We start from the raw sequence: 112,691 nt of genomic DNA on the forward strand, positions 1-112,691 counted from the left end.
GGCGTCGACCTGCGGCTCGACTCGAGCGGCCTGAAGCTGAACACGCAGTCGCTCGCGACGGTCATCCTCGGCGGCATCGCGTTCCAGACGCCGCCGAACCAAGGCTCCGGCACGACCGCGCCGAACAACACGACGTTCCGCCTCGCGGCCGACGAGGGCGACGCGATGCGCGACCCGGACGGCCAGCCGCTGCAGGTCGTGATGAACTTCAACCAGTCGCTGCGCGGGCTCGCCGTCGGCGCGACGGTCGACTTCCGCGGCATCGTGCTCGGCGAAGTGACGAACATCGGCATCGACTTCGATCCGAAGACGAAGAACTTCCTGATGCCGGTGACGATGAACGTGTATCCGGAACGCCTCGGACGCCGCTTCCGCGAAACGATCGAGAGCAAGGGCGAACCGGCCCGCCGCGAGATCGTCGAGCGGCTCGTCCAGCACGGGCTGCGCGGCCAGCTGCGCACCGGCAACCTGCTGACGAGCCAGCTGTACGTCGCGCTCGACTTCTTCCCGAAGGCACCGGCCGTGAAGATCGACACGGCGCGCCAGCCGCTCGAGCTGCCGACCGTGCCGAACACGCTCGACGAGTTGCAGCTGCAGGTCGCCGACATCGCGAAGAAGCTCGACAAGGTGCCGTTCGACCAGATCGGCGCAAACCTGAACAGCGCGCTGTCGAACGCCGACAAGCTGTTCAAGCAGCTCGACACGCAAGTCGCGCCGGAAGCACGCGACACGCTGTCGGCCGCGAAGCAGACCTTCTCGACCGCCGAAGCGACGCTGCAGCAGGATTCGCCGCTGCAGTCCGACGTGCGCGGCGCGCTGAAGGAGCTCACGCGCACGCTGCAGTCGCTGAACGCGCTCGCCGACTACCTCGAGCGTCACCCCGAATCGCTGCTCAAGGGCAAGCCAGGAGATCAACCATGACCACACGCGTGAACGGTTTCGCGAGCGGCGCGGCGGCGGCTGTCGCCGCCCTCGCGCTCGCCGCGTGCAGCTCGCCGCCCGCGCGGTTCTACACGCTCAGCCCGGCCGATGCCGCAGCGCCGCTGCGCACCGCGCCGGCCAACCCGGCGTTCCTGATCGAGGTGCCGTCCGTCGGCGTGCCCGAGCAGGTGGCGAAGAGCCAGCTGGTCGTGCAGAAGAACGCCGCGCAGGTCGACGTGCTCGAGCAGGAACGCTGGGCGTCGCCGCCCGCCGACGAGATCCGCCGCGCGCTGTCGGACGATCTCGCCACGCAGCTCGGCACGATCGACGTCGCGAATTCCGCGTACCCGCCCGGCGTGCCCGTGTATCGCATCAGCGTGAACGTGCAGCGCTTCGAGTCGTGGCCCGGCAAGCGCGCGGCGGTCGACGCCGTGTGGAGCGTGCGCTCGCTCGCCACGCAGGCCGTCATGACGTGCCGCACGAGCGTCGCGGAACCGGTCGCCGATGGCTACGACGCGCTCGTCGCCGGCCACCGGCGCGCGCTCGACGTGATTGCCACGCAAGCCGCGGCCGGCGTGCGCGCGATGGCCGCGCACCGCGGCACACCGGCTGCCAAGGCGCCCGCCGCCGGCAGCAAGACGGCCGCCGCGCCGGTCGTGCCGTGCCCGGCCAACGCGATGCCGGGCGGCGACGCCGGCGCGACAGGCAAGTCCGGCGCATAAACGGGCGGCGGCCGGGCGAGCGCTCGACGGCGCGCTCGCCTGCGCGGCTTCGTCCGGCCCGGCGCGTCCGCGGGCGATCGCCGGCTGCCGTCGGCGTCGCCCTGCCGCAACCGGCCTCGCATCGAGATGCATCGGCCAGACGGCCATTTACATTGTTTGTCAAAGTCGGCCGGAACCGGCACCATGCAACGCGGTCGGCTTGCATTTTCGGGCCCGATTGACGATCCTACGCACTTTCAGGCTCGCGCCGCTCGTCGTGCGCGCCAGCCAGCGGCGCCGGGCTGGGACCGCCGTGCCTCCCGGCGCCCGCACGCAATCGGCGTGCACCGCAGCGGGGCAGCCGCATCGCGGGTCGCCGCGCATCGTCCGGCAACCGGCCCCGTCTCACCCGTTCTCCCCGGCGCCGCGCCGTTTCCCCGGCCGGCATCCCGAACCCGCCCGCCGAGGGCTTTCGCTATCCCGTTTATGTTTCGTTCCCTGACGACCCTGATCAAGAAGTGGCGCGCGTCGCGCAATGCCGGTCACCAGCTCGATGCGCTGCTCGCGCACGCCGACGCCGATGCGTCGTACGCCGAGCGCAGCGAATGGCTGATCGAGCTCGCGCACTGGCTGCGCCGCACCGGCACGATGCAGGCCGCGCAAGACGCGCCCGCCGATCGCGACGACGATGCGCGCGCGTATCCGGCCCATGCGCGGTTGCGCTACCTGTTCCACGTGCTCGATCGCAATCCCGCGTGGAAAACCCACGCCGCGCGCATCCTGCGCGGCATCCTGCGCGAGTGCGATGGCATCTCGCTCCTGTGCGACGCCGGCATGCCCGTGCACTCGGGCTTCTTCGGCGCGCTGTTCGAGCGGATCGACTCGTCGCTGATCCCGCCCGCGCCGAACCGCCGCGAGCTCTCGGCGCTGTTCACGCTGATGTTCCCGACGCCGGACGACGCGCAATGGATCGACGCGTTGCCCGACGATCTCCTCACGCGCCTCGCCGAGCTGCTCTCGTTCGACGTCACCGACGAGGAGCGCCACAAGCCCGGCTCGTTCTCGCGCGACCTGCTGGCCGCGCTGCACAACCTGACCTGCCAGATCAGCTCGACCGGCCTGTCGCAGACGGTGCGCAGCCGGCTCTCCGACGACGATGCGCGCAAGCCGCTCGAAACGCAGCCGTTCTACCGCCTCACGCGCGCGATGCTCGCGGTCGAAACCGCGCACGCGGCCGTCGAGGACGGCGGCGACCCGAGCAAGCTGCTGCACGAGGTGAACTACCTGCGCGTGCTGCTCGACGAATGCCGGATCGCCGTCGACGACGTGTTCTCGCACCTGTACCGCAACGGCGTGTCGGTCGACATCGTGTTCCAGGTCGAGCGGATGCGCATGCGCATCCTGCGCGCCGAGATGCTGCTGAACGCGTGGATGGCGCGCGACGACCTGCACGGAATGGCGCACCTGACGGCCGAGCTCATCGACGCGAACAACAACAGCCAGAGCGTGTCGCACCTCGTGCGCAGCAACTTCTCGCTGTTCGCGCGCAAGCTCGTCGAAACCAACGCGGACACCGGCGAACACTACATCTCGCGCGGCCGCGCCGAGTACCTGAAGATGCTGCGGATGGCCGCGGGCGGCGGCCTCGTCACGGTCGTGACCGTGTGCGTGAAGTTCGCGATCACGGGCGCGCACCTGCAGTCGATGCTCGAAGGGCTGCTCGCGGGCGTCAACTACGCGGCCAGCTTCATGCTGATGCACTTCCTGCACTTCACGCTCGCCACCAAGCAGCCCGCGATGACCGCGCCGACGCTCGCGCGCGAACTCGACGACACCGGCCACGACGAAGGCGTGAAGGCATTCGTGTCGTCGGTGATCGCGCTGATCCGCACGCAGGCGGCCGCGATTTCCGGCAACGTGCTCGTCGTGCTGCCCGTGTGCCTGCTCGTGCAACTGTTCGCGGGCAACGTGCTGCACGCGAACCTGATCTCGCCGGAGAAGGCGCACGCGACGCTGCACTCGTTCTCGCTGCTCGGCCCGACGCCGCTCTACGCGGCGCTGACGGGCGTGCTGCTGTGGGCGTCGAGCCTGCTCGCGGGCTGGGCCGACAACTGGTTCGTGCTGCACCGGGTCGGCGACGCGCTCACGTACAACCGCCGGCTGCGCCTGACGCTCGGCGCGGCCGGCGCGGCGAAGCTCGCGCACTTCTGCCGGTCGAACGTGGCCGGCGTGGTCGCGAACGTCGGCCTCGGCCTGATGCTCGGCCTCGTTCCGGCGATCGTCACCGTGTTCATGTTCCCGTTCGAGGTGCGGCACGTGACGCTGTCGGCCGGTTCGATCGGCGTCGCGCTCGGCGTGCTGGGCAAGGATGCGCTCGGCACGCCCGAGCTGTGGTGGGCCGGCGCCGGCGTACTCAGCATGGCGATTCTCAACGTGCTCGTGAGCTTCGCGCTCGCGTTCACGATGGCCGTGCGCTCGCGCAGCCTGCGCCCGACCAAGGTGCGCGCGCTCGTCGCCGCGATCGTCCGCACGGTGCTGTCGAATCCGCTCGCGCTGTTCTGGCCGGGCAGCGGCCAGGCCGCGCGCGCCGGCCAGCCGGGCTCGCACTGACTCCGCGGCGGCATGGCGGCGCCCGCCCGGGCGCCGCCGCGCGGCCTTCCGACACGCCTGCGCGGCACCCAGGCCCGCGCCGCGGCATCGAAACGCGACGCAACGCCGGCCCCGGCCGCCCGCGCCGCGTACAATAGTGGACTTTTGCACGTCCCCACCCGCCTTATGTCCTCGCCCACCCTGTACGAATTCTTCGCCCCCTGCCCGCGCGGCCTCGAAGCGGCGCTTGCCGCCGAGCTGGCCGAAATCGCCGGCCGCCACCTGAACGGCGCGCCGTTCACCGCGGGCGCGCAAGTGCCGGGCGGCGTCCACTTCAGCGGCGGCTGGGCAGCCGGCATGGCCGCGAACCTCCATTCGCGGATCGCGAGCCGGGTCCTGCTGAAGATCGCCCACCGTGCGTACCGCAACGAGCAGGACGTCTACGCGCTCGCGCTCGAGCAGCCGTGGGAGCGCTGGTTCGCGGCGACGCAGACGCTGCGCGTCGACATCACCGCGATCAAGTCGCCGCTGAAGAGCCTCGAATTCGCGACGTTGCGCGTGAAGGACGCGATCTGCGACCGGATGCGCGACAAGACCGGCGCGCGCCCGAGCATCGACACCGGTGCGCCGGACGTGCGCGTGTTCGCGTTCCTGACGGCGGGCGAATGCACGCTGTACCTCGACACGTCGGGCGAACCGCTGTTCAAGCGCGGCTGGCGTCTCGACAAGGGCGCGGCGCCGCTGCGCGAGAACCTCGCGGCCGGCATCCTGCGTCTGACGGGCTGGACGCCCGGCACGCCGCTGTACGACCCGATGTGCGGCAGCGGCACGTTCCTCGCGGAAGCCGCGCAGATCGCGCTCGGCGTGGCGCCCGGCGTCGAACGCCGGTTCGGCTTCGAGAAACTCAAGCAATACGACATCACCGCGTGGCAGGGGCTGAAGGTCCCGGCGCTGGACGCGAAGCGCGCGGCGCGCGGCAAGCGCGGCGAAACGCTCGGCGTGTACGGCAGCGACATTTCGGGCGACATGCTCGAGAAGGCGCGCGCGAACCTCGAGCGTGCAGGCGTGCCGTCGGTATGGCTCAAGCAGGTCGACGCACGCGGGATGACGCCGCCGTGCGACGGCCTGGGCATCCTCCTCGCGAACCCCCCGTACGGCGAGCGGATCGAAGTGCGCGGCCGCAGCGCGCGCGGCGAGGTGCGCGAGACGGGCCGCAACCGCGGCAACGACGACGCATTCCGCCGCACCCACACCGACGCACCGGACAGCGAGTTCTTCAACGCGCTCGGCGATGCGCTGAAGCAGCGCTTCACGGGCTGGCAGGCGTTCCTGCTGACGTCCGACCGTTCGCTGCCGGGCCAGTTGCGGTTGCGCGAATCGGCGAAGACGCCGCTGTTCAACGGCGCGCTCGAATGCCGGCTGTTCCGCTTCGACCTGATCGCCGGCAGCGTGAAGGCGCGCCCGGCCGCGCCGGAAGGCGACGCGTAGTCCGCCTCATGATCGCGACGGGGCCGCTTGCGCGGCCCCTCTGCGGCAACCGGAACGCCGCCGTTACCGCACCCGCGGCAACGGCGGCGTTTCGTTTCAGTGCTTCGAGCACTCCCAGCGCCCCATCGTGAACGGCAGCGCCTGCCCCGTCTCGAGCAGCGTCTTGAGACTCGACAACACGACCGGCCACCCGCCGCGAATCCCGCGATCCATCTCCGAGCCCGGCACCAGCCCGTCGTGCGTGACGGTCAGCTTCACGACGCCCTCGTGCGGCTCGACGACGTAGCTCACGCGCGATTCCCCGCTCTCCCCCGATGGCGTGCGCCACGTGACGACCAGCCGGTGCGGCGGATCGTTCTCGACCACTTCGCCGACGATGTCGACCCGCGACGGATCGTCGTAGTCCTGATGTTCCCAACGCGAGCCCGGCCGCCAGTCCGGCGACGCGTTGCGGTGCCGCACCCAGTAGTCCTTCGTCAGCTCGGCGTTGGTGAGCGCATCGAACACACGCTCGGGCGTCGATGCAATGAACGTCACGTACACAAAGGCGGGATTACTCATCGTTGTCTCCAGAATCGCCGGCCGCTTCGAGCCCGCGCTTGAGGTCCGCCAGCGCCTGCAGGCGCTGACGCTCGAACTTGCCGATCCAGCGTTCCGCGATGTCGTGGATCGGCACCGGATTCAGGTAATGCAGCTTCTCCCTGCCGCGCCACGTCGTCGCGACGAGATTCGCGGCCTCGAGCAGCGCGAGATGCTTGCTCACGGCCTGCCGGCTCATCGCGAGCCCGTCGCACAACTCGGACAGGGTCTGTCCGCTCTTCGCGTACAGCAAATCAAGCAACTGGCGGCGCGTGGCATCGGCCAGCGCCCTGAAAACGAGATCCATGCCGCTCCCGGGTCAATGAACTTATTATGCAACCAAATGGTTGCATGTCAAGGGTGACAACTCTCCTGACAATACGGTGTCAGCAGGCCGCGATCACACTGCAATCCCGGCGCAATGCAACGCCGGTTTCCGCACCGAATCCGAATAACAACGCAACAAGGAGCTCGTCATGACGTCCGCAACTGCCACCGCAACGCTGGAACGCGCAATCGCATGGTTCGACATTCCGTCCCTCGATTTCGACCGCGCGATCCGCTTTTACGAAACCGTGCTGCAAACCACGCTGCAGCGCGAAGTCATCGGCGGCGTGCCAATGGCCGTGTTCGATCACGAGGCGTCCAGCACGGGCGGCAGCATCGTGTTCGATCCGCAGCAGATGAAGCCGAGCGCAAACGGCGTGCTCGTCTACCTGAACGCCGGCGAATCGGTCGTCGCCGCGCTCGAACGCGCGAAGCGCGCGGGCGGCGTCGTGCAGGGCTCGGTCGTCGAGCTGCCGAACAACTACGGCTACGTCGGCTACCTGATCGACACCGAAGGCAACCGCGTCGGCCTGCACGCGCCGAAATGCCACTGAGCACGACGGCCGTCGCGCCCGCGCGGCGCTATCATCGCGAAGTCCCCACTGCCGTTGGAAGCGAGGTGCCGTCATGACGCGCCGTGCCGACCGCCTGTTCCAGATCGCCGAGCTGTTGCGCGGGCGTCGTCTCACGACCGCGCAGCAGCTGGCCGACTGGTTGTCGGTGTCGCCGCGCACGGTCTATCGCGACGTGCGCGACCTGCAACTGTCAGGGGTCCCGATCGAAGGCGAAGCCGGCATCGGCTACCGGCTGAACCGCAACGCGAGCCTGCCGCCGCTCACGTTCACGGCCGAGGAACTCGCCGCGCTCGCCACCGGCGCACGCATGCTCGAAACCTGGGGCGGTGCGCGCTTCGCGAGCGGCGCACGTTCGGCGCTCGCGAAGATCGCGTCGGCGATGCCGGCCGACAAGCGCACGGCGCTCGACCGCCTGCCGGTGTTCGCGCCGTCGTTCCACATCGACGAGACGTTTTGCGCGAAGGTCGACGCGATCCACCAGGCCATCGACACGCGCCACATCGTCAGCTTCGACTACCGCGACCGGCTCGGCGCGCATTCGCAGCGCCGCGTGTGGCCGCTCGGGCTCGTCTACTGGGGCGGGCGCTGGACGATCGGCGCGTGGTGCGAGTTGCGCGGCGATTTCCGCACCTTCGACATCGCACGGATGGGCGACGTCGTCGTGCACGAGCAGTTTCCGGACATGGAAGGGCGGCGGATCGCCGACTACATGCGGATCGCGGAAGCGCCGATGCGCTGACGCGGTACGACGGCGTGCGTGACGCGCGCCGCCGCCGTTCATGTTGCGGGCCGCCGTGCGGCGCCCCGGCCCACCCCGACCTACCCGCCGAACACCACGGTCCGCTTTGCCCGCTCGTCGACGTGCAGCGTGAACACGTCGGGGCGCGCGTAATGCCCGACCACGTCGAAGTCGTAGCGCGCCCGCACGAGTTCATCGGTATCGATGCGTGCGGCCACGAGCCCGGCTTCGCCGATCAGCGGCTGCGTCAGCAGGTCGCCGAGCGGCCCGACGATCACGCTGCCGCCCCGGATCAGCGGCCGCTCCGGATCCCAGCCCGGCACATCGATGCCGAGCGCGCGCGGCGACGGCTGCACCTGGCACGCGCTGACGACGAAGCAGCGCCCTTCGTGCGCGATATGCCGCATCGAGCTCTGCCAGACGTCGCGCTCGTCGACGGTCAGCGCGCACCAGATCTGCACGCCCTTCGCGTACATCGCGCAGCGCAGCAACGGCATGTGGTTCTCCCAGCAGATCGCGGCGCCTGCACGGCCCGCAGCCGTGTCGACGACGGGTAGCGTCGAGCCGTCGCCCTGCCCCCAGATCAAGCGCTCGGTGCCGGTCGGCATCAGCTTGCGGTGCTTCGCGACGAGCCCGTCGCGCGGATCGAAGAACAGCGCCGTGCAGTACAGCGTGCTGCCGCCGCGCTCGATCACGCCGACCACGAGGCTCGCCCCCGTGCGCTGCGACAGCGCGGCCAGCTCGTCGGTTTCCGGCCCTGGCACGTCGATCGCCTGCGCGACGTAGCGCGCATACGCGTCGCGGCCTTCGGGCAGCCGGTAGCCGAGCCGCGTGCCGAAGATCTCGCCTTTCGGATAGCCGCCGAGCACGGCCTCGGGCAGCACGACGAGCGACGCGCCGCTGTCGCGGATCGCGGTTTCGTAGCCGAGAATCGTGTCGAGCGTGGCGCGCGTGCCGGCGGGCGATGCGCCGATCTGCAGCGCGGCGATAACTGACGTGGCCATGGGGGCGTCTCCGGTGAATGGGGTAACGCCATCTTTATCGATATGATGTCATCGATCAAATCGATAGAACGATAAGTGTCATGAATGCGGATGATATCGCCAGCCTCGACCTGAACCTGCTGAAAGTGTTCGAGGCGCTGTACGAGGAAGGCGGCGCGAGCCGCGCGGCGCTGCGGCTCGGCCTCACGCAGTCGGCGGTGAGCGCGGCGCTGGCGCGGCTGCGCGTGATCTATGCCGATCCGCTGTTCGTGCGCACCGGCCGCGGGCTCGCGCCGACGCCACGCGCGGACGAACTCAAGCCGATCCTGTCCGACGCCCTCGACCGTTGCCGCGAAAGTCTCGCGATCGCGGCCGACGGCGGCGACCGCATCGGCCGCACGATCTCGATCGGGCTGTCGGACGACTTCGAGATCGCGCTCGGCCGCGCGCTGATCGACGCCGTCGCGCGGGAAGCCGCCGGCATCCGGCTGATCTTCCGGCAGACGCACAGCGGCATCGCCGGCGACGCGCTGCTGCGTCACGGTGTGGACCTCGCGATCGCGTCGGGCGGCTTCTCGGCGAACGGGCTCAGCCGGCGCGCGGTCGCGACGGGCGGCTACGCGTGCCTGATCGATCCGGCCGCCCGCGAGCGGGCGCCGCGCGCGCTGACGCTCGCCGAATTCCTGCGGCGCGACCACCTGCTCGTGTCGTCGGGCGGCGTGATCGGGATCGTCGACGAGGCGCTGGCCACGCTCGGCCACAAGCGGCGCGTCGCGGCATCGACCACGCATTTCGCCGCGCTGCCGTACCTGCTCGCCGGCTCCGATGCGGTGGCGACGATTCCCGCGCACGCGGCGCGCGCGATCGCGCAATCCACGCCGCTGCGCGCGCTCGCATGCCCGGTCGACTTGCCGCACTACCCGGTCGAAATCGGCTGGCGCACGAGCACGCAGCGCGATCCCGCGATCGTGCGCGTACGCGACACGATCGCCGCGTGCGTGGCACATCTCGTCGCGCCATGAAAGGCGCCCGGTCACGCCGACCACGAATCGAAGCCGGCAGCCGCATGGCCGGCGCATGCGTCACTCGACCGACTTCACCATGTCCTCGATGACCTTCTTCGCATCGCCGAACACCATCATCGTCTTGTCCATGTAGAAGAGATCGTTGTCGAGCCCCGCGTAGCCGGCCGCCATCGAGCGCTTGTTGACGATCACCGTGCGCGCCTTGTACGCGTCGATGATCGGCATCCCCGCGATCGGCGACGCCGGATCGTTCTTCGCGACCGGATTCACGACATCGTTCGCGCCGAGCACGAGCACGACGTCGACCTGGCCGAATTCGCCGTTGATGTCCTCCATCTCGTGCACGATCTCGTACGGCACTTCCGCTTCCGCGAGCAGCACGTTCATGTGCCCCGGCATCCGCCCCGCGCCCCGCCATTGTCGGTATTTCGCTTCTGACGACGTCTGCTGCACAACCGGCCGGGCAGGCTCACTACCGGCTCACGAGCAACGGAACTCACTCTCACTTTAGGCGAAAGCGAGGGCCGTACCGGCAGGCGCCGCACGGTCGTGCAAGATAGTGATGCCGGCCCGTCCTGTGCCGCCGCGTATCGGCAAGACGAACGAATTGAAAGGGTCTGATTCGTTTAGCGTAGCGACCGGCACCGTTCGGGCGCAACCGGTAAAATGCCAAACCATGAAACCCGAAATCTGGACCCCGCATGTGACGGTCGCCGCGCTCGTCGAGCACGCCGGCCGCTTTCTCATGATCGAGGAAGAAACCTCGTCGGGCCTGCGCATCAACCAGCCGGCAGGCCATCTCGAAGCCGGCGAAACGCTGGCCGACGCCGTGATCCGAGAAACGCTCGAGGAAACCGCGCACCCGTTCATGCCCGACGCGCTCGTCGGCGTCTATCTCGCGCACTACGACCGCCCCGGCACCGCCGGCGCGACCTACCTGCGCTTCACGTTCTGCGGCTCGGCCGGCGAGCCGATCGCGGGCCATGCGCTCGACGACGGCATCGTCCGCACGCTGTGGATGACCGCCGACGAACTGCGCGCGTGCGGCGAGCGCCATCGCTCGCCCGCGGTGATGCGCTGCGTCGACGATTACCTCGCCGGGCGGCGCATTCCGCTCGATTTCGTGCACACGCATTCGGTCGCGCCGCGCCCCGAATCATTCGAACGTCAGGCGGTCAACAAATGAGCAAGCGCCGTGTAGTGGTGGGCATGTCGGGCGGCGTCGATTCGTCGGTGACCGCGTGGCTGCTGAAGGAACAGGGTTACGACGTGGTCGGCCTGTTCATGAAGAACTGGGAAGACGACGACGACGGCGAATACTGCTCGACGCGCCAGGACTGGATCGACGTCGTGTCGGTGGCCGACCTGATCGGCATCGACGTGGAAGCGGTCAACTTCGCCGCCGAATACAAGGACCGCGTGTTCGCCGAATTCCTGCGCGAATACTCGGCCGGCCGCACGCCGAACCCCGACGTGCTGTGCAACGCCGAAATCAAGTTCAAGGCATTCCTCGATCACGCGATGTCGCTCGACGCGGAAATGATCGCGACCGGCCACTACGCGCGCGTGCGCGAGCGCGACGGGCGTTTCGAACTGCTGAAGGCCTTCGATCATACGAAAGACCAGTCGTACTTCCTGCACCGGCTGAACCAGGCGCAACTGTCGAAGTCGATGTTCCCGCTCGGCGAGATCCCGAAGACGAAGGTGCGCGAGATCGCCGCGCAAATCGGACTGCCGAACGCGAAGAAGAAGGATTCGACCGGCATCTGCTTCATCGGCGAACGGCCGTTCCGCGATTTCCTGAACCGCTATCTGCCGACGAAACCCGGCCCGATGAAGACGCCGGACGGCAAGGTCGTCGGCGAGCACATCGGTCTCGCGTTCTACACGTTCGGCCAGCGCAAGGGCATCGGCCTCGGCGGCAGCAAGAGCGGCAACGGCGATCCATGGTTCGTCGCCGCGAAGGACATCGCGTCGAACACGCTGTACGTCGTGCAGGGGCACGATCACCCGTGGCTGCTGGCGCGCGAGCTGGTGGCCGGCAACGTGAGCTGGGTCGCCGGGGAACCGCCGGCCGAAGGCTTCACGTGCGGCGCGAAGACCCGCTACCGGCAGGCCGACGCGGCGTGCGCATTCGGCGCCGCCACGCCCGGCCCGGCAGGCGAAGCGCGCTTCTCGCTCGCGTTCGACGACGCGCAGTGGGCCGTCACGCCCGGCCAGTCCGCCGTGCTGTACGACGGCGAGATCTGCCTCGGCGGCGGGATCATCGAATCCGCGGCCGCCAGCCCGCCCGCCCCGGCGGACGGCCCCGCGCGGGCGCTCGCCGAAGCACGCTGACACCTATTCGGTTTAGACTTGCGGCACGCCGCGCCCGGCAGAACACGATTCCGCCGCGGCCGGCACGCCGCCGCGCAGCGCACGCATGGCGGTATTTCAAGATTCTTACGGAGTCCCCATGCTTTCACGACGCTATCTGGCGATGTGGTTTGCCGTCCTGCTGCTCGTCGCTGCGGCCGCGCTCGCCTCGATCCACGCGCTTTCCTGGTTCTGGGTCATCATTCCCTTCGCCCTCGTCGCGCTCGGCCTGTACGACCTGAGGCAGGACCGCCACGCGATCCTGCGCAACTACCCGCTCTGGGGCCACTTCCGCTTCCTGTTCGAATTCATCCGACCTGAAATCCGCCAGTATTTCGTCGAGGACGACACCGACGAGAAGCCGTTCTCGCGCGCGCAGCGCAGCCTCGTCTACCAGCGCGCGAAGAACGTCGCCGACAATCGCCCGTACGGCACCGAGCTGAACGTGAAGGCCGTCGCGCACGAATGGATCAGCCACTCGCTCGCGCCGACGAAACTGCCGAACCACGATTTCCGCGTCCGCGTCGGCGCGAATCGCGCGCAGCCGTACGACATTTCGATCTTCAATATCTCGGCGATGAGCTTCGGCTCGCTGTCCGCGAACGCGATCCGCTCGCTGAACCTCGGCGCGAAGAAAGGCGGGTTCGCGCACGACACGGGCGAAGGCTCGCTGTCGAAGTACCACCGCGAAAACGGTGGCGACATCATCTGGGAAATCGCGTCCGGCTACTTCGGCTGCCGCAATGACGACGGCACGTTCAACCCCGACAGGTTCGCGAAGCAGGCCGCCGATCCGCAGGTCAAGATGATCGAGGTGAAGCTGTCGCAGGGCGCGAAGCCCGGCCACGGCGGCGTGCTGCCGGCCGCGAAGATCACGCCGGAAATCGCCGAGACGCGCGGCGTGCCGATGGGCAAGGACTGCATCTCGCCCGCGACGCACTCGGAGTTCTCGACGCCGCGCGGGCTGCTCGAATTCGTCGAGCGGCTGCGCACGCTGTCGGGCGGCAAGCCGACCGGCTTCAAGCTGTGCGTCGGCCATCCGTGGGAATTCTTCGGGATCGCGAAGGCGATGCTCGAGACCGGCATCGTGCCGGACTTCATCGTCGTCGACGGCGCGGAAGGCGGCACGGGCGCGGCGCCGCTCGAATTCACCGACCACGTCGGCGTGCCCCTGCAGGAAGGACTGCTGCTCGTGCACAACACGCTCGTGGGGATCGGCGTGCGCGATCGCGTGAAGATCGGCGCGAGCGGCAAGATCATCAGCGCGTTCGATGTCGCCCGCACGCTCGCGATCGGCGCGGACTGGGTGAACTCGGCGCGCGGCTTCATGTTCGCGGTCGGCTGCATCCAGGCGCAGACCTGCCACACGGGCCGTTGCCCGACCGGCGTCGCAACGCAGGACCCGGTGCGCCAGCGCGCGCTCGTCGTGCCCGACAAGGCCGACCGCGTGTACAACTTCCACCGCAATACGCTGCACGCGCTGCAGGAGCTCGTGCAGGCAGCCGGCCTCGCGCATCCGTCGGAGCTGCGTGCGCATCACATCGTGCAGCGCATCGCGCCGCACGAGGTCCGGCTGATGTCGCAGTTGCTGAAGTACCTGAAGCCCGGCGCGCTGCTCGACGGCAACACGTGCGGCTTTACGCTATACGACAAGTGGTGGCCGATTGCGCGCAGCGATTCGTTCACGCTCGGCGAGGCCGTGTACGCGTCGATCGAATGACGCGGGCGAGCCCCCCGCCGCGGGGCGGCCCGGCAAAAAGAAAAGCGCCCCGCGGGGCGCTTTTCTTTTGTCTGCCGAATCCGTCGACGCGTGAATGCGTCGCGTGCGGCTCAGTTCTGCGGCAGCGTGTCGGCGAACGACGGCCGTTGCAGCAGCTTCGCGAAGTGCTTGTCAAGGTTCGGATGGCGATCGCGCCAGTTGAGATCGGGCATCCGGAAGTCGAGATAGCCGAGCGCGCAGCCGAGTGCGATGTCGGCGAGCGTGTAATGATTACCGACACACCACGTCTTGCCGCCAAGGCCCTGCGACATCGCGACGAGACCGTCGTCGATCTTGCGTTGCTGGCGCGCGATCCAGCTCGCGCTGCGCTGCGCCTCGTCGCGCATCGTGTGTTCGAGACGAATCGCGACCGCCGCGTCGATCACGCCGTCGCCCAGCGCTTCCCAGCACCGCACCTCGAGACGCTCGCGGCCCGACGGCGGAATCAGCTTGCCGACCGGCGACAGCGTATCGACGTATTCGCAGATCACGCGGGAATCGAACACCGCGGCACCATCCTCCATCACGAGGCACGGGACCTTGCCGAGCGGATTCGATGCATGAATATCCGTCTCCGGCGCCCACACGTTCTCGAGCTCCAGCTTGTAGTCGATCTTCTTTTCAGCCAGCACGATCCGCGCCTTGCGGACGTACGGGCTGCTGAGCGAACCGATTAATTTCATCATCTGCCTTTTTAAGGGAACCGCCGAGAGTATACGTTGTCGCCGATCATAACCGGCCAGCGTCGCGCGACAGAAAATCGCCCGGACGGCCTGTGGATGGTTTGCAACAACCGCCGCCCGGCCCTTCCAGGGCCGCTTCCCGCCCCCTCTCTCACGCACGGCGTCCCGCGGCGCTACAATCGCACGAATGAACGCGCCCCTCGATACCGCCATCGCCGTCGACGTCTACCGCCAGCGCCGTGAACGCGTGCTTGCCGCACTGCGTGCCGCCGGCGGCGGCGTCGCCATCGTCCCCACCGCGCCCGAAGTGCCGCGCAACCGCGATACGGACTATCCGTACCGGTTCGACAGCTACTTCCACTACCTGACGGGCTTCAGCGAGCCGGATGCCGTCCTCGTGCTGAACGCGGCCGCGCCGCACGGTGCGCCGGAGTCGATCCTGTTCTGCCGCGGCAAGAATCCCGACCGCGAAATCTGGGAAGGCTTCCATTACGGGCCCGAAGCCGCGCGCGACGCGTTCGGCTTCGACGCGGCGTTCGCGGTCGACGTGATCGATACCGAGATGCCGCGCCTGCTCGCCGACGCGGGCACCGTGCACTACCGGTTCGGCGCATCGGCCGACTTCGACCGCCAGCTCGCGGGCTGGATCGACGCGGTGCGCACGCTGGCGCGCACGGGCGTCGCCGCGCCGGACGCGATGCTCGACCTCACGCCGCTGCTCGACGACATGCGGCTCGTGAAGGACGAGCACGAGCTCGCGATCATGATGCGCGCCGCGCACATCTCCGCGCTCGCGCACCGCCGTGCGATGCAGGCGTGCCGCCCCGGTATCCGCGAATACGAACTCGAGGCCGAGCTGCTGTACGTGTTCCGCAAGCATGGCGCGCAGTCGCCCGCGTACGGCTCGATCGTCGCGGCCGGCGCGAACGCGTGCGTGCTGCACTACCCGGCCGGCAACGCGGCCGCGAAAGACGGCGACCTGATCCTGATCGACGCCGCGTGCGAACTCGACGGCTACGCGTCGGACATCACGCGCACGTTCCCGGCCAACGGGCGCTTCTCGCCTGCACAACGCACGCTGTACGACATCGTGCTCGCCGCGCAGCAGGCCGCGATTGACGCGACCCGCGCCGGCGTGCCGTTCGAGGCGCCGCACGACGCCGCCGTGCGCGTGCTCGCGCAGGGGCTGCTCGACACCGGCATCATCCCGAAAACGCGCTTTTCGAACGTCGACGACGTGATCGCCGAGCGCGCCTACGCGCGTTTCTACATGCACCGCACCGGCCACTGGATCGGCATGGACGTGCACGATTGCGGCGACTACCGCGAGCGGCTCGCCGAGCGTGACGCCAACGGCGCGCTGCCTTGGCGCACGCTGAAAACCGGCATGACGCTGACGATCGAACCGGGCCTGTACGTGCGCGCCGCCGACGACGTGCCGTCCGAGTACTGGAACATCGGCATCCGCATCGAGGACGACGCGATCGTTCGCGAGCACGGCTGCGAGCTGATCACGCGCGGCGTGCCCGTCGCGGCGGACGAGATCGAAGCGCTGATGCGCGCGGGCGCATGACCGGCTATCGCCGACCGTTACCTCCGTTTCACGAATCAAGATGACGACCGCTTCCTCCCCGGCCACGCCGGCCTATGACCTCGCCATCGTCGGCGCGGGCCCCGTCGGGCTCGCACTCGCCGGCTGGCTCGCGCGCCGCAGCGCGACGCAGCACGCATCGATCGCCCTGATCGATGCACGTGAACCGGCCGCGAGCGCGAACGACCCGCGCGCGATCGCCGTGTCGCACGGCAGCCGCGTGCTGCTCGACACCCTCGCGTGGCCCGCCGACGCGACGCCGATCGAACACATCCACGTCTCGCAGCGCGGCCATTTCGGCCGCACGCTGATCGACCGCGACGAGCACGACCTCGCCGCGCTCGGCTATGTCGTGCGCTACGGCTCGCTCATGCAGGCGCTCGCGGGCGCCGTGCGCGGCACGCGTGTCGACTGGCTCACGTCGACCACCGCGCGCGCGCCGCAACAGGACGCCGACGGCGTCACGCTGACGCTCGACGGCCCGCAAGGCGAGCGCACGCTGCGCGCACGTATCGCCATCAACGCCGAAGGCGGGCTGTTCCACGAACAGCAGGTCGATACGGCCAAGCATCGCCGCGACTATGGGCAGACCGCGCTCGTCGGCACGGTCACCGTATCGGCGCCGCGCCCGAACGTCGCGTGGGAACGCTTCACGCACGAAGGCCCGCTCGCGCTGCTGCCGCTCGGCGGGCCGCGCCAGGCCGAGTACGCGCTCGTCTGGTGCTGCACGCCCCACGAGGCCGCGCGCCGTGCCGCGCTGCCCGACGACGCGTTCCTGCGCGAACTCGGCGCCGCGTTCGGCGAACGCATGGGCGCGTTCGTCGCGATCGCGGGCCGCGCGTCGTTCCCGCTCGGCCTGAACGCCGCGCAGACGCTCGTCAACGGCCGCGTCGCGATCGTCGGCAATGCCGCCCAAACCCTGCACCCCGTCGCAGGCCAGGGGCTCAACCTCGGGCTGCGCGATGCGCATACGCTCGTCGATACGCTGTCCGCGCAAGGCTTCGAAGCCACCGCACTCGCCACCTTCAACGCGCGACGCGCCCTCGACCGGCGCCTCACGATCGGCGCGACCGACACGCTGGCTCGCCTGTTCACGATCGACTCGGGCCCGCTCCCGCTGCTGCGCGGCGCCGCGCTCACCGCGCTCGAGTTCGTGCCGCCGCTCAAGAAGGTGATCGCGCGCCAGATGATGTTCGGCCAGCGCAACTGACGCGCGGCGCACACAGTCGCGCCACTCAAACCGGGTCAAATCGGCGGGGCATGGGAATACGGTAAAATGCGCGTTTCCGTCTGCCCCTTCCCTGCCCGCGCCCGCCGCAGGCGGTGCCCTTGCGATGCCCGTTATCGGCCCTCACGTATTGCGTAACAACCTGTTCGTCGCCCCGATGGCCGGCGTCACGGATCGTCCGTTCCGCCAGCTCTGCAAGCGGCTGGGAGCCGGTTACGCCGTGTCCGAGATGGTCGCGTCCAACGCGCAGCTGTGGAAAAGCGCGAAGACGATGCGGCGCGCGAACCACGAAGGCGAGGTCGAGCCGATTGCGGTCCAGATCGCCGGCGCCGATCCGGCGATGATGGCCGAAGCGGCCCGCTACAACGTAGACAACGGCGCACAGATCATCGACATCAACATGGGCTGCCCGGCGAAGAAGGTCTGCAACGTCGCGGCCGGCTCCGCGCTGCTGCAGAACGAGCCGCTCGTGCAGCGCATCGTCGAGGCCGTCGTCGCGGCGGTCGGCACGGGGCCCGATGCGGTGCCCGTCACGCTGAAGATCCGCACGGGCTGGGATCGCGAGCACAAGAACGCGATCACGGTCGCGCGCCTGGCCGAAGCCGCCGGCATCTCGATGCTCACCGTGCACGGCCGCACGCGCGCCGACCTGTACCGCGGCGACGCCGAATACGAAACCATCGCGGCCGTGAAGGCGGCGGTGCGGATTCCGGTGGTCGCGAACGGCGACATCACGTCGCCCGCGAAGGCAAAGGCCGTGCTCGACGCAACCGGCGCCGACGCACTGATGATCGGTCGCGCAGCGCAAGGTCGGCCATGGCTGTTCCGCGAAATCGACCATTTCCTGCAAACCGGCGAGCTGCTGCCCCCGCCGCGGATCGACGAGATCCAGCACGTGATGAACGAACACCTGGAAGACCACTACGCTTTCTATGGTGAATTCACGGGAGTCCGTACTGCGCGCAAGCACATCGGCTGGTACACTCGCGGCCTTTCCGGTGCCAACGGGTTCCGGCACAGGATGAACACGCTCGATTCCACCCGCGAGCAGCTCGCCGCCGTCAATGCCTTCTTCGAGGCGCAAAAGGCGCTGTCGGACCACCTCGTCTACGTCGATGACGAAGAGGAAAACGGCCAGGGCGAGTCGGACGACCATAACCAGTTAGCAGCATGAGCAAGCACAACATCGAACAATGTGTCCGCGAGAGCCTGGACGTGTATTTCCGGGATCTAGACGGCTCCAATCCGCACGACGTCTATGAAATGGTGATGTCCTGCGTCGAAAAGCCGATGCTCGAGGTCGTGCTCGTACAGGCAGGCGGCAACCAGTCGCTCGCCGCCGAGTACCTCGGCATCAATCGCAATACGCTGCGCAAGAAACTGCAGCAGCACGGCCTGCTGTAGGCGGCCGTCCCGTCCCCATTTCCCTGGCTATTGGTGGTTCCATCATGATCAAGCAAGCGCTCATTTCCGTTTCCGACAAGACCGGCATCGTCGACTTCGCGAAGTCGCTGTCCGACCTCGGCGTCAAGCTGCTGTCGACGGGCGGCACCGCGAAACTGCTCGCCGACGCGGGGCTGCCCGTTACCGAAGTGGCCGATTACACGGGCTTCCCGGAAATGCTCGATGGGCGCGTGAAGACGCTCCACCCGAAGGTGCACGGCGGCATCCTGGCTCGCCGCGACCTGCCCGAGCACATGCAGGCGCTGGAACAGCACGGCATCCCGACGATCGACCTGCTCGTCGTGAACCTGTACCCGTTCGTCGCGACGATCGCGAAGGACGACTGCACGCTCGCCGACGCGATCGAGAACATCGACATCGGCGGCCCGACGATGCTGCGCTCGGCCGCGAAGAACCACCGCGACGTGACGGTCGTCGTCGATCCGGCCGATTACGCGGTCGTGCTCGATGAAATGAAGGCGAACGGCAATGCGGTCGGCTATGCGACCAACTTCCGCCTCGCGACGAAGGTGTTCGCGCACACCGCGCAATATGACGGCGCGATCACGAACTACCTGACGAGCCTGACCGACGAGCTGAAGCACGCATCGCGCAGCGCGTACCCGGCGACGCTGAACATGGCGTTCGACAAGGTGCAGGACCTGCGCTACGGCGAGAACCCGCACCAGAGCGCCGCGTTCTACCGCGACCTCGCGACCCCGGCCGGCGCGCTGGCGAACTACCGCCAGTTGCAGGGCAAGGAACTGTCGTACAACAACATCGCCGATTCGGACGCGGCGTGGGAATGCGTGAAGACGTTCGACGCGCCGGCCTGCGTGATCATCAAGCACGCGAACCCGTGCGGCGTCGCGGTCGGCAACGACTCGGCCGACGCATACGCGAAGGCGTTCCAGACCGATCCGACGTCGGCCTTCGGCGGCATCATCGCGTTCAACCGCGAAGTCGACGAAGCGGCCGCGCAAGCGGTTGCGAAGCAGTTCGTCGAAGTGCTGATCGCACCGTCGTTCTCCGACGCCGCGAAGCAGGTGTTCGCCGCGAAGCAGAACGTGCGCCTGCTCGAAATCGCGCTGGGCGACGGCCATAACGCGTTCGACCTGAAGCGCGTGGGCGGCGGCCTGCTCGTGCAGTCGCTCGACTCGAAGAACGTGCAGCCGCACGAGCTGCGCGTCGTCACGAAGCGCCACCCGACGCCGAAGGAAATGGACGACCTGCTGTTCGCCTGGCGTGTCGCGAAGTACGTGAAGTCGAACGCTATCGTGTTCTGCGGCAACGGCATGACGCTCGGCGTCGGCGCAGGCCAGATGAGCCGTGTCGATTCCGCGCGCATCGCGAGCATCAAGGCGCAGAACGCGGGCCTGACGCTGGCCGGTTCGGCCGTGGCATCGGACGCGTTCTTCCCGTTCCGCGACGGCCTCGACGTCGTCGTGGCGGCCGGCGCGACCTGCGTGATCCAGCCGGGCGGCTCGATGCGCGATGACGAAGTGATCGCTGCAGCCGACGAGCACAACATCGCGATGATCCTGACGGGCGTGCGCCACTTCCGTCACTGATCGCGCGCGGCCCGCGCGGCCGCTGCACGACAACCCGGCGGCATCGCACCCGCCGGGTTTTTTATTGCGCGGCGCCCTCGCACGCGGCCGTGCGGCCAGCGCACCGCACCATTCGTTGTAGTATCGCTGCATCAGGCTTTTCTCCCTACCCATGCGAATTCTCGGCATCGACCCCGGCCTGCGCGTCACCGGCTTCGGCATCATCGACGTCAGCGGCCACCGGCTCGCGTATGTTGCGAGCGGCGTGATCCGCACGCCGACCGCCGACCTGGCCACCCGGCTCGGCACGATCTTCCAGGGCGTATCGACCATCGTGCGCGAGCACGCACCCGACCAGGCCGCGATCGAAAAAGTGTTCGTCAACGTGAACCCGCAGTCGACGCTGCTGCTCGGCCAGGCGCGTGGCGCCGCGATCTGCGGCCTCGTCGCGGGCGGCCTGCCCGTCGCCGAATACACGGCGCTGCAGCTCAAACAGGCGGTGGTCGGCTACGGCCGCGCGACCAAGACGCAGATGCAGGAAATGGTCACGCGGCTGCTCAACCTCTCCGGACAACCGGGCTCCGACGCGGCCGACGCGCTCGGCATGGCGATCTGCCACGCGCACGGCGGCAACACGCTCAGCGCGCTCGGCGGCCTCGCGCCCGCGCTCGCGAAGAAAGGGCTGCGCGTGCGGCGCGGGCGGCTGGTCGGCTGACACCGGCGCGCCCTCACGCGGCACGCCGGACCGGCCGCGGTGCCCGCGCGCGACGCACATGCGGCGCGCATCGCCCCGGGCCGATGGCCGATCCCGTCGGCATGGCGCCGCGCGTGCGCTACACTCGCGCTTTCTTCCTCGTATCCCGCCATCCATGATCGGTCGCATCGCCGGCATCCTGCTCGAAAAGAACCCGCCTCACCTGCTCGTCGACTGCAACGGCGTCGGCTACGAAATCGACGTGCCGATGAGCACCTTCTACAACCTGCCGCAAACGGGCGAGCGCGTCGTGCTGCTCACGCAGCAGATCGTCCGCGAGGACGCGCATCTGCTGTACGGCTTCCTCACGCCGCAGGAGCGCACGACCTTCCGCGAGCTGCTGAAGATCACCGGCATCGGCGCGCGCATGGCGCTCGCCGTGCTGTCCGGCATGAGCGTGCAGGAGCTCGCGCAGGCCGTGACGATGCAGGACGCCGCGCGCCTCACGCGCGTGCCCGGCATCGGCAAGAAGACGGCCGAGCGCCTGCTGCTCGAACTGAAGGGCAAGCTCGGCGCCGATCTCGGCGCGCTCGCCGGTGCCGCATCGCAGTCCGACCATGCGACCGACATCCTCAACGCGCTGCTTGCGCTCGGCTATTCCGAAAAGGAAGGCCTTGCCGCGATCAAGAACGTGCCGGCGGGCACCGGCGTATCCGAAGGCATCAAGCTCGCTTTGAAGGCGCTGTCGAAGGTGTAACGACCGCATGACGCGCCGCCAACCGGTGCGTTGAGGCCAGTGTCGCGCGGCCGCGCGGCGCTCGCCAGTCGGCCGTTCGGCCAGGTAGTCGGGACATCGGCGCGCGGTACAATGGCCGCATGATTGAAACCGACAAACTCGCCACCGAGCAGCGGATCATCGCCGCTTCGCCCGCCTCGTCGCACGAGGAGGTGTTCGAACGTGCGCTGCGGCCGCGCCAGCTCGACGACTACGTCGGCCAGGAAAAGGTGCGCGGCCAGCTCGAGATCTTCATCGAAGCCGCCAAGCGCCGCTCCGAGCCGCTCGACCACGTGCTGCTGTTCGGGCCGCCGGGCCTCGGCAAGACGACGCTCGCGCACATCATCGCGCGGGAGATGGGCGTGAACCTGCGCCAGACGTCGGGCCCCGTGCTCGAGCGCGCGGGCGATCTCGCGGCGCTGCTGACGAACCTCGAAGCGAACGACGTGCTGTTCATCGACGAGATCCACCGGTTGTCGCCGGTCGTCGAGGAAATCCTGTATCCGGCACTCGAGGATTACCAGATCGACATCATGATCGGCGAAGGCCCGGCCGCGCGCAGCGTGAAGCTCGACCTGCAGCCGTTCACGCTGGTCGGCGCCACCACCCGCGCCGGGATGCTGACCAACCCGCTGCGCGATCGTTTCGGGATCGTCGCGCGCCTCGAGTTCTACGACGCCGACCAACTGTCGCGCATCGTGCGGCGCTCGGCGTCGCTGCTGAACGCGCAGATCGATCCGAACGGCGCGCTCGAAATCGCGAAGCGCGCGCGTGGCACGCCGCGGATCGCGAACCGGCTGCTGCGCCGCGTGCGCGACTTCGCGGAAGTGAAAGCCGACGGCCAGATCACCGCGGCCGTCGCCGATGCCGCACTCGCGATGCTCGACGTCGATCCGGTCGGCTTCGACCTGATGGACCGCAAGCTGCTCGAGGCGATCCTGTACAAGTTCGATGGCGGCCCGGTCGGTATCGACAACCTCGCCGCGGCGATCGGTGAAGAGCGCGACACGATCGAGGACGTCCTCGAACCGTACCTGATCCAGCAGGGCTTCCTGCAGCGCACGCCGCGCGGTCGCGTCGCGACGCTGCTCACGTATCGCCACTTCGGGCTTTCCGTGCCCGACACCGGCCGCACCGAACGCGGCGAGTGGGATACCCCCGACGGGAAGTAACCCGTCGCCCGAGCCGCACCTGCCATGACGACACCGCCCAGCTCCCACCCTGCCGCACCCGCCCCGGGCCCGCGCTGGGCCGAGCCGATCCGCAAGCGGCTCGTGGCCGGCGTCACGCACCTGACAGCGGGCGGCGGCGGCCCGTCACTCGACCTCTCTTCGCCGCCGGGAGACCCGGGGCTGTTCGGTCCGGATGCCGTCTGCTGGCGCGTGCATGCCGACTTCACGTCGATGATGACGGGCGGCATCGCCGCGCTGCTGTTGCAGGCGCTCCACCCGCTGGCCCTCGCGGGCGTCTGGGATCACTCGTCGTTCCGCACAGACATCCTCGGCCGCCTGCGGCGCACCGCCACGTTCATCACGGGGACGACGTTCGGCAGTCGCGCGGACGCACTCGCGCTGATCGAGCGAGTGAAATCGATCCACGCGCACATATCGGGCACCGCGCCGGACGGTCGGCCATACCGCGCGGACGATCCGGCGCTGCTGACCTGGGTGCATGTCGCGGAAGTGTCGAGTTTCCTCGCCGCGCATCTGCGCTACGTGAATCCGGCGCTGCCAGGCGAGTTGCAGGACCGCTACTACGCCGAAACGGCATTGATCGCCGAACTGCTCGGCGCGCATGAGGTGCCCCGTTCGCGTGCCGAGGTGGCCGCCTATCTCGCGCGCATGCAGCCCGAGCTCGAGGCCGGGCAGCGCACGTTCGACGTGATGTCCATCCTGTTGAACGTGCCGGTCGCGAAGCCCGCGCTGCGGCCGGCCGCGTCGCTGGTGATGCATGCGGGAATCGACCTGCTGCCGCCGTGGGCGCAGCGCATGCTCGGCGTGTCGGCGTTCGCACCGCTGCGACGCGCGGTGGTCCGGCCCGGCATCCGGGTCGTCGCCCCCGTACTCCGCTGGGCGCTCGTGAACGGCGCATCAAAACGTGCGCGCCGCCGCGCCACTGCGACACCGCCCGACGGCAATCCGCCCACCTGACGATCCGCTTCCTCCTATCATTTCAATTTACTGTCAAATACCTGTGACAAGCTGACGGGCTTGCACCCGCGCACGGTCGCACGTGCCGTACGTCCCGCCTGTCCGTGACCCGCGCGGTGTCCCGCCAACCCGACCGACACCCGATGCCAGCGATGCCACGCCTGCCGATCCGTTTCGCCCTTGCCGCCAGCCTGTTCACCGTCTTCGCCCTCACCGCCTGCGGAGGCGACGACGTCACCGCCGTCGCGCGTTCGGACGCACAAACGCCTTCCGGCGGCACCCCGACCACACCGGCCCCCACGCCGCCCGCCACCGTCACGCCGCAACCGGGCAAGTGGAAGGCCGCTCGCGCGGGCGACCTGATCGACGTGACGCTCGGCGACCTCCACCCAACGCAGGGTGCAATCGGCTACGACCAGATCTACTACAAGCTCGGCCGCTACGAGCTGCAGCCCGACAAGAAATTCGACGACTTCTGCGCGGACGAAGGGCTCGGCGGCGTCGCTTCGGGCGGCTACACGGGCAAGTCGACGCTGCGCGAGCCCGCGAGCTACACGTGCACGACGACCGACGCGAACGCCCGCGACCGTTCGGTGCTGAACCCGGTCGTGATCGGCCCGAACGGCGATGCGCTGTACTTGACCGACGGCCACCACGGCCTGTCGACCTACTACGAGACACCCGACGGCGGCCCGGCGCTGCACGTGCACGTCGTCGTCAAGGACAACCTTAGCGACTACTCGGGCGACGCGTTCTGGCAGCAGATGCAGAGCCGAGGCTATCTGCGCCTCAAGAACGGCGAAGGCAACGCGATCACGACCGCGCAACTGCCGACCGGGCTCGGCGTGAAACTCGGGATGACGAACGACCGCTACCGCTCGCTCGTCTATTTCACGCGCGACATCGGTTACAGCAAACCCGCACAAGCCACCGACTACCTCGAGTTCTACTGGGCCGACTGGCTGCGCGCGCAACCGGGCACGTTCGCGCTCGCCGGCTATGACCTGACGCGCGCCGGCACGACCGACCCGGATCCGGCGAAGGCCGACACGGGCTACCTGAACGCGGTCTGGAATGCGTCGACGCGCATGGTCGCGGCCACGGACCCGGTGATCGGCGGCAAGACGGGCGCCGACCTCGGACGCGCGGACGCGATCAACGGCGGGAAGAAGTACAACAAGGGAGAATTCGACAAGCTGCGCCAGCCGATCACGGCGGACAAGCCCGGCAAGATCGCTTACGCGCTCGACTACAAGACGCGCCACGCACTGCCGCAATAAGCCGCCAGCGCCGCGCAGGAAGAAAGCCCCGGCCGGCGACGCCGGACGGGGCTGCGGGCTCAGAGCACCTTGCGATACCCGTCGTCGTCGCTTGCGGCGTCCAGGTGCGACACGTCGGCCCACCGCACGATCTGCGCGCGGCCATCGACGTAATCGACGACGTTGATACTCGTATTGAGCAGCGGATAGTTGCGCGGTGCCGACAGCTCGATGCCGTTCGCAAACCGGTACACACTGTCGAGCACGCCGCCGTGTGCGACGCACGCGATCCGGCCGCCCGGATGCTCGGCCACGATCGGTTCGAGCGCATGCAGCACGCGGTGGTAGAACTCGCGCTGCGACTCGCCGCCTTCCGGCGCGAAGCCGGGGTCGCGCGTCTGCCAGGCCGCGTAGGCGTCGGGGAACAACGTCTCGATCTCGGCGCTGTCGTGCCCCTGAAACTGGCCGTACGAACGTTCGCGCAGCCCTGCTCGCAGCCGCGGCGAAAGCCCGAGCGCGTCGGCGAACGGCTGCGCGGTCTGCTGCGCGCGCATCAGGTCGCTCGAATAGATCGCGTCGAGCCGTGCGCCGTCACGCGCCTCACGCGCGATCCTCACGGCGAGCCGCTGCGCCTGCTCGAGGCCCGTTTCGGCGAGCGGGATGTCGATATGGCCCTGGATGCGCTTGATGCGATTCCAGGCCGTCTCGCCATGGCGGATGAAAAGAATCTGCGTGGTGGCCATCGCGGCGCGTCTCCGGGGAAGAATCAGGGCCGCACTTGCAGCCAGAAAGTCACGGGGCCATCGTTGACGAGCGACACCTGCATGTCGGCGCCGAACTCGCCCGTCTCGACGACCGGATGGCGCGCACGCGCGGCCGCGACGAAATAGTCGAACAGCCGCGCGCCTTCGTCGGGCGGCGCGGCCGGCGTGAAGCTCGGACGCAGCCCGCTGTTGGTATCGGCCGCCAGCGTGAACTGCGACACGAGCAGCAGGCCGCCTGCGCGGCCCTCACCGTCGATATTCGACACCGGCAGGTTCATCTTGCCGGCGGCGTCGCTGAACACGCGGTAGCCGAGCATCTTCGCGAGCAGCTTGTCGGCCGCTGCGTCGGTGTCGCCGCGCTCCGCGCAGACCAGCGCGAGCAGGCCCGCGCCGATCTCGCCGGTCGTGCGGTCGCCGACGCGCACGTCGGCGCGCTTCACGCGCTGGATCAGCGCGATCATGCGGTCAGCGTGACGCGTGCGAAGCGGCGCTTGCCGACCTGCACGACGAACTCGCCGGCTTCGACCTTCAGGCCCTTGTCCGACACGGTCGCGCCATCGATCTTCACGCCGCCCTGCTCGATGTTGCGCAGTGCCTCGCTCGTCGACGGCACGAGGCCGGCCTGCTTCAGCAGCTGGCCGATCGCCAGCGGCGCGCCCGCGAGCGCGACCGACGGGATGTCGTCCGGCACGCCGCCCTTCGCGCGGTGGTTGAAGTCCTCGAGCGCACGCTCGGCGTCGGCCTGCGAGTGGAAGCGTGCGACGATTTCCTGCGCGAGCAGCACCTTGAAGTCGCGCGGGTTACGGCCACCCTCGATCTCGCGCTTGAAGCCGGCGATCTCGTCCATCGGGCGGAACGACAGCAGCTCGAAATAACGCCACATCAGCGTGTCCGAGATGCTCATCAGCTTGCCGAACATGTCGTTCGGATGCTCGCTGATGCCGACGTAGTTGCCCTTCGACTTCGACATCTTCTCGACGCCGTCGAGGCCTTCGAGCAGCGGCATCGTGAGAATGCACTGCTGTTCCTGGCCGTACTGCTTCTGCAGCTCGCGGCCGACCAGCAGGTTGAACTTCTGGTCGGTGCCGCCGAGCTCGAGATCGGCGTTCAGCGCGACCGAGTCGTAGCCCTGCATCAGCGGGTACAGGAATTCGTGGATCGAGATCGGCACGCCGCCCTGGAAGCGCTTCGTGAAATCCTCGCGCTCGAGGATCCGCGCGACCGTGTAGCGCGACGCGAGCTTGATCATCCCGTCCGCGCCGAGCGGCATCGACCATTCGCTGTTGTAGCGGATTTCGGTCTTGTCGCGGTCGAGCACGAGCGCGGCCTGCTCGAAGTAGGTCTTCGCGTTCGATTCGATCTGCTCGCGCGTGAGCGGCGGGCGCGTCGCGTTGCGGCCCGACGGGTCGCCGATCAGCGACGTGAAATCGCCGATCAGGAAGATCACCGTGTGGCCGAGGTCCTGCAGCTGACGCATCTTGTTCAGCACGACCGTATGGCCGATGTGGATGTCAGGCGCGGTCGGGTCGAGGCCGAGCTTGATGCGAAGCGGCGTGCCCGTCGCCGCGCTGCGCGCGAGCTTCTGCGCGAACTCTTCCTCGACCAGCAGTTCGTCAACGCCGCGCTTCGTGACGGCGAGCGCATGCCGGACTTCGTCGGTGATCGGGAAAACGGGCTTGGAACTGGGTTCGGTGCTCATCGGTGCCAGGAAGAATGTCGCAAAAACAGGGATTTTCCCATAACTTGCGCGCCCATCGCTTAACGGCGCGTCACGTTGCGCGGATAATCGGGCGCAAGGCGCGCGGCACCGGCCCGCGCCGCACGATCCAGGAGAACCCAACGTGCCGCAACGACAGCCGCAATACGCCCATCCGGCCGACGGCATCTACTTCGGGCTGATGTCGGGAACCAGCATGGACGGCGTCGATGGCGTCGCCGTCCGTTTCGAGGCCGGAAAGGCGCCGATCGTGCTCGCGGAAGCGTTCGTCGGCTTCGCGCAATCGCTGCGCGACGCGCTGTTCGCACTGCAGCAACCCGGCGATGACGAAATCGACCGCGAGTCGCTCGCGGCGAACGCGCTGGTCACGCGCTATGCGGTGTGCTGCCACGAATTGCAGCGCACGGCCGGGCTGTCGCGCGACGAGATCCGCGCGATCGGCGTGCACGGCCAGACCGTGCGCCATCGCCCCGAGCGCGGCTATACACGGCAGATCAACAACCCGGCACTGCTCGCCGAGCTGACCCAGGTCGACGTGATCGCCGATTTCCGCAGCCGCGACGTCGCGGCAGGCGGCCATGGCGCGCCGCTCGCGCCGGCCTTCCATGCCACGGTGTTCGGCGCACCGGGCGAGACGCGCGTCGTCTGCAATCTCGGCGGGATCAGCAACATCACGATCCTGCCCGGCGAAGGCGGCGACGTGCGCGGCTTCGACTGCGGCCCCGCGAATGCGCTGCTCGACGAATGGGCGACCCGCCACCTCGGCAAGCCATACGACGACGGCGGCAAGTTCGCCGCGCGCGGCACCGTCCATGCGCCGCTGCTCGACGCGCTGCTCGACGAGCCGTATTTCGCTGCACCACCGCCGAAAAGCACCGGGCGCGACCTGTTCAATCCCGCATGGCTCGACGCGAAGCTCGTCGCGTTCGCACAGGTCGCGCCAGAGGACGTGCAGGCGACCCTCGCCGCGCTCACCGCCGTGTCGGTCGCACGCGAGATCGCGCAGCACGCAGCGGGCTGCAAGGCCATGTTCGTTTGCGGCGGCGGCGCACGCAATCCGGTGCTGCTCGACGCGCTCCGGCATGCGCTGGACGCGGCCGGCGTGCCGGCCACGGTCGATACGACGGCCGCGCTCGGCGTGCCGCCGCAGCAGGTCGAAGCGCTCGCATTCGCGTGGCTCGCGTACCGCTTCACCGCACGCCAGCCCGGCAATCTCGCGACGGTCACCGGGGCGGCCGGCAATCGCGTGCTCGGCGCGCTCTACCCGCGCTGACGCGACGCCTGCCGCACGGCGGGCGCCGCATCGCCATTACGCGCGGACATTAAAAAACGGGGCATGAAGCCCCGTTTTTCATGCCGGCGAACCGGCGCGGATCTGCCGTGCGCTCAGACCGAGAACGACGAGCCGCACCCGCAGGTGGTGCTCGCGTTCGGGTTCTTGATCACGAACTGGGCGCCGTTGAGGTCGTCCTTGTAGTCGATCTCGGCGCCGACCAGGTACTGGTAGCTCATCGAGTCGATCAGGAGCTGGACGCCGTTCTTGTTCATCACGGTGTCGTCCTCGTTGACTTCCTCGTCGAACGTGAAGCCATACTGGAAGCCGGAGCAGCCGCCGCCCTGCACGAACACGCGCAGCTTCAGGTCGGGATTGCCCTCTTCGTCGATCAGTTGCTTGACCTTGTCGGCCGCGGCGTCGGTGAAGACGAACGGAACCGGCATTTCGGCCGTCGTTGCTGCGGATTCGGTAACAGCGTTCATTGCGAACTCTCCAAAAAGCTTTAGCCGCTATTGTAGGGCCGATCAGAAGATCGTGCTGATGTCCATGAAATCAATAGGTTCTTGTCGATTTCATCAAACGCGCCCGCGCGGGCCGCGGCGGCACGCGCCTGGAAACGGACATAAAAAAACCGCCAGCGCGAACGCTGGCGGTTTTTCCGGCGGACGCCGCCCGGAAGCGGCGAGGCCATGAAGCGGAATTAACGCTTCGAGAACTGCTTGGCGCGGCGTGCCTTGCGCAGACCGACCTTCTTACGCTCGACTTCACGTGCATCGCGCGTGACGAAGCCTGCGTTCGACAGCGACGGCTTCAGCGTCGCATCGTAGTCGATCAGTGCACGGGTGATGCCGTGGCGCACTGCACCTGCCTGACCCGTTTCGCCGCCGCCGTTGACGTTGACCTTGATGTCGAACGTCTGGCCGTGGTTCGTGAGTTCCAGCGGTTGACGCACGATCATCAGCGACGTTTCGCGCGAGAAGTAGTCAGCGATGGGCTTGCCGTTGACGATGATGTCGCCCTTGCCAGCCTTGATGAAGACACGTGCGACTGCGCTCTTGCGGCGGCCCGTACCGTAGTTCCAGTTACCGATCATGTGGGCTCCCCTTAGATCTCGAGCGCTTTCGGCTGTTGAGCCGAGTGCGGATGCGTCGCTTCAGCGTAGACCTTCAGCTTCTTGATCATTGCGTAGCCGAGCGGGCCCTTCGGCAGCATGCCCTTGACCGCTTTCTCGAGCGCGCGGCCCGGGAAGCGTTCTTGCATCTTGCCGAACGTCGTTTCATAGATACCGCCCGGGTAACCCGAGTGACGGTAGTACTTCTTGTCCAGAGTCTTGTTGCCCGTGACCTTCAACTTGCTTGCGTTGATGATGATGATGAAATCACCAGTGTCGACGTGCGGGGTGAACTCAGGCTTGTGCTTGCCGCGCAGACGGCGTGCCACTTCGCTGGCAACACGGCCGAGAACCTTATCCGTCGCGTCAATCACGTACCATTCGCGCGTCACCTCATGGGCTTTTGCGGAAAACGTCTTCATGATCGATCCAAAAAAATTGCTTTGCCCGATGTGTTCTTCCTGCTTGTCTGTGTGCGCTTCGAGGCGCGGTGCAGGCTCTCCCTGTTCTTTTTCCGTGGGCATGAATGCGGAAAAGCCCTGAATTATAAAGGAAATGCGGCAACGCGGTCAAAGGGAATCCGCTTCCCGTGCCCAAGGCGGCCGAAATGGGCCAAAATCCGTTCGTGCCCCGACAAGCCAGGCGAACCGAGCGCCCGGGGAGGCACCCATCGACGCGCGGCACATGACCTTCCCGCGCCAGACCGGCCGAATACGGAAAACAACAAACAAGCATGATGAATCAACGATTTACGCCCTTCCTTGCGGCCGCCCTGCTGGCCGCCGCGGCGCCTGCCGTCGCCGCCCGCGCCGACTGCGAAGCCAAGCTCGACGCACTCGATACGCGCATTGCCGAAGCCCGCGCCGCCCATGCCGAGGATCGCGTCGCCCGCCTGCGCGCAGTGCGCGAACGCGTCCGCCACTTCTGCGCACGGGGGGGCCATGCGTCGGCCGTCCACGCGCCGGCACCTGAAGCACGCTCGCCCGGCACGCCGCCCGGCGCGACATCTCAGCCGGCCGCAAAGCAGCCGGTGTAACGATGCCGACGCGCACAAGCCGTGCGCCGATGCTTGCATCGGACGAAAAAAAGCCCGAACGGCTGGTTCGGGCTTAATCCACCATAGGAGGAGGGTGGAGGAGACATTCGGAGGTTGCCGCAGCGCGACAACCAATGAGGCTCATTATACGAACGCGCCGCCAACTTCACAAGAAAATTTGCATTACGAAATCAAACACCATAATGCGGAATTTCTCGCGGCGCGTTTGAAAAATGCATTTTCCATTTAAAATCAAACACCTGATGCCATCGACCAGGTTCGAGAACCGCCCTTTTCTAGAGCAAAACCCCTAAATACCAGAGGGAATTGGCCGTCCGGCGCGCCACTCGCGAGGCGCCGACATTGCGTGTCGTGCAGCGCATCAGCCGACCGTTGCGCAGCGGGCTACAATGCCGGATCGAATCCGAATCAGGCAACGCTGGAGTGCAAGCATGGAATGCAAAGTAAACTGGATGGGTCAGGACGGCATGGCGTTTTCCGCCGAGACCGGCAGCGGCCACCTCGTTACGATGGATGGCGCGCCCGAAGGCGGCGGCCACAACCTGGCGCCGCGCCCGATGGAAATGGTGCTGCTCGGCACCGGCGGCTGCACGGCCTATGACGTCGTGCTGATCCTGAAGAAGAGCCGCCAGGAAGTCAGCGGCTGCTCGGTCACGCTGAAGGCCGAGCGCGCAAGTGAAGACCCGAAGGTGTTCACGAAGGTGCACTTCCACTTCACCGTCACCGGGCGCAACCTGAACCCGTCCACGGTCGAGCGCGCGATCAACCTGTCGCACGACAAGTATTGCTCGGCGTCGATCATGATCGCGAAGACGGCCGAACTCACGCACTCGTTCGACATCGTCGCCGCCTGAATGCGCGGCGAGCGCGCATGAAAAAGGCCGGCGCTCCATGGGGAGACGCCGGCCCTTTCGCATTCGAACGGCAAAGCAGGCCGATAAGCCGGATTCTGTGCACGCTGCGCGCCGAGGCACGCAACGCGTGGCAGCCATTCCTCTAGGCGCGCCATTGCTGACGCGCTCAAGCTTCCTACCCGCAGACGAGACGGGGGCCCCGTCCTGCATCCGAAAATGCGCGCCTGCCTACTTGGAATTGCTCCGGGTGGAGGTTACCGTGCCGGCGAACGTCGCCGTCGCCGCGGTGCGCTCTTACCGCACCGTTTCACCCTTACCTGATCCCGGCTTGCGCCGGGCCATCGGCGGTTTGCTTTCTGTTGCCCTGTTCCGCGTGTCGCCACGGATGGCCGTTAGCCATCACCCTGCCCTGTGGAGTCCGGACTTTCCTCGCCCCCGCGCGCCCGAAGGCGGCGAGGCCGCGACTGCCTGGCCTGCTTTGCGACGCGCATTCTAGCACTGCGCGCCGCCGCCGGCAGCACGCGAGCGGCGGCCGCTGCAAAACACGGCCGGATCGGTGCAGGACGCCGCCTCGGCATTCGCGTCGCGCCAACCCGGCACGCCGGGCCCCGGGAGCGGTGCGAACGCGCGGCTCGTCAGTGTGCTCGCCGCGAGCTCGGCGGCAACGCACGGGTCGACATACGCGATGCGTTGCGCGTCGGGCCACGAAAATAGCCGGCACTCACTTCGATGACCCACGTGCGTGCGGCGGCATGAAGGTCACGCCAGTTTCCAGCCGATCGTCTCGCCGCCGCGCAGCGGCACGACGGGCGTATCGCCCGCGAAGATCTCGCGCGGCAGTTCCCATGCCTCGCGACGCAGCGTGACCGTCTCGGCGCTGCGCGGCAGCCCGTAGAAATCGGCACCGAAGAAGCTCGCGAAGCCTTCCAGCTTGTCGAGCGCGCCGGCGTGATCGAACGCTTCCGCATACAGTTCGAGCGCGTGCAGCGCCGTGTAGCAGCCCGCGCAGCCGCACGCGGCTTCCTTCGCGTCGCGCGCATGCGGCGCGCTGTCGGTACCGAGGAAGAAGCGCGGGTTGCCCGACGTCGCGGCCTCGACCAGCGCGACGCGATGCGTCTCGCGCTTCAGCACCGGCAGGCAGTAGTAATGCGGGCGAATCCCGCCGACGAACAGCGCATTGCGGTTGTACAGCAGGTGATGCGCGGTGATCGTCGCGCCGAGCAGGCCGGGCGCCGCGTCCGCGTCACGCACGTAGTCGGCCGCGTCCTTCGTCGTGATGTGCTCGAACACGACCTTCAGGCCCGGGAAATCGCGGCGCAGCGGCGTCATCACGCGGTCGATGAAGACCTTCTCACGGTCGAACAAGTCGATCGACGCATCGGTCACCTCGCCGTGCACGAGCAGCGGCATGCCGCTTTCCTGCATCGCCTCGAGCGTCTTCGCGCATTTCGCGAGATCGGTGACGCCGTGGTCGGAATTCGTCGTAGCGCCTGCCGGATACAGCTTCACGCCGTGCACGAAGCCGCTTTCGCGCGCGCGGCGGATCTCGTCCGGCGGCGTGTTGTCGGTCAGGTACAGCGTCATCAGCGGCTCGAACGTCATCCCGGCCGGCAGCGCGGCGAGGATGCGCTCGCGATAGGCCTGCGCCTGCGCGGTGGTCGTCACCGGCGGCTTCAGGTTCGGCATGACGATTGCGCGACCGAACTGGCGCGCGGTGTGCGGCAGCACGGCGGCCAGCATGTCGCCGTCTCGCAGGTGCAGGTGCCAGTCGTCGGGACGGGCGAGCGAGAGCGTCGCCGGGGAGGAAGCGTTCGAGGCAGTCATAGGAGGCGTCGTGAGGAACGGCCGGGCCATCGGCGGGGCCGGATCGCGCGTGCGCGGGCCGACTGACGGCAAACCGCAACACGGGGCCTTCGGCCGGCGGAATCCGCTTTTTACCGCTCGGGGCTCGGTGATATGCTAGAAGCCGCATTGTACCGGGGTTCGCCCGGTTCGTTACCCCCCGCCTCAGCCTGCTGCCCCAAGTAAAATGTGCCAACTCTTAGGAATGAACTGCGCCGCGCCGACGGACGTCACATTCTCCTTCACAGGTTTCGCGGCCCGGGGCGGGCTCACCGATCACCATGCCGACGGCTGGGGCATCGCGTTCTTCGAAGATAAGGCCTGCCGCCTGTTCATCGATCACCAGGCCTCGGCCACGTCGCCGATCGCCGAAATGGTGAAGCGCTACCCGATCAAGTCCAAGAACACGATCGCGCACATCCGCAAGGCGACGCAAGGCCACATCCTGCTCGAGAACAGCCATCCGTTCATGCGCGAGCTGTGGGGCCGGCACTGGATCTTCGCGCACAACGGCGACCTGCACGACTACGCACCGGACATGGACGGCAGCGTCTATCATCCGGTCGGCACGACCGACAGCGAACAGGCGTTCTGCGTACTGATGCAGGGGCTGCGGGAAGCGTTCCCCGGCGCGCAGCCGCCGTTGCCCGAATTGTTCGAGCGCGTCGGCGAGCTGACGCGCGGCATCACCGATCACGGCGTGTTCAACTTCCTGATGTCGAACGGCCAGGCGCTGTTCGCGCATTGCTCGACGCGGCTGCACTACCTCGTGCGGCGCTGGCCGTTCTCGACGGCGCACCTCGTCGACGAAGACCTGTCGATCGACTTCGCGAAATACACGACGCCCGAGGATCGGGTCGCCGTGATCGCGACACAGCCGCTCACCGACAACGAGGTCTGGACCGCGTTCGAACCGGGCGAGCTGATCATGTTCCAGTGCGGCGACGTCGCCGCGCGGATGCGGATCCCGGTGCCCGAATGCGTGCTCGAGAAGCTGCGCAATCCGGCGCTCGACGCATCGGCGTCGGCACCGCGCGGCGCACGCGAGGCGCTCGCCACTGCCGACGAAGTCGATTCCGACGACGCGATCGACTTCTGAGCCCGGCACGCCCGCGCCCTCTTCCCTTCACCTTTTCCCCGCTGCGCGGCAAGCCGATGGCCCGCCGCGTCCGATCGCGGCGGTGACGTCGTGCGCAGGCGAGACAGCGACGTTCGCCGTCGGAGCAAATGGCCCACCCCGGCACCGGCCTCGCTTCATCCGGATCACAGTCCGGTATATCGAAGCGACGCCGCACGACATTTGCCCGATTTGATTTATTTTCAAACGAAAATAATCAAAAGACAAAAAATAAAATACGGCGACTAGTCCACATATATTCCGGGAAACCATATTTTAACGCGCTAATCTGGCGCAAACCGTACGCCACCTCACCGATCCGGCAATCGCCGCCTCGCATCGCTCAATCCCACCGAATCCTTATCCATCAAGGCTTTCAGTTCGATTCATCACACAACCCAAAAATACCCGATGAAAACGGCATGATTGCCGCATTTGTTAGCTTCCCGACAATCAACCACCCGCCCGATCAATAGACTCCGCCCATCCTCGGTGTAACGAATTGCGATTGGCAGAGAAAGGCCACGGCCGCCGCACCCCCATTCACGCCATTCTCCACCGCGGAATGCGATTTCACTGCACCGCGGTGAAAACCACATCAAAACAAAAGAGAGGGGCTTGTCGTGAATCATTCATTTCGATCGATATGGAGCGAGACCACCGGCTGCTGGGTCGCGGTTGCGGAAACGGCACGGGCGCGCGGCAAACGTTCGGGTAGCGCATCCTGCGCGAGCCGCCGCGCCACACACGCGAGAACGCGCCGGATCCCGCTTCGCATCGCGGCAGTCGGCGCCGTGCTGGCCGCGCTGTCGGCCAGCTCCACGTATGCGTCGACGTGCGGCAGCGGCGCGGCCGTCGCGAGCGGCGGCACCTGCGCGCTCGGCAGTTTCAGCCCGACCGTCAACGACAACCTGGTCGGCGCCACGACCGTGTCGGGCGGTGACCGGGTCAGCCTGACCGGCGCATGGACCGGCGCGACCGGCGACATGGGCTACACGCCGATGCCGCTCGGCAACACGTCCATCATTTCGGGCAACCCGAATCAGCCGCTGTTGACGCTCGGCGGCAAGACGCAAAGCGTCGGCACCCCCGATTCGATCACGGGTGGCCGCACGTCGGTCGCCACCTACGATTCGTCCGCGTTCACCTCGTCGGTCGCAGGCTCGACCGTCGTGCAGGTCTACCACGACGTGAACGGCGACCAGTACGTGAACATGCGGATCGGCACGGTCGCGAACTCGGGCGGCACGCTCGACGTATCGATCGGCAACCCGGTGAACGCGCCCGCGGCGGCCGGCAACGTCATGACGATCGCGGCCAAGCAGACCGACCTCACCTACGCGGACGGCACCGGCTCGGCACCGAGCGTCATCAACTGGAATTCGCGGAACCAGATCTGGTTCATCACCGGCGACTATCTCGCGAGCGGCGGCCCCGTCGGCAGCGTCCAGCTCGACGTGCCGACCTACGCGGGCACCTTCACCGCGTTCGACGGCAGCACGTGGACCGTCACCGACGCCGCGTCGCTCGCCGCGTACAACAACTTTCTCGTGCGTTCGGTCGCGAACGGCGCGCTCGGCTCGCAGGCCGCCTACGACAACGCGTTCGGCCAGGCCGTGACGCTCTCCCCGCAGACCTTCGAGTATGCGAACAACGTGTCGCCCGGCGACAAGAACGCGCTGCCCAGAAACTACCCGTCCGCGATGCACGGCACGGGCGCGAACGCGACGCTGCACATCGGCAAGGACGGCCAGATCGACTTCCGCGGCTCCAACACGATCGATGCGAGCGCCGCCGTCATCGCGGAGAACGGCGCGCACTTCATCAACGACGGGCGCCTGTCGGGCGACTTTACGCTGGTGCGCCTGCTGAGCGGCGCGAGCGGCGTCAACAACGGTTCGATTTCGTCCGGCTATACGGTCGGCGACAACGTCGGCACGGGCGGCGCCGCGCGGCCCGACAACTTCGGCCTCGACACGTACGTCGAAGGCAGCGGCGTGTACGCAAACGGCGCGGGCACCACGTTCGTCAACAACGGCGTGATGAACGTCGGCGCATGGGATCTCACCCACAACCGGCTCGACCTGCAGAACTACGCAGTGGCCGCGACCGACGGCGCGAGCGCATCGAACGCCGGCACGATCAACGTCGGCGTCAACGCGACGACGCTCGACAGCCAGGTGATCGGCGGCCTCGTCGCCGGCGGCAGCTTCACGAACGAAGCCGGCGGCACGATCTACCTCGGCCGCGCAGCCCAGTACGATGCCGGCGCGCCGGAAGCCGTGAACGACGTCGCGCTGTCCGCGCACGCGTACGGCATCCTGCTCGGGGCATCGGGCACCGCGAGCAACCTCGGCACGATCGTGATCGGCTCGCAGACGCAGAACGGCGCCGCGCTGGCGAGCATCGGCTCGTCGTCCGGCACGCTGAACAACGCGGGCGCGATCGTCGTCAACGGTGCGGCGTCCGGCACGCCGCTCGCCAACGTCGGCATGCTCGCGGCGAACACGGCCGCGACCGTGACCAACACCGGCACCATCACGCTGAATGGCGTCAACGGCATCGGCATCATGGTCGTCGGGACCGGCACGGCCGCGACCTCGACCGGCACGATCAACGTGGCCGGCGGCCTCGATCCCGCCTCGGGCACGCGCAACTACGGCGTGTGGGCCGAGGGGCCGCTCGCGAAAGCCACGCTCGACGGCGCGCTCAACCTGACCGGCACCGGCGCGATCGGCGTGCATGCACGTTCGGGCGCGACGATCGACGTCGGCGCCCATGCCGTGCCCGCGTTCATGTCGGGCACCAACCAGATCGGCTTCTATGCCTATGGCGCGGGCTCGAAGATCAACGTCGCCGCGCAGCACATCAGCGTCGACACCGACGATTCGACGCTGTTCCGCGTCGCGGGCGGCGCGGCCTACACCGGCACGTCGATGGCCGGCGCGCTGACGACCGACGTCAACGGCCAGCGCGCGCACGGCGTGCTCGCAACCGACGCCGGCACCGTGCTGTCGACCGGCAACGCGACCTACAACGTCAACGGCGCGAACGGCATCGCGATCGCGGTCGAAGGCGGCGCGCAAGGCACGATCGACGCGGGCGCGACGATCAACCTGAACGCGGCCGGTGCGATCGCCGGTGTCGTCGACGGCCAGGCGCACGACCTCGCCGGCGCCAATGCCGGCGCACCGGTCGCGACGACACTGACCAACCACGCCGCCGTCACGTCATCGACGGCCGGCGTGACGGGCTTCGTCGCACAACACCTCGGCACGCTCGAGAATCGCGACACCGTGCTGCTGACGGGTGCCGGCTCGACGGGCGTCGCGATCGGCACGCTCGGCACGGTGAACAACATGTCGACGATCCGCGTATCCGACGGCACCGGCGCGCTCGTCCAGGGCGCGTCGGCGACGCTCGCCAACGCAGGTTCGATCGAGGCTGACGATGGGATCGCGGGCGTCCGCCTGACGGGCACCGGCGCATCGGTCGCGCTGTCGGGCGCCGGCACCGTGATCGCGAACGGCCGCGCCGACGGCGTGCTGATCGACTCGACCGTGACGGGCGGCGGGCTCGCGGCCGGCGCGACGTCGATCGCGGTCGGCGGCTCCGGCAAGGGGATCGACAACCAGGGAACGAACGCAACGATCGCGCTGTCCGGCACGCGGATCGGCACGACCGGCGGCGGCGCCGACGGCCTGTCGTCGACGGGCGCCGGCGCACGCATCGCGGCCGATGCGGCGACCGTCGTCAGCACCACCGGCGACAACGCGCGCGGCTTCTTCGTGTCGGGCGCGGATTCGACGCTGGCGGCCAACGGCACGACCGTCGCGACGACCGGCGCGGGTTCGGCCGCGATCGTGACGACCGGCGGCGCGACCGCAATGCTGTCGGGTGCGAAGATCACCACAGCCGGCACGACGGCCGACGGCCTCGTCGCGCAGAACGGCGGCCGCATCGGCGATACGGGCTCGACGGTCGCCAGCGCCGCCGGCAACGGCGCAACCGCCGACAGCGGCGGCGTGCTCGCGTTGACCGGCACGACGCTCAAGGGCGCCACGGCCGGCGTACTGACGTCCGATACGCTCGCAAACGGCGCGACGAGCTCGGTACTCGTCGACGGCGGCAGCGTCACGTCCGCCACCGGGCCGGCCTTCGCCGTGCGCGGCGGCACGGCCGACATTGCCGTGCGCAACGGCACGGTCGTGACGGCCGGCAATGGCACGTTGCTCGACCTGTCGAACGGCAGCAACGCCACCTTCACCGCATCGGCCGTGAACCTGGCCGGCGACATCGTCTCCGACGCATCGAGCACCGGCAACGTGTTCCTCGCGAACGGCGCGACGCTGACCGGCAAGATCGATCCGGTCGCGCTGACCGTCGACAACACCAGCACGTGGCGCATGACGGGCAGCTCCGTGCTGAGCAGCCTGAACAACGCGGGCCTCGTCGCATTCGCCGCACCGACCGGCTCGCCGACGCTCGCGGGCAGCTACAAGACGCTGACGACCGGCAGCTACGTCGGCAACGGCGGCACGATCGCGCTCAACACGTTCCTCGGCGCCGACGCATCGCCGACCGATCGGGTGATCGTGAATGGCGGCACCGCGAGCGGCACGACGGGCCTGAAGATCGCCAACACGGCCGGCACCGGCGCGCAGACGAAGGGCGACGGGATTCCGGTGGTCGTCACGACCAACGGCGGCACGACCACCGCATCGGCATTCCAGCTCGCGGGCCCCGTGCAGGCGGGTGCGTACGAATACCGGCTCTATCGCGGCGGGCAAGGCGACGCGAACGGCTGGTACCTGCGCTCGCAACTCGATCCCTCGGACCCGGGCGACCCGATCCACCCGTCCGGCAGCGGTGACGGGGGCAACACCGGGAACGGCAACAGCGGCGGCACGCTCGCGTATCGCCCCGGTGTCTCGGGCTATGCACTCACGCCGCTGCTCAACGCCGACTACGGCTTCTCGACGCTCGGCAAGCTGCACGAACGCGTCGGCGACATCACCAACCTCGAAAAGCAGCAGCCCGGCAATCGCGACGGCGTGTGGGGGCGCATCGGCGGCCAGAGTCTCGACGCGAACGCGGGCCGCTTCGCGGCCGACGAGCGCACGTTCTTCGCGCAGTTCGGCAAGGACTGGACACTCGACCAGGCCCCGAACGGCGGCGGCAGCACGCATGCGGGCGTGACGGCCAGCATCGGCGTATCGAACGCAAGCTTCAGCGATATGGCGCGCGCCGATACGGCCAACCTGTCGACCTCGACGGGCTCGGTCGAAATGCACGCGCAGAGCATCGGCGGCTACTGGACGAAGTATCTGTCGGACGGCACGTACTTCGACAGCGTCGGGCAGGTCACGCACTACGGCAATCGCTATCGCGACAGCTACGGCAACGAGGCGTCGCAGAACGGCTTCGGCATCGCGCTGTCGCAGGAAGTCGGCAAGCCGTTCGCGATCGGCGCGCTGCCGGTCGCGGTCGAGCCTCAGGCGCAACTGATGTATCAGTACCTGAAGCTGAACGGGTTCAACGACAACGTGTCGGCGGTATCGGGCACGACGACGAACGCGCTGCGCGGCCGCGTCGGCGTGCGCATCTTCCGGCCGAACCTCCAGTCGGATTCGGGCGGCGGGGCCGCCACGCCGTACTTCACGGCCGACGTGCTGCACGACTTCCTGTCGCCGGGCCAGACCGTCGTCGGCGGCACGCCGTTCGCCACGCATCTCGGCCGCACGTGGTACGAGCTCGGCGTCGGCGTGACCGCGGGCTTCGGCAAGTCGGGCGAGCTGTACGCGAACGCGAAGATCGCGCGCAACATCGGCGGCGATTACCGGCGCGGCATCGTCGGGCAGGTCGGCTACCGCTACAGCTGGTAACGCCTGCTGGCGGCGGACGAAAAAAAACCGCCCGGCGCTCGGCCGGGCGGTTTTCGTATCGGCGCACGTGCAGCGCCGACGCGCGCGAACGCTCAGTGCAGGATCTTCGCGAGGAAGTCCTTCGCGCGTTCCGATTTCGGATTCGAGAAGAAATCGTCCTTGCGGTCGTCCTCGACGATCGCGCCCTTGTCCATGAAGATCACGCGATGGGCGACCTTCTTCGCGAAGCCCATCTCGTGCGTGACGACCATCATCGTCATCCCTTCCTGCGCGAGTTCGACCATCACGTCGAGCACTTCGTTGATCATCTCGGGGTCGAGCGCTGACGTCGGCTCGTCGAACAGCATCGCGATCGGATCCATCGACAGCGCGCGCGCGATCGCGACACGCTGCTGCTGGCCGCCCGACAGCTGGCCCGGGAACTTGTGCGCATGCGCCTTCAGGCCGACGCGGTCGAGCAGCTTCATGCCCTTCTCGTTCGCCTCGTCCTTGCCGCGGCCGAGCACCTTGACCTGCGCGAGCGTCAGGTTCTCGGTGATCGACAGGTGCGGGAACAGCTCGAAATGCTGGAACACCATGCCGACCTTCGAGCGCAGCTTCGACAGGTTCGTCTTCTTGTCGCCGACCGACTGGCCGTTCACGAGGATCTCGCCCTGCTGGAACGGCTCGAGGCCGTTCACGGTCTTGATCAGCGTGGATTTACCCGAACCCGACGGGCCGCACACGACGACCACTTCGCCTTTCTTGACCTCGGTCGTGCAGTCGGTGAGGACCTGAAACTGGCCGTACCACTTGGAAACGTTCTTGATGGAAATCATCGTGTGACCTTTTTCTGGAGACTCTTGACGAGAACAGACGCCAACGAGCAAATCACGAAATAGCATGCGCCGGCGAACAGGACCATCTCGACGGTCGTGCCGTCGCGATCGCCGATGTTGGCGGCCGTGCGGAAGAAGTCCGCGAGACTGATCACGTACACGAGCGACGTATCCTGGAACAGGACGATCGCCTGCGTGAGCAGCAGCGGCACCATCGCGCGGAACGCCTGCGGCAGGATCACGAGGCGCATCGCCTGCGCGTAGTTCATGCCGAGCGCGAACGCGGCGTTCACCTGCCCGCGCGGCACCGCCTGGATGCCGGCGCGGATGATCTCGGAATAATACGCGGCTTCGAACAGCGAGAACGCGACCATCGCCGAGGCGAGACGGATGTCGATCGTCGGCGACAACCCGAGCACGCCCTGCAGCAGCTGCGGCACGATCAGGAAGAACCACAGCAGCACCATCACGAGCGGGATCGAGCGGAACACCGTCACGTAGCCCTGCGCGAACCACGCGAGCGGCTTCACGCCCGACAGCCGCATCAGCGCCAGCAGCGTGCCCCAGACGATCCCGACCACGATCGCGATCAGCGTGATCTGGAACGTGACGAGGGCCCCCGTCCACAGCGTCGGCAGCGCGCCGGGAATACTACTCCAGTCGAACTGATGCATCACTTGCCTCCGATATAGCCGGGCAGCCGCGTACGGCCTTCGATCCAGCGCATGAACGCCATCACGACGAGGTTGATGATCACGTACGCGAGCGTCACCGCGATGAACGATTCATAGGTCTGCGCGGTGTAGTCGACGAGCTGGCGCGCTTGCGCGGACAGGTCGAGCAGGCCGATCGTCGACGCGACGGCGGAGTTCTTGAAGATGTTCAGGAATTCCGACGTGAGCGGCGGCACGATGATCCGGTACGCAACGGGCAGCAGCACGTAGCGGTACGTCTGCCATTGCGTGAAGCCCATCGCGAGGCCGGCGGCGCGCTGGCCCTTCGGCAGCGCGTTGATCCCCGAGCGCACCTGTTCGCACACGCGCGCGCCCGTGAACAGGCCGAGACAGACGATCGACGCGGTAAAGAACTGCGTGGTGGGCGGCAACTGCTTGATCCAGGTGCCGATCGACGCAGGCAGCAGCTCCGGTATCACGAGATACCAGACGAAGAACTGCACGATCAGCGGAACGTTCCGGAAGATCGACACGTACACGGTACCGATCGCGGACAGCCATTTGTTCGGCACGGTGCGCAGCACACCGAACAGCGAACCGACGATCAGCGCAATGACCCAGGCGACGAGCGACACTTCGATGGTCACCCAGAAGCCGGACATCAGCCATCCGAAATAAGTCGTCGGCTCGCCGGTCGACACGGGGCTCAGGAAGATGCCCCAGTTCCAGTGGTAAGACATGGGCAAGACTCCAGCAAAAAGAGACGGAAGAAGCGGGGCCTCTTCCGTCTCATTAGCGTCATTTCTGCATCAACGGCCGTGTGCTCAGTCGAGCGCCTTGTCGTTCGGGTTCGCGTACAGCTTCTTCATCGACTCGGACAGCGGGAAGTTCAGGTTCAGCCCCTTCGGCGGGATCGGGTTCTCGAACCACTTCGCGTAGATCTTCGCGGCTTCGCCCGACTTCTCGACTTGCGCGATCGCGTCGTCGACGACCTTCTTGAAGGCCGCGTCGTCCTTGCGCATCATGCAACCGTACGCTTCTTCCGATTGCGGCGTGCCGACGATCACCCAGTCGCCCGGCTTCTTCGCCTTCGCGCGTTCGCCCGCGAGCAGCGCGTCATCCATCATGAACGCGACCGCGCGGCCCGACTCCAGCGTATTGAACGAATCGCCGTGATCCTTCGCGCTGATGATGCTCATGCCCAACTGCTTGTCGTTGTTCATCTTGCGCAGCAGGCGCTCGGACGTCGTGCCGGCGGTGGTCACGACCGTCTTGCCCTTCAGGTCGGCGAAATCCTTGACGCCGGAATCGTTCTTCGTCATCAGGCGCGTGCCGATCACGAAGATCGTGTCGGAGAACGCGGCCTGCTGCTGGCGCTCGGCGTTGTTGGTGGTCGAGCCGCACTCGATGTCGACCGTGCCGTTCTGCACCAGCGGAATGCGGTTCTGCGACGTGACCGGGATGTTCTTCACCTGCAGGTTCGGCAGGTTCAGCTTCTTCTTCACTGCGTCGACCACCTTCATCTGGAAGTCACGCGAATAACCGACCACCTGCTGCTTTTCGTCGTAGTAGGAGAACGGAATCGACGACTCGCGGTGTCCCAGCGCGATCACGCCCGTGTCCTTGATCTTCTTCAGCGTGCCCGTCTCCTGAGCATGCGCGCCACTTGCGAACGCGCAAAGCGCCGCGAACATCAGGACTGCCTTTTGGTATTTCATTTTGGTCATCTCCTTGGCTAAAACCCGCGCCAGTGTATCAAAGTAATATTTTTGAAAGTACTGGTTGTTTACCGCACGGCGAACCGCGCTGCGCGAAACCTTTCTCCCGGCTTCGCTCCCCCCTTCCGGCGCCTGAATGCGCACGCGGGCGGTGCCCGATTCGGCACCGCCCGCGAGGGTTCATGCACGCAACCGGATGGATTGCGTCATGGATTGATCGTAGTCAACCGATCTGAAATCGGCAACCGCCGATCAGGGGTACAGGCCACGCATTTCACGCGCCATCAGGATGCGCTTGCACGCAACGATGAACGCCGCCGTACGCACCGACACCTTGTGCTCTTCCGCGACTGCCCAGACGCCGGAGAACGCTTCGCGCATCACGCGCTCGAGACGGTGGTTGATCTCGTCTTCCGTCCAGAAGAAGCTCGAGAAATCCTGCACCCATTCGAAGTACGACACGGTCACGCCACCCGCGTTCGCGATCACGTCCGGGATCACGAGCACGCCGTTCGCGGTCAGGATGTCGTCCGCCGCCGTGGTCGTCGGGCCGTTCGCGCCTTCGACGATGATCTTCGTGCGGATCTTCGCTGCGTTCTTCTCGGTGATCTGGTTTTCCAGTGCCGCCGGGATCAGGATGTCGGTTTCGACGGTCCAGAACTCGTCATTCGGCATCGGCTCCGCACCTTCGAAGCCCGCAACGCCGCCCGTGCGTGCGACGTGGTCGAGCAGCTTGTTCGAATCGAGGCCGGCCGGCTGGTAGATCGTGCCCGTGTGGTCCTGCACCGCGATCACCTTCGAACCCGCTTCCTGGAACAGCTTCGCCGCGATGCCGCCGACGTTGCCGAAGCCCTGCACCGCGATGCGCGCGCCTGCGATTTCGAGGCCCTTCTTCTTCGCCGCTTCGCAGCCGACGACGAACACGCCGCGGCCGGTTGCTTCCTTGCGGCCGAGCGAGCCGCCGAGTGCGATCGGCTTGCCGGTCACGACGCCGGTCGACGTCTGGCCCTGGTTCATCGAGAAGGTATCCATCATCCACGCCATCACCTGTTCGTTGGTGTTGACGTCCGGCGCCGGAATATCGGTGTTCGGGCCGATGATGATGCCGATTTCGCTGGTGTAGCGACGCGTCACGCGTTCGAGCTCGCCGCGCGACAGCTTGCGCGGGTCGACGCGGATACCGCCCTTCGCGCCGCCGTACGGCACGTTCACGGCCGCGTTCTTGACCGACATCCATGCGGACAGTGCCATCACTTCCGACAGCGTCACGTCCTGGTGGTAACGCACACCGCCCTTGCCCGGGCCGCGCGACACGTTGTGCTGCACGCGATAGCCCTCGAAGTGCGCGACGGTACCGTTATCGAGCTCGATCGGCACATCGACGACCAGGATGCGCTTCGGGCGCTTCAGCGTTTCGAGCCAGCGCGACAGTGAGCCGAGGTACGGCGCGACGCGATCGACTTGCTGAAGGTAGTTGCCCCACGGGCCGAGATCGTCGGCGTGCAGGTAGGACGGGATGGACTGCAATTGCGAAGACATGGATGCTCCAACGGTCAACAGGTGCGCACATTGTCGAAAAACCCGTTTTTTTTATCCAATGCCGTTTGCTTATTCGATTATGCGTTTCTTGCATGATCGCGATTTTGCGCAAATCCGCGGTCGATTTGCGCAAGAACGCACGCGATCGGTCGTGCATCGCGTGCGTGAAAAGTGGTGCTTCCCGGATGCGGGAGGGCTGCCGGACAGCCGGCCGACAGGCGGCGCAAGCTCGACGACAGCCGGCCGGCCCGCGCGGTCGCGGTTAACCGTCCACGGTTAACCCGCGGTTTCGCGCAGTTCGTCGCGCACGACGTCCCACAACGCGCGTACGAGCTTCTGCCGCGGATCGTCGCCCTGCAGCGCGAGCTTGTCGCAGTACAGCCGGATCTCCATCGTCAGCGTGAACGGATGCGCGCCGCCGCGCACCGACCGGTCGAGCCGGATCAGGCGGCCGCCCGCGACCGCATCCTCGACCGCGCTGTGCGGCAGGAACGCGATGCCGTGGCCCGCGAGCGCCATCGCCTTCAGCCCTTCGGCCATGTCGGTTTCATAGACGCGATCGAGGAACAGCGGCGTCGACGCATTCGCGACGATGACCTCCGTCATCCGGCCGAGATACGCGTTCGGCGTATATGACAGGTACGGCACGCGCGCGTCGGCCGTGCCGGGCAGCGTATAGCGCGGCCGCCCCGCGCGGCCCGGCGCCGAGAACGGGCTGATCGGCTCGCTGCCGAGGATCAGCATGTCGTAGCGCGCGGGGTCGAGCGCGACCGGATGGCTCGGGTGGTGGTAGCCCATCACGAGATCGCAGCCGCCCTCGACGAGCGACAGCACCGCATCGTGCACGTTCAGCGCGCGCAGCCGCGTGTGGACCTGGCCCATCTTCGCCTCGATCCGCTGCAGCCAGCGCGGGAAATACGTGAGCGACAGCGTGTGCGGCACCGCGAACTCGATCGTCGGCACCGGCGCGCCGACGTGGCCGCGCAGCAGCGTACGCGCCTCGTGCGCCTGCGACAGCATCGTCAGCGCCTGTTCGTAGAAGATCTGCCCGGCCTGCGTGAGCCGCGTCGGATAGACCGAACGATCGATCAGTTCGGTCGCGAGCCATGCCTCGAGCGCCTGGATGCGCCGCGAAAACGCCGGCTGCGACACGTGCCGCAGCTCGGCGGACCGGCTAAAGCTGCGCGTTTCCGCGAGCGAAACGAAGTCTTCGAGCCATTTCAGTTCCATGCAGGCGGGCGCGGCGGGCGGCGGTCGGGAAGAAGCCTGCATTCTACCGGCGCGCCGGCCCGGCCGGCGGTGCGGCGAGCGGCCGGGCGCCCCGCCGCGAACGGGCGCCGGCGCGGTATTCGCACGCGGCAGCACCCGCCGGCCGCGCGCGACCGGGATCGTCGCGCGCCAATGGTAAAATGCCGGATTCTCCTTCCCCTCGCTCGACCCGGCCCCAAGGCCCGCCCGATCATGTCCGACACTCGTCCCGATACGCTTTTCGCCCTCACCGCGCTTTCGCCCATCGACGGCCGCTACGCCAGCAAGACCGAAGCGCTGCGCGACTGGCTCTCCGAAGCCGCCTTCATGCGCCACCGCGTCACCGTCGAGGTGCACTGGCTGATCGCGCTGTCGCGCGCCGGCTTCGCCGAAGTCCCGCGCTTCTCCGATGCGTCCGAACAGTTCCTGCTGCAGCTCGCCGAGCGCTTCACCGCGCACGACGCCGCCCGCATCAAGGAAATCGAGCGCGTGACGAACCACGACGTGAAAGCCGTCGAATACTGGCTGAAGGAATCGGTGAAGGGCCAGGAAGAACTCGAAAAGGCCAGCGAATTCATCCACTTCGCGTGCACGTCGGAAGACATCAACAACACGTCGCACGGGATGATGCTCGCCGGCGCGCGCGAACACGTGATCCTGCCGGCACTGCGCACGGTCTACCAGCGCCTCGTCGCACTCGCGCACGCGCACGCCGAGCAGCCGATGCTGTCGCGCACGCACGGCCAGCCGGCCAGCCCGACGACGCTCGGCAAGGAACTCGCGAACGTCGCGGCCCGCCTCGCCCGTGCGATCACGCGCATCGAGAAGGTCGAGATCCTCGGCAAGATGAACGGTGCGGTCGGCAACTTCAACGCGCATCTCTCGGCGTATCCGGAATTCGACTGGGAAGCGTTCTCGCGCGACGTGATCGAGAACCGCCTGAAGCTCACGTTCAACCCGTACACGATCCAGATCGAGCCGCACGACTACATGGCCGAGCTGTTCGACGCCGTGGCGCGCGCGAACACGATCCTGCTCGATCTCGACCGCGACGTGTGGGGCTACATCTCGGTCGGCTACTTCAAGCAGAAGACGAAGGCCGGTGAAATCGGCTCGTCGACGATGCCGCACAAGGTCAACCCGATCGACTTCGAGAACTCGGAAGGCAACCTCGGCCTCGCGAACGCGACGCTGCGCCACCTCGCCGACAAGCTGCCGGTGTCGCGCTGGCAGCGCGACCTGACCGACTCGACGGTGCTGCGCAACATGGGCGTCGCACTCGGCTACTCGCTGCTCGCGTACGACTCGCTGATCCGCGGCCTCGACAAGCTCGAAGTGAACCCGCAGCGCCTGAACGAAGACCTCGACAACTGCTGGGAAGTGCTCGCCGAGCCGGTGCAGACGGTGATGCGCCGCTACGGCATCGAGAACCCGTACGAGCAGCTGAAGGAGCTGACGCGCGGCAAGGGCATCACGCGCGAAGCGCTGCAGGAATTCGTCGGCACGCTCGCGATCCCGCAGGATGCGAAGGATCGCCTGCTCGCGATGACGCCTGCGTCGTACATCGGCAAGGCCGTCGAACTCGCGAAGCGGATCGCGTAAGCGCCACCGCCGCCGCACGTAAAAAAGCCCGATGCGAGCAATCGCATCGGGCTTTTTCGTTGCCTGCAGCCGCCGGTCAGAACGAGATCATCCGCCCCGGGTTGAGCGCGCTCATCACGCTCATCGCGGCCTTCGCGGCGGGAATCGCGATCGGCGACAACTGGCGGCCGAGCGGAATCGCGCGATGGTCGATGCCGGTCAGCATCGAGAAATCGTCGTTACGGCCGACGAAATCGTCACAGATCGCCTTGCCGATCCGCACCGTCTGCGCGACGCCGTGACCGCTCCAGCCCTGCACCATGTACATCGGCACGCGGCCGTCGGTCTTGCGGCTATCGGTCGCGCCGTTCAGCGTGAAGTCGCTGACGCCGCTCCAGCAGTAGTCGAGCGCGAACCGGCCGTCGTGCTGCGGGAACACGGTGTTCAGCCGCGTCAGCAGGTACGCGTTCACGTCGGGCTGCGCCCAGCACGTGCCGGTGCCCTGCCCGCCGAACAGCAGGCGGTTGCCGCGTACCGGCCGGTAGTAGTCGATCTGGAACTGCGTGTCGTACACGGGCATGCCGGCCGGCATCAGCGTCGCGACATCGACGTCGAGCGGCGCCGTCACGCTCACGTAGGTAAAGAACGGTACGGTCGTCGCGGTACCGTCGTCGAGCAGCCGGAACGTCGTGTTGTGCAGCGCGAGCACGACACCCTTGCGCGCGGTGATCGTGCCGCCCGGCGTCGTTGCGACGACACCGCTCGGCGTCTCGTCGAGTTCGAGCACCTCGGTGCCCTCGAACAGCGCACCGCCGTTCAGCCGGAAGCCGTGCACGAGGCCGCGCACCAGCGCGAGCGGATGAATCTGCCCGCCGAGCGCGTCGATCGCCGCGCCGTGGTACAGCCCCGAGCGCACGTATTCGTCGTGCAGCTGATGGCGGCCGACGAGCGTCACGCCCGCGTCGCCGAGATGACGGCGCGCATCCGCGCCGTCCAGCAGCGCGCTCATGTGGCCCGGGTGCACCGCCGCCGTAATGTGGCCGCGCTTGCGGTCGAGTTCGAGCGCGTAACGTACGCCGATCGCATCGATCAGGTCCATCGATTCGGCCGATGCGAAGCGCCACAGCCGCTTCGCGTCGTCATGCGACAGGTAGTCGATCATGTCGGCGGCTTCCCAGCGCGCGAGGCCGGGCGTGAGCTGCCCGCCGTTGCGGCCCGATGCGGCCGAGCCGACGTGATGCTTGTCGACGAGGATCGTGTCGACGCCCGCCTCCGCGAGATGCAGCGCGGCCGACGCACCGAGCAGGCCCGCGCCGATCACGAGCACGTCGCATTCGGCGTCGTGCGCGAGCGGCGCGCCGTTCGCGTGACGCGACAGCGACGCCTCGTACCAGTTGGCCGGGCGCTCGCCATCGTAGCGGGCCGGGTCGCACCAGTTCCAGTTGTCCTTTTCGATGTTCAGTTGCGTGTGTTCGAAACGCGATTCGCCCTGGATCAGGGGTTGATGGTTGAAAGTCATGATTGCACTTGCATGGTCTTGGGCCGCCTGTCGAAGAGCCTTCTGGCTTCGCGGGTGGGGCAGCCGGTTCCACTTGGGTGTCAACGAAAAAAAGGGGCGTGATGGCCCGTGTTGACGGCGGGCACGCTCGTGCCGCCTGGATCCCGGACTGTGCGAAAGCACGTCTTGAAAGGTGCCGGGACACCCAATTTCTACACCGCAGAAATAATTCTACAGTGTAGAATAAACTTTCGTCAAGTTTACAGCCGGCGCCGTATCGGCACGCCAGCCCGCATCGATGAAAGACAAACCCGCCCAGGGCCCGCGCGGCCTCGACAAGGATGCAATCGTCGCGGCCGCGCTCGCGCTGCTCGAAGACGTCGGCGAAGCCGCGTTCAGCGTACGCAAGCTCGCGCAGTCGGTCGGCTGCGACCCGATGAGCGTGCTGTATCACTTCAAGTCGAAGGAAGGCCTGAGCCGCGCGATCGCGAACGCGCTGTCGCGCTCGCTCGTGCCGGTCGACGCCGCGCTGCCGTGGCACGAACGGCTGCGCGACCTCGCACGCCAGTACCGCGCGCTCGCGCTGCGCTACCCGGCGGCGTTCGCGCTGCTGCAGCGGCACATGAGTACCGGGCCGGCCGATCTCGCGCACATCGAGGCCGTGCATCGCGCGCTGGCCGACGCCGGCATCCCGCGTGCGGCGCTACCGTCGGTGTGCGTCGGCTGGTATGCAAGCGTGATCGGGCTTGCCGCGGCCGAAGCCGGCGGCCTCACGCGCGCCGCGAACGACGTCGAGCTCGCGGAAATGGAAGCGCTGTCCGACGCCGCGCATTCGCTCGTCAAGGCAGCCGCCCCGCTCTATGCGCAGCTCGATCCGGCAGCCGTGCACGACACGATGCTCGACGTGCTGCTCGACGGCATCGCGACGCAGGCACGCGCGGCCTGACCGGCCCGCGGGCCGCAAGTCCACCAACGAAAAAGGCGCCCCGCAGGGCGCCTTTTGCATGACGATTGCCGTGAACCGCGCTCAGTGCTGCTGCGCGTGGCCGATCTTCAGCATGACCTGATCGACGATCTGCTCGGGCGTCAGCTCGATGCTGACCTCGATCGCTTCGTCCGGGCCGGGCTCCTCGAGCGTGTCCAGCTGGCTCTTCAGCAGCGACGGATCGAAGAAATGACCGGTGCGGTTCTTCAGGCGCTCGTGCAACACCTCGAACGAACCCTTCAGATACACGAACCGCACGTCGGTGTCGGTGCCGCGCAGCACGTCGCGGTACGAGCGCTTCAGCGACGAGCACGTGAACACGGCCGTCTCGCCGGCACGCTGCTTTTCCTCGATGGCTGCGCGAATCGTGCGCAGCCACGGCCAGCGGTCGTCGTCGGTCAGCGGAATGCCGTGGTGCATCTTTTCCTTGTTCGCCGCGCTGTGAAACGCGTCGCCATCGGTATAGCTGCACGACAGGCGTTCCGCCAGCATTTCGCCGATTCGCGACTTGCCCGCGCCCGACACGCCCATTGCGATCAGAATCATTGACTACCCCTTCTTACAAAACCATGCTCAGCAGCAGCGTGAAGCCAAGACCAAGCACCGAGATGATGGTTTCGAGCAACGACCAGGTCTTGAACGTCTGACCGACCGTCATCCCGAAGTATTCCTTGATCAGCCAGAAGCCGCCGTCGTTCACGTGCGAGAAGATCAGCGAGCCCGAGCCCGTGGCGAGCACCAGCAGTTCCGGGCTGACCGTCGTGCCGGCCGCCGCGGCGATCGGCGCGACGATGCCGCAGGCCGTGGTCATCGCGACCGTCGCCGAACCCGTCGCGAGACGCATCAGCGCGGCGACGAACCAGCCGAGCAGCAGCGGCGACAGGTGCGCGTGCTTCGCGGTTTCGACGATCTGCTGCGAAATCCCGCTGTCGCGCAGGACGCCGCCGAAGCCGCCGCCCGCGCCGACGATCAGCGTGATGCCGGCGATCGGCGCCAGGCACTCGCCGCAGAACTTCTGGATCTGGTCGCGGTTGAAGCCCTGCAGCTTGCCGAACGTGAAGAAGCTCACGAGCACGGCGATCAGCAGCGCGACGTCCGAGTTGCCGGCAAAGCGCAGCAGGTTGTTCGGCAGCGACTTCGGTGCGAACAGCAGGTCGGCCCAGCTGCCGACGAGCATCAGCACGACGGGCAGCAGGATCGTGAACAGCGTGATGCCGAAGCTCGGCAGTTCACGCTTGCGGCCATCCGTGTGCGTGTCGACGAATTGAGCGGCGAGCGGGTTGTTCTCCGGCAGCTTCACGAACTTCGAGATCGTCAGCGCGAACACCGGGCCCGCGATGATCGCGGTCGGCACGCCGACGAGCAGGCCGAACGCGATCGTCTTGCCGATATCGGCGCCGTATTGCTGTACGGCCAGCAGTGCGGCCGGGTGCGGCGGGATCAGGCCGTGCACGACGGACAGGCCGGCCACCATCGGCAGGCCGACGACGAGCAGCGACTTGCCGGTGCGCTTCGCGACGTTGAACGCGATCGGGATCAGCAGCACGAAGCCGACTTCGAAGAACACCGGCAGGCCGACGATGATCGCGACGAACATCATCGCCCAGTGGATGTTCTTTTCACCGAACCAGTCGATCAGCGTGGTCGCGATCCGCTCGGCGCCGCCCGATTCGGCCATCATCTTGCCGAGCATCGTGCCAAGGCCGACGACGATCGCGATGTGGCCGAGCGTGCCGCCGGTGCCCGCCTCGAACGACTTGACGATCTTGTCCATCGGCATGCCGACGACCAGGCCGAGGCCGAGCGAGACGATGATCAGCACCAGGAACGGGTAGATCTTGTAGCGCGCGATCATCAGGATCAGCGCGGCGATCGCGATCAGCGTGAATACGAGCAGCATGCTGCCTTGGACAGCCCCCATGTGGCACTCCTCCTAGAATTGTTCGAGCCGGGCGAGTTGTTGCGAGTATGCCCGGCTATGCAGGTCTCCGAAACACGGGGGGTACCCACCCCGTCAGGACGCTGAATTTTACTTATCTTTACGGTCCGCGGATAGAACCGGTTCCATCAGCAAAAACCCTCGGCAAAACAAGCACTAAGGCTCGCTTTCCGAGGGTCAAACCGCCATTTCGTACAAGTCTTAACGGGGCAGCTGGCTCGCAGCTTGCGCGAGACGCGTGACTTCGGCCCAGTCCTGCGCGGCGAGCGCGGCTTTCGGCGTGAGCCACGAACCGCCGACGCAGACGACGTTCGGCAGTTTCAGGAAATTCGGCGCCGTTTCGACGGTGATGCCGCCGGTCGGGCAGAACTTCAGCGCCGGGAACGGGCCGTGGAACGCCTGCAGCATCGGTACGCCGCCCGCCTGCTGCGCGGGGAAGAACTTCACGATCTCGTAGCCGAATTCGAGCGCCTGGATGATGTCGCTCGGCGTCATCACGCCCGGCAGCAGCGGCAGGCCCGCGTCGAGCGACGCGAGGTGCAGCTCCTTCGTCAGGCCCGGCGACACGCCGAACTTCGCGCCCGCGCGCTTCGCCTGCTCGCAATGCTCCGGCTTCGTGATCGTGCCGACGCCGACGACGATGTCGTCCGCGAGCTGGCTCGCACGCTGGATCGCCTCCAGGCCGGCCGGCGTGCGCAGCGTGATCTCGAGCACCTTCACGCCACCCGCGTGCAACGCGCGCGACACGTGTTCGCCCTGCTCGACCGAGTCGAATGCGAGCACCGGGATGACCGGGCCCAGCTTCACGATTTCAGCAATCGTCTTCATTGAATTGGCTCCTTGAAATTCATGCGGCGACGTGGGCGGCCGTTTCGCCGACCAGCGCGCCGAAAACCGATGCGCCCTGCTCGGCCGGCGCGGCGGCCGCGCGGAACACGCCGAACAGTTCACGCCCGAAACCGACCTCGTTCTCGGCCTGGTGCAGCGGCTGCGCGACCGGGCGCGCCTGCCACTCGGCGGCGTCGACCTCGATGTCGAGCACGCCGGCTTCCGCGTCGATCACGAGCGTATCGCCCGTCTTCACCTTGCCGAGCGGGCCGGCCAGCAGCGCCTCCGGCGACACGTGGATCACGGCCGGCACCTTGCCCGACGCGCCCGACATGCGGCCGTCGGTGACGAGCGCGACATGGAAGCCCTGATCCTGCAGCACGCCGAGCAGCGGCGTCAAACGGTGCAGCTCGGGCATCCCGTTCGCGCGCGCGCCCTGGAAGCGCACCACCGCGACGAAATCGCGCTTCAGCTCGCCGCGATCGAATGCTTCCTGCACGGCTTCCTGCGAATCGAACACGATCGCGGGGGCGATCACCTTGCGGTGCTCGGGCGCGACCGCCGAAATCTTGATCACGCCGCGGCCGAGCCGGCCCTGCATCAGGCGCAGGCCGCCGTCCGGCTGGAACGGGTCGCCAATGCCGCGCAGCACCTTCGTGTCGTGGCTCTCGGCCGCGCCGTCGACCCACGTCAGCTTGCCGTCGATCAGCTTCGGCTCCTTCGTGTAGTGCGACAGTCCCTTGCCGGCCACCGTCGTCACGTCCTCGTGCAGCAGTCCGCCTTCGAGCAAGTTGCGCACCAGGAACGCGACGCCGCCCGCCGCGTGGAAGTGGTTCACGTCGGCCTTGCCGTTCGGGTAGATCTTCGCGAGCAGCGGCACGACGGCCGACAGTTCGTCGAAATCGTTCCAGTCGATCAGGATGCCGGCCGCGCGCGCGATCGCGACGAGGTGCAGCGTGTGGTTGGTCGAGCCGCCCGTCGCGAGCAGCGCGACGATCCCGTTGACGATCGCCTTCTCGTCGATCACATGGCCGATCGGCGTGTAATGGCCGCGCTCGACGGTCAGGTCGAGTACGCGACGCGCAGCCTCGGCCGTCAGCGCGGTGCGCAGCGGCGTGTGCGGGTGGACGAACGCCGAACCCGGCAGATGCAGCCCCATCAGCTCCATCAGCATCTGGTTACTGTTCGCGGTGCCGTAGAACGTGCATGTACCGTGGCCGTGATACGCGGCCGATTCGGCTTCGAGCAGCGCATCGCGGCCGACCTGGCCGGTCGCGAACTGCTGGCGGATCTTCGCCTTGTCGTCGTTCGACAGGCCGCTCGTCATCGGGCCGGCCGGCACGAAGATCGTCGGCAGATGGCCGAACTGCAGCGCGCCGATCAGCAGGCCCGGCACGATCTTGTCGCAGATGCCCAGGCAGAGCGCCGCGTCGAACATGTTGTGCGTGAGCGCGATTGCCGTGCCCATCGCGATCGCCTCGCGCGAGAACAGCGACAGCTCCATCCCCGGGTTGCCCTGCGTGACGCCGTCGCACATCGCCGGTACGCCGCCCGCGAACTGCGCGACACCGCCGTTCTCGCGCGCGGCCGCCTTGATGATGTCGGGGAAATCCTTGTACGGCGCGTGCGCGGACAGCATCTCGTTGTACGAGGACACGATGCCGATGTTCGGCTCGCGGATCGCCTTGATCGCGAACTTGTCGTTGCCTTCGAGGCCCGCGAAGCCGTGCGCGAGGTTCGCGCACGACAGCGCGCCGCGCGCCGGGAACTTGCCCTGCGCGCCGTCGATGCGCTGCAGATAGGCGGAACGGGTCGATTGGCTGCGGGCGATCACGCGTTCGGTGACCTTCGCCAGAGTGGGGTGCAGCGACGTCATGCTGGGCGCTCCTGTATGCCGGCCGACACCGGCGGTTGGAATCGTGGGGACGGTCGAACACGTCGACAGAACGAAGCCAGTCTAGTAGAAAAACTACAAGCATGCAATGCGGATCGATTCGCACGCAATCCTCACTCCCGCCACCAGCAAGGCTTTAATTAGTGAAAACCCTAATTACCCTCGCCATCTCGGCGCCGGAAGCACTGTAATAGCGCTAGTATTTTTATGTAGATTTTCTACAATTCGATTGCGATACACTCGCTCATTCGAACCCGATTTCTGCCTGCCGCCCCATGCTGCCCCGCATTGAAGCAATCCGCGCCGAGTTGCGCCCGTCCGAGCGCAAGCTCGCCGACTACATCCTCGCCGCGCCGCGCGAGGTGCTCGACCTCGCGATGACCGAGCTGTCGACGCGCGCGGGCGTCAGCCAGCCGACGATCGCCCGCTTCTGCCAGGCGCTCGGCTGCAGCGGCTTTCGCGAGTTCAAGATCCGGCTCGCGCAGAGCGTCGCGCCGGGCGTGTCGTCGGTCTATCGCGACGTCGAGCCCGACGAACCGGCGCCCGGCATCATCGGCAAGGTGTTCGACCGCACGATCGGGGCGCTGATCGAGGTGCGCAACAGCCTGTCTGCGGGCAGCGTTGCCGATGCGATCGCACTGCTGTCGAACGCATCGCGGATCGAGTTCTACGGCGCCGGCGGCTCGGGCATCGCCGCGCAGGACATCCAGCACAAGTTCTTCCGGCTCGGCGTGCCGAGCGTCGCGTATTCCGATCCGCACACGTTCTCGATGTCGTCGGCGCTGCTCGGGCCGCACGACGTCGTCGTCGCGATCTCGAACACCGGCCGCACGCGCGACATCGTCGACGCCGCACGCTCCGCGCTCGCGTGCGGCGCGAAGGTCGTCGCAATTACGCAGAGCCACTCGCCGCTCGCGAAGCTCGCGACGGTGAGTCTCGCGTCGAACGTTGCGGAGGAAACGGACGTGTTCTCGCCGATGACGTCGCGGATGTCGCATCTCGCGATCGGCGACATCCTCGCGGTCGGCGTCGCGCTGTCGCGCGGCCCGGCGCTGATGGAACGGGTCGGCCGCGCGAAGGAGGCGATCACGCGCCGCCGGATCGACGACGGCGCGAAGGATTGAGCCGGCACTGCTGCCGTCCGCGCGTAAACGACAAACGGCGCCCCTCGGGGCGCCGTTGCACATCGGGCTGTGCCGGCAACCTCCCCGGCCAAACCGCTCAGAACGGCTTGATCACGACCAGCGCGACCGCCGCGAGCATGCCAAGCACCGGCAGCTCGTTGAACACGCGATACCACTTGTCGGTGCGGCGGTTCTCACCGCGCTCGAACACCCGCAGCAAGTGCCCGCAATACGCGTGATAGATGATGAGCAGCAGCACGACCGTCACCTTCGCATGAATCCAGCCCTGCCCCTGCCCGATGCCGATCGCGAGCCAGAGCCACAGCCCGCAGGCCAGCGCCGGCACCGCGATCATCGTCATGAAGCGGAACAGCTTGCGTGCCATCAGCAGCAGGCGCCGCACGGCGGCCGGATCGGTTTCCATGGCCAGGTTCACGTAGATGCGCGGCAAGTAGAACAACCCTGCAAACCACGCGGCGATCAGAACGATATGGAACGTCTTGACCCAGAGCATCGCCATCGGTTGTGTGCCTCGCTGTTTACTGGCGGCCTTCGCCGTGTCCGAGCACGACGTACTTCAGCGACGTCAGCCCTTCCAGGCCGACGGGGCCACGTGCGTGCAGCTTGTCGTTCGAGATGCCGATTTCCGCGCCGAGGCCGAATTCGAAGCCGTCCGCGAAGCGCGTCGACGCGTTGACCATCACGCTCGCCGAATCGACCTCGCGCAGGAACCGCATCGCGCGGTCGTGATCCTCGGTGACGATCGCGTCCGTGTGGTGCGAGCCGTAATGGTTGATGTGCTCGATCGCGGCGTCGAGGCCGTCGACCACCTTGATCGCGAGCACCGGAGCGAGATATTCGGTGTGCCAGTCTTCCTCGGTGGCATCGACGAGCGGGCCGACACCCGCATCGGCGAGCACCGCGCGCGCGGCCGCATCGACGCGCAGTTCCACCTGCTTGTCGCGATACAGCTTGCCGAGCGGCGGCAGCAGCGTCGCCGCGATACCGCTCGAAACGAGCAGCGTCTCCATCGTGTTGCAGGTGCCGTAGCGGTGCGTCTTCGCGTTGTCGCAGACGGTCAGCGCCTTGTCGAGATCGGCGCGTTCGTCGACGTACACGTGGCAGATGCCGTCGAGGTGCTTGATCATCGGCACGCGCGCCTCGTTGATCAGGCGCTCGATCAGGCTCTTGCCGCCGCGCGGCACGATCACGTCGACGTATTCGGTCATCGTGATCAGCTTGCCGACCGCCGCGCGATCGGCCGTCGCGACGACCTGCACCGCGTCCTGCGGCAGGCCGGCTGCCTCGAGCCCTTCGCCGATCAGCTTCGCGAGCGCCGCGTTCGATTCGAGCGCTTCGGAGCCGCCGCGCAGGATCGTCGCATTGCCCGACTTCAGGCACAGCGCAGCCGCGTCGATCGTGACGTTCGGGCGCGATTCGTAGATGATGCCGATCACGCCGAGCGGCACGCGCATCTGGCCGACCTGGATGCCGCTCGGGCGGTACTTGAGGTTGCCGATCTCGCCGATCGGATCGGCCAGCGACGCCACCTGGCGCAAGCCCTCGACCATCGTCTTCAGCGCCTTGTCCGACAGCGTCAGGCGATCGACGAACGCCGCATCAAGCCCCTTTTCACGGGCCCGGGCGACATCGCGGGCATTCGCGTCCTTCAGCACCTGCGCGTCGCGTTCGATCGCGCGCGCCACGGCGTCGAGCGCCGCGTTCTTCGCGGCCGTGCTGGCGCGCGCCATTGCGCGGGAAGCGTGCCGGGCGCGACGGCCCAGGTCGGTCATGTACTGATCGATATCCATCGTGTGACTCGAGAAGCGCGCCGCGCTGGGCGGCATGAATTCGTGGGGAAGCGTGAGCGGCGGCGGCCGGAGAGCCGCGCCAGCTATCGAAACATTGTAAGCGGGTTGCGCAGCGCGCGCTGAAGGCCCGAACGGGACTTAGCGTCGCACGCGCCCCGCGGTCGGCGGTCGCTCGCCGCGGGCACCGGCCACCGTCATCGCGAGCTGGAACAGCCCGTCCCACGGATCGGGCGGCGGTTCATCCTGCGTGCGGCGGCCCGGCGCGACGGCCGTGAGCCCCTTGACCTGACGGTCGAGCTTCGCGGCAAACGCCAGCGCCTTCTCGAGCACGGCTTCGGACACGCGATTCAGCGCGGGGCCGATCAGCCGCTCGCGCGGCCCCCACACGCGGTTCTCGCGCAGCAGCGTCGCCAGCGGCTTGCCGGCCGTCGTGCCGCGCTTGATCCGCAGCAGCGTGCGCAATTCCTCGACGACGGCCCACATCACGAGCACGATCGCCTCGCCTTCGCCCTTCAACCCGTCGATCATCCGCGCGAGCCGCGCGGCGTCGCCGGCGAGCATGGCTTCGTTCAGCTTGAACACGTCGTAGCGCGCGACGTTCAGCACCGCGTCGTGCACCTGCTCGAACGACAGCGCCCCCTGCGGATACAGCAGCCCGAGCTTCTGGATTTCCTGATGTGCGGCAAGCAGGTTGCCTTCGACGCGCTCGGCGATGAACTGCAGCGCGCGCCGCCCGTCCTCGCCAGGCGCGGCGCGCTGGCCCTGCATCGCGAGGCGCTGGCCGATCCAGTTCGGCAGCTGCGCGCGGTCGACCGGATCGATCTTCAGCGCGACACCGCCGTTCTGCAGCGCGGTGAACCATGCGGATTTTTGCGTGGCCGCGTCGAGGCGCGGCAACGTGACGAGCATCAGCGCGTCGGGGTTCGGCGTGGCCGCGAGCGTCTTCAGCGCATCAGCGCCTTCCTTGCCGGGCTTGCCCGACGGAATGCGCAGCTCGATCAGCTGGCGCTCGCCGAACAGCGACATCGCCTGGGTTGCGCCGAGCAGCACGCTCCAGTCGAAGCCGCGCTCGACCGTATGCACCGAACGCTCGGTGAAACCGGCCGCGCGCGCGGCCGCACGAATGCGGTCGCACGCTTCCTGCGCGAGCAGCGGCTCGTCGCCGTAGACGGTATAGAGCCCGGCCAACCCCTTCGCGAGGTGCGGCTCCAGTGCATCAAGTCGCAGTTGCATCGATACGTGCGCCGTCGATCAGAGCGGCGGCGGCGGCAACGGCGCGCGCGGTGCGACGCCCGGTACCACGTCTTCCGGCGCCGGCGTCAACGAATGGACGATCGCGAGACGCCGCATCAGCTGGTCGACCGCATCGTTCTGCATGTCGCCGTACAGAATGTCGGCTTCCTGCGCCTTCGCGTTCGTGTACTGATCGCTGTACGTCATCGCGCGGTTCAGCGCGATCGCGCTCGGCGGGATCAGCACGGTGCCGTCCTTGCTCGTCAACGTGTAGTTCAGCGTGTAGAACAGCGCGTATTCCTGCGCCGAGCCGTACTTGTTGAGCGTCAGCGTGTTCTGGCCACGCGACTCCCACATACGCAGCACGGCATCGGCGTCGTCCGCCGACTTGACGATCTTCGTGTCGCTGCCGGCCTCGACGAGGCGCACGAGGCGCGCCTCGACCGGCGCCGGCGCGCCGGCGATCAGCAGGTGCTTGAACGCGTAGTCCTGCTGGCCGCGCAACTGGAAGCCGCATGCCGACAGCGCAACCGCGCTGCCGACTGCGAGCATCAAAAACGATCTGCGGATCACCTTCGCTCCTTCTGGGTACGTCCGACGGCCAGCGGCCGTCAGACGACGATGTTCACGAGGCGGCCCGGCACGACGACGATCTTCTTCGCCGGCTTGCCATCGCTGAACTTCGCGAACGCGTCGTCGGCCACTGCCGCGGCTTCGATCGCCTCGCGGCTCGCGTCCTTCGCCACCTTCAGCGCGCCGCGCACCTTGCCGTTCACCTGCAGCACGAGTTCGATCTCGGCCTGCTCGAGCGCAGCCTCGTCGACCTTCGGCCACGGTGCGTCGAGCAGCGGCCCGAATTCGTCCGCGTAGCCAAGCGCCTTCCACAGCTCGAACGTGACGTGCGGCACGACCGGGTACAGCACGCGCAGCAGCACGCCGTACGTTTCGCGCAGCACGCCGGGCGTCGCACCCTTCGCGCCGTCGATCGCGTTCAGCATCTTCATCGCAGCCGACACGACCGTGTTGTACTGCAAGCGCTGGTAGTCGAAATCGGCCTGCTTCAGCACGCTGTAGATCTCGCGGCGCAGCGCCTTGTCGGCTTCGCCGAGCGCGGCCGCGTCGAAGCCCGCGCGCGCGGCGAGCGCTTCGCGGTTCGCCGCGCCGAAGCTCCACACGCGGCGCAGGAAGCGGCTCGCGCCCTCGACGCCCGCACCCGACCACTCGAGTTGCTGCTCGGGCGGCGCGGCGAACATCGTGAACAGGCGCGCGGTATCGGCGCCGTACTGGTCGATCAGCACCTGCGGATCGACACCGTTGTTCTTCGACTTCGACATCTTCTCGATGCCGCCGAGCACGACCGGCTGGCCGTCCGTGTTCAGCGTCGCGCCGACCGGGCGGCCCTTGTCGTCGTGCGTGACCGTCACGTCGGCCGGGTTGTACCAGGTCTTCTTGCCGGAGGCGTCTTCACGGTAGAACGTCTCGTTCAGCACCATGCCCTGCGTGAGCAGGTTCTTCGCCGGCTCACCGAACTTCACGAGGCCGAGGTCGCGCATCACCTTGGTCCAGAAGCGCGAATACAGCAGGTGCAGGATCGCGTGCTCGATGCCGCCGATGTACTGATCCATCGGCATCCAGTAATCGGTGCGCGCGTCGACCATCGTCTCGGCATCCGGCGCCGTGTAGCGCGAGAAGTACCACGACGAATCGACGAAGGTGTCCATCGTGTCGGTTTCGCGCTTCGCGGCCGCGCCGCACTTCGGGCACGTGCAGTTCAGGAACGCTTCCGACTTCGCGAGCGGGTTGCCCGAGCCGTCCGGCACGAGGTCTTCCGGCAGCACGACAGGCAGATCCTTCTCCGGCACCGGCACGTCGCCGCACGACGGGCAGTGGATGATCGGGATCGGCGTGCCCCAGTAGCGCTGGCGCGATACGCCCCAGTCGCGCAGGCGCCACGTGACCTGCTTGTCGCCGAAGCCGCCGGCGTTCAGGTCGGCCGCGACCGCGTCGACGGCTTCCGCATAGCGCAGGCCGTCGTACTTGCCGCTGTTCACGCAGACGGCGACTTCCTTGTCGCCGTACCACTCCTGCCATGCGTCGAGCGAGTACTGCTGGCCTTCGGCCGCGATCACCTGCTTGATCGGCAGGTCGTATTTCTTCGCGAACGCGAAATCGCGCTCGTCGTGGCCCGGCACGCCCATCACCGCGCCTTCGCCATAGCTCATCAGCACATAGTTGCCGATCCACACCTCGACCGGCTCGCCCGTCAGCGGATGCGTGACCGAGAAGCCCGTCGCGACGCCCTTCTTCTCCATCGTCGCAACGTCGGCTTCGGCGACGCCGCCGCGCTTGCATTCGTCGATGAAGGCGAGCAGTTCCGGCTTGTCCTGCGCAAGACGCGTGGCCAGCGGATGCTCGGCCGCGATCGCGCAGAAGGTGACGCCCATGATCGTGTCGGCGCGCGTCGTGAACACGCGCAGCAGCTTCTTCTCGCCGTCGAGTTCGTACGGGAAGCCGAAGTTCACGCCGAAGCTCTTGCCGATCCAGTTCTGCTGCATGATCTTCACGCGCTCGGGCCAGCCGAGGCCGTCGAGGTCGTTCAGCAGCTCATCCGCGTACTGCGTGATGCGCAGGTAGTACATCGGGATCTCGCGCTTCTCGACGAGTGCGCCCGAACGCCAGCCGCGGCCGTCGATCACCTGCTCGTTCGCGAGCACGGTCTGGTCGACCGGGTCCCAGTTCACGGTGCCCGTCTTCTTGTACGCGATGCCCTTCTCGAGCATCTTCAGGAACAGCCACTGGTTCCACTTGTAGTAGTCGGGCTTGCACGTCGCGATTTCGCGCGACCAGTCGATCGCGAGGCCCATCGACTGCATCTGGCCCTTCATGTAGTCGATGTTGTCGTAGGTCCACTTCGCGGGCGGCACGCCGTTCGCCATCGCGGCGTTCTCGGCCGGCATCCCGAACGCGTCCCAGCCCATCGGCATCAACGTGTTGTAGCCGTTCATCCGCAGATAGCGGTACATCACGTCGTTGATCGTGTAATTGCGCACGTGACCCATGTGCAGCTTGCCGGACGGGTACGGCAGCATCGACACGCAGTAGAACTTGGGCTTCTGCGAATCTTCCTTCGTCTTGTAGGCATCGGCTGCGCGCCAGTCGCCCTGGGCGGCGGCTTCGACGTCGGCGGGTACGTATCTCTCGTGCATGGTGTGGTTCGGACTAGGCTTTAAGCGGCGCGACGGCGCGCGCAGGAGTGGATCGAAAATCGTGCTTGCCCGGCGGACCTGCAGGTTCGCTGTTGCCGGACCTGTTCGCGGTTTCCGGGCATTTTCGGGGTAACCCGCAGCATGCCCGGGTAGCCTGGAAAATTCCGGGTTACCTGAAACAAGCCTGCCAACCGGGAAAAACGTTGATTATACCGCCCGCGCCGGCCCATTCGACCGGTCTTGCGGCGTCTGGCCCGATCCCGCGGCAGCGGCGGGCCGCCGGATCCGCTCAGCGGTTGGCCGGCACGGCAGGCGCCGCCGCGGAACCGCCCGCCTGCGGCGGCACGTCGGTCACGAAGCCGATCCGCGTGAGGCCGGCGGCCTGCGCGGCGCCCATCACCTGCGCGATCACGTCGTAGCGGGTCGCACGCGACGCGCGCAGCCGCAGCTCGGGCGGCGCGCCGCCCGCGGCGGCGGCCCGGAAGCGCGCCGGCAGCGCATCGAGCGCCACGGGCGCGTCGTCCCAGTACAGCTTGCCCGCGTCGTCGATCGACAACGTGACGGATTGCGGCGTGTCGCGCGCGACGCTGGCCGCGACCTTCGGCAGGTCGAGCCGGATCGCGTGCGTCATCAGCGGCGCGGTGATGATGAAGATGACGAGCAGCACCAGCATCACGTCGATCAGCGGGGTCATGTTGATCTCCGCCATCGGCGCGGACGTCTTGTGGTGCTCGAGTCCGCCGAATGCCATGGTCGCTCCTCCGGAATGCGCGCGTCAGGCTTCCTGCGCGCACACGAATACGTGCAAGTCGCGCGCGAAGCCGTCGAGTTCCTCGGCGAGTTGCCGCACGAGACGCCCGAGGATGTTGTAGGCCAGCACCGCGGGAATCGCGACGACGAGCCCGAACGCGGTCATGATCAGCGCCTCGCCGACCGGCCCCGCGACGTTCTCGATCTGCGCCTGCCCGCTCGCGGCGATGCTGCCGAGCGCGTGGTAGATGCCCCACACGGTGCCGAGCAGCCCGACGAACGGCGCGGTGCTGCCGATCGACGCGAGCAGCACCTGGCCGAATTCGAGGCGCCGCTGCGAGCGCAGCATCGCGTGCCGCAACGCGCGCAGCACGCGTTCGCCGCGTTCGACACGCGCGGCCAGCGCGGCCGGGTCGTGATCGTCGGCCGCATCGCGCGCGGCTTCGGCGAGCGGCACGAACACACGCTCGCGATCGGCGCCGGCGAGCGCGGCAATGCCCGCGTCGAGCGACGGCGCGCGCCAGAACGCGGCGAGCGCGCGCGGCCCCTGCCGCTTCGCGCGGATCAGGAGCCAGGCTTTCATGAGGAGGAAGCACCAGCTGGCGATGGACATCGCCAGCAACACATAGGCGACGGCATGCGTGATCGCATCGCCGCTTTCGAGGTAGTGGACAACGCCGGTGGGTATCGCCATCGGAGTTTCCCCGTGGTGTCAGCGCAGGCCGAGCACGTCCTGCATGTCGAACAGGCCGGCGCCGCGCGCCGACAGGAAGCGGACCGCGCGCAGCGCGCCCTGCGCGTACGACACGCGGCTCGACGACTTGTGCGTGATCTCGATGCGCTCGCCGATCCCGGCGAACAGCACGGTGTGATCGCCGACGATGTCGCCGCCGCGCACCGCAGCGAAGCCGATCGATGACGGATCGCGCTCGCCCGTCACGCCGTGGCGGCCGTACACCGCGCAATCGTCGAGCGAGCGCCCGAGCGCGCCGGCGACGGCCTCACCCATCATCAGCGCGGTGCCCGACGGTGCATCGACCTTGTGACGGTGATGCGCCTCGATGATCTCGATGTCGTAGCCGTGCGAGAAATGCTTCGCCGCGAATTCGAGCAGCTTCAGCGTGACGTTCACGCCGACGCTCATGTTCGCCGCGAACACGATGCCGATCTTGCCCGCCGCGGCCTGCAGTTCGGCCTTCTGCTCGGCGGTGAAGCCGGTCGTGCCGATCACGAGCTTCACGTCGTGGCGCAGCGCGGCCTCGATATGGGCCATCGTGCCTTCCGGACGCGTGAAATCGATCAGGTAGTCGGCCTGCGCGAACACCGCGTCGAGGTCGGCGGTCAGCTTGACGCCGGTGTCCTTGCCGAGGAACGCGCCGGCGTCCTGGCCGAGGAACGGCGAATCGGCACGGTCGAGCGCGCCGACGAGCTGCGCGTCGGAATCGTTGAGAACGGCTTCGATCAGCATCCGGCCCATTCGGCCCGATGCCCCGGCAATCGCAATCTTCATGGCTTTCTACACGACAGGTCTAAAGGCGGGCGGCGCATGCCGCCCTGTTTCCGCACGCGGACTTACTGCGCCGGCGCGGTGATCGGCTGGTTCTGCAGCGTATCCGAGCCTTGCGGGCCGACCGGCGGCGACGCCTCGTTCGACGCGTTCGGCGGCGGCGGACGATGGAACTGGAACTGCGGCTGGATCGCCGGCACCGCGCCCGGCGGCTGGCCGCCCGGCACCGGCGCACCGCCGGCAGCCTGCGCGGCCGGCGCGAAGCGGCGCGCGTTCGAGCCCTGACCCGACACCTGGTTGGTCGCGCGGTTCGCCGCACGGGCGGCCTGCGCGTTCGCATCCTGGTCGAGCACCGCCCCGGACACCGGCGCGACAGCCTCCGGCGCCGGCGCGCTCGCCGCCGCTTGCGCGGCGCTCGCGGCTGCGGCAGCCTCGGCGGCCTTCTTCGCCGCTGCGGCCGCCTTCGCCTTCTTGCCGCCGCGGTCGCCGTCGATATCGGCCAGCAGGTCGAGCTCCGAAGGCAGGTTGTCCGCCCCCGTCCAGCCCGCCAGGCGATCGCCCGCGAACGTCACGACGAGATCGCGCTGCTGGACGACTGCCGTCGAGCCACGCTTGAAGTAGAAGAGGTAATCCCAGCGGTCGGCGTGGAACATGTCGGCCAGCAGCGGGGTGCCGAGCAGCGCGCGCACCTGCTCGCGCGACATGCCGACCTGCAGCTGCGAGGCCTTCTCCTGCGACACGAAGTTGCCTTGCACGACGGTGATCCGGTAGGGGGTGATGCTCTGCGCGATGCGCTGCGTCACGCTGTCGTACGACGAACAACCAGCCAGCGCGGCAACGGCGGCGGCAGCGATGATGACACTCCGCATGCGGCTCCTCTGAAAGTGCGAAAGAGATTCTGGAATCATTTCCCTCACCGTGCAGGCCCGCGTCGCAGGCCGCGCGTGTTTCTGGAACGGCGAAAAGCCGGTAACATTGAAGCCCTGCATTGTACTCTAGGGATGCCTAGCCATGACCAATCCGACGGATCTCAAGAATATCGGGCTAAAGGCCACCCTACCGCGCCTCAAGATTCTCGAGATCTTCCAGCAAAGCCCGGTGCGCCACCTGACGGCAGAAGACGTCTACCGGAACCTGCTCAACGAGCAGCTCGACATCGGGCTGGCCACCGTCTACCGCGTGCTGACGCAGTTCGAGCAGGCAGGCCTGCTCTCGCGCAGCAACTTCGAATCCGGCAAGGCCGTGTTCGAACTGAACGAAGGCTCGCACCACGACCACCTCGTGTGCCTCGATTGCGGCCGCGTCGAGGAATTCTTCGACGCCGAGATCGAAGGCCGCCAGCAGGCGATCGCGAAGGAGCGCGGCTTCCGGCTTCAGGAGCACTCGCTCGCGATGTACGGTTCCTGCACGACCGAGAACTGCCCGCACCGCAAGCACTGATTCGCGCGCGCCGCGCACGCAGCACGGCCCGGCCGGCATCTCGCCGCCCGGGCCGTGTTCTTTTCGGGATAGCGGCGGCGCGCCGCCGCGTGAGTCGTGTGCCCAGGCTTTCGAAAGCCCTTCGACACGTCCGCCCGGGCCGCCGTCAGGCAGCCGGAGCCCGGCGTCGCACTTGCGTCAGGCCGCGCAGGCCGGCTCGAACTCGAGCGCCCAGGCGCGCTCGAGCGGGATCTCGTCGCAATTCGGTTGCGTGCCGCCGCGATCGACGATCACGAAATCGCTGACCGCATCGAGCGCAAGCAGCGGATGGTGCCAGACGCCCTTCGCATAATTCACGCCCTGCCAGCCTTGCGCGAGGAACGCGCGCATCGCGTCGGGCCGGAACTCGCCGGCCGGCGCGACGACGATCGCGTAGCGCGACACGGCCGCGAGCGGAATGAACGCCTGGCTGCCGTGCGGATGGCGCTCCATCAGCGTGAGCGCGACCGGCAGCGCGCGCGGCTGCGCGCGGAACACGCTGACGAGCGGGCGACCGCCGTCCGCGCACACGTCGATCGTCGCGAGATCGTGGAAGCGCTCGGTCGTGCCGCCGTTGATCGGGAAATGGCGCGCGCCTTCGAGCGCGATCACGTCGCCGAACGGCGCGAACGCTTCGCGCGTCAGGCGCTCGACACGCAGGATGCGGGATTCGCTCATGCCGTTTCCCTCCCTCAAGCCGGCTCGCCCCACAGACGCAGGCGCGACACGCCGCCGTCCGGGAAGATGTTGAAACGCACGTGCGTGACGGGGCCGAGCGCGGCAAGCTGGTCGAACGTGTGGACGTGATCCATCTGCAGCTTTTGCTCGCCGAGCAGTTCGGCCCAGAACATCGCCTGCGTGACGAGCGAATCGTCGGTGCCGCCCACGACCCGCGCGGCCTGCAGCGAGCAGCGGTCGGGGAAATTGCCCTTGAAGAACGCGGTATCGACCTCGACGCGCCGGATGATGCCCGGCCGCGCGAGCGCGATGATCGCCCAGTCGTTGCCGGGCTCGCGGCGACGCCGCGTTTCCCAGCCGTCGCCCATGTTCACGCCGCGCCCCGGCATCAGCATCTGCGACGCCGGGCCGAAGTGCTGGTTGTTCGCGGCCACCAGGTAGCCGCCGTTCTCGATTGCCGCGAGATCGACGAGCTCGCCGGCCGGCACCTGGCGCCAGTCGCGCTGCGGCAAGCCGTACACGCGCAGCCGCGCGAGGCCGCCGTCCGGGTACAAGTTCACGCGCAAGTGCGTATAGGGCCGTGCATCGTCGACGCTCACGTAGTGATGCGAATTGCCCTGCAGCGTCGTTGCCGGGACGATCGGGCGCCATTCGGCGTCGTCGGGCGGCGTGTCGCCTTCGGCGACGCACGCGTCGATCGACGCGGCCGGCGGGAAGTTACCGGTGAAGTGGCTCGTATCGAGGTCGACGCCGTAGATCACGCCCGGCCGCGCGAGCCGCACCACGCAGAAGTCATGGCCGGTCGTGCGCTTGCGGCGGGTTTCCCAGCCGTCCATCCACTTGCCGTGGTCGTCGTACTTGCCGGGAACGAACACGGCCGGCTCGGGATTCAGCATGCGCTCTTTCGGCGCGAAGAATTCATCGCTGGCAAAGAGCGCCTGCGCCCCGAGGCGCGGATCGGCGAGGTTCATGTAACGCCGCGTGAAGGCCGGCGCATTCGGATCGAGGATGGGGGCTGCCATGTCGTCTCCTGATGTTTGTTGACGTGCCGGCGCATCGAGGCGCCGGCCGCATGAATTCCGGTTGCGCGGGACGACCAGGGGAAGCCGCCCCGCGCGGTTGCGCTCAGAGCGCGTGAGCCTGGTCGCCGGCGACCGGCGCCGCGCGGTCCTCCTCTTCGGCCGGCACGTAGCGCAACTCGCGGTTCAGCACGCGGTTCGCGCGGGCACGATCGATGTCGTTCTCCCACACCGCGACGACCACCGTCGCGACGCAGTTGCCGATCAGGTTGGTCAGCGCGCGGGCGATGCCGACGAACCAGTCGACCGGCAGGATCAGCACGAGGCCCAGCACCGGAATCGCGGGAATCGCCGACAGGGTCGCCGCGAGGATCACGATCGCCGAGCCCGGGATCCCGTGCGCGCCCTTCGACGTGACGAGCGACACGAGCAGCACGACGATCAGGTCATGCGTCGACAGCGGCGTGTTGGTGGCCTGCGCGATGAACAGCACGGCGAGCGTCAGGTAGATCGAGAAGCCGTCGAGGTTGAACGAATAGCCGGTCGGGATCACGAGGCCGACCGTCGAATCCTTGACGCCCATGTATTCGAGCTTGCGCATCACCTGCGGCAGCACCGCATCCGATGACGCCGTGCCGAGCACGATCGACAGTTCCTCGCGCAGGTAGCGGATCAGCTTGAACACCGAGAAGCCCGCGAGCCGCATCACGATGCCGAGCACGACCGTGACGAACACGAAGCAGCTCAGGTAGAACACCGCTACCAGGTAGCCGAGCTGCTTGAGCGACGCGACGCCGTACTTGCCGGTCGTGAACGCGATCGCGCCGAGCACGCCGAGCGGCGCGAGCTTGATGATGAAGCCGATGATCCGGAAGAACACGTGCGACAGCTCCTCGATCAGCGAGTTGACGCGCTGCGCCTTGTCGCCGAGCAGCGACAGCGCGGAGCCGAACAGCACCGCGAACACGAGGATCTGCAGGATGTCGCCCTTTGCGAACGCGTCGATCGCGGTCTCGGGGATGATCTTCATCAGGTAGCCGGCCGTGTCCTTCAGGCTTTCGGCGTTCTTCGCGTAGGACGCGAGCGACGACGCATCGAGCGAACGCAGGTCGATGTTCATCCCGACGCCCGGACGCGTGAGCCACGCCAGCACGAGCCCGATGCCGAGCGCGAGCGTCGTCATGATCTCGAAGTAGATGACGGCCTTCAGGCCTACCCGGCCGACCTTCTTCAGGTCGCCCGCGTTGGCCATCCCGCTGACCACGACGCAGAACACGATCGGGCCGATCACCATCTTGATGAGCTTCAGGAAGCCGTCGCCGAGCGGTCGCAGCGACTCGGCGAAATGCGGGAAGAACGCGCCCAGCGCGATCCCTAGGACAAGTGCGACGACTACCCGGCCAAACAGCGAATTGAGGAATTTCGACACGGCGCTCTCCCGATCCAACGGTTGCAGTTTCGTCTGTTCATACTGGTATGACCAGTGATGTTATGGGGGATAGTAGGAAGCCGATATAGTGGCGTCAAGGACGGACAAAATAGGGATTTCCCGCCCCTGCCGCGCCGGGTTTCGATGCACCGGACAGGGGCAGATCGTGGCTTTCCCGTAGGCCGGCCATGCACCGCCTCCGTGCGGATTACAATGCTGGTCAGACCGGCCAAAGTTCACATCATGAAAAACGTTCCGCATACCGTGACCGACGCCGCCATCGCGACGATCCGCGACCGGATCGAGGCAGGCGTTTATCCGGTCGGCAGCCTGCTGCCGGCCCAGCGCCAGCTCTCCGAGGAGCTGGAGATCAGCCGCGCATCGCTGCGCGAGGCGCTCTCGACGCTCGAGGCGCTCGGGATGCTGCGCATCCGCGCCGGCAAGGGCGTGTATGTCGAAAGCGCGCAGGCCACGGCCGCGCGCGCATGGCAGTTCGCCGAGCAGTCGTCGCCGCCCGACACGTACCAGATGCGCTATGCGCTCGAAGGGTTCGCCGCGCGGATGGCCGCGCACGTCGTCAGCGACGACGACATCGCGTGGTTCGAGGGCAACCTCGCCGACCTGCACGTCGCGCTCACCGAAAGCGCGCTCGACGAGGCGTCGCAGCTCGACTTCGACTTCCACATGCGGATCATCCATCTCGCCGGCAACGCCGCGATCGAATCGATACTGCGCAGCAGCGCGGACATCATGAAGGAAAGCCAGCGCATGCCGTTCTACCGGCGCGAGCTGCTGCTGTCGACGTGGCAGGAGCACCGCGCGATCGTCGACGCGCTGATCGCGCGCGATGCGGCCGCCGCCGGCACGGCGATCGAAACGCACATCGCGAACGCCGCGCAGCGCGCGGGCATCTTCTTCCCGACGCCGCGCACGTAATGCGGCCGGGCGGCCGGGCGGTCGAGCGGCTGCCCGCCGCGCGCCGGCCGGTCGTCCCCGTCAAGCTCCCGACGGACCACGATACGCAAGCGCACGCTCGATGAACGCGCGCGCCGCGACGCTGCGGTACGCGCCCTTGCGTGTCAGCAGCGCGGCCGTGCGCGCGGGCAGCGGCGGATCGATCTCCAGCGCGCACAGGTCGGCGCTCGCGCGCGCGACCGCGTCGGGCAGCACCGTCGCGAGCCGGCCGCACCGCACGAGCTCCAGCACCGCGCTGATCGTATTCGTCTCGATCGCGATCTTCGGCTGCGCGCCGTGCTCGATGAAATACCGGTCGATGCGCTCGCGCGTCGCGAACGCGCGGCTCAGCAGCACCAGCGGCTCGCCGCCGAGCTCGGCCGGCGTCAGTGCGCGGCGGCGCCGCGCGAGACGATGCGTGCGGCCCGTCACGAGCGCGAGCGGCTCGTCCCACAGCGGCAGCGCGTCGATGTCCGGCGCGCGCGGCGGCATGAACGCGAAGCCCGCGTCGAGCCGATCGTCGGCGAGCAGCGCCTCGATGCGTTCCTGCGGCATCGCATCGATCGTCAGCGTGACGTTCGGATAGTCGGTCTGGAACGCATCGATCAGCGAGCCGCTCAGGTAGGCCGCGAAGGTCGGCATCATCGCGAGCCGCAGCGATCCGCTGCCGAGATCGGCGACGTCGTGCAGCGCGCGCCGCCCCGTATCGAGCTCGTGCAGCGCGGCGCGCGCATGGCGCGCATAGACCTCGCCGAATTCCGTGAGCTGCACCGTGCGGCCCGAGCGGTCGAACAACTGCACGCCGAGCGTTTCCTCGAGCTGGCGCACCTGCTGCGACAGCGTCGGCTGCGAGACGTGCAGCGCGTCGGCCGCGCGCGTGAAACTGCGCTGCTCGGCGACGGCCAGGAAATAGCGGATGTGGCGGAGTAGCATGGCGGCCGACGTATTGGTTTGACCTATGGAGACCATAACGATCCAGTCTTGGACGCTATGGTTCGCCTCCCGCATCATACGCACATCCGTTCCCGTGCATCGCCGCTGTCACCGCACCGGAACGGCTCGCCCAGGCCCGCCCTGCCTCCGCCCGCCGCACGACGATCCGCCGCCCGCCCGATCCGGGCCCGGCCGCGATCCGCCCGGCGCGCATCGGCTCACCGCCGATCCGTCGACGCCGGCCCCGATTTCCGTCACCCCGCGCAGCCGGCGGCCCCGTGCCGCCGGACGGCGCCGCTGTTTTTCGCGACCATGGAACCGCATCACGACACCCATCCTCCCCTCACCCGCGGCATGACGCTGCTGTTCGCCTGCGCATGCGGCATCGTCATCGGCAACATCTACTACGCGCAGCCGCTGCTCGCCGCGATCGCGCGCAGCTTCGGGCGCGCGCCGGCGGAGCTCGGCTATCTCGTCACGCTGACGCAGCTCGGCTATGCGGCGAGCCTGCTGCTGATCGTCCCGCTCGGCGACGCGGTCAACCGTCATACGCTGATCGTGCGGCTGCTGATGCTCAACGTCGTCGCGCTGGTCGCGGTCACGTTCAGCACGAACTTCACGATGTTCGTCGTCGCGAACGTCGCGGTCGGCTTCGTCACCTGTTCGACGCAGCTGCTCGTGCCGTTCGCCGCATCGCTCGCCGATGCGCGCTCGCGCGGCCGCGCGGTCGGCACCGTGATGAGCGGGCTGCTGCTCGGCATCCTGCTCGCGCGCGTGGCGGCCGGCGCGATCGCCGACGGGTTCGGCTGGCGTGCGGTGTACGGCGTCGCGGCGGTGATGGTGGCGGCGCTGACCGTCGTGCTCGCCATGAAGCTGCCGAAGGATCGCCGCGAGGCGCGCCTCGACTATGCGGCGCTGATGAGGTCGCTCGTCGCGCTGGTGCGCGCGCAACCGCTGATCGCACTGCGCTCCACCTACGGCGCGCTCGTGTTCGCGTGCTTCAGCCTGCTGTGGACGGGCCTCACGTTCCTGTTGAGCCAGCCGCCGTACAGCTATTCCGAAGGGCAGATCGGCCTGTTCGGCGTCGTCGGCGCGGTGGGCGCGCTCGCGGCGACGTCGGCCGGCCGGCTCGTCGATCGCGGGCACGGCAATGCGGCGACAGGGTTGTTCGCGGCGGCCGTGCTCGCGTCGTTCGCGCTGATCGCGACCGGCGCGCACGCCCTTGCAGCGCTGATCGCGGGCATCCTGCTGCTCGACGTCGGCGTGCAGGGCATGCACATCTCGAACCAGAGCGTGATCTATGCGCTGGCGGGCAACGCGCGCAGCCGCGTGACGACGATCTACCTGACGAGCTACTTCATCGGCGGCGCATTCGGGTCGCTCGCGGCGAGCGTCACGTACGGCATCGACGGCTGGCGCGGCGTGTGCGTCGCGGGCGCGACGCTTGCCGGTGTGCTGATCGCGCTGTGGCTCGCGTCGCAGCGCGTCGGCGCGCGGCAGGTCACGCGGTAACGCGGTCAGTCGTTTCCTCGCTGCCATGAGAAAAGGCACGCCCCGCGAACCGCGGGCGTGCCATTTTTTTTCGATGGGGTCGAGCCCGTCGCGCGCTAGCGCGTGACCGCGATCGTCACGCAGCCTCGTCCGCGAAATCGATCAGCACCTTCATCGCGCGCTGGCGGTCGCCGGCCAGTTCGAACGCGAGGTTCGCATCGCGCATCGGGAACACGCGCGTGACGGCCGGGCGCAGGTCGACGCGCCCCGCATTGATGAGTTGCACCGCGAGCGCGAACTCCGCGTGAAAACGGAACGACCCGCAGATCGACAACTCCTTCGCGACCACGACGTTCTGCGGCAGGCTGACATCACCGCCGAGCCCGAGCTGCACGACGACCCCGCGCGGTCGCATCACGTCCAGCCCGTCGCGCAGCGCGCGCGCATTGCCCGAACACTCGATCATCACGTCGAACGTGCCCTTGTCGGCACCGTAACGCTCGACCCAGCCGCCATCGGCCACCACATTGATCGTGCGGTCGGCGCCGAGCGCGCTCGCCACTGCCAGCGGCGCCTCGACGACGTCGGTCGCGACGATCTCCGCCGCGCCATGCACACGCGCCGCCGCGACCGCCAGCACACCGATCGGCCCGCAGCCCGACACGAGCACGCGCTTGCCGATCAGCGGGCCCGCGCGCGACACCGCATGCAGCCCGACGGCGAACGGTTCGGCGAGCGCCGCGAGCGACAGCGGCACATGATCGGCGACCTTCACGCATTGCACCGCATCGCACACGAGTGCGTTGCGGAACGCGCCCTGCACGTGCGGCATCCGCATCGCGCTGCCGTAGAAGCGCATGTCGAGACACTGGTTCGGCAGCCCTTCGAGACAGTAGCGGCACGCGCCGCACGGCCGGCTCGGATTGACCGCGACGCGATCGCCGACCTTCACCGACGTCACGTCCGGCGCCACTTCCGCGACCGTGCCGGCCACCTCGTGGCCCAGCACCATCGGCTGCTGCAGCCGGATCGCGCCAAAGCCACCGTGCCGGAAGTAATGGAGATCGGAGCCGCAGATGCCGCCCATCGCGACATCGACGCGCACCTGGCCCGGGCCGATCTCGCCCGCGTCCTGCTCTTCCACCCGCAAGTCGTTCGGCCCGTGGATCACGACACACATGCAACGCATACGCATGACATTCCTCCCTGTCCTAAACGGCGGCGGTCAGACCGCCGTCGACGAACAGCGTCTGGCCGTTCACGAAATCGGACGCGGCCGATGCGAGGAAGATCGCCGCACCGCACAGCTCGTCGACGCGCCCCCAGCGCCCGGCCGGCGTGCGCTTGCACAGCCAGTCCGAGAACGCTGCGTCGTCGACCAGTGCGCGGTTGAGTTCGGTTTCGAAATAGCCGGGCGCGAGGCCGTTCGCCTGGATGCCGTGGCGTGCCCAGTCGGCACACATCCCTTTCGTCAGCATCCGCACCGCGCCCTTGGTCGCCGCGTACGGCGCGATCGTCGGCCGCGCGAGCTCGCTCTGCACCGAGCAGATGTTGATGATCTTCCCGTGGCCGCGCGCGATCATGTGCCGCGCGACGGCCTGCGCGACGTTGAACACGCCGTCGAGGTTCACGCGCATCAGCGCATGCCAGTCGTCGGGCTCGAAGGCGTCGAGCGGCGCGCGGCGCTGGATGCCCGCGTTGTTCACGAGGATGTCGATCGCGCCGACGCGCGCCTCGAATTCGTCGATCGCCGCGCGCACCTGTGCGTGCTCGGCGACGTCGAATACCGCGTAGTCGGCCGTGTGGCCTTCCTCACGCAGCTGCCGCACGAGCGTCGCGGCCTTCTCCTCATTGCGATCGTTGATGACGATCGCCGCCCCCGCTTCGGCCAGCCCGCGGGCGAGCGTCAGCCCGATCCCGCGCCCGGAACCGGTAATCAGTGCGCGGCGGCCGTCGAGGCGGAACCGTTCAAGCGCGTGGGTCATGCGTGTCTCCTCGTACCAGTCGAGCCGGCGGCCCATCGCGGCCGGTCTCGCGTTGACGGTATCTTCGGCTACCGGCCGCTTGCCGCGCCAATGGTCTTTTTTGATCCGGTTATCATGAAATTTGATTACCGCCCGATCCTGCCCGCCGCCCATGGAACTCAAGCAATTGCGCGCCTTCGTCACGCTCGCCGAAGAACTGCATTTCGGGCGCGCCGCGCAGCGCCTGTTCATCGTGCAGCCCGCACTGAGCATGCAGATCAAGGCGCTCGAGGAAGCGCTCGGCGCGCGCCTGTTCGAGCGCGACCGGCACAAGGTCGAACTGAGCGATACGGGGCGCGTGTTCCTGCCCGAGGCCCGCGCCACGCTGCAGCAGGCCGCGCGCGCGGAGCAGACGGCGCGGCTGTCGAGCCGCGGCGAGATCGGCACGCTGCGGATCGCGTTCGTGTCGTCGGTGCTGCCCGTGCTGCTGCCGGCCGTGCTGCGCACGATGCGCGAGCGCTATCCGCTGATCACGCTCGAACTGAAGGACCTGCCGACGCCCGACCAGATCGCCGCGCTGCGCGACCGGCGGATCGATTTCGGGATGATCCGGCTGCCGGCCGCGTATGCGGGCATCGACTCGCGCGTGGTGCTCGAGGAAGGCTTCGTCGTCGCGCTGCCGCTCGACCATCCGCTCGCCGCGCACGATGCGATCGCGCCGGCCGCGCTGCGCGGCCAGCCCGCGTTCGTGCTGGCGCGCCGCTATGCGCCGGGCTTTCACGACGACATGCTGCTCGCGCTGAGCCGCGCGGGCACGACGCTCGAGATCGCGCAGGAGTTCGGAGAATTCACGACGATGCTGGCGCTGGTCGCGGCGGGGATGGGAATCGGGCTGATTCCGGCGCAAGCCGCCAGCGCGCTGCCGCCGAACGTGCTCGCGCGGCCGCTCGACCTGGCCGGGCACCGAACGGGCATCGGCCTCGCGTGGACCGACCTCGACAGCCCGCTCAAGCGCGCGTTCGTCGCCGCGCTCGAAGAGGTGACGGCAGCATCAGGCAACAACGGCGGGCAATAAAAAACCCGGCCGGAAAACCGGGCCGGGCTCGTTCGCCACGCCGGCCGCCTCGCGGCGGCCGCGCAACGTGCAGGATTACTTCGCGTTCGCGAATGCGACAGCCGTATCCAGCATGCGGTTCGAGAACCCCCACTCGTTGTCGTACCAGCTCGACACCTTGACGAGGCGGCCCGACACCTTGGTCAGCGTTGCGTCGAACGTCGACGAAGCCGGGTTGTGGTTGAAGTCGATCGACACCAGCGGTGCGTCGTTGTAGCCAAGGATGCCCTTCAGCGCGCCTTCCGATGCTTCCTTCATGATCGCGTTGACTTCCTCGACCGTCGTGTCGCGCTTCGCGATGAACGACAGGTCGACGATCGACACGTTGATCGTCGGGACGCGGATCGCGTAACCGTCGAGCTTGCCGTTCAGTTCCGGCAGCACGAGACCGACGGCCGAAGCGGCGCCGGTCTTCGTCGGGATCTGGCTGTGCGTGGCCGAACGCGCGCGGCGCAGGTCTTCGTGGTAGACGTCCGTCAGCACCTGGTCGTTCGTGTACGCGTGGATCGTCGTCATCAGGCCGGTTTCGAGGCCGATCTTGTCGTTCAGCGGCTTGACGAGCGGCGCGAGGCAGTTCGTCGTGCACGATGCGTTCGAGATAACGGTGTGCTCGGCCTTCAGCACGTCGTGGTTCACGCCGTAGACGATCGTTGCGTCGACGTCCTTGCCGCCCGGCGCCGAGATGATCACCTTCTTCGCGCCGCCCTTCAGGTGCGCGCTCGCCTTTTCCTTCGTCGTGAAGAAGCCCGTGCACTCCATCACGACGTCGACGCCGAGCTCGCCCCACGGCAGTTCGGCCGGGTTGCGGTTCGCCAGCACGCGGATCTTGTCGCCGTTCACGACGAGGTAGTCGCCGTCGACCGACACTTCGCCCGGGAACTTGCCGTGCGCGGTGTCGTACTGGGTCAGGTGCGCGTTGGTCTTCGCGTCGCCCAGATCGTTGATCGCGACGATCTCGAGATCGTGCTTCTTGCCGTTTTCATAAAACGCGCGCAGCGTGTTGCGGCCGATACGGCCGTAGCCGTTGATTGCGACGCGAATCGTCATGGTCTATCTCCTGATGGCTGAAAAAATTCGTTTCGTGCAGCTTCACGGTGCGACGCGCGCGAGGGGCGGCGCGCGTCGCGTATGTTTTTAGGCCAGCACTGCCTTGGCGGTCTCGACGACGTGCTCGACAGTGAAGCCGAAGTGCTTGAACAGCACGCCGGCCGGTGCCGACTCACCGAACGTGTCGATCCCGACGACGCCGCCTTCGAGGCCGACGTACTTGTGCCAGAAGGCCGTCACGCCCGCTTCGATCGCGACGCGGCGCACGCCGTGCGGCAGCACGCGCTCACGGTACTCGGCGTCCTGGCGATCGAACACGTTGGTCGACGGCATCGACACGACGCGTGCCGCGATGCCCTGCTGCGCGAGCGGCTCGACGGCCTTCATCGCGAGTTCGACTTCCGAGCCCGTCGCGATCAGGATGATCTTGCGCGCGACGATCTCTTCGTCCCAGTCCTTCAGCACGTAGCCGCCCTTCTCGATGTTCGCGATCTGCGCATCGGTACGCGGGTTGAACGCCAGGTTCTGGCGGCTGAAGATCAGGCTCGACGGACGGTCGGCTGCGATCGCGTGGGTCCACGCCACTGCCGTCTCGACCGTGTCGGCCGGACGCCATACGTCGTGGTTCGGAATCAGGCGCAGGCTCGACACGTGCTCGATCGACTGGTGCGTCGGGCCGTCTTCGCCGAGGCCGATCGAATCGTGCGTGAACACGAAGATCGACGGCACCTTCATCAGCGCGGCCACGCGCAGCGCGTTGCGGCTGTAGTCGGAGAACGTCAGGAACGTGCCGCCGAACGGCTTGTGGCCGCCGTGCAGCGCGAGGCCGTTGATCGCGGCGCTCATGCCGAATTCGCGCACGCCGTAGTTGATGTGGTTGCCCAGCTGGACGCCCGGGCCTTCCGGATTCGCACGGACAGCCTTCGATGCCTTCCAGTTGGTCAGGTTCGAGCCGGTCAGGTCGGCCGAGCCGCCGAGCAACTCGGGCAGCGCGGCTGCCAGCCCTTCGATCGCCTGCTGCGACGCCTTGCGGGTCGCCACCGTCTCCGCGCGCTCGTTCGCACCGGCGATGATTGCGGCGGCCTTCTCGGCCCAGTCGGCCGGCAGCTGGTTGGCCATCCGGCGCTCGAATTCGGCGGCTTCTGCCGGGAACTTCGCGCGATAGGCCGCGAACGTCTCGTTCCATTCGGTTTCCGCGCGCTTGCCGGCTTCCTTCGCGTCCCATGCCGCATAGACTTCCTGCGGAATCACGAACGGCGCCCACGTCCAGCCGAGCGCTTCGCGCGTCTTCGCGATTTCTTCCGCGCCGAGCGCCGCGCCATGCACGTCGTGGCCGCCTGCCTTGGTCGCCGCGCCCTGGCCGATCACCGTCTTGCAGCAGATCAGCGTCGGCTTGTCCGACAGCTTCGCCTTCGCGATCGCTGCGTCGACCGCGTCGACGTCATGGCCGTTCACGTTCGGGATCACGTTCCAGCCGTAGGCTTCGAAACGCTTCGGGGTGTCGTCGTGGAACCAGTTCACGACGTCGCCGTCGATCGAGATGCCGTTGTCGTCGTACAGCGCGATCAGCTTGTTCAGCTTCAGCGTGCCGGCGAGCGAGCAGGCTTCGTGCGAGATGCCTTCCATCAGGCAACCGTCGCCGAGGAACACGTACGTGTGGTGATCGACGATCTTCGCGCCGTCACGGTTGAACTCGTCGGCCATCAGCGCTTCGCCGAGCGCCATGCCGACCGCGTTCGCGAGACCCTGGCCGAGCGGGCCGGTGGTCGTCTCGACGCCCGGCGTGATGCCGTATTCCGGGTGACCCGGCGTCTTCGAGTGCAGTTGGCGGAAGTTCTTCAGCTCTTCCATCGGCAGGTCGTAGCCAGTCAGGTGCAGCAGCGAGTACAGCAGCATCGAGCCATGGCCGTTCGACAGCACGAAGCGGTCACGGTCGGCCCAGTGCGGGTTCGTCGGGTTGTGCTTCAGATGGCGCGACCAGAGCGCGACGCCGATTTCGGCCATGCCCATCGGCATGCCGGGGTGGCCGGAGTTCGCTTGCTGGACGGCGTCCATCGCGAGCGCACGGATCGCGTTGGCCATCAGGGTGGTAGAGGCGGGAGACGAAGTCGTCATGTCGAGTCCGGAGAACGAGTCGAGGAAACGGGGGCACGGCGGCATCCGGAAGCTCGAGCGTCAATCGTTCCCGGCGCGCGGTGCGGCGCCTGACGGACGCGAAGCGGACGGAGCCTACGGACGGGGCTGCAAAGCTCGTCATTTTAACAGATGGGCTGACATTTCCCTTGTCCATGCACGGTGTTCCGGCACGGTTTTCCGTCAAACCGCCCGCCTCCTATAATTCAGACGTCGGAACTGCCAGCCCTGAGCGGCCCACCCGTGAGCACGACGCTTCTCTTTCACCCTACGCCCGATGCCGCCTACGGCTTCCCGAACGCCCGGCGGCTCGCGCGCGTCGCGTCCCCGCACCAGCAGATCGAGGTCTGGGAAACCCCGCAGCTCGGCCGCCTGTTTACGCTGGACGGCCGGCCGATGACGTCGGTCGGCGACGAGTACGTCTATCACGAGTGCATGACGCACCCGGCCGCGCTCGCGCATCCGTCGCCGCGCCGCGCGCTCGTGCTCGGCGGCGGCGACGGCGGCGCGGCGCGCCAGTTGCTCAAGCATGCATGCATCGAGCGGATCGTGATCGCGGAGCTCGACGACGAAGTGGTCGGGATGGCGCGCCGTTATCTCGACGACGTGCACCAGGGTTCGCTCGACGACCCGCGCGTCGAGGTCGTGATCGGCGACGCCGCTCATTTCGTCGAATCGACCGTCGAGCATTTCGATCTCGTCGTGTTCGATCTCACGCCGCCCGATTCGCCGGCGGCCGGCCTCTACACGCGCGCGTTCTATGCGCGGCTCAAGCGGATCCTGACGCCGTGCGGCGCGATCTCGATGCACCTCGGCTCGCCGGTGTTCCACCCGACGCGCATCGCCGCGCTGCTCGACGACCTGCGCGCGAGCTTCGCGGTCGTCGATCCGTTGTCCGCGCACGTGCCGCTGTACGGCTCGCAGTGGCTGATGGCGATCGCGAGCGATACGCTCGACGCAGCCGCGCTGTTCGCGCACGACATCGACGAACGGCTCGCGGCCCGCCGCGTCCAGGGTTTGCGCTACTACGACGCACGGCTGCATGCGTCCCTCTTTGCCCTGCCGTGCGCGCTGCGCGATACACTGGGCGTCCGCCGCTGAGCGTCCGCGCGGTCGCCCCGCTTCCGTTTTTTCTTCACGTCTTCGCAGGATGCGTGATGCGTGGCACCGCGGCGACACGCCCCGGACGCCGCGCCGCCCCCTGAACGAACGCCCAGGCACAGAATCAGAGCACGTGCCCAGGCGCCCCCACAGGAGATTTTCATGACCGATCCACGTCCGGCCAACGTGCCTTGGTTGACGCCCTACCTGGCCGTACGCAATGCACGTGCGGCCATCGATTTCTTCAAGGCCGCATTCGGCTTCGAACTGCGCGACGTGCACGACGAAGACGGCGCGATCATGCACGTCGAGATGGCCTATCGCGGCCAGCTGATCGTGATGTTCGCGCCCGAAGGTGCATTCGGCTCGACCGCGCTCACGCCGAAGAGTGCGAACGCCACCGCGCCGCAATCGTTCTATCTGTATGTCGACGACGTCGACGCCACCTGGCAGCGCGCGCTCGACGCGGGCGCGAAATCGCTGAGTGCGCCGCAGGATCAGTTCTGGGGCGACCGGTTCGCACAGATCGAGGATCTCGACGGCTACCGATGGGCGCTCGGCCGCCGTCTCGACGCATGACCCAAACCGTTACACGCATGAACGAAGCCACCACCACCGCGGCCGTGCCGCGCTTTTTCGTCGACGCGACACTGCGCGCCGACGCCACGCTTGCGTTGCCGGCCGATGTCGCGCGCCACGCGCAGGTGCTGCGCCTGCAGCCCGGCGACGCGCTCGCCCTGTTCGACGGCACCGGCGGCCAGTACCGCGCACGGCTCGTCGAGATCGACAAGCGCAGCGCGCTCGCGCAGATCGACGCGTTCGAGCCGGCCGAAGCCGAGCCGCCCTATCGCGTGACGCTCGCGCAAGGCATCGCCGGCGGCGACAAGATGGACTGGGTGATCGAGAAGGCCGTCGAGCTCGGCGTGGCGGCGGTCGTGCCGCTGTCGACCGCGCGCGGCGTCGTGAAGCTTTCCGGCGAGCGCGCGGACAAGCGCGTCGCGCACTGGCGCGGCGTCGTGCGCGCGTCGTGCGAGCAATGCGGGCGCAACCGCATACCCGACGTCGCGCCCATCGCCGGCTTCAACGCATGGCTCGATACGCTGCCGGCCGCACCGGCGGACGGCGCGCTGCGGCTGCTGCTGTCGCCGCGCGCGAGCATCCCGTTCGCGTCGCTGCCCGACGTGCCGCCGGCTGCGACCGTCACGCTGCTGATCGGACCGGAAGGCGGGCTGTCGCCCGACGAGGAAAACGCGGCCCGCGCGCGCGGGTTCACCGCGCTGTCGCTCGGGCCCCGCGTGCTGCGCACCGAGACGGCCGGCGCGGCCGTGCTCGCGGCGCTCGCGGCGCGTTGGGGCGGATGGTGACGGGGAGTCGCGCCGCCGCGAGACGGCGCGACACGCCCTGAGCACACGCCACCCGGTCGCTGCGCGATACGCGGCCGGCATCACCACCGGAATGTGGCGCAGCGGTCTATCGCAACTTACTTGTCGCTCGACGAGCCGTGCGGCATCGCTTCGGACAACGCGTCGAGAACCGGTGTCAGCACGTCTTGCGGGCTGCCGGTCGTCCAGCCGCCTGCCAGGCTGTAGACATCGATCTTGCCTGTCACCGAATGCGTTACCGGCGACGCGTCCAGCACCTTCGCCATGCCGGAGAAGATCGCATTGAACGCGACAATCCGGGCCGCATCATTCTTCAGGCGGCCGTTGCCGAGCTTCGCCTCCAGTGCCTTCGCGCCGGGCCCCACATCCGGGATGCGGCATGCAATTTCAACCGTCGCGATCGTTTTGCCCTCGAGAGCCGAGTTCGGTCGTTGCGACGACCCGGTTGCCTTGCATTCCGAGCGATTGATCGCACGCTGATAGGCCGCTGCCATGCTTTCGACCGACGGACGCAATGCGGCACTCGCCTTCGGCGGCATCGGCGCCAGCAAGTCTTCGGCCATGTCCTTGCGCATCGATTCGCCCAACTTCGACAGAACGTCGACGTTGAGCGCGTCCTTGCCGCTGTAACTCGTGCGCACCGCATCGTTGAATTCGCGGGCTTTCGACACGTCGCCGTTGACGAATGCGCCAATGTAAAGATCGACGGTCTGCTCGGGCGTAAGCGGCGCCGCATGCGCGGCGCCCGCCGCGACCAGAAGGGGCAGCACGACAGCGCGTGCGGAACGGGAAATATTCATGGGAAGACAGCCCTCTCTCGATGGTTTGTTGTACGTACCCGATGCGGCGGCTGCCGCGGCCGGGCCGACTGAGATTGTCTCGAAAAAAGGTGCCGGATGAAAGGACAATGTCAGCGAGTCCCGCACCGTTCCGGCCCGGACGCATCGCGCGGACGCAAAAAAAAGCCCGCTCGAAGCGGGCTCTTAGAAATGTTGTCGAATCGGCCGCTGGCCGACGCGTGCTTACGCGAACGAGTAGAACACGCGGAACGCGACCTTGCGCTCGGCCCAGAATTCGGCCGCCTCGCGGAACACGTCGAGCAGCGTCTCGCGCCCTTCCTTGTCGAACTTCTGCGCGATCGGCAGCCCTTCGAGGACGATCACGAAACCCGGCTGCGCGCCGGCCTTCGCGACGAGGTCGGTCAGGCAATCGTACAACGCGTCGTAGTTCTTCCCGAAATGCTTCGGGAACAGGAACGACGTCGCGATCGTTTCCATGACTTCCTGCTTCGACTGCGCGGCGCCGCAATATGCATACAGAAAATGCTGGCCGAGCCGACCGGCTTCGTCGGCGAGATCCTGCACGCGGAACGCGCGGATCGACTGCACGAGATTGGGTCGCACGGTCGTGAAAAGGCTCATAGGCTCCTCGTTCGATGAAAGCCCGGGCTCGGCTTCCTGTTGCTCCGGCGTGCTGCCAGCCTGCGCCGCCGCGTGCAGCTGGATCACGCGCTGAAACAGATTGCCATCGCCGGCCGCGAACAGTTCCGCCGCCGCCGTATCGTGCGCGTAGATGGAGTCGCTCATGCCATTCGTCCCGAAGTCATTCAACAATACGTTTAAAACTGTTGTAGTGGTCGCCCGTGTAATAACAGTTGTCGATCCGGCGCAATGGCCCGCCACAGACGATCCGGCGCGCACCGCGATTGCGGGCACGCGGCGTCGGCACCGTGTACTCATGGTAGTAGCCGCGCTTCGCTTTTGGCAGGATCCGCTCGCGGTTGCCAAACACGACGCCGTCTTTCTCGTACGGATAGGGGCCGCCCGCGCCGATCAGACCCAGCGTGGTCACGGCCTCGCGCGGAAGACGGGCGGTCGGGATCGTATCGAGCCCGCTGGCGGCCACGTCGGCCGAAACGGCCTCCCGTGCGTAAGCGGCGGAAACCAGACTGCCCGTCGGCGTGCCGACGATACCCATCGCGAACATCGCGAAGACGGACGCGAGCGCGCCGTTGCGGAGCCACTTGCGTGCCATGAACCAGGGTTCCCGCTGTTAAATCAAGTAGTTGACGACCAACAAAGGCGTTAGCGTAGCGTTATTGGCCGCGCGAATCAATGTCCGTTTGGGAATCGAAAGTGTCGCGATGCCCGGAATGGCGCATTTTTTACCTAATTCACACTACATTTATCTTACATGAGATAAAATGCAGGCGGCATCTCTCGTCTGGCAAGACCCTGCCTCCTTGCCGCGCTCGCTACCCGGAGTGGAGAGATGCTGCTGTTGCTTTGAGGGAAGCGCGTTTGCGCCCTGCCCGACGGCGTGCCCATGGCGGGCACGCCTCTTTTTGCTTTTGTTTACAATTTCGCCCGACGCGCCACGCCGGTTCGACCTGCCTGGCGCGTTCGTTTTGGCTCAGCGCGCGGCGTTCACGTCGGCGACCAGCAGCGCCGCCATATTGACGATGCGGCGAACGGTCGCCGATTCGGTCAGCACGTGCACCGGCTGCGCGGCGCCCAGCAGGATCGGCCCGATCGCGATGTTGTTGCCCGCGGCCGTCTTCAGCAGGTTGTACGCGATGTTCGCGGCGTCGATGTTCGGCAGGATCAGCAGATTCGCGTCGCCTTCCAGCGTCGACTCCGGCAGGATTTCCTTGCGCAGCGCCGCGTCGAGCGCGACATCGCCGTGCATCTCGCCGTCAACCTTCAGCTCCGGCGCACGTTCCTGCAGGATCGCGAGCGTATCGCGCATCTTCTTCGCCGAAGGTGCGTTGCTCGTGCCGAAATTCGAGTGCGACAGCAGCGCGACCTTCGGCTCGATGCCGAAGCGGCGGACTTCTTCCGCCGCCATGATCGTGATCTCGGCCAGCTCTTCCGGGGTCGGATCGACGTTCACGTGCGTGTCGACGAGGAAAATCTGGCGGCCCGGCAGAACGAGGCCGTTCATCGCCGCGTACACGCTGCAACCCGGGCGCTTGCCGATCACCTGGTCGATGAAGTGCAGGTGGCGGTGCGTGGTGCTGATCGTGCCGCAGATCATCCCGTCCGCTTCGCCCTTCTTCACCAGCATCGAGCCGATCAGCGTCGTGCGGCGGCGCATCTCGACGCGCGCGAGCTGCTCGCTGATGCCCTTGCGCGCCATCATCTTGTAGTACGTCTGCCAGAAGTCGCGGTAGCGCGCGTCGTGCTCGGTGTTGACGACCGTAAAATCGACGCCCGGATTCAGCCGCAGGCCGTAGCGCTGGATACGGTGCTCGATCACGCCCGGCCGGCCGATCAGGATCGGCGTCGCGAGTTTTTCGTCGACGATGATCTGAACGGCGCGCAACACGCGCTCCTCCTCGCCTTCCGCGAATACCACGCGCTTCTTCTCTTCCGGCGCGGCGCGCGCGATCTGGAAGATCGGCTTCATCGTCGTGCCGCTGTGGTACACGAACTGCTGCAGGTGGACGCGGTACGCCTCCATGTCCTCGATCGGGCGCGTCGCGACGCCGCCGTCCATCGCGGCCTGCGCGACGGCCGGTGCGATCTTCACGATCAGGCGCGGATCGAACGGCTTCGGAATCAGGTATTCGGGCCCGAACGACAGGTCCTGGATGCCGTACGCGGTCGCGACGATGTCGCTCTGCTCGTGCTGCGCGAGCTCGGCGATCGCATTGACGGCCGCGATCTCCATTTCACGCGTGATCGTCGTCGCGCCGACGTCGAGCGCGCCGCGGAAGATGAACGGGAAGCACAGGACGTTGTTGACCTGGTTCGGGTAGTCGGTACGGCCGGTGGCCAGCACCGCGTCCGGGCGCACTTCGAGCGCGAGTTCCGGCAGGATTTCCGGCGTCGGGTTCGCGAGCGCGAGGATCAGCGGGCGCTCGGCCATGCCCTTCACCATCTCCTGCTTCAGCACGCCGGCGGCCGACAGGCCGAGGAAGATGTCCGCGCCGTCGATCACCTCGGCCAGCGTCCGCGCGTCCGTTTCGCGGGCGAAACGCTCCTTGTCCGGATCCATCAGTTCGGTGCGGCCCTTGTAGACCACGCCGGCCAGGTCGGTCACCGTGATGTTCTCGAGCGGCAGGCCGATGTCGACCAGCAGGTCGAGACACGCGAGCGCGGCCGCGCCCGCGCCGGACGCGACGAGCTTGACCTTCTTGATGTCCTTGTTGACGACCTTCAGCCCGTTCGTGACGGCCGCGGCCACCACGATCGCGGTGCCGTGCTGGTCGTCGTGGAACACCGGGATCTTCATCCGCTTGCGCGCTTCGCGTTCGACGATGAAGCAGTCCGGCGCCTTGATGTCTTCCAGGTTGATCCCGCCGAAGGTCGGCTCCAGCGCGGCGATCACGTCGACGAGCTTGTGCGGGTCCGACTCGTTCAGCTCGATGTCGAACACGTCGATGCCCGCGAACTTCTTGAACAGCACGGCCTTGCCTTCCATCACCGGCTTCGACGCGAGCGGGCCGATGTTGCCGAGGCCGAGCACCGCCGTACCGTTCGTGACGACGCCGACCAGGTTGCTGCGCGCGGTGAAGCGCGCCGCATTGAGCGGATTCTCGACGATCTCCTCGCACGCGTACGCCACACCCGGCGAGTACGCGAGCGCGAGGTCGCGCTGGTTGATCATCTGCTTGGTCGGGGCGATCGCGATTTTCCCGGGGGTCGGGAATTCGTGATAGTCGAGCGCGGCTTCGCGGAGCTTGGCTTTGGAGGAGGCTTGGGTGGACATGTGTCTCTTGACGGGCGGATTAGAATAACTCTTCGACGGCATTGTAGCGCCAATCATCGGCCGCAAGACCGACGATTCGGGTACAACAGCCGCGACAAAAATGGGCGGAACGGTGCAGGAACGCCGCCGTTCGCCTCGTACAATGCCGTTCCTGCAATCGTTTCGGATCCATCCGCCGTGCCAGCCGCCCTCTCCGAGTTTTCGCTGATCGAACGCTTCTTCACGCGCCGCGCCGCGCAGGGCGCACGCGCGTCGACGCTCGGCATCGGCGACGATTGCGCGTTGATCACGCCCCGATCCGGGAAATTGCTGGCCATTTCGACCGACATGCTGGTGGAAGGCCGCCACTTCTTCCCCGACGTCGCGCCCGACGCGCTCGGCCACAAGACGCTCGCGGTCAACCTGTCCGACCTCGCGGCGATGGGCGCCGAGCCCCGCGCGTTCACGCTCGCGTGCGCGCTGCCGCGTGCCGACGCGGCGTGGCTGGAAGCGTTCAGCAACGGGCTGTTCGCGCTCGCCGAGCGCTACGGTTGCGAATTGATCGGCGGCGACACGACGAGCGGCCCGCTGAACCTGTGCGTGACCGTATTCGGCGAAGTCGCGCCCGACGCGGCGTTGCGCCGCGACGCAGCGCGCGACGGCGACGACGTCTGGGTGTCCGGCACGCTCGGCGATGCGCGCGCCGGCCTCGGCGTCGCGCGCGGCGAATGGACGGCCGGCGCAAACGAGGCAGCCGCGTTCCGGCGTGCGCTCGAGCGCCCCGAACCGCGCATTGCGCTCGGCCTGGCGCTCGCGGGCGTCGCGCACGCGGCGCTCGACATCTCGGACGGCCTCGCCGGCGACCTGCAGCACATCCTGGCCCGCTCGAACGTGCGCGCCGAAATCGATGCCGACGCGGTGCCGCGCTCGGCCGCGCTCGCCACGCTGCCGCCGGACGTACAGCGCCGCTGCACACTGGCCGGCGGCGACGATTACGAACTGTGTTTCACCGCGCCGGCGGCGGCCCGCGCGGCGGTCGAAGCGGCCGGCGTGACGGCCGGCGTGCCGGTCACCCGAATCGGTACAATACGCGCGTTGTCCGCGCCGTCGGAGCAGCCCGCGATCACGTGGCGCGATGCCGCTGGCGCGCCCCTCGCTCTCACGTTGCACGGCTTCGACCACTTCCATGCAGACTGACCCGACGCCCGCGCACGCCGCGGCCGAGCCCGGCGCCGCATCCGGCGGCAACGCGCCGCGGCGCGCGACCGCGCGCTTCATGCTGTCGCACCCGGCGCACCTCGTGTCGCTCGGCTTCGGCAGCGGGCTCGCGCCGATCATGCCCGGCACGTTCGGCTCGCTGTTCGGCTGGCTCACGTTCGTCGTGCTCAACCGCTACCTGACGGTGCCCGAATGGTGGGCGCTGATCGCGATCGGCTTCGTGGCGGGCACGAGGCTCACCGGTTTCACCGCGAGGAAGATGGGCTCGGCCGATCCGGGCGCCGTCGTCTGGGACGAGATCGTCGCGATCTGGCTCGTGATGCTGTTCGTCACGCCCGCGACCTTCGTCGGCCAGCTGTGGGCGTTCGTCGCGTTCCGTTGCTTCGACATGCTCAAGCCGCCGCCGATCCGCTATGTCGAGCGCCGCCTGAAAGGCGGGCTCGGCATCATGGTCGACGACCTGGTCGCCGCGTTCATGACGCTGCTCGTGATCGCCCTGTGGCGCTCCGTCGTCGGCTGACCGATTTCCCGACTCCCGTTTCCCGACGCGCATGCCAACCGATTCCGTCGTCCATCAGCTTGCGATCCGCGCAGGCAACAAGTTGCGTGACGAGCACCTGACGCTCGCCACCGCCGAATCCTGCACCGGCGGCATGATCGCCGCGGCGATCACCGACATCTCCGGCAGCAGCCAGTGGTTCGAGCGCGGCTTCGTCACGTACTCGAACCAGGCCAAGATCGAGATGATCGGCGTACCGCACGACCTGATCGACAAACACGGCGCCGTCAGCGAGCCCGTCGCGCGCGCGATGGCCGAAGGCGCGCTGCGCAACAGCCGCGCGCAGGTCGCGCTGTCCGTCACGGGCATCGCCGGCCCGGCCGGCGGCAGCGAGAAGAAGCCGGTCGGCACCGTGTCGTTCGGCTGGAGCAACCGGCTGCATACCGACGTCGAGACGCTCGTGTTCAAGGGCGACCGCGAGCAGATCCGCACGCAGGCGGCCGCGCATGCGCTGCGCGGGCTGCTGAAGCTGCTCGACGAGCGCGAGGGCTGATCGGGCCGGGGGGTGCGCACCGTGCTGCGCAGCAGCGCGCGATTGGCGTGCGGGGATGCGGTGCGCAAGCGACGGGAAGTTGTCCGCGTGCGCCAGTGCAAGCCGGGCCGCGGGAGAAAGCGGCAGGGAAGCGACGGGCTCACGACTGGGAGCCCGCCGGAACCGGCTGTCCGAGCGGGCAGCCGATGCGACCGATCAACGATGCGCGTTGATCGTGTCGCGGGTCTTCTGCGCGGCGAGCGCCGCGGCTTCAGCGAAATCCTCGCCCTTGCTCGCATACAGGATCGCGCGCGACGAGTTGATCATCATGCCGGTGCCGTCGGCCGTGCGGCCCGCGTTGACGGTCGCCTGCACGTCGCCGCCCTGCGCGCCGATGCCCGGAATCAGCAGCGGCATGTCGCCGACGATCCCGCGCACGATCTCGATTTCCTTCGGGAACGTCGCGCCGACCACGAGGCCGATCTGGCCGTTCCTCGCGTTCCACTTGTTCGCCGCGAGGTCGGCGACGACCTGGTACAGCGGCCGGCCGTTCGTGTCGAGGAACTGCAGGTCGGAACCGCCCGGGTTCGACGTGCGGCACAGCACGATCACGCCCTTGCCTTCGTGCTCGAAGTACGGCTCGACCGAGTCGTAGCCCATGTACGGGTTCACCGTGACGGCGTCCGCGCGGTAGCGCTCGAACGCTTCGCGCGCATACTGCTCGGCCGTGCTGCCGATGTCGCCGCGCTTCGCGTCGAGGATCACGGGCAGGCCCGGATGCTGGAGGTGGATGTGCGCGATCAGCCGCTCGAGCTGGTCTTCCGCGCGATGCGCGGCGAAGTAGGCGATCTGCGGCTTGAACGCGCTCGCGTATTGCGCGGTCGCGTCGACGATCTGCCGGCAGAATTCGAAGATCGCGTCGGGCTGGCCGTCGAACTGCACGGGAAAACGCGACGGCTCGGGATCGAGGCCGACGCACAGCAGCGAGTTCGTGCGCTGCCACGCGGCGCGCAGCGATTCGATGAAAGTAAGCGGGGAAGACATGGCGGGTACTCGCGGCAAACCGTTGGTAGACCGCGTATTTTACCCGCGTCGCCGGCGCGCCTCGCGTGTCGCGGCATTGCCGCGCGCATCGGCGCGCTCGACGGTGAACGCGAAACGCCGTGTGAGCCGCTCGCCGGGCGCGAGCAGCGTCATCCCGTGCGCGGTCGCGCCGCCCGGCAGGTTCACCGCATTGATCGGATGATCGACCGGCTCGAAGCAGAAGAAATCCTCGCCGGGCGGCGTATAGAGCACGTACGCGTCGGCGTCGGCCGCCACCGTCAGCGACAGCCCGCGGCGCGGCCAGCTCACCGTCGCGTGGCCACCCCAGCCGGTGAACGCATGATTGACGAGCACGGCCGGCAGCGGATACGCGACGCCGAACTGCCAGGCCGGCGGCACGCTCACGTGCCGCACCGGCAGGAAATCGGCGCCCGACAGCCACAACCCGCCGGCGGCCGCGGCCAGCTCGGTCGCGGCATCGCGCACGAGGAACGGATGCACGCCGAGCCCGAACGGCAGCCGCGTGCGCCCCGCGTTCTCGATCGTCAGCGCGATCGACAGCGTTGCGTCGTCGAGCTCGAACGACTGGATCGCGCGGAACGCATACGGCGCGCCGGCGGTGCCATCGAGCGACAGTTGCAGTGACGTGCCGGTCGCATCGTCCACCTGCCACGGTGCGAGCCAGCCGTCGCCGTGGATCGGCATCGGCTCGTCGCGGCGGTTGCGCGGCACCGCGACGCTGCGCCCGTCGCATTCGAACCGCCCGTCGCCGATCCGGTTCGAGTAAGGCAGCAACGGATAGCACGCGAGTTCGTTCGGGTCCGTCGCCGTCTCCGGATGCTCGCAGCGGCGGAACACCGGCATCAGCGCGCCGTTGTCGCCGCGCCAGTCGAAGCGCGCGATGCCGCCGCCGAGATGCGGCAGCACGTCGAGCCGCAGCGACGCGTTCGACAGCGTGACGGCTGCCGCATGCGCAGCGCCGACGCCCTGCGCGAAGGCAGCCGTCTGCGGGCCGGGGCTGACCGGCTGCGCGGCGGCGGCCAGGCGCGCGCGGCGCGACTGACTGGTGGACGACGATGCGTGCGAGGACGTGGCGGTCATGGTGAACTCCTTTCCTTCGTCGAAGAAACGATGCAGGTCGTGCGAACGGTCAGGCCCAGCCGCCGTCGACGATCACGTCCTGCGCGGTGATCATCCGGCTGTCGTCGGCTGCCAGGAACAGCGCCATCCGCGCGAGATCGGCCGGCAGCAGTTCGGCATCGAGGCACTGGCCGGCCTTGATCGCCGCGCGGCCCGCGTCGTCGAGCCACAGCCGGCGCTGCTTGTCGGTCATCACCCAGCCGGGCACCAGCGAATTCACGCGGATGCCGAACGGGCCGAGGTCGCGCGCGAGACCGCGCGTCAGCCCCTGCACGGCCGCCTTCGCCATCACGTAGACGGGATAGCCGCCGTTCTTCAGCATCCAGCTGATCGAGCCGAGGTTGATGATCGCGCCGCCGCCCTGCTGCTTCATGTCGTCGATCACCGCCTGCGCGGCGAAGAACTGGTGCCGCACGTTCACCGCGATGCCCGCGTCGAACGATTCGGGCGTCACGTCGCCGATCGCGTGGCGCGCGTCGTTCGCCGCATTGTTCACGAGCACCGCGATCGCACCGATGCGCGCGCGGATCGCGTCGATCGCATGGCGCAGCGCGCCGATGTCGGTCAGGTCGCAAGGCAGGAACAGCGGCGCATGACGGACGTGCGCGAGGCCTTCCGCCAGTGCGGTACCGGCCGCCGCGTCGAGGTCGACGAACGCGACGCGCGCGCCCTGTTCGGCGAAGTGCTCGACGAACGCCGCGCCGATGCCGGTCGCGCCGCCGGTGATCAGCACCGCGCGATCCTCGAGGCTCGGATACCGTGCATAGCGCGCGTGGCTCGCGGTGTGCGGGTCGCGCGCGGAAGTGTCGATGGTCATGCGGTTCGTCTCCGTAAGAGCAGATCGGGTCAGTCGCGGACGCCGCGGTTCTTCAGCTGGTCGAGCAGCACCGCAGCAAGCAGGATCGCGCCGCGCACGAGGTACTGGTAGAACGCGTCGATGTTCAGCAGGTTCATCACGTTCTCGACGGTGCCCATGATCAGCACGCCGATCACGACGCCCGAGATCGTCGCGCGGCCGCCCATCAGCGACACGCCGCCGAGCACGCACGCGGAGATCACGTTCAGCTCGAAACCCTGCGCGGCGTTCGGCTGGCCCGACGTGATGCGTGATGCGAGGATCACGCCGGCGAGCGCCGTCACCGCGCCCTGAATCAGGAAGATGTACACGCGCGTGCGTTCGACGTTGATCCCCGCGAGCCGCGAGGCTTCCGGGTTCCCGCCGATCGCGAGCGTGTTGCGGCCATACACTGTCTGGTTCAGCAGTATGCCGAACGAGATGAAGCACAACAGCGTGACCCAGATCGGCAGCGACACGCCGAACAGGGACAGCCCGCCGAGCGCGATGAACGTATCCGACGACACGCCGACCGCCTGCCCCTTCGATACGATGAAGCCGAGCCCGCGCACGATCTCCATCGTCGCGAGCGTCGTGATCAGCGCGTTGATGCGCAGGTACGCGATCACCGCGCCGTTCACGAAACCGATCGCGGCGCCGGCCGCAACCGCCGCGACGATCGCGACGAACGTATTGTCGGTCGCGTTCAGCACCATCGCGCACAGCACGCCCGAGAACGCGACGGTCGAGCCGATCGACAGGTCGAAGTCGCGCGACGCGAGACAGAACATCATCGTGCACGCGACCATCCCGATCTGCGAGATCGACAGTGCGAGGCCGAGCATGTTGTCGATCGAGAAGAAGTGATCGACGGTGAGCGACATCGTGATGAACATCACCGCGAAGATCGCGATCAGGCTGTATTCGGTCAGATGCTGCCACCACTTCTGGCGGTCGCTCTGCTGCGGCACCAGCGCGTCGGCCGACCGCTTCACGGCGGCGCTGCCAAGGTTTTCGTTGACTTGCATGGTTGTGTCTCCTGCTCCTGCATTGCACGGCCCGCGCCGCGCGTGTCCGATTCGATTGTCGTGCCCTGCGTCAAGCTGCCTCGACGGCGCTCGTCTGCGGCAGCGCGAGGCTCAGCACCGCGTGTTCGTTCGCCTGTTCGCGCGGCAGCTCGCCCGCGATCCGGCCTTCGCGCATCACGACGATGCGGTCGGACACGCCGAGCACTTCCGGCAGCTCCGACGACACCATCACGATCGCGCAGCCGCGTTCCGCGAGCCGGTAGATCACGTCGTAGATCTCGTGCTTCGCGCCGACGTCGATCCCGCGCGTCGGCTCGTCGAGGATCACGACCTTCAGGTCGGGCTCCGCGAGCCAGCGCGACAGGATCGCCTTCTGCTGGTTGCCGCCCGACAGGAAGCGGATCTTCTGCCGCCGGTTCGGGGTCTTGATCTTGAGCCGCTGGATGAAACGATCGGCCGTTTCGCTTTCGGCCTTGCGGTTGATGAAGAGCCCCGCGCGCAGCGAATGGCGGCGGCAGCTGATGTTGATGTTCTCCGCGACCGACGCGATCGCGATGATTCCTTCTTCCTTGCGATCCTCGGGGCACAGCACGATGCCGTGGCGGATCGCGTCGCCGGTACGCTTCACGTCGATGCGCGCGCCGTCGAGCGTCAGCACGCCCGCGCGCCGGTGATCCGCGCCGTACACGAGCCGCATCAGCTCGCTGCGGCCCGCGCCGACGAGCCCGAAGAAGCCGACGATCTCGCCCGCGCGCACCGAGAAGCTCGCGGGTTCGCGCAATGCCGGGCCGTCGACGCCTTCGGCCGCGAAGCGCACGTCGCCGAGCGCGCGCGGCGCGTAATGGTAGATGTCCGAAATCTCGCGCCCGACCATCTCGGCGACGAGCCGTTCGCGCGGCACGTCGGCCAGCGATTCGTGCGACGCGATCTTGCGCCCGTCGCGGAAGATCGTGCACGCATCGCACAGCCGGTAGATCTCGTCCATCCGGTGCGAGATGTAGATCAGCGCGCGGCCCTGTGCGCGCAGGTCGTCGACGAGCTTGAACAGCACCTCGGTCTCGCGATGCGACAGCGAGCTGGTCGGTTCGTCGAGCGCGATCACGCGCGCATTGCGCATCAGCGCCTTGCAGATCTCGACCATCTGCCGCTGCGCGATCGACAGCCGCCCGAGCTTCGCGTCGGGATCGAGATCGACGCCCATCGCGGCGAGCCGCTCGCGCACGTGGCGCTTCGCCTCGCGCTTCTTCACCCAGCCGAATGCATTCGGCAGGCGGCCGAGCAGCAGGTTTTCCGCGACCGTCAGGTCGGGCACGTACTGCAGCTCCTGGTGAATCACCGCGATGCCGGCCGCGATCGACGCGGCCGCACTCGCGAACTGCACGGGCTGGCCATCGACCAGCACGCTGCCCGCATCGGGCTGGTATTCGCCGCCGAGAATCTTCAGCAGCGTCGACTTGCCCGCGCCGTTCTCGCCCATCAGGCCATGCACCTCGCCCGCATGCACGTCGAACGAGATGCCGTCGAGTGCGCGCACGCCAGGAAAGACCTTGCCGATATTGTCAAAACGCAGTGCCACTGACACGTCGTCTCCCCACTTCCGGATCGATCGACCGCCGGCCGCCGCATCGCCGCGGCAGCCGGCGGGCCGCTTACTTCGACGCGAGCCCCATCTCCTCGCGCACCTTCGACACGTTGTCGCGCGTCGCGAGCATGCCCGTCGTCAGCGTCAGCGCCGGCGGTGCCTTGCCCTGCGTGATCCACGCGTACATCAGGTCCGAGGTTTCCTCGCCGTGGCGCTTCGGGCTGATGATCACGGTGCCGTAGAAGCCCGTCGGCTGCGGCTTCTTGAACTCGTTCAGCGCCGAATCGGAACCGCCGATGCCGATGCCGATCATGTTGTCCGCCTTGAAGCCGCGCCCTTCGGCCGCGCGCACCGCGCCGAGCACGGCTTCGTCGTTCAGGCCGTACGCCACCCAGTGCTTGAACTGCGGATTCTTCGTGAGCGCGATGTTCGCAGCGTTGAACGCGTTCTCGGTGTCGGTCTTCGCCTGCGGCGCCGCGATCACGTTCGCCTTCGGAAAGCCGGCGGCCACCAGCGCGTCGGTCGCGCCGCTCGTGCGGTCATGCGCGGTCGGCAGCTGCTCGTAGGTGATGTCGATCGCGCCGACGTCCTTCATGTCCCAGCCGCGCTTCTTGATTTCGGCCGCGATGCCGTCGCCGACCTGCTTGCCGATGTTGTACGCGGAGATCCCCATGTGCGGGACCGACTCGATCGGCTTGCCCGCGCCGTCGACGAGGCGGTCGTCGACCGTCATCATCTTCAGGTTGTGCGACTTCGCCTTCGCGACGATGCCCGGCCCGAGCTTCACGTCGGGCGTGCAGATGATGAAGCCCTGCGCCTTCTGCGCGGACAGGTTGTCGATCGCGCTCATCACCTTTTCACCGGACGGCGCGCCGATCTTCACGAGCGTGAAGCCCTTGTCCTTCGCCGCCATCTCGGCGAACTTCCACTCGTCCTGGAACCACGGCTCTTCCGGCTGCTTGACGAGGAAGCCGATCTTGACCGGATCGGCCGCATGCACGACCGGGCTTCCGATCACCACCGCGGCCGCAGCGGCCAGCGTTACGAACGTTCTGCGTTTCATCTCCAGTGTCTCCTTGTCTTCATCGAACAGGATGCAGCCGCTTGTTGGTTTCGACGCAGCGTGCGCGCGGCCGTCGCACGTGCGGTCTTTCGAATCGTTGCGTCAGTCGTGGTACAGCGCCGCGCGCCCGCCATCGACGGTGATGCGCGCGGCATTGATGAACGGCGCCTCGTCGGACGCCAGGAACACGGCCGTCATCGCGACTTCCTCCGGCCGGCCGATCCGCTTCATCGGCTGCAGCGCGAGCGTCGCGGCGCGCGCGGCGGCCGGATCAGGCTGCGCGTCCCACCAGTCGCGCGTGAGCTGCGTCTCGATGTAGCCCGGCGCGATCGCGTTCACGCGCACGTTGCGCGGCGCGTATTCGATGCCGAGCGCACGTGTGAGCCCCAGCACGCCATGCTTCGCGACCGGGTACGGAAAGCAGCCCGGGATGATCCGGAACGCATGCGTCGACGCGATGTTCACGATGCTGCCGCGGCCGCGCTCGACCATGCCTTCCAGCGCCGCGCGGCAGCCGTGCCATACGCCGTCGAGGTCGACCGCGAAGCAGCGGCGCCAGTCGTCGTCGGTCATCGTCAGCGGATCGGCGAACACGTTGATGCCGGCGTTGTTCACGAGCACGTCGAGCGGGCCGAATGCCGCCTCGGTCTGCGCGAGCGCATCGCGCACCGCATCCTGCCGCGCGACGTCCGCCTGCAGCGGCAGCACCCGCGCGCCGGCAATCTCGTGCACGATCTTGGCGGCCGTGCGCTGCGCCTGCGGGAAATCGAGATCGACGAGCGCGACGGCCGCCCCCTCGCGAACGAACGCGCGGGCGATCGCGGCGCCGATACCCCGGCCCGCGCCCGTCACCATCGCGACCTTGTCCGCAAGGCGGCCCATCATGCCGCTCCGCCGCGCGCGATGCGCAAGCCGGCCTGGAACGCGCGCGCGTTCGCCGCGGTCGCGTCGACCGACTGGCCGGGGCGGTACAGCGCCGAGCCGAGCCCGAAACCGTTCGCGCCGGCGTCGAGGAACGGCGCCATGTTGTCGGGCGAGATGCCGCCGACCGGAATCAGCGGCACCGCGCGGTCGATCACCGCGCGCCACGCCTTCACGACCGGCAAGCCAAGTTGCTCGGCCGGAAACATCTTCAGCACGTCGGCGCCGTTCGCGAGCGCCGCAAATGCTTCGGTCGGCGTCGCCACGCCCGGGGCGCTCGCGAGGCCGCGCTCGCGTGCGCGGCGGATCACGGCCGCGTCGCTGTGCGGCATCACGATCAGCGCACCGCCCGCGTCCTGCACGCGGTCGACATACTCGGCGCGCAGCACGGTCCCCGCGCCGACGATCGCGTCGTCGGGCAACGCACGCCGCAGTGCCGCGATGCTGTCGAACGGATCGGGCGAGTTGAGCGGCACCTCGACGATCCGGAAGCCGGCTTCATAGAGCGCATGGCCGTGGTCGGCCGCTTCGGCGGGCGTGATCCCGCGCAGGATCGCGATCAGCGGGCACGCGTCGAACGCACGCATCAGCGCGGCATGGGGCGCGTACGGCGCGGGCAAGGTCAGGTCGGACGGCATCGAAGCTTCCTCTGCAAACGGTTCATTGGTCGGCGCAGACAGGCTCGCCATCTGCACGCACGAGCCCGGCGCGCGACGCGATCCGCCACAGGCCGCGCTCGGTCGCATGCGCGACGACGCGGACGGACGGGTGGCCGAATGCCTGGAGCGCGTCGGCGTAGCGCGCGCACAAGCTGTCGTCGCCGATCAGCAGCAGCGGCTGGTCCGCGAGCGCGATGCCGCGCTCCGCGAGCATCGCGTCGAGCGCGTTGAGTTCATGGCCGATCAGCAGCCCGGACAGGTAGTCGCCCTGCGCATCGGGCGCGAGTCGGTCGGTCAAGCCGAGCGTGCGTGTGCTGAAGATCGTCGCGAGCAGCCCCGTGCGCTGCGCGCCGCGCGCGACCGAGACGCCGCGCACGAACGCCGCGCGATCGGGCGACGCGCCGGCGCGCATCGTGCGGCCGAGGATCGTGTGGTCGCGCAGCGCCGCGAACAACTCGCCCGTCATGAAGGTCTGGAAGCGCTCGATCAACCCGTCCCTCACCCACGCCCATTTCGCATGGGTGCCCGGCAAGCCGATCAGTAGCCCTGAACGATCGGCGCCAAGCATGGGATCGCTCGCGAGTGCACCGAATATCTGCGTTTCTTCACCGCGCATCACGTCGGGCAATTCGCCCGTGGCGATGACGCCCGGCACGATCGAGATCGTCGTGCCGCGCGACGTCGTCACCGTGATGAGGCCCGCGACGAGCGCATCGGCGCCGGCCGGCACCGCGACGTACGGCGCCTCGCGCCAGCCCTGCGCGCTGCCGACCATTCCGGCGGCGAGCACCGGCAGGCCCGGCGTGCGGTCGAGCCAGTCGCCGCACGCTTCCTCGAACACCGCGTCGAACGCGCGCGCGCCGCCGCCCGGCACATGCATCACGCCCGCCGGGCGGCTGCGCGTGTCGACGAGCGCGCCGTGCGCGTCGTACAGGTAAGCGCGCAGCGACGTCGTGCCCCAGTCGAGCGCGATCAGCGACGGCGCGGCGGTGCTGGCATCCGGAACGGGCCGGGTCGAAGTCGTCATCGTTTGATCCTGCGGGTACCCTGCGGCGGGCTCCAGCCCAGTTCCGCGGAAATGGCTCGCGCCTCGCGCTGCACGAGCGGAATCAGTTCGTCCATCCGGTCGTGCGGCATGTACGGAATCGTGCTCGCAACCGACACGGCCGCGACGATCGCGCCCGATGCGTCGCGGATCGGCGCGGCCACGCAGCGGATCGACGCCTCGTTCTCCTCGAGATCGAACGTATAGCCGCCGGCCGCGTAATGCGCCATGCGCTGCAGGAACGCGCTCGTCTCGGGCCGGTTGTCCGGCTTGAAATTGACGCCGGCAAGCGCACGCCGGGCCGCCTCGAACAGCGAGCGCCACGTGTCGGGATCTGTGTCGAGCATCATCGCCTTGCCGATGCCGGTCGATGCGAGCGGCATCCGGTGGCCGACGCGCGAGCGCATCTCGAGGCCGCGCGTGCCGGGAATCTTGTCGATGTACAGCACGTCGTCGCCGTCGCGCACACCGAGATGGATCGTGTCGAGCGTCGCTTCCGCGAGCGCTTCGAGGTGCGGCCGCGCGACCGCGGTGAGCGGCATCTGCTCGAGCGCGATCGTGCCGAGTTCGATCAGCTTCGGGCCGAGCAGGTAGCCGCCTTGCACCTGGCGCAGGTAGCGCGCCTGCACGAGGCTGCTCACGAGGCGGTGCGTGGTGCTGCGCGTCGTGCCGAGCGCGGCGCCGATCGCGCGCATGTCGCGCGCGCCGTTCGCGATCGCCTCGAGGATCGCAAGACCGCGCAGCAGCGTCTGCGTGCCGGCCTGCTGCGCAGCGAGATCGAGCGGCGTGCTGGTCGCGCCGATGCTGTCGGTCAGCGACGCATCGTCCGGCGTCGCACGCCGGGCGTCGAGGGCAAGTGTGTCGGGCATCTTGTTCATGGGGCGGGCTTCTTCAACGGAACCGGTGAAGCCGTTCGCACGATGCCGGAACTGCGTCCGGCATCGCGACGAAGCGGCGGTCGATGCACCGAATAAAGCGCCCGGCGAACTTCATGGAAGGTGTCTCCGTGTGCGTCGGGCGCCGCGCGATGCATGGGTCCGAAGCTGTCGATGTGCTTCGGATTGTAGGAGCGCACGCACTCGCCTCCAATATTTGAATGCGTTGCCCAGATAATGAGAATTCGGCGCAAATCCGCCGTGTACGCGACATAACGGCGGCTTCATGTGCACGGGGGCGGAACCCGCGCGCAGCAGGTTCCGCCCCCGTTTGCCCACCGCGCGCCGCGCTTACTGCTGGCTCGTGCTGCGTGCCTGCATGTAGCGCTGGACGTCCGCGAACGACACACGGCCGCTGCCGCCCGAGTCCATCTGCCGGAAGTGATTCGCGACATAGCCGAGGCCGGCCGCGCGCGCCTGCGATTCGGTGATCGAACCCGTGTTCTGCACGTCGGCTGCGCTGAACTGCCGCGCGAGCTTGCGCACCACCTGCGCATGCAGCGCGGCGCCCGTCGTCTGCGTGCCGGCGGTCGGCTTGCGCGCGGCCGGCGGCACGTACGGATCGCCGAGCTGCGCCTGGCGCGCACGCGCCGGCGCGGCGGCGTCGCTCGCCTGTGCGAACGCGGATACGGATGCTGCGGCGCCGACGCATGCGAGCGCCGCGGCAACGACGATGAAACGGTTCTTCATATCAGGCTCCAGTCTGGAATGAGGTCGTCGACGGCAGGCGCGGCGCCACCGCGGGCGCGCGTCGCCTGCCTTGCGCATCGCATCAGTGCGCGGCCGCGTTGTAGAAGGTCACGAGGTCGGCTTTCTCCTGCGGACGCGACGTATCGTCGAGATAGACCATGTGTCCGCCCTGATAGTCCTTGATCGTCAGGTTCGGTTGCGTCCCGAGCCGCGCGAGGTCGAGCTCGGTCTGGTAGAACGGCGTCGCGATGTCGTGATACCCGTTCAGCGACAGCACCTTCAGTTGCGGATTCAGCGTCAGCGCCGCGGCCAGATCGGGGATCGTGTCGGGCATCGCGAGGCCGTCGTGCGTCCAGTCCCACGTGTTGATCGCATTGCTGCTCAACGAATACGCCGACTGCGCGGTGTACTTCAGCTCGTTCGGCAGATAGCTGCCGATCGTGTCGGTGAACGGCTTCGTGATGAACGAGCTCGACGGATCGCCGTCCGCCGCGAGCGGGCTCGACACGGGCACGTTCACGCGCGCGTCGTAGCGGCCGATCAGCGTGCCCGGGATCAGCGACAGCTGGAAGCTGTTGTCGAAGAAGGTCGGGATCACGTTGAAGTTCGCATTCCACAGCGACTGCTTCACGCCGGTCGAATTCGCCATCGTCGTGACGAGGGTCGGCGGCGGCGGCGTATGGCTCGCCAGGTACGCGTTCACGGCGGGCGCGTAGCTGCCGGCCGTCAGCAGGCGCATCTGGTCCGCATACTGCGGCAGGCTCGACGGGTTCGGATTGTCGAGCTGGTAGTACGCGCCGACGGTGCCGTACGACGGCACGAAACCCGCGCAACTCACCGGGCTCGAGCCGTTGTTCGAGTTGCCGATGTAGTCGCTCGCCATGTCGCAGTTCGTGTTGTAGTTCAGGATCGACGACTGCAGCACGATGCCGTCGAGCTTCACGCCGGCCGTCTCGAGCAGGTTCGCGAGCACGTCGGTGCGCGGCGTGCCGTACGACTCGCCGAACAGGTATTTCGGCGAATCGTTGCGCTGGTTCACGGTCAGGTAGCGCATCACGAAATCGCGGAACGCACCGCCGTCCTGGTCGACGCCCCAGAACGTCTGGTTCGTGTTCGGCGCAATCGCTTCGGAGAAGCCGGTGCCGATCGCATCGACGAACACGAGGTCGGTCGTGTCGAGCAGGCTTTCCTGGTTGTCGACGAACGGGAACGTCGAGGTGTTCGCATTCGGGTCGCCCGTCTGGATCCGGCGCGGGCCGAACGAGCCGAGGTGCAGCCACACCGATGCGGAGCCGGGGCCGCCGTTGTACAGGAACGTGACGGGCCGCTTCGCCGCGGGCTGGTTGTCGGCCGTATAGGCGACATAGAAGAACGATGCTTCGGGCGCGCCGGTCTGCGGATTGCGCGCGACGAGGTGGCCGGCCGTGGCCGTGTAGCGGATCGTCTTGCCGTTCAGGGTGATCTGGTGATGCGTAACGGCGGCCTTTTCAACCGCGGCGGAGGCGTCGAGCGACGCGTTCGCGCTCGACGAATAACTGTTCGGATCGTTGTACGCCCTGTCCACCTGACTGGCGGGATCGGCTGAGCTGTCGGCGCTGGCAGCAGCGGACGATGTCACGTCGTCGTTGCAGGCCGTCAGAATCAGCGAAGAAAACACCACTCCCAACAACAGCTTCGCTTTGCTCGCTGGCATCGTTGCTTTCCTTCTCTCGGATGTTTTTTGTGTCGAGCAGCCGGATAAGCCGCCCCCCGCCTCGATTGCGGCCGATGAGCCGAGGCGCTGGCCAATATACGCGAGCCCGTCAGCTTTGAAAAATTTTGAAATATTTGGCTGGCGGCCGGTGCATCGCACACCTTTCAGGAATGCTTCGGTTCGCGAAACGTTGCATTTCACGTGCCTTTCAGCCGCTTTCGCGTTTAGCCGGAAAGACTAAAAATCCCCGAATTTCGTGCCATACCGGCCAACAAAGTCGCATGGCGCGCGGCATTGCTCAGTAAAACGAAATAGACGAATTCGTCTAAAGGATGTGGCCCGAAATGCGCGCGACACGAATGCGCTGCAGCGCACAAACGACTCACGAGCGGCGCACGGTTGGCGAAACGGTCAATGCAACGGCGCAAGCGCGCCGTTCACTCCGATTGCGGCAGCTCGGCCGCACCCATCCGGCGGGCAATGACTGCCGCACGCTGCGCCTGGTAGGCCGAGCCGCGGTGCGCGTCGAACCAGCGCGGCTTCGGCAGCATCACCGCGAGACGCGCCGATTGCCACGCGCCGAGCCGGCTGGCGGGAATCCTGTAGTAATAGCGTGCGGCTGCCTCGGCGCCGTACACGCCGCGTCCCCACTCGACGGAATTCAGGTAGATCTCGAAGATCCGCTCCTTGTCGAGCACCGTTTCGAGCATCCACGTGATGATGAGCTCCTGCCCCTTGCGGATGTAGCTCTTCTCGCGCGACAGGAACAGGTTGCGCGCGAGCTGCTGCGTGATCGTCGAGCCGCCCGCGACGATCCGGCCGCGCGCCTTGTTCTTCTCCCACGCCTGCAGGATCGCGTCGACGTCGTAGCCGTTGTTGGTCGCGAAGGTCGAATCTTCCGACGCGATCAACGCGCGCTTCAGGTTGCGCGAGATCTGGTCGTACGGCACCCATTGATGCTGAATCTGCGCGGGCGGCTTGTCGCGCGACAGCCACCACGCGTCGGTACGCATGAACGCGGTCGAGCCCGGGTTCACGAACGACCACAACGCGATCTGCACGAGATAGAACAGTTGCGTCGCGAACCACGCGCCCGCGAACACCGAGCCTGCATAGACGATCCAGCGGGCCGGGCTCACCGTCCGCGTGGGCTGCGTGCCGCTCACCGCCACCACGTGCCGCGCTCCGTTCAGCTCGCCGCGAGCGCCTGGCGCAGCGCGGCCAGCACCGGTGCGCCGTCCGGCCGCACACCGCGCCAGATGAAGAACGATTCGGCCGCCTGCTCGACGAGCATCCCGAGGCCGTCGGCCGTGCGCGCGCCGAGCGACGCCGCATGCTGCATGAACACCGTCGGCTGCGCGCCGTACATCATGTCGTACGCAAGCGTGCCCGCGCCGAACGCGGCCGCGTCGCACTCCGGCAGCGCGGCATCGAGGCTGCCGGCCGTCGCGTTGATCACCACGTCGTACGGCTCCGCGCGCACGACATCGGGACCGCCACCCGCGAGCGTGCAGCCCGCATCGTGCGCGGCCTGCATGAACTGCCCGACGAGTGCCTCGGCCTTGCTCGCGGTACGGTTCACGATCGTGATCGACAGCGGCGCGCGGTCGAGCAGCGGCAGCACGACGCCGCGCGCCGCGCCGCCCGCACCGAGCAGCAGAATGCGCGCGCCCGCCAGCGACACGCCGAGATTCGCTTCGATGTCGCGCACGAGGCCGACACCGTCGGTGTTGTCGCCGTGGATGCGGCCGTCGGCGTCGAAGCGCAGCGTGTTCACGGCACCCGCCGCCGCCGCGCGCGGCGACAGCGTGTCGGCGAGCGCATGCGCTTCGAGCTTGAACGGCACCGTCACGTTCGCGCCGCGCCCGCCTTCGGCGACGAACGCGCGCACGGCCGCGTCGAAACCGTCGACCGGCGCGAGCCGGTGTGTATATTCGACCGGCTCGCCCGTCTGCGCGGCGAATTGCGCGTGGATGAACGGCGACTTGCTGTGCGCCACCGGGTTGCCGAACACGACATAGCGGTCGGCGCCGCTCGTCGACGCAGCCGCGGTCATGATGCGCGCCCCTCTTCGCCGGCGTTGCCGTTCGCGGCTTCGCCACCTTCCCCGTCAGCCGCGCCGTCCGCTTCGGCCATCGCTTCGGCCTCGGCTTCGGCCGTCGCGTCTTCGGCGTCGATCAGCGTGTCGTCGCCGCCTTCGGCGTCCTCCTCTTCCTCGGCCGCGTCGCCGCTCGTCACGGCCGGCGCGTCGAGCACCTTCACCAACCGCACCGATGCCTCGATCGTCAGCTCGTCGAGCGACATCACGTCGAGCAGCACGCGCGTGCCGCGCGCATGCACGCCGAGCCCCGGCACGTGCAGCAGCAGCGGAATTTCCTCGAGACGCACGAGATCGCCCTTCACGACGCTCGCGACGACCTGCTTTTTCTGCTCCTGCGCAAGCCAGCGCAGGCACCAGAAATACTCCATCCGGCGCTGGTAGTCGGCATAGGCCGTGTAGGTGTCGTCGAAGCCCTGCACGACCGCATAAAGATCGGCGTCCTTCGGCTTGAACGGTGCGGCGAGCTTCGCGGTGACACCATGCTGCACGCACGCGAGCAGTTGCCACTGGTTCACGAGGTCGACGTAACGGCGCAGCGGCGACGTGCTCCACGCGTACTGCGCCACGCCGAGGCCTTCGTGCGGCGCGGCCGTCGTCTGCATCCGCGTGCGCTTCGGGCCCGGCGCGCCGAAGCCGCGCTGCGAGCGGTAGATGCCCGGCACCGTGTGGTCGTGCAGGAACGCCCCCCAGGTCGAGTTCGCGAGGATCGCGAGCTCCGACACGATCAGGTCGAGCGGCGACCCGCGGCGGCGCGGCGTAATCGACACGTGCTCGCCGTCGACGTAGAAGTTGTAGTCGGTGTTGCGCTGCACCTCGCGCTTCAGGCCGTAGCCCGCGCGCGCGACCTGGCGCTTCTCGAACAGCGCCTGCGCAAGCGGCCACAGCACGGCGATGTCGTCCTTGTGCGGATAGTCGCCGGTGCCGGCCGCGAGCGTCTCTTCGTTGACGAGCTCGTCGAGGTGGTTGTGCCGCAGGTTGCTCTTCACGAACACGAGCTCGGCACGCGTCTCGTTCGCGACGATCTCCTGGGTTTCGCGGTTGACGATGATGTACAGCGACAGCGCCGGGCGGTAGTCGCCTTCCTTCAGCGTGAACACGTCGACGACGTCATCCGGCAGCATCGTGATCTTGTCGCCCGGCATGTAGACGGTCGACAGGCGCGTGCGCGCGATCGCGTCGACCGCGTCGCCGCGCACGATGCCGAGCGCCGGCGCCGCGATGTGCACGCCGATCCGCACACGGCCGTCGGCCAGGTGCTCGACCGAGAACGCGTCGTCGATTTCGGTCGTCGTGATGTCGTCGATCGAGAACGCCTGGACGTCCGCGCGCGGCAGGTCGTCCGGCAGCGCGCCGACCGTGACGGCCGGGAAACCGGTGCCGTGCGGGAAGAACTCCGCGAGGAAGCGCGCCTCATGCAGCGCACGCGGCGACGCGATGCCGCCGCAGTCGAGCATCAGCCGCGCCGGCGACACGCCGAGCGCACCGGCCGCCGCTTCCATCGCCTTGTATTCGATCGCGTTCTTGTCCGGCCGCGTCAGCAGCCCGAGCACCTTGCCCACGAACGCGTCCGGCAACTTGCCGGCCTTCAGTTCCTCTTCATACTGCACCTGGACGAGCGCCTGCTGGCGCTTGCGCTCGAGCGACGCGAGCGCCATCTTGAGCTGGTCTTCCGGCGCGCGCTGGTACTGGCCGCGCCCCTTGCGGCGGAAGTAGACGGGCGAGCCGTGCAGTCGCAACACCAGCGCCGCACGCTCGACCGGGCCGTACGTCGCGCCGAAGTATTCCGCGGCCAGCGCCGTGTACGCGAACTCGTCGGCCGGCGCGCATTCCCACAGGAAATCCAGATCGATCTGCTGCGCGGCCGTGTCGGCCTCCTGCATCAGTTCGCTTGCGGCCGGCTTGTCGAATTCGATCAGCACGTCTTTCGCGCGCACTTTCGCACGCCGCCCGCCGGGCAACTCGACCTGAAACGCGTCGCCCTGGCGCGACAGCACGCTGCCCGCCTTGAAACTGCCCGATTCCTCGAAGAAAACGTTCACTCAGTACTCTCGTTCAGACTGCCGGGCGCCGCGTCGGCGGCGCCGCATGATGATGGGAATTCGATCGGCACATGGCCGGTTTAAGACGTCTTTCCGTCGCAAAACGCGAGAACGTCGTCGACATAGTCGGCAAACTCGCTGATTCCGTGATCGCTGCCTTCGATCACGCGCGTTTTCGCGCCCGGGTAATGCGCGAGCATCTCGCGGTAATCGAGCACTTCGTCACCGGTCGCCGCGAACAGATAGTAGCGTTCGGCACGCGTGATCGCCGGCACGCGCAGCGCATCGAGTTCATGCAGGTGGCGGCGCTCGACGACGATCGTGCCGCCGCCGTGGTACAGCGGCTGTTCACCGAGATGCTGCTCGAGGTCGCGCTGCGGCACGATGGCCGGATTCAGCAGTACGGCCTTCCAGCCGTGCTTTTCGGCCAGCCACGTGGCGTAATAGCCGCCGAGCGAGCTGCCGATGACGGTCACGTCGCGCGCGCCGGCCACCTGCGCTTCCGCGACCGCGATCGCCTCGAGCGGCGACACCGACAGCGACGGGCATCGCCACTCTTCGGTGCGGCCGAGTTCGGCCATGCGCGCTGCGAGCTGGCGCGACTTCTGCGATTCCGGTGACGACCGGAAGCCGTGCAGATACAGGATCACGTGCGACTCCCGAGCGCATCGAGCAGCTTCTGGTGCACGCCGCCGAAGCCGCCGTTGCTCATCACGAGCACGTGGTCGCCCGGACGCGCAGCCTCGACGACAGCCTTCACCAGCAGGTGCAGATCGTCGAACGCGCGTGCTTTGTCGCCGAGCGGCGCGAGCGCCTCGCCGAGGTTCCAGCCGAGCGCGTCGCGCCCGGTCGGCGCGCCGTAGCCGAACACGAGATCGGCGTCGGCCAGGCTCGCCGGCAATTGCGACTTCATCACGCCGAGCTTCATCGTGTTCGAACGCGGCTCGAGCACCGCGAGGATGCGGGCATTCTGTCGGCCGATGCGGGCACGAAGGCCGGCGATCGTAGTTTCTATCGCGGTCGGATGGTGTGCGAAGTCGTCGTAGACGGTCACGCCGTCCACGCTGCCGCGCACTTCCATGCGGCGCTTCACGTTACGGAACGAAGCGAGGGATTCGGCCGCCTGCGCGGGTGGCACGCCCACATGGCGCGCAGCCGCAATCGCCGCGAGCGCATTCATCCGGTTGTGATCGCCCTGCACCTGCCACGCGACTTCGCCGACGCGTTCCGCGTGCGAATACACCGCGAAACGCTCGTCGACCGGCACGCCGTCCTCGGCCGGCAGCGCCTGCCAGCCGCCGTCGACGCCGAACCGCTCGACCTCGCTCCAGCAGCCTCGCGCCAGCACGCGCTCGAGCGCGTCCGAGCGGCCGTTCGTGACGATCCGGCCGACACCGGGCACGGTACGCACGAGATGGTGGAATTGCGTCTCGATTGCCGCGAGATCCGGGAAGATGTCGGCATGATCGAATTCGAGATTGTTCAGCACCGCAGTGCGCGGCCGGTAGTGGACGAACTTCGAGCGCTTGTCGAAGAACGCCGTATCGTATTCGTCGGCCTCGATCACGAAGAAACTCGAATCGGTGAGCCGCGCCGACACGCCGAAGTTCAGCGGCACGCCGCCCATCAGGAAGCCCGGATTCAGGCCCGAGTCCTCCAGCAGCCACGCGAGCATCGACGACGTGGTCGTCTTGCCGTGCGTGCCCGCGACCGCGAGCACCCATTTGCCGGCCAGCACGTGCTCGCCGAGCCACTGCGGGCCCGACACGTACGGCAGGCCGCGATCCAGGATCGCCTCCATCAGCGGATTGCCGCGCGTGACGACGTTGCCGATCACGAACAGGTCCGGTTTCAGGTCGATCTGCTCGGCGCCGTAGCCCTCGATCAGCGTGATGCCCTGCGCCTCGAGCTGCGTGCTCATCGGCGGATAGACGCCCGCGTCGCAACCCGTCACCGTGTGGCCCGCCTCGCGCGCGAGTACGGCGAGACCGCCCATGAAGGTGCCGCAGATGCCAAGAATGTGGATGTGCATAGATGAATGCTTTCGCGCCGCCGGGCGCCGTCGATTCGGAAAGGATGTGGGTGCGGCGCGCCGGACGAGCCATGCGGCCGGCGCCCGGCCAACGGCTTTTGCCGCGACACAAAGGACACTATTGTAACTGACGGCCTGCCGTGCCCGGCGGCCCGAACGCTGCGCGCGAACGGCGCCGGCACGCCGGTCGGCAGGCCGCCGCCCCCGCGCTCGGGCCCTGCGGCGATCGAGTATGATTGCCGGATCATGTCTCGCAAAACCCTTCTCGACCCGCGGCGCGTCCGCGAGGAAATCGCCCAGTCCGCCGCGCGCCTGATCGCGGAGGACGGTCTGGACTATGCCGGCGCGAAACGCAAGGCCGCCCGCCAGTTGCTGGGCGACACGCGTGTTGCCGGCGAATGGCTGCCGGATAACGACCAGATCGAGGAAGAACTGCGCGAGTACCTCGCCCTGTTCCAGAGCGACACGCAGCCGGACGAACTGCGCCGCCTGCGCGAAGTCGCGCTCGACTGGATGCGCCGGCTCGCCGAGTTCCATCCTTATGTGACGGGTGCCGTGCTGAACGGCACCGCGAACGCGCATTCGGATATTCATTTGCAGGCATTCACCGACAACCCGAAGGACGTCGCGATCTACCTGCTGAACCAGAATATCCAGTACGAGGTATCCGAGACGCGGCACTTCGCGGGCCGCGCCGACGTCGAGACGCTCAGTTTCCTGTGGCGCCCGCGGCGCGACGTGGACGCGATCGGCATCCACCTCGCGCTCTATGCGAGCGACGACCTGCGCGGCGCGGTCAAGGCCGACGCGCGCGGCCGGGTCGCCCGTGCGGATGCCGCGGCGCTGCGTGCGCTCGTCGAAGCAGGCAAGACCCCTTCCGAACCGGAATGATTCAACGATGATGATGAAACGCATGTTGGCGCTCGCGGTGGTCGCGGCCGCCGCCGTTGCCGGCGGGCTCGCCGCCGGCCATTGGTTCCGCGGCACGGCCGATGACGGTGTCGCCGTCGCCGCGCCCGCCACGCACGGCAGCCCGGTCGAACAGCTGTGGGCGGCGTCGCTGACGGGCACCGACGGCAAGCCGGCCACACTGTCCGCCTTCAAGGGCCAGAAGGTCGTCGTCAATTTCTGGGCGTCGTGGTGCGGCCCGTGCGTCGAGGAGATGCCGGAGCTCGTCACACTGTCGCATCAATACAAGCAGAAGGGCATCCGTTTCATCGGGATCGGCGTCGATTCCGAACAGAACGTGAAGAACTTTCTGCAGAAGGTGAAGGTCGACTATCCGGTATTCATCAGCGGATATGCGGGCGCAGATCTGGCCCGTAATTTCGGAAATACCGCCGGCGCGCTGCCGTTTACGGTCGTCATCGACGAAACCGGCAAGATTCGCGAGACAAAATTGGGACAAATCCAACCGGCCGAGCTGAAAAAGACGCTCGACGCACTGTAACCTGTCCGGACGACGGCCCGCACGTTGGCGGCGATTTGCCCGTGGATCACCGCAATTTCGCGTGAATTCGCCGATACTTTGCGTGCGCACCGGTAATTCTTGCAGGTCGGGCGCGCTCGACCGTTCGGCAAAACTAGACAAATTTCTCTAAATAGCGCTAAAGTTCGCGCAATTCCGCAGAAATAGAAGCGACCATGACACGATTGCTGGTGCTGCACGGCCCCAACCTGAACCTTCTCGGCACCCGGGAACCGGAGGTGTACGGCCGCGTCACGCTCGCACAGATCGATCAGGCGCTTGCCGCGCGTGCCCGGGAAGCCGGCGCCGAACTGTCGTCGTTCCAGAGCAACCATGAAGGCGCGCTGGTCGACCGCATCCAGGCCGCACGGGAGGAACAGACCGATTTCATCCTGATCAATCCGGCCGCGTATACGCACACGAGCGTCGCGATCCGGGACGCGATCGCCGGCGTTGGCATCCCGTTCGTCGAGGTTCACTTGTCGAACGTGCATCGCCGCGAAGCGTTCAGGCACCACTCCTACTTTTCCGACCAGGCCGAAGGCGTGATCTGCGGGCTCGGCTGGAAAGGTTATCTGTACGCGCTCGAGTACGCGCTGGACAAGCTGCAAGGCGCGTCGCGCGGCTGATTTCGCGATCTAGATTCAGCGCCGGCCCCTAACCGGCGCTTTCACGTATTGAAAGGGGAATTCCCGATGGATCTTCGTAAGCTGAAAACTCTGATCGACCTCGTTTCCGAATCCGGCATCTCCGAGCTGGAAGTGACGGAAGGCGAAGGCAAGGTGCGCATCGTCAAGAACGCGCCGCCGGTCTACGTGCAGCCGACGGCTGGGTATGCCCCGCAAGTCAGCGCGCCCGCGCCGTCGGCCGCGCTGCCGGTCGAAGGCGCAGCCGCGCCGGCCGCAGGCGGTGCAGCCGCTCCGGCTGTCCCGCAGGGCCACGTCGTGACGTCGCCGATGGTCGGCACGTTCTATCGCGCACCGTCGCCGGGCGCCGACCCGTTCGTCCAGGTGGGCGACACGGTCAAGGAAGGCCAGACGATCTGCATCATCGAAGCAATGAAGCTGCTCAACGAGATCGAGTCGGACAAAGCCGGCGTGATCAAGGAAATCCTCGTCGAGAACGGCCAGGCCGTCGAATACGGCCAGCCGCTTTTCGTGATCGGCTAAGTCCGCCGCGCGGCCTGCGGGTCGCGCGCCGCCGATGCCCGCCAGGCGCCGTTCGCGCGCCCCTCGAAGAGACGAATACTCGCTATGTTTGAAAAAATCCTCATTGCCAACCGCGGTGAAATCGCGCTGCGCATCCAGCGTGCGTGCCGCGAGCTCGGCGTCAAGACGGTGGTCGTCTACTCGGAAGCCGACAAGGAAGCCAAGTACGTGCGCCTCGCGGACGAAGCCGTCTGTATCGGCCCGGCTCCGTCGAACCTGAGCTACCTGAACATGCCGGCCCTGATCAGCGCCGCGGAAGTCACCGATGCCGAGGCGATCCACCCCGGCTACGGCTTCCTGTCGGAGAACGCCGATTTCGCGGAACGCGTCGAGCAGTCGGGCTTCACGTTCATCGGCCCGCGCCCGGAAACGATCCGCATGATGGGTGACAAGGTCACCGCGAAGCAGACGATGATCAAGACCGGCGTGCCGTGCGTGCCGGGCTCGGAAGGCGCGTTGCCGGACGATCCGAAGGAGATCGTCAAGATTGCGCGCGCGATCGGCTATCCGGTCATCATCAAGGCGGCGGGCGGCGGCGGCGGGCGCGGGATGCGCGTCGTGCACACCGAGGCCGCGCTCGTCAACGCGGTCAACATGACCCGCGAGGAAGCCGGCCGTGCGTTCGGCAACCCGCAGGTGTACATGGAGAAGTTCCTCGAGAACCCGCGCCACATCGAAATCCAGGTGCTGTCCGACGCGTACAAGAACGCGATCTGGCTCGGCGAGCGCGATTGCTCGATGCAGCGCCGCCACCAGAAGGTGATCGAGGAAGCGCCGGCCCCCGGCATTCCGCGCCGCCTGATCGACCGCATCGGCGACCGCTGCGCGGACGCCTGCAAGAAGATGGGCTACCTCGGCGCAGGCACGTTCGAATTCCTGTACGAAAACGGCGAGTTCTACTTCATCGAGATGAACACGCGCGTACAGGTCGAGCACCCGGTATCGGAGCTGATCACGGGCGTCGACATCGTGCAGGAACAGATCCGCATCGCGGCCGGCGAGAAGCTCGCGCTGCGCCAGCGCGACATCCAGTTCCGCGGACATGCGATCGAATGCCGGATCAACGCCGAAGATCCGTTCAAGTTCACGCCGTCGCCGGGCCGGATCACGTCGTGGCATACGCCGGGCGGTCCTGGCGTGCGCGTCGATTCGCACGCCTACAATGGCTATTTCGTGCCGCCGAACTATGATTCGATGATCGGCAAGCTGATCACCTACGGCGCGACGCGCGAGCAGGCGATCAGCCGGATGCGCATCGCGCTGTCGGAAATGGTCGTCGAAGGCATCCAGACCAACATCCCGCTGCACCGCGAGCTGATGATCGATTCGAAGTTCGTCGAAGGCGGCACCAGCATCCACTACCTCGAAAACCGGCTCGCCCAGAAGCAGCAGGTCGCACCGGAAGAAGCGTAAGCATGAGCTATCGCGAACTCGTCGTCGAACTGGCCCGCGAGCATGCGGAGGCGCTGTCCGACGCGCTGCTCGAACTCGGCGCGCTGTCGGTGTCCGTGGAAGACGCCGACGCCGACACGCCCGACGAACAGCCGCTCTTCGGCGAGCCGGGCCTCGTGCCCGATCGCACCGCGTGGCAGCACTCGCGCGTGGTCGCGCTGCTCGCGGCCGACCACGAGCCGGCCGTGCTGCTCGCGGCGGCCGCGAACGAGATCGGCATCGTCGAGACACCGGCGTTCACCGTCCGCGAAGTCGAAGAACAGGACTGGGTGCGGCTCACGCAATCGCAGTTCGAGCCGATCCCGATCGGCGAGCGGATCTGGGTCGTGCCGTCGTGGCACGACGCACCCGATCCCGATGCGCTCGTTCTCGAACTCGATCCTGGCCTCGCATTCGGTACCGGCAGCCACCCGACCACGCGCCTGTGCATGGAATGGCTCGAGCAGTCGGTGAAGCCCGGCCAGTCGGTGCTCGACTACGGTTGCGGCTCGGGCATTCTCGCGATCCTCGCGAAGAAATGCGGGGCGAACCCCGTCATCGGCATCGACATCGATCCGCAGGCAGTCGAATCGGCGCGGCAGAACAGCGAGCGCAACCACGCGGATGTCACGTACGGGCTGCCCGATGCATGCCCGGACGGTGAATTCGACATCGTCGTCGCGAACATCCTGTCGAATCCGCTGAAGCTGATGGCGTCGATGCTCGCATCGAAGGTCAAGCCG

The 112,691-nt window shown here is 67.5% G+C and carries 105 protein-coding genes, 1 other RNA gene and 2 pseudogenes (1 of these 108 running past the window's edge); 44 read left to right on the top strand and 64 right to left on the bottom strand.

Annotation, left to right across the window (positions count from 1 at the left end):
- From HWX39_RS30025 to HWX39_RS30040, 4 genes are all read left to right on the top strand, one after another.
- Nucleotides 1-921: MlaD family protein (locus HWX39_RS30025; protein WP_175971315.1), on the top strand; the 921-nt coding region annotated here is incomplete at its 5' end.
- Complete coding sequence (locus HWX39_RS30030; protein WP_175971316.1) at nt 918-1,643, top strand: PqiC family protein; 726 nt, start codon at nt 918-920, stop codon at nt 1,641-1,643. The genes HWX39_RS30025 and HWX39_RS30030, both read left to right, overlap by 4 nt.
- Before the next feature lie 465 nt (nt 1,644-2,108).
- The gene (locus HWX39_RS30035) at nt 2,109-4,232 is read left to right on the top strand and encodes a site-specific recombinase (protein ID WP_175971317.1); all 2,124 of its coding nucleotides are present in this window, start codon (nt 2,109-2,111) and stop codon (nt 4,230-4,232) included.
- Nucleotides 4,233-4,397: 165 nt separating this feature from the next.
- Entirely contained in the window at nt 4,398-5,699 is a 1,302-nt protein-coding gene (locus HWX39_RS30040; protein WP_175971318.1) for a class I SAM-dependent RNA methyltransferase, read from the top strand.
- A gap of 96 nt (nt 5,700-5,795) precedes the next feature.
- Here the strand turns inward: HWX39_RS30040 and HWX39_RS30045 are convergent, their stop codons facing one another.
- Together HWX39_RS30045 and HWX39_RS30050 are read right to left on the bottom strand one after the other, a co-directional pair.
- Complete coding sequence (locus HWX39_RS30045; RefSeq protein WP_175971319.1) at nt 5,796-6,260, bottom strand: SRPBCC family protein; 465 nt, start codon at nt 6,258-6,260, stop codon at nt 5,796-5,798.
- Entirely contained in the window at nt 6,253-6,585 is a 333-nt protein-coding gene (locus tag HWX39_RS30050) for a winged helix-turn-helix domain-containing protein (protein WP_175971320.1), read from the bottom strand. The genes HWX39_RS30045 and HWX39_RS30050 overlap by 8 nt, the downstream gene beginning before the upstream one ends.
- 169 nt (nt 6,586-6,754) lie before the next feature.
- Here HWX39_RS30050 and HWX39_RS30055 point away from each other — a divergent pair, with 169 nt between their 5' ends.
- Together HWX39_RS30055 and HWX39_RS30060 are read left to right on the top strand one after the other, a co-directional pair.
- The gene (locus HWX39_RS30055) at nt 6,755-7,159 is read left to right on the top strand and encodes a VOC family protein (RefSeq protein WP_175971321.1); all 405 of its coding nucleotides are present in this window, start codon (nt 6,755-6,757) and stop codon (nt 7,157-7,159) included.
- 73 nt (nt 7,160-7,232) lie between these two features.
- Nucleotides 7,233-7,919, top strand: coding sequence for a YafY family protein (locus HWX39_RS30060; RefSeq protein ID WP_175971322.1), 687 nt, complete (start codon nt 7,233-7,235; stop codon nt 7,917-7,919).
- 80 nt (nt 7,920-7,999) lie between these two features.
- On the opposite strand, the gene HWX39_RS30065 is transcribed toward HWX39_RS30060, so the two are convergent.
- Nucleotides 8,000-8,923, bottom strand: coding sequence for a carbon-nitrogen hydrolase family protein (locus tag HWX39_RS30065; protein WP_175971323.1), 924 nt, complete (start codon nt 8,921-8,923; stop codon nt 8,000-8,002).
- Between the two features lie 80 nt (nt 8,924-9,003).
- On the opposite strand from HWX39_RS30065, the gene HWX39_RS30070 reads away from it, so the two are divergent.
- Nucleotides 9,004-9,924, top strand: coding sequence for a LysR family transcriptional regulator (locus tag HWX39_RS30070; RefSeq protein ID WP_175971324.1), 921 nt, complete (start codon nt 9,004-9,006; stop codon nt 9,922-9,924).
- A gap of 60 nt (nt 9,925-9,984) precedes the next feature.
- On the opposite strand, the pseudogene HWX39_RS30075 reads toward HWX39_RS30070, so the two are convergent.
- Nucleotides 9,985-10,335 (bottom strand): annotated as a pseudogene (locus tag HWX39_RS30075) (NAD(P)(+) transhydrogenase (Re/Si-specific) subunit beta); the annotation flags it as partial.
- Nucleotides 10,336-10,603: 268 nt separating this feature from the next.
- Between HWX39_RS30075 and HWX39_RS30080 the strand changes: the two are divergent.
- The 3 genes from HWX39_RS30080 (at nt 10,604) to HWX39_RS30090 (ending at nt 14,002) form a co-directional block, all read left to right on the top strand.
- Nucleotides 10,604-11,113 (top strand): NUDIX hydrolase, encoded by a 510-nt coding sequence (locus tag HWX39_RS30080; protein ID WP_175971325.1) that lies wholly within the window; start codon nt 10,604-10,606, stop codon nt 11,111-11,113.
- Nucleotides 11,110-12,264 carry a tRNA 2-thiouridine(34) synthase MnmA gene (gene mnmA, locus HWX39_RS30085; protein WP_175971326.1) on the top strand — a complete coding sequence of 385 codons (1,155 nt, stop codon included), beginning with the start codon at nt 11,110-11,112 and terminating at the stop codon, nt 12,262-12,264. Before HWX39_RS30080 ends, mnmA begins: the two co-directional genes overlap by 4 nt.
- Nucleotides 12,265-12,382: 118 nt before the next feature.
- A complete protein-coding gene (locus HWX39_RS30090; protein WP_175971327.1) occupies nt 12,383-14,002 on the top strand; it encodes an FMN-binding glutamate synthase family protein in 1,620 nt (539 codons plus the stop codon).
- Nucleotides 14,003-14,112: 110 nt separating this feature from the next.
- Here HWX39_RS30090 and HWX39_RS30095 read toward each other — a convergent pair whose 3' ends face one another.
- The gene (locus HWX39_RS30095; protein WP_175971328.1) at nt 14,113-14,727 is read right to left on the bottom strand and encodes a glutathione S-transferase N-terminal domain-containing protein; all 615 of its coding nucleotides are present in this window, start codon (nt 14,725-14,727) and stop codon (nt 14,113-14,115) included.
- Between the two features lie 184 nt (nt 14,728-14,911).
- Here HWX39_RS30095 and HWX39_RS30100 point away from each other — a divergent pair, with 184 nt between their 5' ends.
- The 10 genes from HWX39_RS30100 (at nt 14,912) to HWX39_RS30145 (ending at nt 25,435) form a co-directional block, all read left to right on the top strand.
- On the top strand, nt 14,912-16,297 hold the full coding sequence (locus HWX39_RS30100; protein ID WP_175971329.1) for an aminopeptidase P N-terminal domain-containing protein: 1,386 nt from the start codon (nt 14,912-14,914) through the stop codon (nt 16,295-16,297).
- 40 nt (nt 16,298-16,337) lie between these two features.
- A complete protein-coding gene (locus HWX39_RS30105; RefSeq protein WP_175971330.1) occupies nt 16,338-17,525 on the top strand; it encodes a UbiH/UbiF/VisC/COQ6 family ubiquinone biosynthesis hydroxylase in 1,188 nt (395 codons plus the stop codon).
- Nucleotides 17,526-17,649: 124 nt separating this feature from the next.
- A complete protein-coding gene (gene dusB / locus HWX39_RS30110; RefSeq protein WP_085041740.1) occupies nt 17,650-18,717 on the top strand; it encodes a tRNA dihydrouridine synthase DusB in 1,068 nt (355 codons plus the stop codon).
- Nucleotides 18,714-18,947: a Fis family transcriptional regulator gene (locus HWX39_RS30115; RefSeq protein ID WP_006476892.1), complete on the top strand. Its 234-nt coding sequence runs from the start codon at nt 18,714-18,716 to the stop codon at nt 18,945-18,947. Before dusB ends, HWX39_RS30115 begins: the two co-directional genes overlap by 4 nt.
- Nucleotides 18,948-18,991: 44 nt before the next feature.
- Nucleotides 18,992-20,557 carry a bifunctional phosphoribosylaminoimidazolecarboxamide formyltransferase/IMP cyclohydrolase gene (gene purH / locus HWX39_RS30120; RefSeq protein ID WP_175955731.1) on the top strand — a complete coding sequence of 522 codons (1,566 nt, stop codon included), beginning with the start codon at nt 18,992-18,994 and terminating at the stop codon, nt 20,555-20,557.
- Between the two features lie 151 nt (nt 20,558-20,708).
- Complete coding sequence (ruvC, locus tag HWX39_RS30125; RefSeq protein WP_175971331.1) at nt 20,709-21,251, top strand: crossover junction endodeoxyribonuclease RuvC; 543 nt, start codon at nt 20,709-20,711, stop codon at nt 21,249-21,251.
- A gap of 154 nt (nt 21,252-21,405) precedes the next feature.
- Nucleotides 21,406-21,987 (top strand): Holliday junction branch migration protein RuvA, encoded by a 582-nt coding sequence (gene ruvA / locus HWX39_RS30130; protein WP_175955727.1) that lies wholly within the window; start codon nt 21,406-21,408, stop codon nt 21,985-21,987.
- A 119-nt stretch (nt 21,988-22,106) separates the two neighbouring features.
- On the top strand, nt 22,107-23,177 hold the full coding sequence (gene ruvB, locus HWX39_RS30135) for a Holliday junction branch migration DNA helicase RuvB (RefSeq protein WP_175971332.1): 1,071 nt from the start codon (nt 22,107-22,109) through the stop codon (nt 23,175-23,177).
- Nucleotides 23,178-23,201: 24 nt separating this feature from the next.
- Nucleotides 23,202-24,155, top strand: a complete 954-nt coding sequence (locus tag HWX39_RS30140; RefSeq protein ID WP_175971333.1) for an oxygenase MpaB family protein — start codon at nt 23,202-23,204, stop codon at nt 24,153-24,155.
- A gap of 152 nt (nt 24,156-24,307) precedes the next feature.
- Nucleotides 24,308-25,435 carry a ParB/Srx family N-terminal domain-containing protein gene (locus tag HWX39_RS30145; RefSeq protein ID WP_175971334.1) on the top strand — a complete coding sequence of 376 codons (1,128 nt, stop codon included), beginning with the start codon at nt 24,308-24,310 and terminating at the stop codon, nt 25,433-25,435.
- A 59-nt stretch (nt 25,436-25,494) separates the two neighbouring features.
- Here HWX39_RS30145 and HWX39_RS30150 read toward each other — a convergent pair whose 3' ends face one another.
- The 3 genes from HWX39_RS30150 to tyrS are packed head-to-tail and all read right to left on the bottom strand — an operon-like array spanning nt 25,495 to nt 27,877.
- Nucleotides 25,495-26,157: a histidine phosphatase family protein gene (locus HWX39_RS30150; protein WP_175971335.1), complete on the bottom strand. Its 663-nt coding sequence runs from the start codon at nt 26,155-26,157 to the stop codon at nt 25,495-25,497.
- 23 nt (nt 26,158-26,180) lie between these two features.
- Nucleotides 26,181-26,639 (bottom strand): D-aminoacyl-tRNA deacylase, encoded by a 459-nt coding sequence (gene dtd, locus HWX39_RS30155; RefSeq protein WP_011350959.1) that lies wholly within the window; start codon nt 26,637-26,639, stop codon nt 26,181-26,183.
- The gene (gene tyrS / locus HWX39_RS30160; protein WP_175971336.1) at nt 26,636-27,877 is read right to left on the bottom strand and encodes a tyrosine--tRNA ligase; all 1,242 of its coding nucleotides are present in this window, start codon (nt 27,875-27,877) and stop codon (nt 26,636-26,638) included. The genes dtd and tyrS overlap by 4 nt, the downstream gene beginning before the upstream one ends.
- Nucleotides 27,878-28,019: 142 nt before the next feature.
- On the opposite strand from tyrS, the gene HWX39_RS30165 reads away from it, so the two are divergent.
- Nucleotides 28,020-29,168 carry an anhydro-N-acetylmuramic acid kinase gene (locus HWX39_RS30165; RefSeq protein WP_175971337.1) on the top strand — a complete coding sequence of 383 codons (1,149 nt, stop codon included), beginning with the start codon at nt 28,020-28,022 and terminating at the stop codon, nt 29,166-29,168.
- Nucleotides 29,169-29,281: 113 nt separating this feature from the next.
- On the opposite strand, the gene erpA is transcribed toward HWX39_RS30165, so the two are convergent.
- From erpA to rplM, 4 genes are read right to left on the bottom strand one after another with little or no spacing between them, the layout of a single operon-like run.
- A complete protein-coding gene (erpA, locus tag HWX39_RS30170) occupies nt 29,282-29,653 on the bottom strand; it encodes an iron-sulfur cluster insertion protein ErpA (RefSeq protein ID WP_011350956.1) in 372 nt (123 codons plus the stop codon).
- Between the two features lie 20 nt (nt 29,654-29,673).
- Nucleotides 29,674-29,862 (bottom strand): hypothetical protein, encoded by a 189-nt coding sequence (locus HWX39_RS30175; protein WP_175971314.1) that lies wholly within the window; start codon nt 29,860-29,862, stop codon nt 29,674-29,676.
- A 9-nt stretch (nt 29,863-29,871) separates the two neighbouring features.
- Complete coding sequence (gene rpsI, locus HWX39_RS30180; protein WP_011883283.1) at nt 29,872-30,264, bottom strand: 30S ribosomal protein S9; 393 nt, start codon at nt 30,262-30,264, stop codon at nt 29,872-29,874.
- An 11-nt stretch (nt 30,265-30,275) separates the two neighbouring features.
- Nucleotides 30,276-30,704 (bottom strand): 50S ribosomal protein L13, encoded by a 429-nt coding sequence (rplM, locus tag HWX39_RS30185; protein WP_009687896.1) that lies wholly within the window; start codon nt 30,702-30,704, stop codon nt 30,276-30,278.
- Between the two features lie 311 nt (nt 30,705-31,015).
- Between rplM and HWX39_RS30190 the strand changes: the two genes are divergently transcribed.
- Together HWX39_RS30190 and HWX39_RS30195 are read left to right on the top strand one after the other, a co-directional pair.
- Nucleotides 31,016-31,318 carry a DUF1090 family protein gene (locus HWX39_RS30190; protein WP_175971338.1) on the top strand — a complete coding sequence of 101 codons (303 nt, stop codon included), beginning with the start codon at nt 31,016-31,018 and terminating at the stop codon, nt 31,316-31,318.
- A 410-nt stretch (nt 31,319-31,728) separates the two neighbouring features.
- Nucleotides 31,729-32,193: an OsmC family protein gene (locus HWX39_RS30195; protein ID WP_175971339.1), complete on the top strand. Its 465-nt coding sequence runs from the start codon at nt 31,729-31,731 to the stop codon at nt 32,191-32,193.
- Between the two features lie 68 nt (nt 32,194-32,261).
- On the opposite strand, the gene rnpB is transcribed toward HWX39_RS30195, so the two are convergent.
- From rnpB to pyrC, 3 genes and pseudogenes are all read right to left on the bottom strand, one after another.
- An RNA gene (gene rnpB, locus HWX39_RS30200) (RNase P RNA component class A) lies at nt 32,262-32,673 on the bottom strand.
- Nucleotides 32,674-32,685: 12 nt separating this feature from the next.
- Nucleotides 32,686-32,930, bottom strand: a pseudogene (locus tag HWX39_RS30205) (DUF3025 domain-containing protein); the annotation flags it as partial.
- A gap of 22 nt (nt 32,931-32,952) precedes the next feature.
- The gene (gene pyrC / locus HWX39_RS30210; protein WP_175971340.1) at nt 32,953-34,017 is read right to left on the bottom strand and encodes a dihydroorotase; all 1,065 of its coding nucleotides are present in this window, start codon (nt 34,015-34,017) and stop codon (nt 32,953-32,955) included.
- Nucleotides 34,018-34,222: 205 nt separating this feature from the next.
- Here pyrC and HWX39_RS30215 point away from each other — a divergent pair, with 205 nt between their 5' ends.
- Together HWX39_RS30215 and HWX39_RS30220 are read left to right on the top strand one after the other, a co-directional pair.
- Nucleotides 34,223-35,134 carry a class II glutamine amidotransferase gene (locus HWX39_RS30215; RefSeq protein ID WP_175971341.1) on the top strand — a complete coding sequence of 304 codons (912 nt, stop codon included), beginning with the start codon at nt 34,223-34,225 and terminating at the stop codon, nt 35,132-35,134.
- 641 nt (nt 35,135-35,775) lie between these two features.
- Nucleotides 35,776-41,037 carry an autotransporter outer membrane beta-barrel domain-containing protein gene (locus HWX39_RS30220; RefSeq protein ID WP_175971342.1) on the top strand — a complete coding sequence of 1,754 codons (5,262 nt, stop codon included), beginning with the start codon at nt 35,776-35,778 and terminating at the stop codon, nt 41,035-41,037.
- Nucleotides 41,038-41,129: 92 nt separating this feature from the next.
- Here HWX39_RS30220 and HWX39_RS30225 read toward each other — a convergent pair whose 3' ends face one another.
- From HWX39_RS30225 to HWX39_RS30250, 6 genes are all read right to left on the bottom strand, one after another.
- A complete protein-coding gene (locus HWX39_RS30225) occupies nt 41,130-41,855 on the bottom strand; it encodes an amino acid ABC transporter ATP-binding protein (RefSeq protein WP_011350949.1) in 726 nt (241 codons plus the stop codon).
- Nucleotides 41,852-42,529, bottom strand: coding sequence for a glutamate/aspartate ABC transporter permease GltK (gltK, locus tag HWX39_RS30230; protein WP_175971343.1), 678 nt, complete (start codon nt 42,527-42,529; stop codon nt 41,852-41,854). The genes HWX39_RS30225 and gltK overlap by 4 nt, the downstream gene beginning before the upstream one ends.
- Complete coding sequence (locus HWX39_RS30235) at nt 42,529-43,269, bottom strand: amino acid ABC transporter permease (protein WP_175971344.1); 741 nt, start codon at nt 43,267-43,269, stop codon at nt 42,529-42,531. The genes gltK and HWX39_RS30235 overlap by 1 nt, the downstream gene beginning before the upstream one ends.
- A gap of 84 nt (nt 43,270-43,353) precedes the next feature.
- Nucleotides 43,354-44,247, bottom strand: a complete 894-nt coding sequence (locus HWX39_RS30240) for a glutamate/aspartate ABC transporter substrate-binding protein (protein ID WP_175971345.1) — start codon at nt 44,245-44,247, stop codon at nt 43,354-43,356.
- A gap of 252 nt (nt 44,248-44,499) precedes the next feature.
- Nucleotides 44,500-45,786 carry a Glu/Leu/Phe/Val dehydrogenase gene (locus HWX39_RS30245; protein WP_175955703.1) on the bottom strand — a complete coding sequence of 429 codons (1,287 nt, stop codon included), beginning with the start codon at nt 45,784-45,786 and terminating at the stop codon, nt 44,500-44,502.
- A 276-nt stretch (nt 45,787-46,062) separates the two neighbouring features.
- The gene (locus HWX39_RS30250) at nt 46,063-47,016 is read right to left on the bottom strand and encodes a LysR substrate-binding domain-containing protein (RefSeq protein WP_105815965.1); all 954 of its coding nucleotides are present in this window, start codon (nt 47,014-47,016) and stop codon (nt 46,063-46,065) included.
- A gap of 231 nt (nt 47,017-47,247) precedes the next feature.
- Between HWX39_RS30250 and purB the strand changes: the two genes are divergently transcribed.
- Nucleotides 47,248-48,636, top strand: coding sequence for an adenylosuccinate lyase (gene purB / locus HWX39_RS30255; protein WP_175971346.1), 1,389 nt, complete (start codon nt 47,248-47,250; stop codon nt 48,634-48,636).
- 76 nt (nt 48,637-48,712) lie between these two features.
- Here purB and HWX39_RS30260 read toward each other — a convergent pair whose 3' ends face one another.
- Complete coding sequence (locus tag HWX39_RS30260) at nt 48,713-50,134, bottom strand: FAD-dependent oxidoreductase (RefSeq protein WP_175971347.1); 1,422 nt, start codon at nt 50,132-50,134, stop codon at nt 48,713-48,715.
- A gap of 277 nt (nt 50,135-50,411) precedes the next feature.
- Here HWX39_RS30260 and HWX39_RS30265 point away from each other — a divergent pair, with 277 nt between their 5' ends.
- The gene (locus HWX39_RS30265) at nt 50,412-51,059 is read left to right on the top strand and encodes a TetR/AcrR family transcriptional regulator C-terminal domain-containing protein (RefSeq protein ID WP_175971348.1); all 648 of its coding nucleotides are present in this window, start codon (nt 50,412-50,414) and stop codon (nt 51,057-51,059) included.
- Nucleotides 51,060-51,140: 81 nt separating this feature from the next.
- Here the strand turns inward: HWX39_RS30265 and HWX39_RS30270 are convergent, their stop codons facing one another.
- From HWX39_RS30270 to edd, 4 genes are all read right to left on the bottom strand, one after another.
- Nucleotides 51,141-51,644 carry a gluconokinase gene (locus HWX39_RS30270; RefSeq protein WP_175971349.1) on the bottom strand — a complete coding sequence of 168 codons (504 nt, stop codon included), beginning with the start codon at nt 51,642-51,644 and terminating at the stop codon, nt 51,141-51,143.
- Nucleotides 51,645-51,657: 13 nt separating this feature from the next.
- Nucleotides 51,658-53,019, bottom strand: coding sequence for a GntP family permease (locus HWX39_RS30275; protein ID WP_175971350.1), 1,362 nt, complete (start codon nt 53,017-53,019; stop codon nt 51,658-51,660).
- 219 nt (nt 53,020-53,238) lie between these two features.
- A complete protein-coding gene (eda, locus tag HWX39_RS30280; RefSeq protein ID WP_011350938.1) occupies nt 53,239-53,865 on the bottom strand; it encodes a bifunctional 4-hydroxy-2-oxoglutarate aldolase/2-dehydro-3-deoxy-phosphogluconate aldolase in 627 nt (208 codons plus the stop codon).
- Between the two features lie 19 nt (nt 53,866-53,884).
- Complete coding sequence (gene edd, locus HWX39_RS30285) at nt 53,885-55,741, bottom strand: phosphogluconate dehydratase (RefSeq protein ID WP_175971351.1); 1,857 nt, start codon at nt 55,739-55,741, stop codon at nt 53,885-53,887.
- 293 nt (nt 55,742-56,034) lie between these two features.
- Between edd and HWX39_RS30290 the strand changes: the two genes are divergently transcribed.
- Nucleotides 56,035-56,883: a MurR/RpiR family transcriptional regulator gene (locus tag HWX39_RS30290; RefSeq protein ID WP_011350936.1), complete on the top strand. Its 849-nt coding sequence runs from the start codon at nt 56,035-56,037 to the stop codon at nt 56,881-56,883.
- 97 nt (nt 56,884-56,980) lie between these two features.
- On the opposite strand, the gene HWX39_RS30295 is transcribed toward HWX39_RS30290, so the two are convergent.
- The 9 genes from HWX39_RS30295 to HWX39_RS30335 all read right to left on the bottom strand — a co-directional run bounded on the left by HWX39_RS30295 (nt 56,981) and on the right by HWX39_RS30335 (nt 66,259).
- Nucleotides 56,981-57,403, bottom strand: a complete 423-nt coding sequence (locus HWX39_RS30295; RefSeq protein ID WP_144245423.1) for a CopD family protein — start codon at nt 57,401-57,403, stop codon at nt 56,981-56,983.
- A gap of 19 nt (nt 57,404-57,422) precedes the next feature.
- On the bottom strand, nt 57,423-58,694 hold the full coding sequence (locus HWX39_RS30300) for a glutamate-5-semialdehyde dehydrogenase (protein ID WP_175971352.1): 1,272 nt from the start codon (nt 58,692-58,694) through the stop codon (nt 57,423-57,425).
- Between the two features lie 138 nt (nt 58,695-58,832).
- The gene (holA, locus tag HWX39_RS30305; protein ID WP_069247124.1) at nt 58,833-59,927 is read right to left on the bottom strand and encodes a DNA polymerase III subunit delta; all 1,095 of its coding nucleotides are present in this window, start codon (nt 59,925-59,927) and stop codon (nt 58,833-58,835) included.
- 18 nt (nt 59,928-59,945) lie between these two features.
- Nucleotides 59,946-60,500, bottom strand: coding sequence for an LPS assembly lipoprotein LptE (gene lptE, locus HWX39_RS30310; RefSeq protein WP_039361502.1), 555 nt, complete (start codon nt 60,498-60,500; stop codon nt 59,946-59,948).
- Between the two features lie 38 nt (nt 60,501-60,538).
- On the bottom strand, nt 60,539-63,133 hold the full coding sequence (gene leuS / locus HWX39_RS30315) for a leucine--tRNA ligase (RefSeq protein ID WP_175971353.1): 2,595 nt from the start codon (nt 63,131-63,133) through the stop codon (nt 60,539-60,541).
- 289 nt (nt 63,134-63,422) lie between these two features.
- Nucleotides 63,423-63,884 carry a biopolymer transporter ExbD gene (locus tag HWX39_RS30320; RefSeq protein ID WP_059706681.1) on the bottom strand — a complete coding sequence of 154 codons (462 nt, stop codon included), beginning with the start codon at nt 63,882-63,884 and terminating at the stop codon, nt 63,423-63,425.
- A gap of 24 nt (nt 63,885-63,908) precedes the next feature.
- Complete coding sequence (locus HWX39_RS30325; RefSeq protein WP_175971354.1) at nt 63,909-64,577, bottom strand: MotA/TolQ/ExbB proton channel family protein; 669 nt, start codon at nt 64,575-64,577, stop codon at nt 63,909-63,911.
- An 18-nt stretch (nt 64,578-64,595) separates the two neighbouring features.
- Entirely contained in the window at nt 64,596-65,393 is a 798-nt protein-coding gene (dapB, locus tag HWX39_RS30330; protein WP_175971355.1) for a 4-hydroxy-tetrahydrodipicolinate reductase, read from the bottom strand.
- A gap of 62 nt (nt 65,394-65,455) precedes the next feature.
- Nucleotides 65,456-66,259 carry an outer membrane protein assembly factor BamE gene (locus HWX39_RS30335; RefSeq protein WP_175971356.1) on the bottom strand — a complete coding sequence of 268 codons (804 nt, stop codon included), beginning with the start codon at nt 66,257-66,259 and terminating at the stop codon, nt 65,456-65,458.
- Between the two features lie 142 nt (nt 66,260-66,401).
- Here HWX39_RS30335 and fur point away from each other — a divergent pair, with 142 nt between their 5' ends.
- Nucleotides 66,402-66,830 carry a ferric iron uptake transcriptional regulator gene (gene fur / locus HWX39_RS30340; RefSeq protein ID WP_034182711.1) on the top strand — a complete coding sequence of 143 codons (429 nt, stop codon included), beginning with the start codon at nt 66,402-66,404 and terminating at the stop codon, nt 66,828-66,830.
- Nucleotides 66,831-67,007: 177 nt separating this feature from the next.
- On the opposite strand, the gene HWX39_RS30345 is transcribed toward fur, so the two are convergent.
- The 3 genes from HWX39_RS30345 to HWX39_RS30355 all read right to left on the bottom strand — a co-directional run bounded on the left by HWX39_RS30345 (nt 67,008) and on the right by HWX39_RS30355 (nt 69,974).
- Nucleotides 67,008-67,526 (bottom strand): ureidoglycolate lyase, encoded by a 519-nt coding sequence (locus HWX39_RS30345; protein ID WP_175971357.1) that lies wholly within the window; start codon nt 67,524-67,526, stop codon nt 67,008-67,010.
- A gap of 14 nt (nt 67,527-67,540) precedes the next feature.
- The gene (gene alc, locus HWX39_RS30350; protein ID WP_175971358.1) at nt 67,541-68,548 is read right to left on the bottom strand and encodes an allantoicase; all 1,008 of its coding nucleotides are present in this window, start codon (nt 68,546-68,548) and stop codon (nt 67,541-67,543) included.
- Nucleotides 68,549-68,651: 103 nt separating this feature from the next.
- A complete protein-coding gene (locus HWX39_RS30355) occupies nt 68,652-69,974 on the bottom strand; it encodes a C4-dicarboxylate transporter DctA (protein ID WP_175971359.1) in 1,323 nt (440 codons plus the stop codon).
- Between the two features lie 213 nt (nt 69,975-70,187).
- Here HWX39_RS30355 and HWX39_RS30360 point away from each other — a divergent pair, with 213 nt between their 5' ends.
- Nucleotides 70,188-70,910 (top strand): FCD domain-containing protein, encoded by a 723-nt coding sequence (locus tag HWX39_RS30360; RefSeq protein WP_175971360.1) that lies wholly within the window; start codon nt 70,188-70,190, stop codon nt 70,908-70,910.
- A 60-nt stretch (nt 70,911-70,970) separates the two neighbouring features.
- Here HWX39_RS30360 and cynR read toward each other — a convergent pair whose 3' ends face one another.
- A complete protein-coding gene (gene cynR, locus HWX39_RS30365; protein ID WP_175971361.1) occupies nt 70,971-71,861 on the bottom strand; it encodes a transcriptional regulator CynR in 891 nt (296 codons plus the stop codon).
- 312 nt (nt 71,862-72,173) lie between these two features.
- Between cynR and HWX39_RS30370 the strand changes: the two genes are divergently transcribed.
- On the top strand, nt 72,174-73,373 hold the full coding sequence (locus HWX39_RS30370) for an MFS transporter (protein WP_175971362.1): 1,200 nt from the start codon (nt 72,174-72,176) through the stop codon (nt 73,371-73,373).
- A 115-nt stretch (nt 73,374-73,488) separates the two neighbouring features.
- Here HWX39_RS30370 and HWX39_RS30375 read toward each other — a convergent pair whose 3' ends face one another.
- Nucleotides 73,489-74,547 (bottom strand): L-idonate 5-dehydrogenase, encoded by a 1,059-nt coding sequence (locus HWX39_RS30375; protein ID WP_175971363.1) that lies wholly within the window; start codon nt 74,545-74,547, stop codon nt 73,489-73,491.
- 16 nt (nt 74,548-74,563) lie between these two features.
- Nucleotides 74,564-75,337 carry an SDR family NAD(P)-dependent oxidoreductase gene (locus tag HWX39_RS30380; RefSeq protein WP_175971364.1) on the bottom strand — a complete coding sequence of 258 codons (774 nt, stop codon included), beginning with the start codon at nt 75,335-75,337 and terminating at the stop codon, nt 74,564-74,566.
- A 151-nt stretch (nt 75,338-75,488) separates the two neighbouring features.
- Here HWX39_RS30380 and HWX39_RS30385 point away from each other — a divergent pair, with 151 nt between their 5' ends.
- Nucleotides 75,489-76,391, top strand: a complete 903-nt coding sequence (locus tag HWX39_RS30385) for a LysR substrate-binding domain-containing protein (protein ID WP_175971365.1) — start codon at nt 75,489-75,491, stop codon at nt 76,389-76,391.
- A 75-nt stretch (nt 76,392-76,466) separates the two neighbouring features.
- On the opposite strand, the gene gap is transcribed toward HWX39_RS30385, so the two are convergent.
- Nucleotides 76,467-77,477: a type I glyceraldehyde-3-phosphate dehydrogenase gene (gene gap / locus HWX39_RS30390; RefSeq protein ID WP_006485712.1), complete on the bottom strand. Its 1,011-nt coding sequence runs from the start codon at nt 77,475-77,477 to the stop codon at nt 76,467-76,469.
- Nucleotides 77,478-77,564: 87 nt separating this feature from the next.
- Nucleotides 77,565-79,637, bottom strand: a complete 2,073-nt coding sequence (gene tkt, locus HWX39_RS30395; protein WP_175971366.1) for a transketolase — start codon at nt 79,635-79,637, stop codon at nt 77,565-77,567.
- A gap of 216 nt (nt 79,638-79,853) precedes the next feature.
- On the opposite strand from tkt, the gene speE reads away from it, so the two are divergent.
- The 3 genes from speE to HWX39_RS30410 all read left to right on the top strand — a co-directional run bounded on the left by speE (nt 79,854) and on the right by HWX39_RS30410 (nt 82,075).
- Nucleotides 79,854-80,711 (top strand): polyamine aminopropyltransferase, encoded by an 858-nt coding sequence (gene speE, locus HWX39_RS30400; protein ID WP_175971367.1) that lies wholly within the window; start codon nt 79,854-79,856, stop codon nt 80,709-80,711.
- Nucleotides 80,712-80,873: 162 nt separating this feature from the next.
- Nucleotides 80,874-81,290: a VOC family protein gene (locus HWX39_RS30405; protein WP_041492737.1), complete on the top strand. Its 417-nt coding sequence runs from the start codon at nt 80,874-80,876 to the stop codon at nt 81,288-81,290.
- Nucleotides 81,291-81,307: 17 nt separating this feature from the next.
- Nucleotides 81,308-82,075: a 16S rRNA (uracil(1498)-N(3))-methyltransferase gene (locus tag HWX39_RS30410; protein WP_175971368.1), complete on the top strand. Its 768-nt coding sequence runs from the start codon at nt 81,308-81,310 to the stop codon at nt 82,073-82,075.
- Nucleotides 82,076-82,191: 116 nt separating this feature from the next.
- On the opposite strand, the gene HWX39_RS30415 is transcribed toward HWX39_RS30410, so the two are convergent.
- The 4 genes from HWX39_RS30415 to HWX39_RS30430 form a co-directional block, all read right to left on the bottom strand.
- Complete coding sequence (locus tag HWX39_RS30415; protein ID WP_244135125.1) at nt 82,192-83,001, bottom strand: hypothetical protein; 810 nt, start codon at nt 82,999-83,001, stop codon at nt 82,192-82,194.
- Between the two features lie 114 nt (nt 83,002-83,115).
- Entirely contained in the window at nt 83,116-83,679 is a 564-nt protein-coding gene (locus HWX39_RS30420) for a barstar family protein (RefSeq protein WP_175971369.1), read from the bottom strand.
- A 16-nt stretch (nt 83,680-83,695) separates the two neighbouring features.
- Nucleotides 83,696-84,127 (bottom strand): ribonuclease, encoded by a 432-nt coding sequence (locus tag HWX39_RS30425; protein WP_034182701.1) that lies wholly within the window; start codon nt 84,125-84,127, stop codon nt 83,696-83,698.
- A 378-nt stretch (nt 84,128-84,505) separates the two neighbouring features.
- Nucleotides 84,506-86,848: an NADP-dependent malic enzyme gene (locus HWX39_RS30430; RefSeq protein ID WP_279613116.1), complete on the bottom strand. Its 2,343-nt coding sequence runs from the start codon at nt 86,846-86,848 to the stop codon at nt 84,506-84,508.
- 135 nt (nt 86,849-86,983) lie between these two features.
- Here HWX39_RS30430 and thiL point away from each other — a divergent pair, with 135 nt between their 5' ends.
- The 3 genes from thiL to HWX39_RS30445 are packed head-to-tail and all read left to right on the top strand — an operon-like array spanning nt 86,984 to nt 89,055.
- Nucleotides 86,984-87,982, top strand: a complete 999-nt coding sequence (gene thiL / locus HWX39_RS30435; RefSeq protein WP_175971371.1) for a thiamine-phosphate kinase — start codon at nt 86,984-86,986, stop codon at nt 87,980-87,982.
- The gene (locus HWX39_RS30440) at nt 87,972-88,523 is read left to right on the top strand and encodes a phosphatidylglycerophosphatase A (RefSeq protein ID WP_175971372.1); all 552 of its coding nucleotides are present in this window, start codon (nt 87,972-87,974) and stop codon (nt 88,521-88,523) included. The genes thiL and HWX39_RS30440 overlap by 11 nt, the downstream gene beginning before the upstream one ends.
- Before the next feature lie 31 nt (nt 88,524-88,554).
- Complete coding sequence (locus HWX39_RS30445) at nt 88,555-89,055, top strand: CinA family protein (protein ID WP_175955645.1); 501 nt, start codon at nt 88,555-88,557, stop codon at nt 89,053-89,055.
- A 195-nt stretch (nt 89,056-89,250) separates the two neighbouring features.
- Here HWX39_RS30445 and pyrF read toward each other — a convergent pair whose 3' ends face one another.
- From pyrF to mpl, 17 genes are all read right to left on the bottom strand, one after another.
- Nucleotides 89,251-90,078, bottom strand: coding sequence for an orotidine-5'-phosphate decarboxylase (gene pyrF / locus HWX39_RS30450; RefSeq protein ID WP_175971373.1), 828 nt, complete (start codon nt 90,076-90,078; stop codon nt 89,251-89,253).
- A 39-nt stretch (nt 90,079-90,117) separates the two neighbouring features.
- Nucleotides 90,118-91,179: an aldose 1-epimerase gene (locus tag HWX39_RS30455; protein WP_175971374.1), complete on the bottom strand. Its 1,062-nt coding sequence runs from the start codon at nt 91,177-91,179 to the stop codon at nt 90,118-90,120.
- 49 nt (nt 91,180-91,228) lie between these two features.
- The gene (locus HWX39_RS30460) at nt 91,229-92,035 is read right to left on the bottom strand and encodes an SDR family oxidoreductase (RefSeq protein WP_175971375.1); all 807 of its coding nucleotides are present in this window, start codon (nt 92,033-92,035) and stop codon (nt 91,229-91,231) included.
- A 29-nt stretch (nt 92,036-92,064) separates the two neighbouring features.
- Nucleotides 92,065-93,081 (bottom strand): L-arabinose ABC transporter permease AraH, encoded by a 1,017-nt coding sequence (gene araH / locus HWX39_RS30465; protein ID WP_175971376.1) that lies wholly within the window; start codon nt 93,079-93,081, stop codon nt 92,065-92,067.
- A 70-nt stretch (nt 93,082-93,151) separates the two neighbouring features.
- Nucleotides 93,152-94,663, bottom strand: coding sequence for an L-arabinose ABC transporter ATP-binding protein AraG (gene araG / locus HWX39_RS30470; RefSeq protein WP_175971377.1), 1,512 nt, complete (start codon nt 94,661-94,663; stop codon nt 93,152-93,154).
- Between the two features lie 67 nt (nt 94,664-94,730).
- The gene (locus HWX39_RS30475) at nt 94,731-95,726 is read right to left on the bottom strand and encodes an arabinose ABC transporter substrate-binding protein (RefSeq protein WP_175971378.1); all 996 of its coding nucleotides are present in this window, start codon (nt 95,724-95,726) and stop codon (nt 94,731-94,733) included.
- A 102-nt stretch (nt 95,727-95,828) separates the two neighbouring features.
- Complete coding sequence (locus HWX39_RS30480; protein WP_175971429.1) at nt 95,829-96,608, bottom strand: SDR family oxidoreductase; 780 nt, start codon at nt 96,606-96,608, stop codon at nt 95,829-95,831.
- The gene (locus tag HWX39_RS30485; RefSeq protein WP_175971379.1) at nt 96,608-97,285 is read right to left on the bottom strand and encodes a 2-dehydro-3-deoxy-6-phosphogalactonate aldolase; all 678 of its coding nucleotides are present in this window, start codon (nt 97,283-97,285) and stop codon (nt 96,608-96,610) included. The genes HWX39_RS30480 and HWX39_RS30485 overlap by 1 nt, the downstream gene beginning before the upstream one ends.
- A gap of 22 nt (nt 97,286-97,307) precedes the next feature.
- The gene (locus HWX39_RS30490; RefSeq protein ID WP_175971380.1) at nt 97,308-98,333 is read right to left on the bottom strand and encodes a 2-dehydro-3-deoxygalactonokinase; all 1,026 of its coding nucleotides are present in this window, start codon (nt 98,331-98,333) and stop codon (nt 97,308-97,310) included.
- Complete coding sequence (locus tag HWX39_RS30495; protein WP_089424455.1) at nt 98,330-99,229, bottom strand: IclR family transcriptional regulator; 900 nt, start codon at nt 99,227-99,229, stop codon at nt 98,330-98,332. Before HWX39_RS30495 ends, HWX39_RS30490 begins: the two co-directional genes overlap by 4 nt.
- Before the next feature lie 348 nt (nt 99,230-99,577).
- Nucleotides 99,578-99,976, bottom strand: coding sequence for an EF-hand domain-containing protein (locus HWX39_RS30500; RefSeq protein ID WP_175971381.1), 399 nt, complete (start codon nt 99,974-99,976; stop codon nt 99,578-99,580).
- Nucleotides 99,977-100,058: 82 nt separating this feature from the next.
- On the bottom strand, nt 100,059-101,669 hold the full coding sequence (locus HWX39_RS30505) for a peptidase S10 (protein WP_175971382.1): 1,611 nt from the start codon (nt 101,667-101,669) through the stop codon (nt 100,059-100,061).
- Nucleotides 101,670-102,106: 437 nt separating this feature from the next.
- The gene (gene mtgA, locus HWX39_RS30510) at nt 102,107-102,844 is read right to left on the bottom strand and encodes a monofunctional biosynthetic peptidoglycan transglycosylase (protein WP_175971383.1); all 738 of its coding nucleotides are present in this window, start codon (nt 102,842-102,844) and stop codon (nt 102,107-102,109) included.
- A gap of 14 nt (nt 102,845-102,858) precedes the next feature.
- Nucleotides 102,859-103,725 carry a shikimate dehydrogenase gene (gene aroE / locus HWX39_RS30515; protein ID WP_175971384.1) on the bottom strand — a complete coding sequence of 289 codons (867 nt, stop codon included), beginning with the start codon at nt 103,723-103,725 and terminating at the stop codon, nt 102,859-102,861.
- Nucleotides 103,722-105,809 (bottom strand): RNB domain-containing ribonuclease, encoded by a 2,088-nt coding sequence (locus HWX39_RS30520; RefSeq protein WP_175971385.1) that lies wholly within the window; start codon nt 105,807-105,809, stop codon nt 103,722-103,724. The genes aroE and HWX39_RS30520 overlap by 4 nt, the downstream gene beginning before the upstream one ends.
- Before the next feature lie 80 nt (nt 105,810-105,889).
- Entirely contained in the window at nt 105,890-106,459 is a 570-nt protein-coding gene (locus HWX39_RS30525; RefSeq protein WP_175971386.1) for a YqiA/YcfP family alpha/beta fold hydrolase, read from the bottom strand.
- Nucleotides 106,456-107,841, bottom strand: a complete 1,386-nt coding sequence (gene mpl, locus HWX39_RS30530; protein WP_175971387.1) for a UDP-N-acetylmuramate:L-alanyl-gamma-D-glutamyl-meso-diaminopimelate ligase — start codon at nt 107,839-107,841, stop codon at nt 106,456-106,458. The genes HWX39_RS30525 and mpl overlap by 4 nt, the downstream gene beginning before the upstream one ends.
- A gap of 246 nt (nt 107,842-108,087) precedes the next feature.
- On the opposite strand from mpl, the gene HWX39_RS30535 reads away from it, so the two are divergent.
- From HWX39_RS30535 to prmA, 6 genes are all read left to right on the top strand, one after another.
- A complete protein-coding gene (locus HWX39_RS30535; RefSeq protein ID WP_175971388.1) occupies nt 108,088-108,732 on the top strand; it encodes a UDP-N-acetylmuramate--alanine ligase in 645 nt (214 codons plus the stop codon).
- Between the two features lie 7 nt (nt 108,733-108,739).
- Nucleotides 108,740-109,291 (top strand): TlpA disulfide reductase family protein, encoded by a 552-nt coding sequence (locus tag HWX39_RS30540; protein WP_175971389.1) that lies wholly within the window; start codon nt 108,740-108,742, stop codon nt 109,289-109,291.
- Between the two features lie 194 nt (nt 109,292-109,485).
- A complete protein-coding gene (gene aroQ / locus HWX39_RS30545; protein WP_027783493.1) occupies nt 109,486-109,938 on the top strand; it encodes a type II 3-dehydroquinate dehydratase in 453 nt (150 codons plus the stop codon).
- A 66-nt stretch (nt 109,939-110,004) separates the two neighbouring features.
- A complete protein-coding gene (gene accB, locus HWX39_RS30550) occupies nt 110,005-110,478 on the top strand; it encodes an acetyl-CoA carboxylase biotin carboxyl carrier protein (protein WP_175971390.1) in 474 nt (157 codons plus the stop codon).
- A gap of 84 nt (nt 110,479-110,562) precedes the next feature.
- Nucleotides 110,563-111,930 (top strand): acetyl-CoA carboxylase biotin carboxylase subunit, encoded by a 1,368-nt coding sequence (gene accC / locus HWX39_RS30555; RefSeq protein ID WP_047899754.1) that lies wholly within the window; start codon nt 110,563-110,565, stop codon nt 111,928-111,930.
- Nucleotides 111,931-111,932: 2 nt separating this feature from the next.
- A protein-coding gene (gene prmA / locus HWX39_RS30560; protein WP_175971391.1) for a 50S ribosomal protein L11 methyltransferase crosses the window boundary here: on the top strand, nt 111,933-112,691 show its 5' portion. Its footprint extends 144 nt past the window's final position; 759 of the gene's 903 nt are visible here — the first part of the coding sequence; the start codon lies at nt 111,933-111,935; its stop codon lies off the right edge, out of view.

The sequence above is a fragment of the Burkholderia sp. BCC0322 genome (assembly GCF_902833045.1).
Lineage (GTDB): Bacteria > Pseudomonadota > Gammaproteobacteria > Burkholderiales > Burkholderiaceae > Burkholderia.

Bases quoted from the DNA above. Each gene is read 5' to 3' on its own strand.
- HWX39_RS30535 (WP_175971388.1), top strand. From the start codon at position 108,088: ATGTCTCGCAAAACCCTTCTCGACCCGCGGCGCGTCCGCGAGGAAATC.
- dtd (WP_011350959.1), bottom strand. From the start codon at position 26,639: ATGATCGCGCTGATCCAGCGCGTGAAGCGCGCCGACGTGCGCGTCGGC.
- HWX39_RS30065 (WP_175971323.1), bottom strand. From the start codon at position 8,923: ATGGCCACGTCAGTTATCGCCGCGCTGCAGATCGGCGCATCGCCCGCC.
- HWX39_RS30095 (WP_175971328.1), bottom strand. From the start codon at position 14,727: ATGATGAAATTAATCGGTTCGCTCAGCAGCCCGTACGTCCGCAAGGCG.
- HWX39_RS30410 (WP_175971368.1), top strand. From the start codon at position 81,308: ATGAACGAAGCCACCACCACCGCGGCCGTGCCGCGCTTTTTCGTCGAC.
- purH (WP_175955731.1), top strand. From the start codon at position 18,992: ATGATCAAGCAAGCGCTCATTTCCGTTTCCGACAAGACCGGCATCGTC.
- HWX39_RS30225 (WP_011350949.1), bottom strand. From the start codon at position 41,855: ATGATTTCCATCAAGAACGTTTCCAAGTGGTACGGCCAGTTTCAGGTC.
- HWX39_RS30235 (WP_175971344.1), bottom strand. From the start codon at position 43,269: ATGTCTTACCACTGGAACTGGGGCATCTTCCTGAGCCCCGTGTCGACC.
- HWX39_RS30370 (WP_175971362.1), top strand. From the start codon at position 72,174: ATGGAACCGCATCACGACACCCATCCTCCCCTCACCCGCGGCATGACG.
- HWX39_RS30175 (WP_175971314.1), bottom strand. From the start codon at position 29,862: ATGGCCTCGCCGCTTCCGGGCGGCGTCCGCCGGAAAAACCGCCAGCGT.
- HWX39_RS30325 (WP_175971354.1), bottom strand. From the start codon at position 64,577: ATGGCGATACCCACCGGCGTTGTCCACTACCTCGAAAGCGGCGATGCG.
- HWX39_RS30495 (WP_089424455.1), bottom strand. From the start codon at position 99,229: ATGAACAAGATGCCCGACACACTTGCCCTCGACGCCCGGCGTGCGACG.
- HWX39_RS30030 (WP_175971316.1), top strand. From the start codon at position 918: ATGACCACACGCGTGAACGGTTTCGCGAGCGGCGCGGCGGCGGCTGTC.
- HWX39_RS30440 (WP_175971372.1), top strand. From the start codon at position 87,972: ATGCAGACTGACCCGACGCCCGCGCACGCCGCGGCCGAGCCCGGCGCC.
- HWX39_RS30295 (WP_144245423.1), bottom strand. From the start codon at position 57,403: ATGGCGATGCTCTGGGTCAAGACGTTCCATATCGTTCTGATCGCCGCG.
- HWX39_RS30050 (WP_175971320.1), bottom strand. From the start codon at position 6,585: ATGGATCTCGTTTTCAGGGCGCTGGCCGATGCCACGCGCCGCCAGTTG.
- HWX39_RS30345 (WP_175971357.1), bottom strand. From the start codon at position 67,526: ATGAGCGAATCCCGCATCCTGCGTGTCGAGCGCCTGACGCGCGAAGCG.
- mnmA (WP_175971326.1), top strand. From the start codon at position 11,110: ATGAGCAAGCGCCGTGTAGTGGTGGGCATGTCGGGCGGCGTCGATTCG.
- aroE (WP_175971384.1), bottom strand. From the start codon at position 103,725: ATGACCGCGGCTGCGTCGACGAGCGGCGCCGACCGCTATGTCGTGTTC.
- HWX39_RS30270 (WP_175971349.1), bottom strand. From the start codon at position 51,644: ATGATTCTGATCGCAATGGGCGTGTCGGGCGCGGGCAAGTCGCGAATC.
- HWX39_RS30195 (WP_175971339.1), top strand. From the start codon at position 31,729: ATGCCGGATCGAATCCGAATCAGGCAACGCTGGAGTGCAAGCATGGAA.
- HWX39_RS30460 (WP_175971375.1), bottom strand. From the start codon at position 92,035: ATGACCATCGACACTTCCGCGCGCGACCCGCACACCGCGAGCCACGCG.
- pyrF (WP_175971373.1), bottom strand. From the start codon at position 90,078: ATGTCTTCCCCGCTTACTTTCATCGAATCGCTGCGCGCCGCGTGGCAG.
- HWX39_RS30045 (WP_175971319.1), bottom strand. From the start codon at position 6,260: ATGAGTAATCCCGCCTTTGTGTACGTGACGTTCATTGCATCGACGCCC.
- HWX39_RS30190 (WP_175971338.1), top strand. From the start codon at position 31,016: ATGATGAATCAACGATTTACGCCCTTCCTTGCGGCCGCCCTGCTGGCC.
- mpl (WP_175971387.1), bottom strand. From the start codon at position 107,841: ATGCACATCCACATTCTTGGCATCTGCGGCACCTTCATGGGCGGTCTC.
- HWX39_RS30405 (WP_041492737.1), top strand. From the start codon at position 80,874: ATGACCGATCCACGTCCGGCCAACGTGCCTTGGTTGACGCCCTACCTG.
- erpA (WP_011350956.1), bottom strand. From the start codon at position 29,653: ATGAACGCTGTTACCGAATCCGCAGCAACGACGGCCGAAATGCCGGTT.
- leuS (WP_175971353.1), bottom strand. From the start codon at position 63,133: ATGCACGAGAGATACGTACCCGCCGACGTCGAAGCCGCCGCCCAGGGC.
- HWX39_RS30260 (WP_175971347.1), bottom strand. From the start codon at position 50,134: ATGACTTTCAACCATCAACCCCTGATCCAGGGCGAATCGCGTTTCGAA.
- edd (WP_175971351.1), bottom strand. From the start codon at position 55,741: ATGACGTCGCTGCACCCCACTCTGGCGAAGGTCACCGAACGCGTGATC.
- HWX39_RS30060 (WP_175971322.1), top strand. From the start codon at position 7,233: ATGACGCGCCGTGCCGACCGCCTGTTCCAGATCGCCGAGCTGTTGCGC.
- gap (WP_006485712.1), bottom strand. From the start codon at position 77,477: ATGACGATTCGCGTCGCAATCAACGGCTACGGCCGTATCGGCCGCAAC.
- dusB (WP_085041740.1), top strand. From the start codon at position 17,650: ATGCCCGTTATCGGCCCTCACGTATTGCGTAACAACCTGTTCGTCGCC.
- HWX39_RS30040 (WP_175971318.1), top strand. From the start codon at position 4,398: ATGTCCTCGCCCACCCTGTACGAATTCTTCGCCCCCTGCCCGCGCGGC.
- HWX39_RS30080 (WP_175971325.1), top strand. From the start codon at position 10,604: ATGAAACCCGAAATCTGGACCCCGCATGTGACGGTCGCCGCGCTCGTC.
- HWX39_RS30385 (WP_175971365.1), top strand. From the start codon at position 75,489: ATGGAACTCAAGCAATTGCGCGCCTTCGTCACGCTCGCCGAAGAACTG.
- HWX39_RS30035 (WP_175971317.1), top strand. From the start codon at position 2,109: ATGTTTCGTTCCCTGACGACCCTGATCAAGAAGTGGCGCGCGTCGCGC.
- HWX39_RS30105 (WP_175971330.1), top strand. From the start codon at position 16,338: ATGACGACCGCTTCCTCCCCGGCCACGCCGGCCTATGACCTCGCCATC.
- ruvC (WP_175971331.1), top strand. From the start codon at position 20,709: ATGCGAATTCTCGGCATCGACCCCGGCCTGCGCGTCACCGGCTTCGGC.
- HWX39_RS30455 (WP_175971374.1), bottom strand. From the start codon at position 91,179: ATGACCGCCACGTCCTCGCACGCATCGTCGTCCACCAGTCAGTCGCGC.
- HWX39_RS30265 (WP_175971348.1), top strand. From the start codon at position 50,412: ATGAAAGACAAACCCGCCCAGGGCCCGCGCGGCCTCGACAAGGATGCA.
- HWX39_RS30070 (WP_175971324.1), top strand. From the start codon at position 9,004: ATGAATGCGGATGATATCGCCAGCCTCGACCTGAACCTGCTGAAAGTG.
- HWX39_RS30150 (WP_175971335.1), bottom strand. From the start codon at position 26,157: ATGGCCACCACGCAGATTCTTTTCATCCGCCATGGCGAGACGGCCTGG.
- HWX39_RS30250 (WP_105815965.1), bottom strand. From the start codon at position 47,016: ATGGAACTGAAATGGCTCGAAGACTTCGTTTCGCTCGCGGAAACGCGC.
- HWX39_RS30100 (WP_175971329.1), top strand. From the start codon at position 14,912: ATGAACGCGCCCCTCGATACCGCCATCGCCGTCGACGTCTACCGCCAG.
- HWX39_RS30320 (WP_059706681.1), bottom strand. From the start codon at position 63,884: ATGGCATTCGGCGGACTCGAGCACCACAAGACGTCCGCGCCGATGGCG.
- HWX39_RS30145 (WP_175971334.1), top strand. From the start codon at position 24,308: ATGCCACGCCTGCCGATCCGTTTCGCCCTTGCCGCCAGCCTGTTCACC.
- HWX39_RS30540 (WP_175971389.1), top strand. From the start codon at position 108,740: ATGATGATGAAACGCATGTTGGCGCTCGCGGTGGTCGCGGCCGCCGCC.
- HWX39_RS30475 (WP_175971378.1), bottom strand. From the start codon at position 95,726: ATGAAACGCAGAACGTTCGTAACGCTGGCCGCTGCGGCCGCGGTGGTG.
- accC (WP_047899754.1), top strand. From the start codon at position 110,563: ATGTTTGAAAAAATCCTCATTGCCAACCGCGGTGAAATCGCGCTGCGC.
- aroQ (WP_027783493.1), top strand. From the start codon at position 109,486: ATGACACGATTGCTGGTGCTGCACGGCCCCAACCTGAACCTTCTCGGC.
- HWX39_RS30335 (WP_175971356.1), bottom strand. From the start codon at position 66,259: ATGCGGAGTGTCATCATCGCTGCCGCCGCCGTTGCCGCGCTGGCTGGT.
- eda (WP_011350938.1), bottom strand. From the start codon at position 53,865: ATGAAGACGATTGCTGAAATCGTGAAGCTGGGCCCGGTCATCCCGGTG.
- HWX39_RS30140 (WP_175971333.1), top strand. From the start codon at position 23,202: ATGACGACACCGCCCAGCTCCCACCCTGCCGCACCCGCCCCGGGCCCG.
- ruvA (WP_175955727.1), top strand. From the start codon at position 21,406: ATGATCGGTCGCATCGCCGGCATCCTGCTCGAAAAGAACCCGCCTCAC.
- HWX39_RS30500 (WP_175971381.1), bottom strand. From the start codon at position 99,976: ATGAAGAACCGTTTCATCGTCGTTGCCGCGGCGCTCGCATGCGTCGGC.
- purB (WP_175971346.1), top strand. From the start codon at position 47,248: ATGTCCGACACTCGTCCCGATACGCTTTTCGCCCTCACCGCGCTTTCG.
- fur (WP_034182711.1), top strand. From the start codon at position 66,402: ATGACCAATCCGACGGATCTCAAGAATATCGGGCTAAAGGCCACCCTA.
- HWX39_RS30215 (WP_175971341.1), top strand. From the start codon at position 34,223: ATGTGCCAACTCTTAGGAATGAACTGCGCCGCGCCGACGGACGTCACA.
- HWX39_RS30360 (WP_175971360.1), top strand. From the start codon at position 70,188: ATGCTGGTCAGACCGGCCAAAGTTCACATCATGAAAAACGTTCCGCAT.
- cynR (WP_175971361.1), bottom strand. From the start codon at position 71,861: ATGCTACTCCGCCACATCCGCTATTTCCTGGCCGTCGCCGAGCAGCGC.
- dapB (WP_175971355.1), bottom strand. From the start codon at position 65,393: ATGAAGATTGCGATTGCCGGGGCATCGGGCCGAATGGGCCGGATGCTG.
- HWX39_RS30505 (WP_175971382.1), bottom strand. From the start codon at position 101,669: ATGCCAGCGAGCAAAGCGAAGCTGTTGTTGGGAGTGGTGTTTTCTTCG.
- gltK (WP_175971343.1), bottom strand. From the start codon at position 42,529: ATGCATCAGTTCGACTGGAGTAGTATTCCCGGCGCGCTGCCGACGCTG.
- HWX39_RS30090 (WP_175971327.1), top strand. From the start codon at position 12,383: ATGCTTTCACGACGCTATCTGGCGATGTGGTTTGCCGTCCTGCTGCTC.
- HWX39_RS30115 (WP_006476892.1), top strand. From the start codon at position 18,714: ATGAGCAAGCACAACATCGAACAATGTGTCCGCGAGAGCCTGGACGTG.
- rpsI (WP_011883283.1), bottom strand. From the start codon at position 30,264: ATGATCGGTAACTGGAACTACGGTACGGGCCGCCGCAAGAGCGCAGTC.
- HWX39_RS30490 (WP_175971380.1), bottom strand. From the start codon at position 98,333: ATGACGACTTCGACCCGGCCCGTTCCGGATGCCAGCACCGCCGCGCCG.
- araH (WP_175971376.1), bottom strand. From the start codon at position 93,081: ATGCAAGTCAACGAAAACCTTGGCAGCGCCGCCGTGAAGCGGTCGGCC.
- holA (WP_069247124.1), bottom strand. From the start codon at position 59,927: ATGCAACTGCGACTTGATGCACTGGAGCCGCACCTCGCGAAGGGGTTG.
- ruvB (WP_175971332.1), top strand. From the start codon at position 22,107: ATGATTGAAACCGACAAACTCGCCACCGAGCAGCGGATCATCGCCGCT.
- accB (WP_175971390.1), top strand. From the start codon at position 110,005: ATGGATCTTCGTAAGCTGAAAACTCTGATCGACCTCGTTTCCGAATCC.
- HWX39_RS30430 (WP_279613116.1), bottom strand. From the start codon at position 86,848: ATGCCGTCGAAGAGTTATTCTAATCCGCCCGTCAAGAGACACATGTCC.
- tkt (WP_175971366.1), bottom strand. From the start codon at position 79,637: ATGCCGCCGTGCCCCCGTTTCCTCGACTCGTTCTCCGGACTCGACATG.
- HWX39_RS30245 (WP_175955703.1), bottom strand. From the start codon at position 45,786: ATGTCTTCGCAATTGCAGTCCATCCCGTCCTACCTGCACGCCGACGAT.
- rplM (WP_009687896.1), bottom strand. From the start codon at position 30,704: ATGAAGACGTTTTCCGCAAAAGCCCATGAGGTGACGCGCGAATGGTAC.
- HWX39_RS30380 (WP_175971364.1), bottom strand. From the start codon at position 75,337: ATGACCCACGCGCTTGAACGGTTCCGCCTCGACGGCCGCCGCGCACTG.
- tyrS (WP_175971336.1), bottom strand. From the start codon at position 27,877: ATGAGCACCGAACCCAGTTCCAAGCCCGTTTTCCCGATCACCGACGAA.
- HWX39_RS30420 (WP_175971369.1), bottom strand. From the start codon at position 83,679: ATGAGCGACTCCATCTACGCGCACGATACGGCGGCGGCGGAACTGTTC.
- HWX39_RS30290 (WP_011350936.1), top strand. From the start codon at position 56,035: ATGCTGCCCCGCATTGAAGCAATCCGCGCCGAGTTGCGCCCGTCCGAG.
- HWX39_RS30240 (WP_175971345.1), bottom strand. From the start codon at position 44,247: ATGAAATACCAAAAGGCAGTCCTGATGTTCGCGGCGCTTTGCGCGTTC.
- pyrC (WP_175971340.1), bottom strand. From the start codon at position 34,017: ATGACTGCCTCGAACGCTTCCTCCCCGGCGACGCTCTCGCTCGCCCGT.
- HWX39_RS30300 (WP_175971352.1), bottom strand. From the start codon at position 58,694: ATGGATATCGATCAGTACATGACCGACCTGGGCCGTCGCGCCCGGCAC.
- HWX39_RS30485 (WP_175971379.1), bottom strand. From the start codon at position 97,285: ATGCCGTCCGACCTGACCTTGCCCGCGCCGTACGCGCCCCATGCCGCG.
- HWX39_RS30275 (WP_175971350.1), bottom strand. From the start codon at position 53,019: ATGGGGGCTGTCCAAGGCAGCATGCTGCTCGTATTCACGCTGATCGCG.
- alc (WP_175971358.1), bottom strand. From the start codon at position 68,548: ATGGCAGCCCCCATCCTCGATCCGAATGCGCCGGCCTTCACGCGGCGT.
- HWX39_RS30480 (WP_175971429.1), bottom strand. From the start codon at position 96,608: ATGGGCCGCCTTGCGGACAAGGTCGCGATGGTGACGGGCGCGGGCCGG.
- HWX39_RS30445 (WP_175955645.1), top strand. From the start codon at position 88,555: ATGCCAACCGATTCCGTCGTCCATCAGCTTGCGATCCGCGCAGGCAAC.
- HWX39_RS30375 (WP_175971363.1), bottom strand. From the start codon at position 74,547: ATGCGTATGCGTTGCATGTGTGTCGTGATCCACGGGCCGAACGACTTG.
- HWX39_RS30055 (WP_175971321.1), top strand. From the start codon at position 6,755: ATGACGTCCGCAACTGCCACCGCAACGCTGGAACGCGCAATCGCATGG.
- HWX39_RS30425 (WP_034182701.1), bottom strand. From the start codon at position 84,127: ATGGCACGCAAGTGGCTCCGCAACGGCGCGCTCGCGTCCGTCTTCGCG.